This is a genomic window from Methylomicrobium album BG8, from assembly GCF_000214275.2.
Lineage (GTDB): Bacteria > Pseudomonadota > Gammaproteobacteria > Methylococcales > Methylomonadaceae > Methylomicrobium > Methylomicrobium agile.
The window spans coordinates 1,316,698-1,432,040 of record NZ_CM001475.1 but is presented as its reverse complement, the minus strand read 5'-3'; the positions used below and the strand labels follow the sequence as shown (position 1 = coordinate 1,432,040).

101 protein-coding genes and 3 pseudogenes (2 of these 104 only partly in view) are annotated in these 115,343 nt (G+C 57.6%); 41 read left to right on the top strand and 63 right to left on the bottom strand.

Annotation, left to right across the window (positions count from 1 at the left end; all coding sequences use genetic code 11):
* The 4 genes from METAL_RS06245 to METAL_RS06230 all read right to left on the bottom strand — a co-directional run.
* Positions 1 to 662: the 5' end (the start) of a non-ribosomal peptide synthetase gene (locus tag METAL_RS06245; RefSeq protein ID WP_245549481.1), read on the bottom strand. 2,512 nt of this gene lie to the left of the window's left edge; 662 of the gene's 3,174 nt are visible here — the first part of the coding sequence; its start codon is at positions 660 to 662; its stop codon lies beyond the left edge, outside the window.
* Positions 663 to 910: 248 nt separating this feature from the next.
* On the bottom strand, positions 911 to 1,471 hold the full coding sequence (locus METAL_RS06240; protein ID WP_005370684.1) for an ankyrin repeat domain-containing protein: 561 nt from the start codon (positions 1,469 to 1,471) through the stop codon (positions 911 to 913).
* 54 nt (positions 1,472 to 1,525) lie between these two features.
* Positions 1,526 to 3,124, bottom strand: coding sequence for an MBL fold metallo-hydrolase (locus tag METAL_RS06235; RefSeq protein WP_005370682.1), 1,599 nt, complete (start codon positions 3,122 to 3,124; stop codon positions 1,526 to 1,528).
* An 82-nt stretch (positions 3,125 to 3,206) separates the two neighbouring features.
* Entirely contained in the window at positions 3,207 to 8,465 is a 5,259-nt protein-coding gene (locus METAL_RS06230) for a non-ribosomal peptide synthetase (RefSeq protein WP_245549480.1), read from the bottom strand.
* Between the two features lie 692 nt (positions 8,466 to 9,157).
* Here METAL_RS06230 and METAL_RS06225 point away from each other — a divergent pair.
* Positions 9,158 to 9,808, top strand: a complete 651-nt coding sequence (locus METAL_RS06225; RefSeq protein WP_005370678.1) for a VOC family protein — start codon at positions 9,158 to 9,160, stop codon at positions 9,806 to 9,808.
* A 52-nt stretch (positions 9,809 to 9,860) separates the two neighbouring features.
* Here METAL_RS06225 and METAL_RS06220 read toward each other — a convergent pair whose 3' ends face one another.
* The 4 genes from METAL_RS06220 to METAL_RS19855 all read right to left on the bottom strand — a co-directional run bounded on the left by METAL_RS06220 (position 9,861) and on the right by METAL_RS19855 (position 16,039).
* Positions 9,861 to 11,444 (bottom strand): EH signature domain-containing protein, encoded by a 1,584-nt coding sequence (locus METAL_RS06220; RefSeq protein WP_005370676.1) that lies wholly within the window; start codon positions 11,442 to 11,444, stop codon positions 9,861 to 9,863.
* Positions 11,435 to 12,130, bottom strand: coding sequence for an OmpA/MotB family protein (locus METAL_RS06215; RefSeq protein WP_005370674.1), 696 nt, complete (start codon positions 12,128 to 12,130; stop codon positions 11,435 to 11,437). Before METAL_RS06215 ends, METAL_RS06220 begins: the two co-directional genes overlap by 10 nt.
* Entirely contained in the window at positions 12,130 to 13,947 is a 1,818-nt protein-coding gene (gene zorA / locus METAL_RS06210; RefSeq protein WP_005370672.1) for an anti-phage ZorAB system protein ZorA, read from the bottom strand. Before zorA ends, METAL_RS06215 begins: the two co-directional genes overlap by 1 nt.
* 370 nt (positions 13,948 to 14,317) lie before the next feature.
* Positions 14,318 to 16,039 (bottom strand): transglycosylase SLT domain-containing protein, encoded by a 1,722-nt coding sequence (locus tag METAL_RS19855; RefSeq protein ID WP_005370671.1) that lies wholly within the window; start codon positions 16,037 to 16,039, stop codon positions 14,318 to 14,320.
* Positions 16,040 to 16,273: 234 nt separating this feature from the next.
* Here METAL_RS19855 and METAL_RS06200 point away from each other — a divergent pair, with 234 nt between their 5' ends.
* The 5 genes from METAL_RS06200 to METAL_RS06180 all read left to right on the top strand — a co-directional run bounded on the left by METAL_RS06200 (position 16,274) and on the right by METAL_RS06180 (position 21,352).
* On the top strand, positions 16,274 to 17,716 hold the full coding sequence (locus tag METAL_RS06200; protein ID WP_005370669.1) for an ATP-binding protein: 1,443 nt from the start codon (positions 16,274 to 16,276) through the stop codon (positions 17,714 to 17,716).
* Complete coding sequence (locus METAL_RS06195) at positions 17,713 to 18,387, top strand: response regulator (RefSeq protein ID WP_005370667.1); 675 nt, start codon at positions 17,713 to 17,715, stop codon at positions 18,385 to 18,387. Before METAL_RS06200 ends, METAL_RS06195 begins: the two co-directional genes overlap by 4 nt.
* 384 nt (positions 18,388 to 18,771) lie before the next feature.
* Positions 18,772 to 19,101: a Spy/CpxP family protein refolding chaperone gene (locus METAL_RS06190; RefSeq protein WP_005370665.1), complete on the top strand. Its 330-nt coding sequence runs from the start codon at positions 18,772 to 18,774 to the stop codon at positions 19,099 to 19,101.
* A gap of 287 nt (positions 19,102 to 19,388) precedes the next feature.
* Positions 19,389 to 19,574, top strand: a complete 186-nt coding sequence (locus tag METAL_RS06185; protein WP_005370663.1) for a hypothetical protein — start codon at positions 19,389 to 19,391, stop codon at positions 19,572 to 19,574.
* Between the two features lie 323 nt (positions 19,575 to 19,897).
* Positions 19,898 to 21,352, top strand: coding sequence for a hypothetical protein (locus METAL_RS06180; RefSeq protein WP_005370661.1), 1,455 nt, complete (start codon positions 19,898 to 19,900; stop codon positions 21,350 to 21,352).
* Positions 21,353 to 22,004: 652 nt separating this feature from the next.
* On the opposite strand, the gene METAL_RS06175 is transcribed toward METAL_RS06180, so the two are convergent.
* A complete protein-coding gene (locus METAL_RS06175; RefSeq protein ID WP_005370659.1) occupies positions 22,005 to 22,286 on the bottom strand; it encodes a type II toxin-antitoxin system HicB family antitoxin in 282 nt (93 codons plus the stop codon).
* Positions 22,287 to 22,452: 166 nt separating this feature from the next.
* On the bottom strand, positions 22,453 to 24,069 hold the full coding sequence (locus METAL_RS06170; protein WP_005370653.1) for an alkaline phosphatase D family protein: 1,617 nt from the start codon (positions 24,067 to 24,069) through the stop codon (positions 22,453 to 22,455).
* A gap of 144 nt (positions 24,070 to 24,213) precedes the next feature.
* On the opposite strand from METAL_RS06170, the gene METAL_RS06165 reads away from it, so the two are divergent.
* Entirely contained in the window at positions 24,214 to 25,026 is an 813-nt protein-coding gene (locus METAL_RS06165; RefSeq protein WP_005370652.1) for a hypothetical protein, read from the top strand.
* Between the two features lie 9 nt (positions 25,027 to 25,035).
* Here METAL_RS06165 and METAL_RS21960 read toward each other — a convergent pair.
* Together METAL_RS21960 and METAL_RS21955 are read right to left on the bottom strand one after the other, a co-directional pair.
* Positions 25,036 to 25,434 (bottom strand): annotated as a pseudogene (locus tag METAL_RS21960) (IS5 family transposase); the annotation flags it as partial.
* Positions 25,326 to 25,802, bottom strand: coding sequence for an IS5 family transposase (locus tag METAL_RS21955; RefSeq protein WP_031429487.1), 477 nt, complete (start codon positions 25,800 to 25,802; stop codon positions 25,326 to 25,328). The pseudogene METAL_RS21960 and the gene METAL_RS21955, both read right to left, overlap by 109 nt.
* A gap of 86 nt (positions 25,803 to 25,888) precedes the next feature.
* On the opposite strand from METAL_RS21955, the gene METAL_RS06150 reads away from it, so the two are divergent.
* The 5 genes and pseudogenes from METAL_RS06150 to METAL_RS21815 all read left to right on the top strand — a co-directional run.
* Positions 25,889 to 26,797 (top strand): hypothetical protein, encoded by a 909-nt coding sequence (locus METAL_RS06150; protein ID WP_005370651.1) that lies wholly within the window; start codon positions 25,889 to 25,891, stop codon positions 26,795 to 26,797.
* 212 nt (positions 26,798 to 27,009) lie between these two features.
* Positions 27,010 to 27,804, top strand: coding sequence for a UDP-2,3-diacylglucosamine diphosphatase (locus METAL_RS06140; RefSeq protein ID WP_005370635.1), 795 nt, complete (start codon positions 27,010 to 27,012; stop codon positions 27,802 to 27,804).
* 14 nt (positions 27,805 to 27,818) lie between these two features.
* Complete coding sequence (lplT, locus tag METAL_RS06135) at positions 27,819 to 29,129, top strand: lysophospholipid transporter LplT (protein ID WP_005370634.1); 1,311 nt, start codon at positions 27,819 to 27,821, stop codon at positions 29,127 to 29,129.
* A gap of 525 nt (positions 29,130 to 29,654) precedes the next feature.
* The gene (locus METAL_RS06130) at positions 29,655 to 31,451 is read left to right on the top strand and encodes a patatin-like phospholipase family protein (RefSeq protein ID WP_005370631.1); all 1,797 of its coding nucleotides are present in this window, start codon (positions 29,655 to 29,657) and stop codon (positions 31,449 to 31,451) included.
* A 189-nt stretch (positions 31,452 to 31,640) separates the two neighbouring features.
* Positions 31,641 to 32,096, top strand: a pseudogene (locus tag METAL_RS21815) (alcohol dehydrogenase catalytic domain-containing protein); the annotation flags it as partial.
* A gap of 33 nt (positions 32,097 to 32,129) precedes the next feature.
* On the opposite strand, the gene METAL_RS21470 reads toward METAL_RS21815, so the two are convergent.
* On the bottom strand, positions 32,130 to 33,239 hold the full coding sequence (locus METAL_RS21470; protein WP_005370628.1) for an IS4 family transposase: 1,110 nt from the start codon (positions 33,237 to 33,239) through the stop codon (positions 32,130 to 32,132).
* 680 nt (positions 33,240 to 33,919) lie between these two features.
* Here METAL_RS21470 and METAL_RS06115 point away from each other — a divergent pair.
* From METAL_RS06115 to METAL_RS20545, 5 genes are all read left to right on the top strand, one after another.
* Entirely contained in the window at positions 33,920 to 38,245 is a 4,326-nt protein-coding gene (locus METAL_RS06115; protein WP_005370627.1) for an RHS repeat-associated core domain-containing protein, read from the top strand.
* Between the two features lie 2 nt (positions 38,246 to 38,247).
* Positions 38,248 to 38,688 carry a hypothetical protein gene (locus tag METAL_RS06110; protein WP_040578297.1) on the top strand — a complete coding sequence of 147 codons (441 nt, stop codon included), beginning with the start codon at positions 38,248 to 38,250 and terminating at the stop codon, positions 38,686 to 38,688.
* A gap of 125 nt (positions 38,689 to 38,813) precedes the next feature.
* A complete protein-coding gene (locus METAL_RS06105; protein WP_425357668.1) occupies positions 38,814 to 40,022 on the top strand; it encodes an IS256 family transposase in 1,209 nt (402 codons plus the stop codon).
* Between the two features lie 1,326 nt (positions 40,023 to 41,348).
* On the top strand, positions 41,349 to 41,699 hold the full coding sequence (locus tag METAL_RS20550) for an HNH/ENDO VII family nuclease (RefSeq protein WP_213069470.1): 351 nt from the start codon (positions 41,349 to 41,351) through the stop codon (positions 41,697 to 41,699).
* A 1-nt stretch (position 41,700) separates the two neighbouring features.
* Positions 41,701 to 41,949, top strand: coding sequence for a DUF2251 domain-containing protein (locus METAL_RS20545; RefSeq protein WP_213069469.1), 249 nt, complete (start codon positions 41,701 to 41,703; stop codon positions 41,947 to 41,949).
* 480 nt (positions 41,950 to 42,429) lie between these two features.
* Here METAL_RS20545 and METAL_RS06095 read toward each other — a convergent pair whose 3' ends face one another.
* Positions 42,430 to 43,302, bottom strand: a complete 873-nt coding sequence (locus tag METAL_RS06095) for a LysR family transcriptional regulator (RefSeq protein ID WP_005370621.1) — start codon at positions 43,300 to 43,302, stop codon at positions 42,430 to 42,432.
* A 124-nt stretch (positions 43,303 to 43,426) separates the two neighbouring features.
* Between METAL_RS06095 and METAL_RS06090 the strand changes: the two genes are divergently transcribed.
* The 4 genes from METAL_RS06090 (at position 43,427) to METAL_RS20540 (ending at position 45,807) form a co-directional block, all read left to right on the top strand.
* Complete coding sequence (locus METAL_RS06090; RefSeq protein WP_005370619.1) at positions 43,427 to 43,753, top strand: EthD family reductase; 327 nt, start codon at positions 43,427 to 43,429, stop codon at positions 43,751 to 43,753.
* A gap of 59 nt (positions 43,754 to 43,812) precedes the next feature.
* Positions 43,813 to 44,316, top strand: a complete 504-nt coding sequence (locus METAL_RS06085) for a carboxymuconolactone decarboxylase family protein (protein ID WP_213069468.1) — start codon at positions 43,813 to 43,815, stop codon at positions 44,314 to 44,316.
* A gap of 40 nt (positions 44,317 to 44,356) precedes the next feature.
* Positions 44,357 to 45,469, top strand: coding sequence for a CE1 family esterase (locus METAL_RS06080; RefSeq protein WP_005370615.1), 1,113 nt, complete (start codon positions 44,357 to 44,359; stop codon positions 45,467 to 45,469).
* Positions 45,470 to 45,594: 125 nt separating this feature from the next.
* Positions 45,595 to 45,807, top strand: a complete 213-nt coding sequence (locus tag METAL_RS20540; RefSeq protein WP_213069552.1) for a hypothetical protein — start codon at positions 45,595 to 45,597, stop codon at positions 45,805 to 45,807.
* A gap of 152 nt (positions 45,808 to 45,959) precedes the next feature.
* Here METAL_RS20540 and METAL_RS06075 read toward each other — a convergent pair whose 3' ends face one another.
* The gene (locus METAL_RS06075; protein ID WP_245549479.1) at positions 45,960 to 46,643 is read right to left on the bottom strand and encodes a YebC/PmpR family DNA-binding transcriptional regulator; all 684 of its coding nucleotides are present in this window, start codon (positions 46,641 to 46,643) and stop codon (positions 45,960 to 45,962) included.
* Between the two features lie 346 nt (positions 46,644 to 46,989).
* Positions 46,990 to 47,321 (bottom strand): annotated as a pseudogene (locus METAL_RS22095) (IS701 family transposase); the annotation flags it as partial.
* 929 nt (positions 47,322 to 48,250) lie between these two features.
* Between METAL_RS22095 and METAL_RS06070 the strand changes: the two are divergent.
* The 3 genes from METAL_RS06070 to METAL_RS06060 all read left to right on the top strand — a co-directional run bounded on the left by METAL_RS06070 (position 48,251) and on the right by METAL_RS06060 (position 52,415).
* Complete coding sequence (locus METAL_RS06070) at positions 48,251 to 49,780, top strand: LamG domain-containing protein (protein WP_005370609.1); 1,530 nt, start codon at positions 48,251 to 48,253, stop codon at positions 49,778 to 49,780.
* 600 nt (positions 49,781 to 50,380) lie between these two features.
* Positions 50,381 to 51,235 carry a 5-bromo-4-chloroindolyl phosphate hydrolysis family protein gene (locus tag METAL_RS06065; protein ID WP_245549478.1) on the top strand — a complete coding sequence of 285 codons (855 nt, stop codon included), beginning with the start codon at positions 50,381 to 50,383 and terminating at the stop codon, positions 51,233 to 51,235.
* Positions 51,236 to 51,260: 25 nt separating this feature from the next.
* Positions 51,261 to 52,415, top strand: coding sequence for a toxic anion resistance protein (locus METAL_RS06060; RefSeq protein WP_005370604.1), 1,155 nt, complete (start codon positions 51,261 to 51,263; stop codon positions 52,413 to 52,415).
* A 70-nt stretch (positions 52,416 to 52,485) separates the two neighbouring features.
* Here the strand turns inward: METAL_RS06060 and METAL_RS06055 are convergent, their stop codons facing one another.
* Both METAL_RS06055 and METAL_RS20535 read right to left on the bottom strand, forming a co-directional pair.
* Positions 52,486 to 52,800: an endonuclease domain-containing protein gene (locus METAL_RS06055; protein ID WP_245549477.1), complete on the bottom strand. Its 315-nt coding sequence runs from the start codon at positions 52,798 to 52,800 to the stop codon at positions 52,486 to 52,488.
* Positions 52,801 to 52,828: 28 nt separating this feature from the next.
* Positions 52,829 to 53,050, bottom strand: a complete 222-nt coding sequence (locus tag METAL_RS20535; RefSeq protein ID WP_005370600.1) for a hypothetical protein — start codon at positions 53,048 to 53,050, stop codon at positions 52,829 to 52,831.
* A gap of 437 nt (positions 53,051 to 53,487) precedes the next feature.
* Between METAL_RS20535 and METAL_RS06050 the strand changes: the two genes are divergently transcribed.
* Together METAL_RS06050 and METAL_RS06045 are read left to right on the top strand one after the other, a co-directional pair.
* On the top strand, positions 53,488 to 54,444 hold the full coding sequence (locus tag METAL_RS06050) for an IS5 family transposase (protein ID WP_005369880.1): 957 nt from the start codon (positions 53,488 to 53,490) through the stop codon (positions 54,442 to 54,444).
* A gap of 450 nt (positions 54,445 to 54,894) precedes the next feature.
* Positions 54,895 to 57,471 carry a chemotaxis protein CheW gene (locus METAL_RS06045; protein ID WP_005370598.1) on the top strand — a complete coding sequence of 859 codons (2,577 nt, stop codon included), beginning with the start codon at positions 54,895 to 54,897 and terminating at the stop codon, positions 57,469 to 57,471.
* A gap of 268 nt (positions 57,472 to 57,739) precedes the next feature.
* Here the strand turns inward: METAL_RS06045 and METAL_RS06040 are convergent, their stop codons facing one another.
* A complete protein-coding gene (locus tag METAL_RS06040; protein WP_005370596.1) occupies positions 57,740 to 61,924 on the bottom strand; it encodes a sulfite reductase subunit alpha in 4,185 nt (1,394 codons plus the stop codon).
* Between the two features lie 189 nt (positions 61,925 to 62,113).
* On the opposite strand from METAL_RS06040, the gene METAL_RS06035 reads away from it, so the two are divergent.
* The gene (locus METAL_RS06035) at positions 62,114 to 62,878 is read left to right on the top strand and encodes a glutamine amidotransferase (protein ID WP_005370594.1); all 765 of its coding nucleotides are present in this window, start codon (positions 62,114 to 62,116) and stop codon (positions 62,876 to 62,878) included.
* A gap of 40 nt (positions 62,879 to 62,918) precedes the next feature.
* Here the strand turns inward: METAL_RS06035 and METAL_RS06030 are convergent, their stop codons facing one another.
* The 6 genes from METAL_RS06030 to METAL_RS19850 all read right to left on the bottom strand — a co-directional run bounded on the left by METAL_RS06030 (position 62,919) and on the right by METAL_RS19850 (position 69,291).
* Entirely contained in the window at positions 62,919 to 64,010 is a 1,092-nt protein-coding gene (locus METAL_RS06030; RefSeq protein WP_005370592.1) for an LLM class flavin-dependent oxidoreductase, read from the bottom strand.
* A gap of 191 nt (positions 64,011 to 64,201) precedes the next feature.
* Positions 64,202 to 65,251, bottom strand: coding sequence for an ABC transporter substrate-binding protein (locus METAL_RS06025; RefSeq protein ID WP_005370591.1), 1,050 nt, complete (start codon positions 65,249 to 65,251; stop codon positions 64,202 to 64,204).
* Position 65,252: 1 nt separating this feature from the next.
* On the bottom strand, positions 65,253 to 66,017 hold the full coding sequence (locus tag METAL_RS06020; protein WP_005370588.1) for an ABC transporter ATP-binding protein: 765 nt from the start codon (positions 66,015 to 66,017) through the stop codon (positions 65,253 to 65,255).
* A complete protein-coding gene (locus tag METAL_RS06015; protein ID WP_157203436.1) occupies positions 66,008 to 67,084 on the bottom strand; it encodes a FecCD family ABC transporter permease in 1,077 nt (358 codons plus the stop codon). Before METAL_RS06015 ends, METAL_RS06020 begins: the two co-directional genes overlap by 10 nt.
* Before the next feature lie 5 nt (positions 67,085 to 67,089).
* The gene (locus tag METAL_RS06010; protein WP_051040344.1) at positions 67,090 to 68,634 is read right to left on the bottom strand and encodes a TonB-dependent receptor; all 1,545 of its coding nucleotides are present in this window, start codon (positions 68,632 to 68,634) and stop codon (positions 67,090 to 67,092) included.
* 147 nt (positions 68,635 to 68,781) lie between these two features.
* Positions 68,782 to 69,291, bottom strand: a complete 510-nt coding sequence (locus METAL_RS19850; protein ID WP_051911498.1) for a TonB-dependent receptor plug domain-containing protein — start codon at positions 69,289 to 69,291, stop codon at positions 68,782 to 68,784.
* A gap of 522 nt (positions 69,292 to 69,813) precedes the next feature.
* On the opposite strand from METAL_RS19850, the gene METAL_RS06005 reads away from it, so the two are divergent.
* Together METAL_RS06005 and METAL_RS06000 are read left to right on the top strand one after the other, a co-directional pair.
* Entirely contained in the window at positions 69,814 to 70,059 is a 246-nt protein-coding gene (locus METAL_RS06005) for a hypothetical protein (RefSeq protein ID WP_425357665.1), read from the top strand.
* Between the two features lie 220 nt (positions 70,060 to 70,279).
* Positions 70,280 to 70,486, top strand: coding sequence for a hypothetical protein (locus METAL_RS06000; protein WP_031431244.1), 207 nt, complete (start codon positions 70,280 to 70,282; stop codon positions 70,484 to 70,486).
* Between the two features lie 322 nt (positions 70,487 to 70,808).
* Here METAL_RS06000 and cynS read toward each other — a convergent pair whose 3' ends face one another.
* The 13 genes from cynS to METAL_RS05935 form a co-directional block, all read right to left on the bottom strand.
* Positions 70,809 to 71,255: a cyanase gene (gene cynS / locus METAL_RS05995; RefSeq protein ID WP_005370586.1), complete on the bottom strand. Its 447-nt coding sequence runs from the start codon at positions 71,253 to 71,255 to the stop codon at positions 70,809 to 70,811.
* Positions 71,256 to 71,343: 88 nt separating this feature from the next.
* On the bottom strand, positions 71,344 to 72,546 hold the full coding sequence (locus METAL_RS05990; RefSeq protein ID WP_005370585.1) for an NAD-dependent formate dehydrogenase: 1,203 nt from the start codon (positions 72,544 to 72,546) through the stop codon (positions 71,344 to 71,346).
* Positions 72,547 to 73,310: 764 nt separating this feature from the next.
* Positions 73,311 to 76,460 (bottom strand): efflux RND transporter permease subunit, encoded by a 3,150-nt coding sequence (locus METAL_RS05985; protein ID WP_005370584.1) that lies wholly within the window; start codon positions 76,458 to 76,460, stop codon positions 73,311 to 73,313.
* Positions 76,457 to 77,605, bottom strand: coding sequence for an efflux RND transporter periplasmic adaptor subunit (locus METAL_RS05980; RefSeq protein ID WP_245549476.1), 1,149 nt, complete (start codon positions 77,603 to 77,605; stop codon positions 76,457 to 76,459). Before METAL_RS05980 ends, METAL_RS05985 begins: the two co-directional genes overlap by 4 nt.
* A gap of 57 nt (positions 77,606 to 77,662) precedes the next feature.
* Entirely contained in the window at positions 77,663 to 79,243 is a 1,581-nt protein-coding gene (locus tag METAL_RS05975) for an efflux transporter outer membrane subunit (protein WP_005370582.1), read from the bottom strand.
* 341 nt (positions 79,244 to 79,584) lie between these two features.
* Positions 79,585 to 80,613: a peptide-methionine (S)-S-oxide reductase MsrA gene (gene msrA, locus METAL_RS05970; protein ID WP_005370581.1), complete on the bottom strand. Its 1,029-nt coding sequence runs from the start codon at positions 80,611 to 80,613 to the stop codon at positions 79,585 to 79,587.
* 197 nt (positions 80,614 to 80,810) lie between these two features.
* Positions 80,811 to 81,728: a LysR family transcriptional regulator gene (locus METAL_RS05965; protein ID WP_005370580.1), complete on the bottom strand. Its 918-nt coding sequence runs from the start codon at positions 81,726 to 81,728 to the stop codon at positions 80,811 to 80,813.
* 56 nt (positions 81,729 to 81,784) lie between these two features.
* Complete coding sequence (locus METAL_RS19845; RefSeq protein ID WP_005370579.1) at positions 81,785 to 82,147, bottom strand: ATP-binding cassette domain-containing protein; 363 nt, start codon at positions 82,145 to 82,147, stop codon at positions 81,785 to 81,787.
* Positions 82,147 to 82,575, bottom strand: a complete 429-nt coding sequence (locus METAL_RS05955; protein WP_005370578.1) for a TOBE domain-containing protein — start codon at positions 82,573 to 82,575, stop codon at positions 82,147 to 82,149. Before METAL_RS05955 ends, METAL_RS19845 begins: the two co-directional genes overlap by 1 nt.
* A 17-nt stretch (positions 82,576 to 82,592) precedes the next feature.
* Complete coding sequence (modC, locus tag METAL_RS05950) at positions 82,593 to 83,672, bottom strand: molybdenum ABC transporter ATP-binding protein (protein WP_005370574.1); 1,080 nt, start codon at positions 83,670 to 83,672, stop codon at positions 82,593 to 82,595.
* Positions 83,669 to 84,355: a molybdate ABC transporter permease subunit gene (modB, locus tag METAL_RS05945; RefSeq protein WP_005370572.1), complete on the bottom strand. Its 687-nt coding sequence runs from the start codon at positions 84,353 to 84,355 to the stop codon at positions 83,669 to 83,671. The genes modC and modB overlap by 4 nt, the downstream gene beginning before the upstream one ends.
* Positions 84,356 to 84,367: 12 nt before the next feature.
* Complete coding sequence (modA, locus tag METAL_RS05940; RefSeq protein ID WP_005370570.1) at positions 84,368 to 85,138, bottom strand: molybdate ABC transporter substrate-binding protein; 771 nt, start codon at positions 85,136 to 85,138, stop codon at positions 84,368 to 84,370.
* A 274-nt stretch (positions 85,139 to 85,412) separates the two neighbouring features.
* A complete protein-coding gene (locus METAL_RS05935) occupies positions 85,413 to 86,915 on the bottom strand; it encodes an alginate export family protein (RefSeq protein WP_005370568.1) in 1,503 nt (500 codons plus the stop codon).
* A 193-nt stretch (positions 86,916 to 87,108) separates the two neighbouring features.
* On the opposite strand from METAL_RS05935, the gene METAL_RS05930 reads away from it, so the two are divergent.
* Positions 87,109 to 87,918, top strand: a complete 810-nt coding sequence (locus METAL_RS05930) for a TOBE domain-containing protein (RefSeq protein WP_005370566.1) — start codon at positions 87,109 to 87,111, stop codon at positions 87,916 to 87,918.
* A gap of 168 nt (positions 87,919 to 88,086) precedes the next feature.
* Here the strand turns inward: METAL_RS05930 and METAL_RS05925 are convergent, their stop codons facing one another.
* From METAL_RS05925 to METAL_RS21810, 3 genes are all read right to left on the bottom strand, one after another.
* On the bottom strand, positions 88,087 to 89,871 hold the full coding sequence (locus tag METAL_RS05925) for an ankyrin repeat domain-containing protein (protein WP_213069467.1): 1,785 nt from the start codon (positions 89,869 to 89,871) through the stop codon (positions 88,087 to 88,089).
* On the bottom strand, positions 89,790 to 90,344 hold the full coding sequence (locus METAL_RS19840; RefSeq protein ID WP_213069466.1) for a hypothetical protein: 555 nt from the start codon (positions 90,342 to 90,344) through the stop codon (positions 89,790 to 89,792). Before METAL_RS19840 ends, METAL_RS05925 begins: the two co-directional genes overlap by 82 nt.
* Before the next feature lie 305 nt (positions 90,345 to 90,649).
* Entirely contained in the window at positions 90,650 to 90,784 is a 135-nt protein-coding gene (locus METAL_RS21810) for a hypothetical protein (protein ID WP_281023979.1), read from the bottom strand.
* 103 nt (positions 90,785 to 90,887) lie between these two features.
* Between METAL_RS21810 and METAL_RS05920 the strand changes: the two genes are divergently transcribed.
* Complete coding sequence (locus METAL_RS05920; protein WP_245549475.1) at positions 90,888 to 91,820, top strand: lytic transglycosylase domain-containing protein; 933 nt, start codon at positions 90,888 to 90,890, stop codon at positions 91,818 to 91,820.
* Between the two features lie 393 nt (positions 91,821 to 92,213).
* Positions 92,214 to 92,378: a hypothetical protein gene (locus tag METAL_RS20530; protein WP_157203435.1), complete on the top strand. Its 165-nt coding sequence runs from the start codon at positions 92,214 to 92,216 to the stop codon at positions 92,376 to 92,378.
* A 68-nt stretch (positions 92,379 to 92,446) separates the two neighbouring features.
* Here the strand turns inward: METAL_RS20530 and METAL_RS05915 are convergent, their stop codons facing one another.
* From METAL_RS05915 to gshB, 7 genes are read right to left on the bottom strand one after another with little or no spacing between them, the layout of a single operon-like run.
* On the bottom strand, positions 92,447 to 93,727 hold the full coding sequence (locus tag METAL_RS05915; protein ID WP_005370561.1) for a dihydroorotase: 1,281 nt from the start codon (positions 93,725 to 93,727) through the stop codon (positions 92,447 to 92,449).
* Complete coding sequence (locus METAL_RS05910) at positions 93,724 to 94,689, bottom strand: aspartate carbamoyltransferase catalytic subunit (RefSeq protein WP_005370559.1); 966 nt, start codon at positions 94,687 to 94,689, stop codon at positions 93,724 to 93,726. Before METAL_RS05910 ends, METAL_RS05915 begins: the two co-directional genes overlap by 4 nt.
* Positions 94,690 to 94,692: 3 nt before the next feature.
* On the bottom strand, positions 94,693 to 95,211 hold the full coding sequence (gene pyrR, locus METAL_RS05905) for a bifunctional pyr operon transcriptional regulator/uracil phosphoribosyltransferase PyrR (RefSeq protein WP_005370550.1): 519 nt from the start codon (positions 95,209 to 95,211) through the stop codon (positions 94,693 to 94,695).
* Entirely contained in the window at positions 95,201 to 95,713 is a 513-nt protein-coding gene (gene ruvX, locus METAL_RS05900) for a Holliday junction resolvase RuvX (RefSeq protein WP_005370548.1), read from the bottom strand. The genes pyrR and ruvX overlap by 11 nt, the downstream gene beginning before the upstream one ends.
* The gene (locus METAL_RS05895; RefSeq protein ID WP_005370547.1) at positions 95,706 to 96,269 is read right to left on the bottom strand and encodes a YqgE/AlgH family protein; all 564 of its coding nucleotides are present in this window, start codon (positions 96,267 to 96,269) and stop codon (positions 95,706 to 95,708) included. The genes ruvX and METAL_RS05895 overlap by 8 nt, the downstream gene beginning before the upstream one ends.
* Before the next feature lie 43 nt (positions 96,270 to 96,312).
* Positions 96,313 to 97,230 carry a TonB family protein gene (locus METAL_RS05890; protein ID WP_005370545.1) on the bottom strand — a complete coding sequence of 306 codons (918 nt, stop codon included), beginning with the start codon at positions 97,228 to 97,230 and terminating at the stop codon, positions 96,313 to 96,315.
* Entirely contained in the window at positions 97,217 to 98,164 is a 948-nt protein-coding gene (gshB, locus tag METAL_RS05885) for a glutathione synthase (protein WP_005370543.1), read from the bottom strand. Before gshB ends, METAL_RS05890 begins: the two co-directional genes overlap by 14 nt.
* 120 nt (positions 98,165 to 98,284) lie before the next feature.
* Here gshB and rpmB point away from each other — a divergent pair, with 120 nt between their 5' ends.
* Complete coding sequence (gene rpmB, locus METAL_RS05880; RefSeq protein ID WP_005370541.1) at positions 98,285 to 98,521, top strand: 50S ribosomal protein L28; 237 nt, start codon at positions 98,285 to 98,287, stop codon at positions 98,519 to 98,521.
* 12 nt (positions 98,522 to 98,533) lie between these two features.
* Complete coding sequence (rpmG, locus tag METAL_RS05875; RefSeq protein ID WP_005370539.1) at positions 98,534 to 98,689, top strand: 50S ribosomal protein L33; 156 nt, start codon at positions 98,534 to 98,536, stop codon at positions 98,687 to 98,689.
* A gap of 68 nt (positions 98,690 to 98,757) precedes the next feature.
* Here the strand turns inward: rpmG and METAL_RS05870 are convergent, their stop codons facing one another.
* Positions 98,758 to 100,062 (bottom strand): cyclic nucleotide-binding domain-containing protein, encoded by a 1,305-nt coding sequence (locus METAL_RS05870; RefSeq protein WP_245549474.1) that lies wholly within the window; start codon positions 100,060 to 100,062, stop codon positions 98,758 to 98,760.
* A gap of 235 nt (positions 100,063 to 100,297) precedes the next feature.
* Between METAL_RS05870 and METAL_RS05865 the strand changes: the two genes are divergently transcribed.
* The 3 genes from METAL_RS05865 to METAL_RS05855 all read left to right on the top strand — a co-directional run bounded on the left by METAL_RS05865 (position 100,298) and on the right by METAL_RS05855 (position 102,650).
* Positions 100,298 to 101,662 (top strand): DegQ family serine endoprotease, encoded by a 1,365-nt coding sequence (locus METAL_RS05865; protein WP_005370534.1) that lies wholly within the window; start codon positions 100,298 to 100,300, stop codon positions 101,660 to 101,662.
* A gap of 66 nt (positions 101,663 to 101,728) precedes the next feature.
* Entirely contained in the window at positions 101,729 to 102,244 is a 516-nt protein-coding gene (moaB, locus tag METAL_RS05860) for a molybdenum cofactor biosynthesis protein B (RefSeq protein WP_005370533.1), read from the top strand.
* A 1-nt stretch (position 102,245) separates the two neighbouring features.
* Positions 102,246 to 102,650, top strand: a complete 405-nt coding sequence (locus METAL_RS05855) for a DUF423 domain-containing protein (RefSeq protein ID WP_005370532.1) — start codon at positions 102,246 to 102,248, stop codon at positions 102,648 to 102,650.
* A 112-nt stretch (positions 102,651 to 102,762) separates the two neighbouring features.
* Here METAL_RS05855 and METAL_RS05850 read toward each other — a convergent pair whose 3' ends face one another.
* From METAL_RS05850 to METAL_RS05830, 5 genes are all read right to left on the bottom strand, one after another.
* A complete protein-coding gene (locus tag METAL_RS05850) occupies positions 102,763 to 103,023 on the bottom strand; it encodes an HP1242/YdcH family protein (RefSeq protein ID WP_005370531.1) in 261 nt (86 codons plus the stop codon).
* A gap of 318 nt (positions 103,024 to 103,341) precedes the next feature.
* The gene (locus tag METAL_RS05845; RefSeq protein WP_005370530.1) at positions 103,342 to 103,662 is read right to left on the bottom strand and encodes a non-heme iron oxygenase ferredoxin subunit; all 321 of its coding nucleotides are present in this window, start codon (positions 103,660 to 103,662) and stop codon (positions 103,342 to 103,344) included.
* 17 nt (positions 103,663 to 103,679) lie between these two features.
* Complete coding sequence (locus METAL_RS05840; protein ID WP_005370529.1) at positions 103,680 to 104,465, bottom strand: class I SAM-dependent methyltransferase; 786 nt, start codon at positions 104,463 to 104,465, stop codon at positions 103,680 to 103,682.
* Positions 104,466 to 104,514: 49 nt separating this feature from the next.
* Positions 104,515 to 104,967 carry a Fe-S cluster assembly sulfur transfer protein SufU gene (gene sufU, locus METAL_RS05835; protein ID WP_005370528.1) on the bottom strand — a complete coding sequence of 151 codons (453 nt, stop codon included), beginning with the start codon at positions 104,965 to 104,967 and terminating at the stop codon, positions 104,515 to 104,517.
* The gene (locus METAL_RS05830; RefSeq protein ID WP_005370520.1) at positions 104,967 to 106,190 is read right to left on the bottom strand and encodes a cysteine desulfurase; all 1,224 of its coding nucleotides are present in this window, start codon (positions 106,188 to 106,190) and stop codon (positions 104,967 to 104,969) included. Before METAL_RS05830 ends, sufU begins: the two co-directional genes overlap by 1 nt.
* Positions 106,191 to 106,280: 90 nt before the next feature.
* On the opposite strand from METAL_RS05830, the gene METAL_RS05825 reads away from it, so the two are divergent.
* Positions 106,281 to 106,841: a Uma2 family endonuclease gene (locus METAL_RS05825; RefSeq protein WP_005370518.1), complete on the top strand. Its 561-nt coding sequence runs from the start codon at positions 106,281 to 106,283 to the stop codon at positions 106,839 to 106,841.
* A gap of 36 nt (positions 106,842 to 106,877) precedes the next feature.
* Here the strand turns inward: METAL_RS05825 and sufD are convergent, their stop codons facing one another.
* The 4 genes from sufD to METAL_RS05805 form a co-directional block, all read right to left on the bottom strand.
* Complete coding sequence (gene sufD, locus METAL_RS05820; protein ID WP_005370516.1) at positions 106,878 to 108,200, bottom strand: Fe-S cluster assembly protein SufD; 1,323 nt, start codon at positions 108,198 to 108,200, stop codon at positions 106,878 to 106,880.
* Positions 108,200 to 108,943: a Fe-S cluster assembly ATPase SufC gene (gene sufC, locus METAL_RS05815; RefSeq protein WP_005370514.1), complete on the bottom strand. Its 744-nt coding sequence runs from the start codon at positions 108,941 to 108,943 to the stop codon at positions 108,200 to 108,202. Before sufC ends, sufD begins: the two co-directional genes overlap by 1 nt.
* A gap of 171 nt (positions 108,944 to 109,114) precedes the next feature.
* Complete coding sequence (gene sufB / locus METAL_RS05810; protein ID WP_005370512.1) at positions 109,115 to 110,563, bottom strand: Fe-S cluster assembly protein SufB; 1,449 nt, start codon at positions 110,561 to 110,563, stop codon at positions 109,115 to 109,117.
* 97 nt (positions 110,564 to 110,660) lie between these two features.
* Positions 110,661 to 111,110: an SUF system Fe-S cluster assembly regulator gene (locus METAL_RS05805; RefSeq protein WP_005370510.1), complete on the bottom strand. Its 450-nt coding sequence runs from the start codon at positions 111,108 to 111,110 to the stop codon at positions 110,661 to 110,663.
* A 170-nt stretch (positions 111,111 to 111,280) separates the two neighbouring features.
* Here METAL_RS05805 and ppnP point away from each other — a divergent pair, with 170 nt between their 5' ends.
* Together ppnP and METAL_RS05795 are read left to right on the top strand one after the other, a co-directional pair.
* A complete protein-coding gene (gene ppnP, locus METAL_RS05800; protein WP_005370508.1) occupies positions 111,281 to 111,595 on the top strand; it encodes a pyrimidine/purine nucleoside phosphorylase in 315 nt (104 codons plus the stop codon).
* A gap of 26 nt (positions 111,596 to 111,621) precedes the next feature.
* Positions 111,622 to 112,050 (top strand): YcgN family cysteine cluster protein, encoded by a 429-nt coding sequence (locus METAL_RS05795; RefSeq protein ID WP_005370506.1) that lies wholly within the window; start codon positions 111,622 to 111,624, stop codon positions 112,048 to 112,050.
* A 55-nt stretch (positions 112,051 to 112,105) separates the two neighbouring features.
* Here METAL_RS05795 and METAL_RS05790 read toward each other — a convergent pair whose 3' ends face one another.
* From METAL_RS05790 to METAL_RS05770, 5 genes are all read right to left on the bottom strand, one after another.
* On the bottom strand, positions 112,106 to 112,579 hold the full coding sequence (locus METAL_RS05790; RefSeq protein ID WP_005370504.1) for a discoidin domain-containing protein: 474 nt from the start codon (positions 112,577 to 112,579) through the stop codon (positions 112,106 to 112,108).
* A gap of 57 nt (positions 112,580 to 112,636) precedes the next feature.
* Positions 112,637 to 113,023 carry a DUF6632 domain-containing protein gene (locus METAL_RS05785; protein ID WP_005370502.1) on the bottom strand — a complete coding sequence of 129 codons (387 nt, stop codon included), beginning with the start codon at positions 113,021 to 113,023 and terminating at the stop codon, positions 112,637 to 112,639.
* Positions 113,024 to 113,091: 68 nt separating this feature from the next.
* Positions 113,092 to 113,379 (bottom strand): hypothetical protein, encoded by a 288-nt coding sequence (locus METAL_RS05780; protein ID WP_005370500.1) that lies wholly within the window; start codon positions 113,377 to 113,379, stop codon positions 113,092 to 113,094.
* An 85-nt stretch (positions 113,380 to 113,464) separates the two neighbouring features.
* Positions 113,465 to 114,427, bottom strand: coding sequence for a YVTN family beta-propeller repeat protein (locus METAL_RS05775; RefSeq protein ID WP_005370498.1), 963 nt, complete (start codon positions 114,425 to 114,427; stop codon positions 113,465 to 113,467).
* Between the two features lie 2 nt (positions 114,428 to 114,429).
* Positions 114,430 to 114,996, bottom strand: a complete 567-nt coding sequence (locus tag METAL_RS05770) for an SRPBCC family protein (RefSeq protein ID WP_005370497.1) — start codon at positions 114,994 to 114,996, stop codon at positions 114,430 to 114,432.
* Between the two features lie 269 nt (positions 114,997 to 115,265).
* On the opposite strand from METAL_RS05770, the gene METAL_RS05765 reads away from it, so the two are divergent.
* On the top strand, positions 115,266 to 115,343 hold the start of the coding sequence (locus tag METAL_RS05765) for a TolC family protein (protein WP_005370496.1). Its footprint extends 1,302 nt past the window's final position; the window shows 78 of its 1,380 coding nt (coding positions 1–78); its start codon is at positions 115,266 to 115,268; the stop codon falls past the right edge of the window.

The following is a 115,343-nucleotide window of genomic DNA, read 5'->3' as shown; positions in this document are numbered from 1 at the left end:
AGTTCTTTCAGCGTCCGGCTCAACTCGGCAGAAAACTCGAAACTGTACATGCCGCCCCGGTAGCTGAGTACCGGTGGCCTTGGTCGATCAGTCGGCAACTCCAGCAGCGGCGGCGCACCGGCCAGTTTCTGCCGCCAATAGTCCAAATGCCTGGCCCATTTTTCCCGCTGCCGGCGTTGCCATACGCAAAAATCGCCGTACTGGATCGGCAACTCCGTCAAGGACGACGGCTTGCCGTGGCCGTATGCAGCATACAGTGCGGCGACTTCTTGCATCAACACCCCGACCGACCAGCGGTCGGAAACGATGTGATGCAGCGCCAACAACAGAATATGCCGCTGTTCGCTCAATACCGCCAGCAGCGCCCGTAACGGCGGCTGTCCGGTAAGCAGAAACGGTCGATGAATAAAATCGTCGGCGCATTGCGGGAATAAATCCATCGCACGCTCATGGCTAAAGCCCGTAAAATCCAGGTACGCCAGCGGCAACCGGCTGTCGGGCAAAACTTGCTGACCCTCGGCGACAAACAGGCTGCGTAGAATTTCGTGACGCCTGACCACTTCGTCCAGGCTATGTTGCAAGGCCTGTATATTCAGCAAACCGTCGAATTGCACGGCTCCGGCAACGTTGTAAATCGGATTGTCCGGTTCCAGCTGCGACATGATCCACAAACGTTCCTGCGAATACGATAAGGGAACCGGTTGGTCCTTATTTCGTTTTGTAATGGCACCATTAGTCGGACTATGGGTTTTCTTCAGTCTGGTAATCAGTTGTGTGCGACTGACTGACCGTTGCTTATCCGGTGTTTTGGTCTCGATCATAATTTTTCCCTCGTGAAGTGGTGCATAGCCTTGAATACAGCTATCTCCATCCAGGCTATCGACAACAGCAGTTGCCACGCTTAGGACCGCTAACGTCTCGACTCATAATCGGCGGCAAGCTCCAAGTCTGTTGGGACATGAAAACCTAACCGGTTTCGACAGTAATTCCGCCAATCCTCCGAACCTGAATCGAACACTACATTCTCTCCGGGCCACATCGATTCAGTAACGCTGAAATCCTGGTGCAAATAGACCACGGCATCGTCAGACAATGACTGTTCAATCCGCCAGTCCGGAAATTCATGGAATGCGTTGACCGGATAGGCCTTGCAAAAGGGTCTTGCCGGTTTTTTCGAAGCAATTCCGCTTTCCTGTTCCGCCTGTTGCAGTAAAGTGGCGGTTTCCACTCGCGCAGCCGCCAAGGCAATTTGATAAGGCGTTCTAAGATCGCGACCGCTATTGATTGGATTGGCTCCTGCTTCGAGTAATAGCTTCACTATTTCCGTGTCGCCGCGGCGGCCCGCAGCCCAATTTAATGCGGTCCAGCCATAATCGTCTTTTTGTTCCAATGCTTCGCCATTTTCAATCAAGGCTTGTAATCGGTTGATGTCACCCGTCTTAGCCGCTTCAATCAGTTGTGGTTTGTTCATAGATCGTTTCCTTAATAGAGAATCATTTGAATGGGTTATGATGTTGCAATTCCTTCACAGAAGAATCTCGTCGCGCCCATATAGCCGCCGGGCATCGCTAAAGCCGCGCTCATGGCAAACCGCCAGCATTTTGTTGATTTCGCGGATATACGCATCGTCGTCTTCCGGCTCCAGCGCCATGAAATATTGCAGCCACGGCTCGCGGCCGATGGCATAGACGTAGACGCGGCTGGCGCCGACCGCATCCAGCAACCGCAATGCGCCTTCGGCATTGCTGCCGTTCGAGCGGCGGGCCTGGCAGTGTTTGTGATCCGGCAGCTTGGGCAACAAAGCGCCGTAAACCCAGGAGAGCGGCGCCCCGATGCATTCCATGCCCAAAAACACGGTGTCGATGGGCCCGTATTCGGCGCATAGATTCCGGTACATCTGTTCGTCCAGACAGTTCGAATCCGCGGCGAATAACACTTTCCGGTTTCCGTCGCGAACTAAATAGGCACTTTTTGCAAACGGCAAATCGTTGTGTTCGCCCAGAAAAGGGACCGCGACGATTTCGCCCCCCGTCAACGGGATACTGTCTAACGGATCGACTTCAACGACCTGCCGAAAACCCAATTCCCTGGCCAACAGTTTCATCGAAATATCGGCATAAAAAATGCCGGAGCTTTTGGGTACCACCAGGCAACCGATTTTGTGCCGTAACCGTAACAGGGTTTCGAATACATAATGGTCGTGATGGACATGGGTAATCAGCACGTAGTCGATATGCGCCGGCAAATCCTGAAAACTGTATCGGTCTATTCCGCCCTGGCTGGGTTTGACGGCGATGAAAGGGTCGATCAGCACGGTCATACCGGCCGTTTCGACCAGAACGCCCGCATGGCCCAGATAGCGTATTCTCACGCCCGGGCCTTGCCAGGATTCGCCGGCATGAGGCGCCTGATCGGTCAATAAACGGATCAGCCTGCCTTCGTCGCCGGCATCCAGGCCCAGCACTTCCTGGATATAGCCCAGGGATTGCGGCCGGCTATCCAGCTTGAACAATTCGTCGACAGCGGCTTCGGCAAACGGAATCCGCCAGGATACGCTGTCGCCGTCCGGCAGGCGCGGCGTACTCATGTAATATGCCCGCGCCCGGTCATGGGTTTGCGTGAACAGTTGGAACGACTGCAAATGTTTTTTGTAATGCCGGCTTTTATAAAAAAGGCTTTCGATACAGCGGACAATCGGGCGGTTGTTATAGTCGTAGAGCAATTCGACGTAACCGCGTAACGATTGAGGTAATTGAGGGTAATAAGCTTCCAGGCTTTGCCCGATCGCCTCGCGATCCAGCAAATTCTGAAAAGCGATCAGGTCTTCGGCCATCCGCAGGCTTTCGGCATGCTCGCCTCCCATGCGCTCCAGCATTTGCGCGATGTCGGCCGCTCGGTCGACCGGTACGTTGACAAACGGCCCGCCCAGCAATTTCGGATTGGCGCTGGATTTAAGATGGATAGCGGGATTTTGCAGATACGAAGTCAGATTCTTCTTCTGATAATTCAGCATATGCAGACTGTAGGGCACCGGCGAAAAAGTGTGCGGCCAGGCAACCCAGTGATCGACCAGCGCTTCTACGGCAGTGGAATCGGCAAGCCGGTATAGGGTTCTGTCGTTCATGGTTTCCGTTTCCTGTTCATTGATTTGTTATCGAGCCGTGGGAAACGAACGAATTCGCCCCAAAAACCCATGCTGTTCGGCATCATTCCTCGGCCTGATACTCAGCCATGCGGTCAACGAATTCGGCTAGCGTCGCCGCTTCGAACAACACATTGACCGGCAGATCGATGGCGAACATTTCCTGTATTTTTGCCATCACCTGGACGCCCGCCAATGAATGCCCCCCCAGTTCGAAAAAGTCGTCGTGAATACTCAACCGATCGATACCCAGGACTTCACGCCAGATGGACGCCACCGCTTCCTCGGCCTCGTCGCGCGGCGCAACGAAACCGTCCTGATCGCCGGCCCGGATTTCCGGCATCGGCAACGCCTTGCGATCCAGCTTGCCATTGGCGTTCAACGGCATGGATTCAAGCCATAGCCATGCCGAGGGCTGCATGTAGTCGGGCAAGCTCTCCTTAACAAGAGACCTCAGCGCATCCTGAACCGAAGCATCACCGCTCCAATAGGCGACCAGACGCTTCATGCCGGGCACATCTTCCCGCACGGTGACCGCCGCCGCAGATATCGCGGAATGGCGCAGTAAGCAGGCTTCGATTTCACCGAGTTCAATGCGGTAGCCCCTGATTTTGACTTGCCGGTCGAAACGGCCCAAGAATTCAATGGTTCCGTCTGCGCGATATCTCGCCCGGTCGCCGGTTCGATATAAACGTCCGCCGCTGCGCCCGAACGGATCCGGCACAAAGCGTTCAGCCGTCAAAGCGGGTTGGCCGAGATAGCCTCGGCTAATACCGTCGCCGCCAACCAGCAACTCTCCCGCCACCCCGACTGCCACGGGCTGCATCGCCGCATCGACGATGTGAATGCGCATATTGGCAATGGGGGTGCCTATCGGCAGCGTGGCCTCGCAATCCGCCGGTTGAACGCGATAAACGCTGCACCAGACGGTGGCTTCGGTCGGACCGTATTCGTTGAATAGCCCGACGGCCGGCAAGCGTGAATGGTGCAGTTCGGCCAAAGTGCCCGGACAGGCTTCGCCGGCGACGATGGCGGTGCCCAGGCTTTGCAACGCGGCGCTGGGCACATGCTCCAGCAACAGTTGATACAGCGACGGCAAGGTCAACAGGTGGGTGACCCGGTGACGCTCGATCAGAGCCCCGAGTCCCAACGGTTCTTTCAGCAGGCTGTCGTCGGGCAAACACAAGGCGGCGCCCTGGCTTAAACTCCAAAAAATACCCGCCACCGAGCTGTCGAAGGCGAACGACGGCAATAACAGATAACACCCCATCGGTTCACGGTAGTAAGCGCTTCTCGCCAAAGTCGAATGCAACAGATTGGCATGGCTGACCACCACGCCTTTGGGATGGCCTGTCGAGCCGGAGGTATAAATCAGATAGGCGGCGGATGCCGGGAAACGCACGACAGCCGGGTTAGCCGCACTGTATGCGCCGAACTCATGCGGTTCGTCGACGCAGATTTTCACCGCGTGGCCGCAATCCGGAACCGGTGCCAGGGACAGCACGGTCAACAGCCAGCCGGTCCCGGCATCCTGAAACAAATACGTCTGCCGTTCCCGAGGATAGCTCGGGTCAATGGGCACATACATGGCGCCCGCTTTCAAAATGGCCAGCATACCGATCAATAAGGCGGGGCCACGGGGCATGCTTAACGCGACACGGCGCTCCGGCCCGACGCCCTGCTCGATCAGATAATGCGCCAGCCGGTTGGCCCGTTCGTTTAACTCGGCATAAGAAAGCCGCAGCTCTCCGAACACCAGCGCCGTTGTCTGGGGCTGGCGGTCCGCAACCGCTTCAAACAGGTCAACGATGCTGCGCTGCTCCGGATAATGTAGAGTCGTAGCATTCCAGTCCGCCAGTTGCCGTTTTTCCGGTACGCTCAAAAACGGCAATTGGCTCAACCGGGTAGCGGGGTCCGCCAATATCCCGTTCAGCAGGCATTGAAAATGTCCCAGCATGCGCCGTACCGACAATTGGCTGATGATGTCGCAACGATGGCTGAACACGGCCGTCAATCCCTGGCCGGTTTCCGCGCACAGCAGGGCCAGATCGAATTCTTCCGACCTTTCCGGCAAGGCAACCGTTTCGGCAGCGGCATTGCCCCACCGGCCGGCGGCGCCGGATTGCCCCAAGGCCAGCGCCGCCGCCAACGGATCGTCCGCGGACTGCAGCACGAACCAGGTCCGAAACGGCGCTCTATCGTTGCCCGTGCGGTGCAACGCCTTCTCCACCAGCAAAGCATACGGATAATATTGATGATCGAGCGCTTCCAACACGGCGGCATTGACCTGAGCCAAATAATCGCAAAACGGCTGTTCGCCATGAGGCCGGCTACGCAATGCGACCGGGTTGACGAAATAACCCACCGAATCGGCAAATTCACGTTTGGGCCGCCCTAAGGTCGGACTACCGACGATCAGATCGGTTTGACCGCTGTAGCGGTACAGCAGGGTCTTGAAGATGCTCAATAACAGCGTATACAGTGTGGTTCGGCGGGCTGAGGCCAAACGTTTAAGCTTATTCAACGTTTCCGGCGAGATGCGCAACGTTTCCGTAGCGCTCCGGTCTGACGATGCCTCCGCGGATGGACGTTCGCCCGGCAGTTCCAACCGGGGTATCTCGCCGGCCAGTTGCCGGCGCCAATAGCTCAAGTCTTGTTCGGCAGCAGCGCTTTCCAGATAATGTTGCTGCCATGCGGCATAATCCGAGTAGCTTGAAGCGGAGAATGGCAGTTGAGGCGCTTGACCGGCACATCGAGCGATATAGAGTGCTTGCAAATCGGCCAGCAATACTTGCAGCGAACGAAAATCGACGATCAAATGATGCGCGCAAAACGCCAGAACAGGCTCGGCATCGGTACAACGGAATACGCCGCATCGCAGCAGCGGCCCGTGTTCCAGGTCAAACGGTTCATTGACGAAAATCTGCAGCTTCTTCATTTGCTGCGAGCGGTCGCAACAATCAACCCGTTCCAGCCGCGGCTCCGGTTGGTCGAGAGGCAGGCAAACCGGCAGCCGGTCGGCGCCCAGTTTAAACCCGACGCGCAGTTGCGAATGACGCCGACGCAACTCAATCAGCGCACACTCTAGCGCATCCCAGTTCAATTCGCCCCTGATTTGCAATGCAACCGGCATGTGGTGCAAAGCTTTGCCCTGCCCTAATTGCGCTTGTGTCCACAAAGCCTGTTGATTGTATGACACAGCGAAATTTAAAGCTTTCCCTCTACCGGTATCGGCAAGAGGAACAGGTGTACCGGCGGCATGTTTTGCCAGGCTCAGCGCCGTTGCGGCGCAATCGGATAAGGTCGAGCCGCCGAGTAGGCCGGTGACCGGCATATCGACATCCAGTAACTCGTCGAGGAAATATTTCATTTCCACGGCTTTCAACGAATCCAGGCCCAGTTGCGATAGCGTATGGTGTGGTTCGGCAGCGCCGGCGGACAAGCCTGATAATGCCGAGGCTTTCAGCGCAAGATGTCCGGCCAATAAATCGGCGGCATTGGCGCGATTCATCGTCAGCAAAGCCTGGCGTAATAAGCGGTGTTCGGCGGCGCCCGCATCGACATTCGCTAAAGGCCGTGGCTCGCCCGCCGCTTGCGGGTTGTCGCAGGCGATAAATTCAAAACCCTGTTGGATAAAAAGCGCCCGGCAGGCATTTCGCCGAAGCTTCCCGCTGCTGGTTTTTAAAACGGCGCCGGGTTTGAGGAACAGGATACGGTCGGCTTGGATACCGCATTCTTCGGTTAGTCGGGCACGAATCGCCGAGAATTCGCTACGGTAATCCCCTTGCCTGACCCGATTGCGTTTTAATTCGGCCAACACGATCAACTTCTCGCCGTCGCCTTCGTCAACCGAAAACGCCACTGCCGATGCAGGATTCAACGCATCGGTTGCCGCTTCGACGGCATGTTCGAGATCGTGCGGGTAATAATTACGGCCGCGAATAATGATCAAGTCTTTCAAGCGCCCGGAAACGAACAATTCCCCCTCGTCGATAAATCCCAAATCGCCGGTGCGCAGCCAGGATCGGCCTTCGGCATCTTTGACGAAAGCTTTGCCGCTCATTCCGGGATTCTGCCAATAGCCCTGGGCGATGCTGGGACCGCTCAGCCAAATCTCTCCGATTCGGCCCTCCACACAACGCGCACCGCTATCAGGATCGGCAATACGCAAGTCCTGTCCGCGATCGATATCGATCGCGCCGCAGCCGACCAGGCTTCTGGCATTCGATGGATTGTCACCGATCGAATGGACTCTGCGCTGCTCCAAGGCGGTTTTATCGAACGCGGCAATGCTTGGAAGGGATTGTTTAGCGCCGCCAGTCGCCAATAATGTGGCTTCGGCCAGGCCATAACAGGGATAGAACGAACGCCGCTGGAATCCGCATGCCGAAAATGCGTCGCCGAATCGCTGCAAAGTCAGCGGATTGATGGGTTCGGCGCCGTTGAAGGCCAGTTGCCAACTACTGAGATCGATCCCGGCCAATTCGTCGCGGCTGATTTTTTGAACGCACAAATCGTAAGCGAAATTAGGCCCGCCACTGGTATGCGCACGGTAATCGCTGATAGCCTGCAACCAGCGCAGCGGTTTTTCCAAAAACGCCATCGGCGCCATCAAAACCGCACTCGCTCCGCAATACAAGGGCTGCATCACATTACCGATCAGGCCCATGTCGTGATAAAGCGGCAGCCAACCGACCACGGTCGAGCGTTCGTCATGGCCGAACCGGCGCTTGATCAACTGCTGGTTTGCCATCAAGTTGCCGTGGCTGATCATCACCCCCTTGGCGTCACCGGTAGAACCCGAAGTGTATTGCAGAAAGGCCAAATCCAAGGCTTGCAAGAGAGGCGGTTGCCACGAGCTGGCATCATCAAAGTGTTCGTCGGCATCGGTTCGCCACCAATGTTTTTCTAACAAATACTCTGTGGTGCCTGGGAAATCGTGAATGTTGCCGGCAACTTGCCGGGTGGTAAGGATTATTTTCGCTTTGCTGTCATCAAGAATGGCCTGTAGTCTGGGCATATGCCGATTATTACTGGGCGGATAGGCCGGAACGGCGACTGCCCCGGCGTAAAGGCAGGCAAAAAAGGCCACGATGTAATCCAGGCCGGACGGATAGAGCAATAAAGCCCGCTCGCCTTGCATGCCCATCCGCTGCAACGCTGCGGCCAATTGCCCGGCTTTTGCATTGAGTTCGCCATAGGTCAACGAATGCCGGCCTGATGCCCCATAATCCAAAAATGTATACGCGATCCGGTGAGGATGGCATGCCGCGCGCCGCTGCAACACCTCCGCCAGAGAATTTGCTCCTTCGAGCAATAGCACATCATCTGTGGAACTATCTAAATCATGTCGCTCGTTTAACACATACCCTCCGTCTATCCGACAGGTGCCGTACGAAATTTCGTCTTTGAATCGCCGTCTCTAATTTCAAGTGCAGGCAACCTCCACTGAAAAGCCAGGCAAAATGATTCAAGTCCGTTTAGATATGTGGAAGACGATCTATAGAAATAATTTCCCCACCAAAAAGTTGTTTTAGCAACAGCCTGGAAACACTTCGGCATTGATTTGAGGCTGAGCGCAGTTAATCCGAGGGAATTCGAAATTGCCGATTAGAGCATTTTCATATCGTGTGTAGGGAAGTCCTCACCGTCTGAAGGGTGCCCTGCCGTTAAATCCAGTTCCGTAGGGTACGCTGTGCGTACGTACCATTGGGAGGGGGAGGGTGAAAAGGTACGCATAGCGTACCCTACACGGTTTGCCCAAGCCAAGCTGGCAAGGGAGTATCGCGATAAGCGCTCGGCGGGAGGTGGATTTTCCATGGTTTGCCTCTCTCCGAGTTCGCTTCCCCTTCTTTCATTCCGACGCGAAGATACCCATGAAAACAAATATCTCATTTGGCGCTCTGTTTGCTTAGCCTCATCGATCCCGCTCACGCCGCCGGTATAATGACCGCCGGCCGCGCCGAATCGCCCGCCATGACGTGTCCCGGCCCCCTGTTCCCAAAGGAGATCGCCATGCTGCGTTCATATATCGACCACATCGCCGTCACGGCCCCTTCCCTGGAAACCGGCGAAGCCTACATTCGCCGGACGCTCGGGACAAGCCTGGAAACCGGCGGCGCACATCCCCGCATGGGAACCCATAATCGTTTGCTGAAACTGGGCGAGATGCGTTATCTCGAAGTGATCGCGATCGATCCGGCCGCACCGCCGCCCGACCGGCCGCGCTGGTTCCGGCTCGACGCGCCCGATCCTGCCCGGCCGGCGCGGCTGGCTGCCTGGATCGCCCGCACGAACGACATCGCGGCCGCGGCAAAGGCTTCGCCGTTCTCTTTGGGCGGGATCGAGCCGATGCGCCGCGGCTCCCTGAACTGGCTGATTACCCTACCGGCCGACGGCGGCCTGCCGCTGCAGGGCGTCGCGCCGGCGCTGATCCAATGGCCCGAGGGCATTCATCCGGCCGCCGCGCTGCCGGACAGCGGCTGTGCGCTGGTGCGCCTCGAAGGCTTCCATCCGGAAGCCGGGAAGGTGCGCCGCGTACTGGATGCGGTCGGCTTCGAAGACGATTTTCGGGTGTTCGAACTGGAGCCGGGCAGGCCGCCTTATCTCGTGGCTCACATTCGAACGCCCGCCGGCATGCGGCAACTGGGCGGTCCCGACGGGTGAATTTCGCGCCGTCCAGGGCCGCCGCTGCAGGTTGCAGACGGAACCAACGCTTTCAAAACTCTGCCGCTTCTTCCTTTCGGGATTGCCGATAAAACCCGTCGGCGCGGCGAATGAAGCCATGTTTGCCCAGCCACTCGCCGAGTACCCCGGAACCGTGCTTGCAGCATATCCTTTCGGCCCCGTCGGGCAAGGATTCGACCACCAGCCGATAGCGCGCGGCCAGCGCCTCGAAAGTCATGCGGTCCGGAAAAATACCGAATTTCGCCAGTTCCGACAGGAAGGCCTTTTCCCAGGCATAACCGGAATGGATCAAGCCGTCGCTGTGCCCGTAGCTGTTCGTGAAAATATTTTTCGTGGTATCCCGGAAAACGCCGTAACGGAGGCCGTGCTTCAAGAGCTGGGGGTTAATATCCTCCTCCCGGTACGCCCAGCATTTGCCGCCGGTCTTTACCGCGGATTCGAGAATGAACAGGCCGCCGATTTTCATCAGGATCAAATTGTCGTCCGGCTTTTCCGGATCGCGGAAAACGGGACGCCGTTCTTCCCTATCCTGCGAAAGGCGGGACGGGGACTCCTTTACGGAATTGCCGGTCCAGATATGGGTAAATTCGATCCGGTCGACAAACTGCAACCAGAACTCATACCGGCGGCTGTCTTCGACGAGTTGCCTGAAAACCGCCTCCAGATCGTGCGGCACCAGCCATCGCTGGACCATGGCCTTGGCCTTCGGCGTCACCCGCAGCCAGGCGGTTTGCCTTTCCAGCGAAGGGCTCTTCCAGCGGAACACGGCCAGCGACAATAAAGCCTCGTGAGGCTCGGCAGCCAGGCACAGGGAATACCGGTCGAGTATTCTGGCCAAGCCTTTGTCGATGCATTCCCTGCGTTGCCGCAGTTGGGCCAGGACGGGATCGATCGCCCGCTTGAAACGGTCGTCCGGATAGCCGACGATCGCATCGACCTGAGCCATCACCAATTCGGGCCAGAACCAGGAGGTCGGCGGAATATCGACCTCCCGGGCGATGCGCTCCACGATTTCGGAGCGCCCTTCCAGCGCGTCTTCGGCCAGCGTCCGCGTGGCGTTTTTTTCCAGGACCCTGCTGTGCTTTAGAATCCCTTCCAGCCAGCGCGGCTTAAAGCTCGAACTGCGCGCTACGGCATCCAGCGAGTTCGCGAGAAAAGCCCGCAGCGCCTCTCGATTCCGAACCTCGGCCGCGTTGTTGCCCGGCGGGCAATTCAGGTAGGCGCTGAGCAGGCCCTGCCAGGGATAAGGGCTCAGCATCCGCCCGGAATATTGCGCGGCGAATTCGGTCAGCAAGAAGCGGACAGCGCTCTCCGATTGCATCAGCGAGCCGTGGCCGGCGATTTCGGTATGCAGTCCGCGGCAGAGCAATGCGACTTCCAGCCAACTGAAAGAAGGCGTCTTCGAAGGCTCCTTGACCCAATGGAAAAACTTCTCCAGCGTCTGGCGCACCATTTCCGGATTGGGCTTGCCCATATCCGCATTTTTCAGGGTTTCCCCGATCCTGATTTTTGTCGCCTCCATATGCTTGACGGAGGCCGCGAAAGGCGGAATGCGGTAAATATCTTCGAATTTCAGCAAGGCGCAGCTGAAATGCTCGGCGTATTTCACAGGCATTTCCCGAAATCGGCGGTATCGACCGTATTCACGGTACTCGGCGTTTCGTCGAACCCCAAAAAATCCAGTTTGAATTCGACCCGCCGCATTTCGGCTTCCGTTTTTCCCACGCCGTTGTTGAAGCTGTAGCCGCCCACCAAAAAAAGATCGCGGATCATGCGCTTGTCGTCGTCGAGTAAAATGGTTTCTTCAGGCGCCGGCGATTCGAACAGGCTGCACAGCACGGTTTCCGCCCGCCGCATGCTCAGCTGCAGATTGAGCAGATAGGAACCGGTCGGAGAGGCATAGCCCTCGACCACGACCCGCTTGAGCAATTTCCCCCGGTCCTTGCGCGCGACATTCAGCACGATGGGCACGAACTTCCGCAGCGTCCGCCTGGCGGACTCGGAGAGTTTGGAATCGTTGTTGCCGAACTGGGCCTGGCTGCCGAAATCGATGCGGTTGTTGACGCAATCGACCGTCACGCCGCTGACGCCCTGAGCCGCCTGCTTGATTTCTTCGCACAGCAGGCCGATTTTCTTGAGATGCTCCAATTCCGGCGCCGGATTGGTGATGATGACCAGCGAAAAGGTCATGACGATCAGAAACAGCATCATCATTGCCGTCATCAGGTCGGCATACGAAATCCAGAACGGCTTTTCGCCTTCTTCCTTCGGCCTGGGGAGAGGTGTGCCGCGCGACAGCATCAGATTTCCCCGCGCCGCATCATCATGTCGGCAAGCCCGCCGATGGAAGCCGCCAGCGGCTCGTAGGCCGAGGCGACCTGGTTGAGCGTGTCGGCGTGATGCTTGTGAAACTCGGCATCGTGCCTTGCCATTTCTTCCCGAAACCTCGCCAGGGTTTCCGCCAGCTTCTCGGCGATGGCGGCCACCGATTTATCCGCCTCGGCATTCAGTTGTTCGAACGCTTCCACCGTCGCCTGCATCTGCTGAACGATTTGCCAGTTCATGCCGGCCTCCTGTTTGGCCCTTTCGAGCATGCTTGCCATTTCGGCGACCATTTGGGCGAGGGCGTCGCGCGTTCCGGCAGACTGCTCCAAAATGGCCGCGACCGAATGCGAGGCGTTTTCCAACAGGCCGCCGCTTTGGGCAAGCTGCAGCGAGACCTGCTCGGCGCGCTCCAGCACACCGGCCACTTTGTCGCCGGCCAGCGAAAAACGTTGGGTGGCTTCCGAAATGCGCGCCGCGCTATCGTTCATTTTTTCGATAGCCGCGGCGAAGGTCCGGCTCGTGTCGGCCAGCTGCGCTTCCAGCGTTCCCTGGGAGGCGCCGAGGACATCCACCAGGGACGCCATGTGGGTAGTGAGCTCTTCGCGCTCGGCTTTGCCCGACCGGCGCAGTTCGTGCAGAAGTTCGTGAAAACCCGCCTGCATGTCCCGCATCGATTGGGCCGAGTCGTCCATCATCCCGACCAGCCCCAGCATGCGGTCGGCAAAGGCGCTGTCGATTTTGTCGGCAAACGACTGGACCAGTTGCTCCAGGTTGGTGGTCACCGTAGCGCCCTGTTCGCGGCCGACACGCGCCATTTTATTGCCGATGTCGTCCAGGCCTCTCTCCAGTATGCGGTTAACCCGGTCGCCGTGCTCCCTCCCCGATTCGATATGTTCCCGGATTCTCGCCGACAGCAAATCGCCCAGCCGCTGCGATTGTTCGATCTGCCGCACGGTCTGATTTTGCAGCACGGCGGACAGTTCGTCGACGAGGCTGTCTTTCAGTTGGCTCATTTGGACGGCGTTTTCGGATGACGACTTGACGAGCGAAGCCAGGTAATCTTCGCCGACGCCGCCTTCGTACAACGTATCCAGCAGTCGGCACAGCGCTTCCAGCCGCCGATAGCAAAGATTGAGCAATACCTTCTCGAAAAACGTCACCGTCATGGCGGCGCCGATGGCGAAAAAGGAGGCGATGAAGGCGCCCTGGACTTCGGTGAACAAGCTTTTCAAACCGAGGAAAAGCTTTTCCATCTGGGCGGCGTCGGCCCTCGCCTTGGCCAGCAGCGAAGGGTCGAATTGCTGAATGCCGTGAATCAATCCGTAAAACGTGCCGATAATGCCGATTCCGGTCAACAGGCCCGGCAGGTGTTTGAAAAACTCCACGTTCAATCGGGCATCGACGAGCAATTGGGGGCTGAAGATCGCTTCGGCGGAAACGGTCGAGCGGATACGGACTATCCGTCCTTGCGCGTTTCGGTCCTCGTACTGCTCGTGCAGGGTGTCTCGGAAGGTATCCCAAACGCCGGCAAAGAAACGGTGCCGGAATATCCGGTCCAATTCGTCTTTGGTGACGGTTTCACCGCCGGCTTTTTGCCGCCGGAGAGCCGCTAAGGCGCCGATGGCCGATTGGAGGCGCACCAGGGAAAAAACCGCTTGCCCCACGTACCAAACCAAAAATAACAGCAACAGCACGGCAACCACATTGATCACCATCCGCGGATTGCCGCTGATGGGAATATCCAGCCATTGGGCGAATTGCCGGGGGAGAAAAGCGAACAAGGAGTCTAACATTTAAAGCGCATTCCAACAGTGTTTGGGAAGGGTGCAAAAGAGCTCCGTGAAAAACCGGGCCGGCACAGTATTACCGGGATCCTGCCGAGCGGACCCGCTCGGGCAAACGGAAAAATCGGCCATGAAAATCGAAGAATAAAGCTCTACCTGGACTTTATGCGGCTCATGCTATCACGGCACGCTGAGCGAGTCATGCAAAAATCCGGCCTCGAAAAGGCCGGCCCGAACGTCGAACCGGATGGAATGAAGTGCGTCGTATCTCCTGACGTGCCGCAAAGATTTTTCTCGGGCTGTCGGGGAAAAAAGAGGGTACCTGCCGGCAACGGCCAGAATGAAAACGAAAACACAGACGCAAGCCGAAACCGCCGACTCAAAAGCCGCCAGCTTCCGCCGGCAGGCGTTGTTCGCCGTCCTCGTCAAGCAATAAGAAAGGCACAGCGAACTTCGGATGCCCGGAAGAACTGCCGACCGCCGAATCCCCGGCCAAAAGCGAAGCCGGAGCGTATGAACCGGTATTTGCCGCCGGTTTTTCCGCCGCAAACACGGCGTTGCGGGACAAACCTGCCAGGCGCCGGCGAAGCCGGACCGCGTTATCCGAAGGCAGCAGAAAAACGTAAGCATGCCGGCGCGGCAAAACGGTCCCGAGATAACCGGGGTTAAGCCTGCGGAATCGATCAGGCGGCATATCGGCCAGACCCGCGATCGCGGCGATTTTCTTTTCGGCCAGATAATTCACTTCAAACGCATCGTCGATTTTGACTTTGACGAAATACGGCTCGTTCTTGACGGACGGCAACCGAACATCAAAGTGGGCCGGGCGGGCGAAGATCGCCGATAAAGCCAGCAGCCGGGGAACGTACTCCTTCGTTTCACGGGGCAAGTTCAGCGACCAGAAATCGGCCGGCAAGCCCGCCGCCCGGTTACGGCCGACCGCATTGTCTACCGCGGCCTGCCCCGCATTATAAGCCGCCAGCGCCAGCAGCCAGTCGCCGTTGAAATGGCGATATAAACCGCTCAGGAAACGTATCGCCGCCTGGGTGGATTTTTGAATATCGAGCCGTTCGTCATAATCGCGGCTTTGCGTCAAATCGTAGTCGATGCCGGTGCCGGGAATGAATTGCCAGAGCCCTTTAGCGTTTTTCGGAGATTCGGCGGTCGGCCGGTAAGCGCTTTCGACGATCGGGAGCAGCGCCAGCTCCAGCGGCAACCGGTAACGGCTGAGTTCTTCGACGATATGGTACAGGTAGGGGCGCGCGCGTTCGCCTACGCGATAGAGGAAATCGGGATTTCGGGTGTAAACGTCGATGAATTTATCGATACGCGGGTCGATCGCGGCCTGTTCGCCTGGATGCCCTGCCGGAAGAGCCTGTTTTTCGAGCCGGTTTGCATTGCGCTCCGGCTGCCGGCTGCCCGGTCCGGGCGCGAATGATCGGGATTTTGCGCAACGCGAGGCCGTTTTTACAGTCCCCTCTTCTGTGCTCAGGCGCCAGGACAAACGCGCTGAAGCTTTAAAGCCATTTAACCGGCCGGTTAACCTGTCGGTTGAGCCAAGGGCGGGTTGCCGGCGAAAATCGAGATGCGGCTCCCCGATTCGGGTTTGCTCCTTCCATGCCCGCAAAGCCGTCTCGCTATCCGCAACAAGCACATTGCCGTGCCGCCTCTTCGCCGCGAACGGCACGCAATCCGCCTCGTTGTCCTGCGAGCCTTTCGCGCCCAGCAGTTTCATGCCCAGCGCCGTGTAGCGGGGCGGAGCAAATTTCGGCCGGCTTGATTCCGAATCATCGGAAACAAGCTCCGTTTGCGGCAAAGCTTCGAAAGAGGATCGCAAATAGCGGCCTCCACCCCGATGCTTACGCTTTTTGAGGACAACCGCCGAAGAACCGGAGCGGACCGCCGCCTGATCGGCAGCGGCCGGGCGAAGAATGCCCATTCCGGAACGGATACGCGCCCAGACGTCGTCCGGGCCGGCAACCGTCATTCTTGCGTAAGGTCTCTTGTGTTTGGCAGTATCGAAAGCGGCGGCGGCTTCGGGAACAGGACCGGCCAAGGTAACGCCGATGACGAGAGTCAACACTTCCATAAAATACCGCATAACCGTTCCCTCACCCGCCATGCTCCGGCGCAAACCGGCCGGAGCGATCCCGAAAAATATTTTCCCCTGCGCTTTGTCGCCCCAGTGAGATAAAGCTACGGAGATTTCGACCGCCGCCGCGGAAAAAGATTCGTTATCGTCCCGGTTAACGGATGATCCGAAGGAAGTATTTCCACGGAATCGGCGCAATCCCGGTAAAATCTGGCCTGCCGAATATTTCCGTTTTGCCGACCGATGCCCAAATCGATCCGTTTCAAGCTGTTTTTGACCCTGCTGCTGACGACGCTGCTGGTAGTCGCCGGCATGTACGCCTTCATGCGCTGGTCGCTGGACCGCGGCTTCGCCGAGTTTCTCGAAAAAAGGCAGCAGGAGCACCTGTCCACGCTGCTCGAAAATCTCGAAAATCATTACACGGCCGATCCCGGTTGGGAGCGCCTGGCCGGCAACAAACGCCAATGGCTGGACTTGCTGGGGACAAGCCACGAACATCGGCGTCATTTTCCGCTGGACTGGCTGAGGCAAGCCATGAGAGAACCGCCGGACGTTTGGCCGCCCGATTTGCCCGGCCCGAAATCCGAACGCCGGTTTCTGCCGCTGGAATTGCGGGTGATGCTGCTGCGCGCGGACAAAACGGTTATTTTCGGCCGCCGCGACCGGTTGGAGCAATTGGCCTTGCACCCTATTCTGTACCGACAGCAGGTCGTCGGCTACCTGGGCGTGTTGCCCGGCAAACCGCTCAATCAGCCGATCGAGCTGCAGTTCATCGAACGGCAAGGCCGGTCTTTCGTATGGATCGCGCTGGGAATGGTGCTGCTGTCCGCGGTGCTCGCCTCGGTGCTGGCGTACGCGCTCGGCCGGCCGTTAAAACGCATCGCCGGCGCGGCCAGAACGCTGGCGGCCGGCAATTACGACATCCGCCTGCCGGTCGAATCGGCCGACGAACTGGGGCAATTGGCGCGCGATTTCAACGAGATGGCGGCCGCGCTGGGACAGGCCGAACGGGCGCGGCGGCGCTGGATCGCGGACATTTCGCACGAACTGCGGACACCGATCGCGCTGCTGCGCGGCGAACTGGAAGCCTTGCAGGACGGCATTCGTCCTTTGACGCGCGAGGCGGTCGATGCCTTGTACGGCGATCTGATGCGCCTGAACCGCCTGACCGACGATCTGTATCAACTCTCGCTGTCCGACCAGGGCGCCTTGAGCTACCGCAAATCCGCGGTCGACCCGGTTGCGATCCTGCGGGCGGACACGGACGCCCTAGCCCCGGAATTTGCCGCCAAAGGGATCGCGGTAAAACTCATCGACCGGCGCGAATCCCCATTTACCCTTCATGCCGACCCGGACCGCCTGTCGCAGCTTTTCCGCAACCTGTTGACCAACAGCCTGAATTATACCGACGCCGGGGGACGACTGAACGTGACCGCCGCGCGGAAAGCCGGCGCGCTCGCGGTCGAATTTGCCGACAGCGCGCCGGGCGTGCCGGAAGCGGCGCTGCCGCACCTGTTCGACCGCTTTTACCGGGTCGAAAGCTCGCGCAGCCGCCATCACGGCGGCGCCGGCCTCGGGCTGGCGATCTGCAGCAATATCGTGAAGGCGCACCGGGGCAAGATCAGCGCAAGCGCTTCCGCGGCGGGCGGGCTTCGGGTTCGGATCGAACTGCCGGTGAACGGATGAAACGGATACTGATCGTCGAAGACGAACCCCGGCTCGCGCAATTGGAGGCCGATTATCTGCAGGCGGCGGGCTTTGCCGGCACGATTCTGGCCGACGGCCTCGCCGTCGTGCCCTGGCTCAGGCAGCATGGCGCCGACCTGGTGCTGCTGGATCTGATGCTGCCCGGCCGGGACGGCCTGGAACTGTGCCGCGAGATCAGGAGCTTCAGCACGGTGCCGATCATCATGGTCACCGCACGCATCGAAGAAATCGACCGCCTGCTGGGGCTGGAGCTCGGCGCCGACGACTATATCTGCAAGCCTTTCAGCCCGCGCGAGATGGTCGCGCGCGTAAAGGCGGTCTTGCGCCGCCTGCAACCGCCCGCCCCAACACCGAACGGGCATTCGCTGGCTCTCGATCCCGGCCAATTCCGGGTGCGCGCCGGCAGCCGGGAAGCCGAATTGACCGCGGTCGAATTCGAACTGCTGCAGGCCTTGCACCGGCAGCCGGGACGCATTTTCTCCAGGCAGCAGTTGATGGATCTGATCTATCCCGACCAGCGCATCGTCTCCGACCGGACGATCGACAGCCACATCAAGAAGCTGCGCAAAAAACTGGCCGAACTGCTGCCCGAAAAGGAAGTGATCCACTCGGTTTACGGCGCCGGCTACCGTTACGAAAACCCGGATTAGCGCATTTTCATATCGAGTGCAGAGAGGTCCTCACCTTCTGAAAGGCGCCCAGCCGTTAAGCCCAGCCCCGTAGGGTACGCTGTGCGTACCTTTCGACATGGAGGGTACGCACAGCGTACCCTACGGGGGCAGTCGTCCGGCAATCCCTGAATGACGTGCTTTCCTTACGAAGGCCATATACCCAAAGCGAAAATGCTCTACCGCATCTCCAGGGGCGGCGCCGTTTCGCGTCCTTCCTGTTTCCGCTCGAAATACCGCGCTGAAACTTCCACATTGTTTCCACAATTGCTGCAAATTGTTTGCATGGTCGCCGATTATCTTATTCCCCAAGAACGGCGAAACCTCCCGTTCGAATCCCCAAATTAATCTGAATGAGGCAAGACCATGAACAAAACCTTACTGACACTCGCATTCGTAACGATCTTCCCGTTGACCGCTGCCGCGTTTCCCGGCGCCCAGGGCCCCGGTTCGGAAGATCATCAGCAGCCTCGGATCGAACGCCTGACCCAGGAGCTGCAACTGACGGAAGAACAAAAAGGCAAAGTGGAAGCGATCTTTAAGGAACAACAGGACAAATTCAAGGCGCTGCACGAAGAAACCCACAGCAAACTCGGCGCCGTATTGACTCCGGAACAATTGACCAAACTCGACGCGCTCAAAAAACAGCACCGCGGACACTGGAAGAATAAAAAAGGTCAGGCAAAATCCGAATAAACCGCGGCCCAAAGGAGCGTCGAACGCTCTCCTACCCGCCTTCCGATACACCGGCAGCGCAGGCAGGATCGGAGTTCGACGCTGCGCCAAGCCCGTAGCCGCCGGCCGGGCCGGCGGACCGGGCAAATACTTCGGCGTATCGCTTCGAAGCGGAAAAGCCTTTGATTTTTTATAAAAAGTCGTTTTTTCCGCAAAAATTTCCGCTTAAGCTCGCTAGCGAACATAACCGCTGACGACCGACGGATAAAATGAAAAAAGGGAGAGTCAACAATCACAGGAGACAAGGAATGATCTCAAGGGAAAACACCCGGCCCGCCTCGACCCCATCCTCCGAATGCGCGCACGCCGGCTGCCATTGTCCGGTTTCGGCCGGCCAGAAATATTGCAGCGATTATTGCGAAAATATGGTCGGCGCCGATACTTGCAACTGCGGGCATGCCGAATGCAATCCCGCAGCAAAGGACGACCGGTAGCACGAGCCGCGGAAGATTCTCTTTTGCATGCCGCGTTCGAGCTGACGAGTTTCGGCTAATACGCCCCTGTAGAACGATTTTTAATCTCTCCGCGGTAGTCGATTCGAGCAGGAATCTCAAAGCCTTCCGCCGGAGGGACGACGCCTGGGTCGGCAGTATCGACGTCGCCATCAAAAAGCGAAAACCGCCTGCCTGTTCGGCATGCCATCCGGCGAACTGGCAAACTTTCGCAACCGAACGGCCTTGATGAACGCCGATAGAACCCAGGGAATTTTATCGGCCGGCCGGCGGCCTAAAGATTTTCCGACATCGAGGCGTCAATCATGTCCGCTCCAGTCTTCACACGGCACATCCGCCATGCGGTGTTTCTTGCCGCCGCCGGATGCCTGCTTGCGGCGGCCGCTTACGGAGAAGAGACCGTAAATCCTCCGCGGCCCGCCGTCGCTTCACCCCCTGCCGCTGCCACGACCGGGTTGCCCCCTATGGAACAGGCTTTGGTGCCCGAAGGCGTATTCGCCGTGCGGCTCGCCGAAGCGTTAAAGCTTGGCCGGGCGCCGGACGAAGCCCAAGCGGAATCGCTGCTCGACGGCTTCGGCATCGGGCCCGCAAACGGCTGGATTACCGATTATCCCGTAACGCCGGCGGTACTGGGGGATATCGAGAAAAGCCTTGCCGACGCCGCCGGGCAGGGAAAACTCGGTTTCGGCAAGCACCAAGCCCTGGCGCTGCTCGCCGAAGTGGAAAAAGCACTCGGGCTCGACGTGACGCCGGATCTGAAAACGCCTGCCGGCCCGGTCCGCAAGCCGGAAAACAAGCCCTTGTATCGCTATACCGACGTGCAGGGAGAAATTCATTACACCGATGACTACAATGCCATACCGGAAGCCTATCGGAACAGCGTCAAAACCCTGAATCCGCCGGCGCCCCCCGGAGTTTCCGACCTGGACGGAGGACTGACGGGCGAAGCGCCCCTGCCGGAATACGCGCCAAATCCGAATTCCGGCGCCGTCGAGGATTATTTCGACGTGTACGGCCCGCCCGTGGTCACCTATTATTCGCCGCCGGCGCCTTACGATTATCTTTACACCTGGACGCCTTACCCCTTCTGGTCCACGGGATTCTATTTTCCCGGCTTCTTCGTGTTGAACGATTTTCACCGCGCTGTATTTCTCGACCGCCATCGTTATTTCGTCAGCCGCCATACCGGCGGCAACAGATACCGTTATCCAGGGGCCGAGAGATCGCTCAAAACGCCTCCAGGAGGCTTTCGCCAGCCCAGATACGGGTTTTACACGCCGTCTGCCAGAGCCGGCGCTCGGGCCATCGTGTCGCGCGTCGGGAGCCGCCGCGGCTGGAACCGCTCCGCTTCCAGGGAAGGTTTTTCGGGAAGCCGAAGCCAGCGCCCTCAAATCATCCGCTGGAATTCCGCCCTTCGAGCGGCGCGGCGGAACGGCGGTTCCGCTGTCACTCCATCGTATCGTTCCCGCGATATTGCCAATCGCCGGACGAACCCGCAGCAAGAAGCGAGACGGCTTGCCGGCGGAAACGGACGCGAACGGCGGTCTTTCGGCCAAGGAATTCAAGTGCCCCAAAACATCCGCGCCGCTCCCCTCCATCGCCGGGAGCGCATCTTCCTGCCGCCTCGTACCGCAGAAAGAAGCATGTCGCCGGCGGCTCCCCGCCGCGGAGCCTTCGAAGGATTTCAAGGCGGCGCCCGCTTCGGCACCCGCGGAAGCGGGTCTTTCGGAGGCGGCGCAAGATCCGGCGCGCGCCGGTAAGCCCAGGCGGATGCCGAATCGGCCCTTCCCTATATAGAGTGGCTACGCGGTAGCGAGAACGCCGGGCCTCGACGGGAGAAACTTCACATAAATTTCCAATGAAGGCAAAATATCGGCCCCTGAAAATTGTTACACTGAGCGGAACGGGGGGGGGGTTATAACCCATAGGCGCTAACCTAAAATATAAAATATTGAAAGTAAAAGGAATCTCTCCTTAAAGTTTTACTTTGATTTGCCGTTCCAAAAACCATAACATATTGGAAATTAATTATTTTTATTGGAATTGGTCAATTTTTAAGTTAGCGCCTATGGGTTTATCTCCCCGTCCCCCTGTTTGAAAATTCTCCGCAAGCACAAAATCATCCTCCCTGTCCGTCCCGCTTCAAACGTTACGGACGGAATGAATATCCCCGCCCGGCATGCGTTGTAGGGTACGCTGTGCGTACCATTGGTGTGCTATACCATTGAGGAGGGAAGGTACGCACAGCGTACCCTACAACTGAGTTTAAAAAAAACGTCTCTGCCCCATTGCCGCCAGCCGAGGTGTCCGATGAGGCGCGTAGCGCGAGGGAACGATCGGGTAGCCTTTTGGGGGAAGTGATTTTCTGTCACATCCCAACTAAAGGCTGATGCTGTTTCCCGCAGGATTCAGTTAGTGCAGGCGGCTTAAGTTGGCAAAACCGTAATCGTTTTGCGGCACATCGACGGTTTCGACCTCCAGAACTTTTACCTTGCACTGGTGCATCGGCGGTTCGAGCCCGAGTTCTTCCAGGTTTTGTATCTGGTGCGAAAGGGTGGTCTGTAGGGCCAACAAGGCTTTTTCCTCGGTCGGCCCGTGGGCAATGCAGCCCGGAATATCCGGGCAATAAGCGGTGAAACTTTTGGCGAGACCTTTGTTGGTCGGCTGAATAATGGCGAATAATTTCATTTTCATAACGCTCACTCTAGTTTATTTATCGTTAAAGGCAGATGGCCCCCCGCTCCGATGTTTTTGTTATGTCCGTGAGGTTCTTCTAAAAGAAGATTCTACAGATACCGGCAAGACGCTGTATAGAGATATAAAAGTGCCATAATGGATAGAGAATGGATAGGCCGCGTATTCATTTCGGCCCGCGTTTTCGCCAAGCAGGCACAAGTTCCCCGGTATACAGCGCGTTCCCTTCGCCGTCTTTCAGCACAACCGTCATTACCCCGCTCCGGCCGTCAACGTCGACCTGGCCGAACGATTGCAAGCCCAACAACGGCGACAGATTCGATACCGGCGAGGCTTTCTGGAAGATCACTTGCGGACCGAACGTATCGTCCAGCTCGTGCGGGCCGAAGCTGCCCGCGTTCAAAGGCCCCGCGACAAACTCCCAAAACGGTTCGAAATCCTTGAACCGGGCCTTCGCCGGCTCGTAAAAATGAGCGGCCGCATAATGCACGTCCGCGGTCAGCCAGACCGTGTTGGCGATGCCTTCCCGCTTCAGGAACGCCAGCAACTCGGCCAGTTCGAATTCGCGCCCCCGCACCGGGCCGTCGCCGTTCGCCACACTTTCGAATTGCGGCCGGCTCCGGCCGTCGACGCCGTCCAGCGACTGCAGGCCGAGCGGCATGTCCGCCGCAATCACCTTCCATACCGCGGCCGACCGCTTCAAGCCGGCTTTCAGCCAGTCCAACTGCTCCCGTCCCAGGTAGCATGTCTCCGGCCCCGGCCGGGCCTGGTCGTTGCAGTTGTTGCCGCCGCGGTACGAACGCATGTCCAGCGCGAACACGTCGAGCAGCGGCCCGTAAGACAACTTCCGGTAAATCCGCCCGGCGGCATCGGCGGAGGGCAGACGCATCGGCGCATATTCGAACGCGGCCCGCCTGCCGCGCTCGACCAGCTTTGCGATCGATTTTTCGGCATAGCGCGGATCGGCGCCCAAATCTTTCGAGGGGGACCAGTTATTGGTGATCTCATGGTCGTCCCAAAGCCAGACGGTCGGGACTTCCGCATTGAAACGCCGCAGGTTGTCGTCGAGCAGATTGTATTTATAGCGGCCGCGAAACTCGTCCAGCGTCTCGGCGACCTTGGCGACTTCCGGAATCACGAGGTTATTCCAGACCGCGCCGGTCTGCGGCACGATCTGGGATTCCGGAATCGGGCTGTCGGCATAGATGCTGTCGCCGCAGTGAATGAAAAAATCCGGCGCGGTCCGGCGCATCGCTTCGAAGATGCGCATGCCGCCGATATCGGGATTGATGCCCCAGCCCTGCCCGCAGGTATCGCCCGACCACAGGAAGCGCACGTCCCGCCTATCCTCGGGCGCCGTCCGGAAACGGCCGTACAAGGGCTCGCTGAAAATCTTCGGATTATCGAGGTCCCGGAACAGGACTCTGACGTACACCTCCCGCCCGGACGGCAAGCCGCTCAGATCGAGGCGGGCCGTATAATCAGTGCCGGGCAGGGCCAAGGGGCCGGGCAGCGTGCCGGCATCGCTGAAATCGGGCTTGAAGCCGTACTCGACGACCATTCGGGCGGGGCCGTCGGAGCGGCTCCAGACGACGGCCCTATCCGCCAGCATGTCGCCGAACTGAACGCCCTGCAGCGTCAGCGGCCGGCCGGTCAACTCCCCTGCCCGCCCCGACCCGCCGCTACTGCCGTACCCGGCCAGGGTCGGGATAAAACCGGCCCCCAATGCCAGCCCCGCCGTCTTGAGGAAATGGCGTCGGGACCCTAAAACATCATTCGCCATCTGAAACAGATCATGATTGAACACCGGACTTTATTATGGGAACGGAATCATGACAGGCTGATGACGGAACGGCCGCTTTCATCATTTCGTAACAGTCGCGGACTAGAATGCCGACAAAAATAGCAAGAAGAGTACCAGCGCTGCATGAAATTCAAGCGGGTTTATCTACAGGCGGCCTTCCTGGCGGCGGCCGGCCTCGCCCTGTCGAATGACCGAATGCCGGGCTTCGCCATCGCGCACGATCCCGGACAGATTTCCCTGACCCCTGTGTTCGCTACTTCTCCCCTCCCCTCCGCCGCGCTCGGGCAAACGCTGATCGCGTCACCGTTGTTGAGCCGGATCGAAGGCAAGCCCCGGCTGGTCGCCGCCGCCTCCAATGGCCTGATTTCACTGCTGGATGCGGAAACCGGCGCGCCGGCGTGGCAAATCGACGCGCCAGCTCCCGACGGACAACAGGTCGAGCTGGTTGCGACGCCGGTGCTGGTGGGCGAAAAGCTGGTGATCGTTTACCAATGCCTGGACCGGGGCGTCCGCGTCAGTCACCGCATGGCGGTGATCGATCTGGCGCTACGGCAACTGGACGCGGCGTTTCCGGTCCTGGAGTTCGGCGCCGAGAAACCGGCCGCGGACGGCCGCTCGACCGTCCGATTCAACCCGCCGACCGCCTATTCGCACGCGGCCTTGAAACACGCGCCGAAAAAAGACGGCGGGCTCGGCGTGGCGTACGCGTCTTTCGGCAACGCCGGCGACACCCAGCCTTTTCACGGCTGGCTGTTCGAAGTCGATCTGGACCTCTGGCGGCGGCAAGGCCCGGAGCGGGCGATTACCGCCGCGCTGCTGACCACGCCGGAAGCCGAATGCCCGGTCACGGTGGAATCCGGCACCCGGGAAATGATCTGCGGCGGCGGCATCTGGACCCCGCCCGGCCCCCAGCTCTACCCGTCCGGAGACAACTAGATAGTGTCGTCATAAGATAGCTGTCCACAGGGCGATGCACCGGATCTGCACAGCGGCCAGGAACGATGCGGTGTTCTTGGCATAGCGTGTGGCAATACCTCGCCAGCGCTTGAGGTGCAAGAACGCGTTTTCTACTAAATGCCGCAGTTTGTACAGGTCGCGATCGTAGTCGCGGGGTTGTTTTCGATTGCGGCGTGGCGGAATGACCACCGTCATCTGATTTGCTTCGGCTTGGGCTACGATAGCATCGCTATCGTAGCCTTTGTCCGCCAATAAGTACTGAGCATCCACGCCTTCGATCAAGGCTGAAGCCTGCGAACAATCTGCTGTGGTACCTGCTGTAATAAGGATTCTGACCGGCATACCATGCGCATCCACGGCCAGATGTATCTTACTGTTGAGCCCCCTTTTGTGACCGCCATGCCCTGATTGCCGCCTTGCGCGCCGGTCGCATGCGGATGGACTTTGATGTGGCTGGCATCAATCATCAACCATTCATAGTCGGGTTCGGTGACCAACTGTTCCAACAGGGCTTCCCAGACGCCGTGATCTCGCCAACGGCAAAACCGGCGATGGGTGTTCTTCCAATCGCCATAGTCAGGTGGCAGGTCGCGCCATGGCGCACCGGTACGCAAAATCCAGAAGACCGCATTGATAAACAAGCGGTTGTCTCGCGCTTTTCCGCCCCAGGCCCCGGCACGGCCGGGCAGATGGGGTTCCAGTAAGCTCCAAACCGTATCGGAAATGTCATGGCGGCGGTGGGCAGGTTGGGACATGGCTCTTTAATCTCATCAGCAACGACAATCTCCGTATTATACCTGACAAAGACTTATCTTGTGACGACACTATCTACGAACTGTTCGTGCCGACCGGCAACGGTCAGGTGGATCTGTCCCGGCGCGATTACGCCAATACGCTGATACGCCTGAAACCCGGACTCGCCTTCGATCCCGGCTGCGATGTCCAATTATGCACGGATTTCGATCCCCAAAACCCGGACAATGCCTGCATGGCATCCTGCAAAAATCTGTTCATTCCCCGACTGGCCGCGCACAATCCGCCATTGCAGCCCGCAAGCGGCGACTGCGACGGCAAAAGCTACGCGGACTGCCTGGCCTGGATGGATTACGACCTCGGCGCGAACGCGCCGGTCAAAGTCGCTTTGCAGGACGGACGCTCGGTGCTGGTGCAGCCTGGCAAGGACGGCGGGGTTTCCCTATTGGATGCGGAGCATCTCGGCACGCAGTACGACCGGCTGCAGATCGCCGACGTCTGCGGCACCGCCGCCGACCCCTGCAAGATTCCCTGGATGGGCATGATCGTGACGCAGCCGGTCGTCAGCTATGCGGCGGATGTCCCGGTGGTGGTCGTTCCGACCTTCGTGCCGGATAAAACGCATCCGGCCGGCTTGGTCGCGCTGAAGATCGTGAGCGAAAACGGCACGCCGAAGTTCGCGCGTTTCTGGCAATTTCCCGCGCCCGAAAGCCCCGAAGCGAAGCAGCGCTTCCGAGCCCACCCCTCATTGCCGGTGATTTCGAAGCTTCCGCAAAGCGGGGAGGAAATCGTGTGGATCATCGATATCGGCCAGCACGGCACGCTTTACGGAATACGCATCCGGGACGGCAAGCGGCTGGCCGAGGTTTCGCTCCGGGGAACGGGGCGGCCGCTCTCCGCGCCGGTCATTCATCAAAATTACCTTTATGCGGCCTCCAGCCAGCCGAATACGCAACAAGCGCTCGTAGAAGGCTTCAGGATCGACGCGGAACCTTAGCATGCAAATCCCCTCGCGCGCCGGCATCCCTCTCGGCATTCAAGCCGAACGCGAACGGCGGACGCCGATGTCACGCAATTTTCATGCGCCGCTGTTAGCATCGCTGCTGCGCTTTGCTCCGCGAGCGGCGCACTGCTTGCGGCACACAGGGCTGCCGGCCTCCGGCGTTTTCAGCAGCGTCCCACTGACTTGTAATAACCTCCGGTGAGATTATGGACAACACTACCTACCGCACCATCTGGATTTCAGACCTTCACCTCGGTTCCGCGCAATGCCAGGCGGACGTGCTGCTCGATTTTTTGAAACAGACCGAGAGCGAAAAACTTTACCTGGTCGGCGACATCATCGATTTCTGGTCGCTGTCGAAAAAAATGTACTGGCCACGCGAGCACAATACGGTGATACAGAAACTGCTCCGCAAGGCCCGCCACGGCACCCAGATTATTTACGTGCCCGGTAACCATGACGAAAATGTGCGCGACTACCACAATTACGTGTTCGGGGATATCGTGGTCAAAAATACGGACGTGCATACCACCGTCCTGGGCAAGCAGTTTCTGGTGGTGCACGGCGACGAATACGACACGATCGCTCAATATCACCAGTGGATCGCCAGACTCGGCAGCGCCGGCTACGACTTTCTGTTATGGATCAACCGCATCTTGCGTCCGGTCAGGCGCTGGCTCGGCATCCAGTCGCATTTCTCGCTGGCCGCCTACGTGAAGTTCAAAGTCAAAAACATCGTGCAGTTCATTTCCGATTACGAAAAAAGCATCGTCAGCACGTTGCGCGACAAAGGGCTGGACGGCGTGATCTGCGGCCACATCCACCATGCCGAAATCAAGGAAATGGAAGGCTTCCTATACGTGAATACCGGGGATTTCGTCGAAAGCTGCACCGCGATCGTCGAGCATTTCGACGGCAGCCTGGAACTGATGCATTGGCTCAAACAGGATGAGCCGGCGCTTGCGGCGCAAATCGCTCTCGAAGCCCACGTTCATGATTGAAAAGGATCAACGCGATGCATAAACCCTCGAACCCTTTTGCCGCCGCCGATCCGGTTCCCGCCGATGCGCCCCTGCGCGCCGCATCTTCGACAGCCCGCGGTTTCCACACGATCCTGGCCGCGCAGTTCTTTTCCTCGCTCGGCGACAACGCGCTGCTGTTCGCGGCGATCGCGCTGCTCGAATCGATGCAGGCGCCCGCCTGGCAGATCCCGGTGCTGCAGCAGTTCTTCGTGTTCGCGTTCATTCTGCTGGCCCCGTTTGTGGGCGCCTACGCGGATGCGCTGCCGAAAGGCCAGGTGATGTTCATCAGCAACAGCATCAAGACGGCCGGCTGCCTGGCGATGCTGTTCGGCCTGCATCCTTTGATCGCCTACGGCTTTGTCGGCCTCGGCGCGGCGCTGTATTCGCCGGCGAAATACGGGATTCTGACCGAATATCTGCCGGCCGAAAGGCTGGTCTGGGCGAACGGCTGGATGGAAGGGCTGACCGTCGCCGCGATCATTCTGGGCGCCATTTTCGGCGGTTTGCTGATCGGGCCGCGCACCGAAGACCTGATCGTGCAGCGGTTGAACGGGCTGGCTTTCAACGGCGGCATCGATACCGCGCCCGAATTCGCGATTCTGGCGGTCCTGGGCATTTACCTGGTCGCGGCCATACTGAATTGCTTCATCCCGAAACTGGCGATCGAGCACGCGTTGACGCATCGCGATCCGGTCTCGCTGGTCAGGGAGTTCCGGCAGAGTTTCCGGATGCTCTGGCAAGATCCGCTGGGCCAGGTTTCGCTGGCGGTCACCTCGCTGTTCTGGGGCGCCGGCACCAGCCTGCGCTTCATCATTCTGGCCTGGTCGGCCGCCGCCTTGAATTTCGACCGGGAACAGGCGACGCAGTTGACCGCAGTCGTCGCGCTCGGCCTGGCGGCCGGCTCGGTGATTGCCGCCAAATCGGTGCCGGTGATGCATGCGGTCAAGGTCCTGCCGCTCGGCATCGCGATGGGGCTGGTCGTGCTGGCGATGGCGTGGGTGAGCGACTGGCGCCTGGCCACGCTGCTGCTGCTTGCGATCGGCATCCTGGCCGGCAGTTTCCTGATTCCGATGAACGCCCTGCTCCAGCACCGCGGGCATTTGCTGATGGGGTCGGGCCATTCGGTCGCGGTGCAGAACTTCAACGAGAACCTGAGCATTCTGCTGATGCTCGGCGCTTATTCCCTGATGATCAAGGCCGGTTTTTCAATCCAGACCGTCGTGATCGCCTTCGGTTTGTTCATCGCGCTCAGCATGGCCGCGATCCATCGCCTTCACGGCCACGATCAGGATTCGAACCCGTAACATTCCGCCGGCTTTCGCCGCGACGGCGAAATCCGGCGTTCCGCGTAATTTCTTCCAGAGCTCCCGGCAGCAGCGCTTAAACCGCTCCCGGTCGCAATCGGTCAACCGGTAACGGTAACGCGGTTCAAGCGGCGCCGGTAGGGCCGTAGGATGTGGTGAGGAACGAACCGCATCGTTCGCGATTGATGCGGTTCCTATCGTCACCGCATCCTACGACCCTTGTTTTTAAAGGACCGCACATGTTGTTCGACATGCAGCAAGGCATGCAGGCGCCGGGCCCGATCGATCGGTTGGTCGTTGTCCATTGTGGATAGGGCCTCAGCCGGTGTTTAAGGATTTCGTCAAAAACAATCTCCCCCTTTGAAAGAGGGGAAAGCGAACGTTTATTTCAGCTTATCTTTAGCCTACCGATTTCGGGAAATTATTCGGAGCCAAATCCTAAATGGATTGATCCGAAAGCCAAAAACAAAGAGAATAACAATCGGCGCTAGCCAATTTCTTCAATCGATAGGAGGGCGGAATCTCATGGCAACAAACAAACTACAACAAAAACTCGGGTTGGCTCTTTCCGGCGGCGGTTTTCGGGCCTCGTACTTCCACATCGGCGTACTGGCGCAAATGGCCGAGCAGGGCCTGTTGCGCGATGTGGAAGTGATCTCCGCCGTTTCCGGCGGGTCAATCATTGCCGCGCTGTACTACCTCCATGCCAAAAAACTGCTGGAGTCCAAACCGGATGACGAAGTGAAGGACCAGGACTATATCGACCTCGTCAAACGGATTGAAACCGATTTCAAAAAGGCGACGGACCGAAACATCCGCTTGCGCACCTTCGCCGATTTCCGCTCCAACCTCAAGATGGCCGCGGCCAATTATTCCCGCAGCGACCGCATCTCCGAACTCTATAACGCCTATCTCTACCGGAACGTACTGAACGACGTTTCCGACCCGGTGCAGATGCGGGAACTGAAGATTCATCCTCCGGGCGAGCCGGATGATTTTCATCCCAGGACCGGAAATGCCCGCCGAAAAGCCAAAGTGCCGATCCTGAACCTCAACGCGACAGTGTTGAACAACGGGCAGGATTGGCAATTCACCGCCCAAACCATGGGCGAACCGCTGGGAGATATAGACGTCGAACTGCCGGAAACGGTTACCCCCGCCGACATCTACCGTAGAGCGCCGTCTTACGCGAACATCGCTCCCCACCAGCAGAATTTCGAACTCGGCCATGCCGTAGGAGCGTCCGCCTGCGTTCCGGGCCTGTTTCCGCCGCTCGCGGTCAGCGGGCTTTACCGGGACGAAGACGATAACATCCGCATCCAGCTGGTCGACGGCGGGGTATACGACAACCAGGGCATCGAGGCGTTGTTGTGGACCGGCTGCACCCACTTCATCGTCAGCGACGCTTCCCTGCAATTGGCCGTTGAAGACGAACCGGATACGGATACGCTTCCGGTGCTGCTACGCGCCTCGAACTGCGTGACGCCCGACCGGCTCCGGAGCGAAACCCTCGATAACCTGTTCGATACTTTCGGACGCGACAAAACCGCTTTCATGCATTTGCGCAAAGATCTGGGGATTCGCAAGATTCCCTGGATCGATCAGGACGGCAAGCCCGCCGAAGGCGGCGCTCCCTCCTTTCCGCCTGAAACCGGGGAATTCGGGATCGCTCCCGAAATACAGGAGCTCCTGGCCACCGTACGCACCGACCTGGATGCGTTCAGCGAAGTCGAAGCCTATTCGCTGATGCTGGACGGTTACCGGATGAGCGCCCCGGAACTCGATGCCTTCAGGGACAATAACGGGTTCGGGACGGCACAAGCCCAACCCCTTGCCTCGTGGAGCTTTCTGGCCATCGCGCCGAAGATCGACGCGCCGAGCCCCGATCTTCTCAAACAGTTGAAGGTATCCGGGCTGCGCTTCGGGAAAGCGATGATGCTGATTCCTGCGCTCTCGGCCCTGATCACCGCGCTGATGCTGCTTCTGCTGGTATTGCTCTGGCCTCTCCTGAAGCAGGCGTTCGAATTCGAAATTCCGCTCGGCGTGATCGCGGTTCTGGTGGCGGTCGTGGCGGCATATCAACACTTAATGAAATGGGAGCGGATGTTCGCCTTCGTGAAGCCGTTGCGGCTGTCCATCGATGCGATCAAACGCATCGTCTTGAATGTGGTCCCGGCGCTGCTCCTGATGCCGGTCATTTGGATTTATCTCAGGCTGATCAATCCGCTTTACCTGTGGCGGGGCAGAGTCGACAACCTCGACCTGAGTGCGGCGGAACGATGGAAACACTTCTTGAAATGGCTAAGGTCAAACGCAGCCTGAAGAGGCTTGCTGTTGATGAGGGGGAAACGCGCCCGTCAGACCTTGCCCCGGCAGTTCGAGGACAATATGCGGGAGCGCACCGACTCCCGCAAGACGGATAGTTAATCTTTACAAATAAGGCCGTGTGGGATTTCCCGGAGCCCGTTCAGGAATCCCGCCCGAAGTATTCTCCCGTCGGAGGTAGCCATTATGAAAGCAGCCCAAATACACGGCCCGAAAAATATTTCGTACGATACCGTTCCCGATCCGGCGATTCGCGACGACAGGGATATGATTCTAAAAGTTACCGCCACGGCCATCTGCGGCTCCGATCTGCATATGTATTCCGGCGGAATCCCGCAAGTGCGCCCGATGGTGATGAGCCACGAATTCATGGGTATCGTGGAAGAATGCACTGCCGTTCCTGGGATACGTGGCTTCGATGCCGGGAAAGGGGTTAAGGGCCGCAAACGCCATCTTCTAGTGGATATCCTGGGTTGTCTTATGGCCGTCGTCGTGACCGTCGCCAGTGTACAAGACCGGGACGGCGCGCGCCGGTCGGTAGTCGAGCGTACCTTCGGCTGGTTGAACCACTCGCACCGCCTCAGCAAAAGTCATGAGCGTCTCACTCGCACGGACGAAACCTGGATTTATATCGCCATGCTCTGTACACGACAAAAAATAACGCAAGCCCCGGCATCAAAGCCTGATCGCCATGATTTTAGGATTCAATTCGCTGACGCCAACCCTATCCGGCGAACAGAAGAACAGCACCAACAACCTGAACCTATCTTCAATGTCCTGAAGCCCCTGCAGAAGGCTATGGGTCAGATAATCCAGGCCATAGCGAAACAAACTTTGCTCCTTCCGCCCATGCTTTTTTATTTTCAAAGGCCGGATGACCCGATGCTTCCATTCCCCTGTCTTATGTGCCCAACAACAGGCCAGGGCCACTAACGCCATTACCTTCTTGATCCGAAAGTAATGGGTCAGGCGGGTTTCTTCCAGATGGAAGCCCCGGCCTTTTAGGCACTGGAACAGAGGCTCTATTTCCCAGCGCAAACTATCGATCTCCAGCGGTTGTGAAAAACGTTGGTTGCCCGCCAGGATCAACAATTCGCCGCTGTCCAGCTTCATGCCGCTGAGCCATACCCATTGCTGACCGATGCGGCGCCTTTTTCTCAGCGCGCGGCTTTTGCCCGCTTTCAGGTCAGCAAACACCGATCGGACAGGGCGCTCATCGTCTAACAACTGGTTTTCCTTAATCCGGATCAGATAAGGAATGCCCTGATCGCTGAGCCATTGCCACCACTGATCGCCAATAAATTCGCGGTCGCCCAGAATGCCCAAAATGCCTCGTCGCCCAAACCGATCGATAAATCGCTGCAGCAAGGCAATGCGCTCACGCTGGCTGGAGTTGCCCGGTTTGTTCAGCACCCGCCAATACACCGGAATCGCCGTCCCTTGGTAGACGATGCCCAAAGTCAGGATATTGAGATTCTTTTCACCCCATTTCCAGTGCGTGCGATCCAGCGTCAGATAGTATGACTTCTCCTGAAAATCAAACAGCTGCATGATCAGGTCCGCCACCGCATCATAATCAAACACGACCTCTTGAAAGAAGCGCTGCAACCGGCGGTAGCGGGATTTCGGGTCGGCCTGACTGGTAAACCCTAACGCCAGTTGCGTCAGATTCATGCGTTTCAACCGCACTAAAGCCAGCAGCATGCCGGCAAAACAATCCAATCGGCACTTGCCCCAGCCCAAATGGCCTTTTAGAATCACTCTCAGTCCATCGTTCAATTCCATTTCATTTCATCTCCTGCTTGGTCGCATAGAGTGAAATCGATTGGCGATGGACTTTCAAGCCTTCTATTTACAACCCTTTTTATTCAAGGGGTTCGCTGTTTTTGTCGTGTACAGAGGTCCAATGGTACGAAATCTTACGTTAGCCTTTAAACTCATTCGTATTTCACCATTTATTATAAGCGCATCTTATGGCCTTGCGGAAAACAGGGTGCGGATCATCATGGCCCAAGTTACACTGACAAAATGCGTGTGAATTTTTAACCCAACAGCTTCTAATTTCAAAACGGTAACATATTGAAGCAATGTCATATTATGCAAGCCCTGCAGGTCGGGCAACCGCTTTATCGTTGCCCGACGTCCGGGTGGCGATCACGCTTCGGACTATGGACTATGACTCGGGTCTGAAACCCCGCCACCTTTCAAGGCATGGGAAATGTCGGGCACCCAAAGCGCGTACCCGACCTACACGACTTAACGACGTGGCCGACAAACCACCGTTATCCAATACCAAGCCTCGATCCCAAAACCCGTCCGACAAAAGCGCGTCACTTTATTTAACGGGCCGGATGGGGGAAATCTCCCGCTTAAACGTCTTCCCGTTAAATTGAGCCGATAGGGTCGGCAACCTGGCGCTTGCCCCCCTGTTCAGCCCATCGAATTTTCCCACCCTGAGGACGAGCATGTATTTCCTTCCCCCAGCGCGACTGATCTGGCGAGCTTACCTTTGGCTCTCACTGTTATGCCTTCCCTACCTGGCGTTAGCCGATCCGGGCCTACCCTATGAGCAACTGCCCGGCCAGATGCAATGGGAACAGAACGACAGCGCGCGCGTGCCGCAGGTCGAGTTTCGGTCGGAACCGCTTTTCGGCGCGACGCTGCTGAAAGAAACCGACTACCGCGGCGAAGGCCAGTTTCCGTTGGTCTTTGCCCGCATCCGCACTTCACCGCAGTTTTTAATGACGGAAAACTGCGATTCTCTCGCCGGAATGAGGGGTTGGATACACAGTTATTCGAGTTGCTTGATCGATCATCTAAACTACGATGGTCCTTCAAGCAACCGTACGCTCACCGTCTGTACATGGGGTGTGTGCACAATGTTCGAGGAAACCTTGAAGCCGCGTTCGAAGGACGTGCGCGACACCTTGGTGGCGAACGGCGTGATCAACGGCACGAGTTATCGCTGGGTCTATACCCATTTCCAATCCGGCATCCGCGAAGCCTACAACGGCCTCGGTAATCTGGTAGCCCGCTTCGACCGGTCCGGCATCGAGCACCGGGTGGTTTACCAATCAATAAACGGCTTCAACCGGATCAGCACGGTGACCCACGTGCCGAGCGGGCGCGTCTTGCGTTTCCAATATAACCAAGGTTGGCTGGTTTCGATGACCGATCCGGCTGGTCAAATCTATGCTTACAACTTCAGTAACAACTCGAATACGGTGACCTTTCCGGTGGCGACGGCGGGGGTTATACCGTTAGTCAGGCACTATACCCAAGGAACTTTAACTTTAAGGGCGTGTTACGACGCGGGCGGTATCGAGAATATCCGCAACGCTTATACCTATTTGCATACGGTATCGGAAGGCGAACGTACCTTGTTGGATACGACCTTCAATTGGCCATGCAGTACGAATTTCCCCACTTATTCGCGCATCGAGCAGGCCGGGCACAATGCTAAAAACCGAGTCCAACAGCGTAGTATTCTAACGGAAAAGCTGACCGAACAGTTTGCCGACAGCGATACCGCCGACTACCGGTCACTGGTCTACAATCGAACTTTTACTCAAACGAATGCTACCGATATAAGAAGCCCGATTTACCGTCCGAAAGGTGTCAGCCTGCGGTGCGACGATTGCGACGGCGATTTTAAAACCGCTACCTATAACGCCAAAGGCGACCTGTTGAGCCGCACCGATTATCTGGGCCGGGTCACCACATTCACCCGCGATCCCCGGGGCCTGCCGCTGACCGAAGTGGAAGCCGCCGGCACCCCGGAAGCGCGCACCACCACCCGCACCTGGGACAGCCGCTTTCCGCTCAAAACCGCGGAAGTGCGCGGCGCGGTGGCCAAAGACTGGCGCTACAACGACCGCGGCCACTTGATCAAGGAAATCGTCCGACCGGCCACGGAAACCCTGGCCTACGACAGTTGCCGCACCGGCTCCACGACCTGCCACCAGACCGTGTATAGCCATACCTACGATCCCACGACTCAAGTCATCGTGCGGACGGTCAAAACCGGCCCGCGTCCGGAAAACGGCAGCACCGTCACCGACTACCGAAATAACGGCGACCTGTGGAAAACCACCGACGCCCTGGGGCGTGTCGGGGAAGTGGTCGGCGTCGATGCGCACGGCCATGTCACCGATCAGGTCGACATCACCGGCGTGCATACGGTCACGACTTACAATGCCCTGGGCCAGCCGTTGTCGGTCGCGGTCGGTGAGGACGTGACCCGCTACGCCTACGCCACGGACGGCCGTCTGCAAACGCTGACCCGCCCCGACGGCAGTCAATTGAACTACACCTACACGCCGGCCGGCTCGGTAAAAACAGTCAGCCTGAGCGCGAACGGCCGCACCGATACGGTGGCGTATCAACGCGACAGCCGCGGCAAGATTCTGCAGACGCTCGCCAGCCAAACCGGGCAGGCGGCGCAGCGTTGGGAACAAGGTTTCGATGAGCGGGGCCGTTTGATCTCGGAACGCGACGGCTCCGGCAGTTGGTCTTCCGTGTCGGTCTATAATGACAACAACCTGGAAACCCGCACCTGTTTGAGCCTGGAAATCTGCGACTTGACCGGCTATACGGCCCTGGACCAGGTCAACGAAAAAACGCGGGCGCCGATGGCGGACGACCATTCGCTCGCCCTTTCCATTCCGTTGTTCGATCTCTGGTACGACCCGGCCGGCCGGGTCAACCGGGTGGTCGATCCGAACGGCGTCGAAACCCGCCTGAGCAACACCGAACTGGACCGCCACGACCGCGAGGATTCGGCCGACTTCGGCCTCCGTCAGGCCGACTTCGATCTGGCCGGTAATGAAACCTACCGAGAGGACCCGGACGGCTACGCCAGCGATAAAACCTACGATCCGCTGGATCGGCTGCAACGCGCCGCGTACAGCGATAACGGCGTGCTGACACAGACCTGGGACGTACCCACCCTGGCCGGCGAACCGGCCGCCTCTGCGCGCGGCCGCCTGACCGGACGCAGCCGGCTGAATGTCGCCGCCGAAGGCAACCTCACTGTCAACGAGACGTTCCGCTATAATGCTCGCGGCGATGTGACCGGCTACCGGCAAGCCTTGAACGGCCGCCCGGATTTGACCCTCACCACTGCCTACACCGCCGGCGCCGACGCCGCCGGCAAGCCGACGCGGATCGACTATCCGGGCGGCCTGGCGGTGACCTACCGCTACGGCACCGACGGCCGCGCCACCGACGTCCTCGCTACGCTCGGCGCGACGACCTTGACCCTGGCCACCGATATCCGCTGGCAGCCGTTGCTCCATCGCTTGTCTCGACTGACTTTCGGCAACGGCCTGACCTATACCCGCGAACGCGATGCCGGCGGGCGGCTGTCTGCTGTCACGTTAACGCAGGGCGCCTCGACCTTGTACCGCTTCCCGGTCGGTTACGATGCCCGCAGCCGTGTTGCCCGCTACGGTAACACCTTCTTCGCCTACGACGACCTCGACCATCTGGCCGAACACCAGGACACCGAGGCACACTTTCTGCTGCGCCACGACCCTAACGGCAATCTGGAGCAAATCCAGGCGCTGAACACCAACGGCACACTCCGGGCCTACACGAACCTGATCTACACCGGCAACCGCCTGACCCAGGAAACGCAAACGCCCGCCCCGGCCGAAGGCGGCCTGAACGGCTCCAGCGGACCGTACCGCTACGACCTGTCCGGCTACGTGACCGGCCACGGCAATGCCGTGCAATTCGGCTACGACGCCGCCCGCCACCTGACCCGCTACACGCGCAATGGCCTGACCACCCGCTACGTCTACGACGGCCACCGCCGCCGCGTGCTCAAGCTTACGAATGGCAGCGAGACACGTTCCGTCTACGACGACCAGGATCATCTCCTCTATGAGCTCGCGGCCAACGGCAGCCGCCGCAATTACGTCTGGCTCGGCGACATCCCGCTGGCGGTGATCGACCAGAACGCGGCCGGCGCGCTGACCGCCGCCTACGCGATCGAAACCGACTTTGCCAATACCCCGCGTTACCTGCGCCCCGCCTTGCCGAACGCCAATCTGAGTCAGCCGGTCTGGGCCTGGCCGCTGGCCCCCTACGGCAACGCCCCGGCACAGGAAGACCCAGACCATGACGGCAGCCCGGTCGTCTTCAACCTGCGTTACCCCGGCCAGTATTACGATGCCGAGTCGGGATTGCATTACAACCATACCCGCTATTTCTCGCCCCGCACCGGAAGATACCTGCAGCCGGACCTGATCAAGCTGGAGGGCGGGGTCAATGTGTATACCTATGCCAACGGCAATCCGGTACACTTTACCGATCCGACCGGGACCGTTTGGGATTTTGTGGATATCGGCTTTTTTGCGCAGAGTCTGTTTAACTTTATCCAACAGCCGAGCTTAGACAATGCCATTAACTTGGGGCTTGACGGGGTTGGATTGCTGCCTGGGGTACCTGCGCTGGGAACGATTAGGCAGATGGGCCAAGCGGCGGATAAAGTGATGGATGGGGCAAAAGGGGTGAATATAGCAACCCCCTCATTGTCAGCACATAAGCAAGCTCTAGCTAAAGTACATCAAGAGGTTGGAAAACAACCAAAAGGAGAGCCAGGAAAATTTGGAAGTCCCCAGGCTGGTGATTCTAAAAAAGGATATAGGTTAGATCCACCACACAGCGGTGCAGCTAAAGGAGACGCTGAATCGAAATATCACTTTAACTGGTGGGATTATTCAGCAGGTAAACGTGGAAACGGCGGAAGAAGCGGCGCTATTCCTATAGAAGACTTTAAGGATTAGTCATGGATAATATAAAAATAGTAAATTTTAATAGAGAACACCAAAAAATTGATTTTCCAAACTACTTATCTTTAAGCTCTAAAGATGCATTAAAAATACAAGAGATATTTAAAAAAAAAATCTTAGGAAATCAGATTTATGACGCATTGTCTTTAGTAGAAAAAATAGATTCTCTTGGCTGCACTATTGAAGGAGAAAATGCAGAAAGCATAGGATTCTCTATAACTAAGATACTTATTTTAAAATCAGTTAAAGTACCAGGTTTTATATATTTGAACTGGTATAGATATGATAAAATAGACAAGATAAGTCTAAAAGAGATTGAAAAATATTTTCTTGATATATGGTATCCGGAGTTAGATGATATTGATATTTTTGATGATTCATTTAGCTGGATATTATCTATTACCCATTTTGGCTGCATTAAATTTTTGAAAATTTGACTACGAATAGGAAGATCAACCCGATCGGGTGGAGGTAACGAGATGAGGGTGTAAATAATTCCGTGTAACCGCTTATTTTCAGTGTAGTAAACTTCTCTCAAGGAGAGCAGAAAATGAGCGATATTATTAAAGACCCCACGATGGTTGCCGCTTTACAAGATTTGGCCCGTGGCGTTAAGTCAGAGCGTGATTTAGCGGCACTGACTCAGGATTTACTGAAAATCACGGTAGAAGCCTCGCTGAATGCCGAAATGGATGCCCATTTAGGGTATGCCAAGCCTTCTCCCGAAGGCTATGGTTCCGGCAATAGTCGCAACGGTTATGGCACAAAAAAGCTGAAAAGCGGACACGGGGTCATTGAGATTGACACCCCACGCGATCGTAACGGCAGCTTCGAGCCGCCGCTGGTCACCAAGCATCAAACCCGCTTGAGTCATTTTGACGATAAGATTCTGACCTTGTATGCCAAGGGCATGAGCACGCGAGATATCGTCGAAACCTTCCGCGAACTCTATGGCGCCGATATCTCGCCCACCCTGGTGTCTAATGTCACGGAAGCGGTACTGGGCAAAGTGATCGAGTGGCAATCCCGACCCTTGGATGCGCTCTATCCTATCCTCTATCTGGACTGCATTGTCGTCAAAATCCGGCAGGACAAGCGAGTCATCAACAAAGCCGTTTACCTGGCGCTAGGCGTCACCCTGGAAGGCAGAAAGGAGTTGCTGGGTCTGTGGCTGTCCGAAAATGAAGGCGCCAAATTCTGGCTGTCGGTCCTGACCGAACTGAAAAACCGCGGCGTCAAGGATGTGCTCATTGCCTGTGTCGATGGCTTAACCGGTTTTCCGGAAGCGATCGCCGCCGCTTTCCCAAGCACACAAGTCCAACTCTGTATCGTGCACATGGTGCGCAATTCCTTGCGTTTCGTGTCCTGGAAAGACCGCAAAACCGTCGCCGCCGGGCTCCGGAAAATCTACCAGTCCGTTACCGTGACTGAAGCAGAACAGGAATTGGAAGCCTTTGCCGCGCAATGGGACGGCCAATACCCCTCCATCAGTCGCTCCTGGCGCAACCACTGGGCCAATTTGATCGCATTCTTCGATTACCCTGACGCGATCCGGAAAATCATTTACACCACCAATGCCATTGAATCGATCAATAGCGTGATTAGAAAAGCCATCAATCAACGGAAACTGTTCCCCAATGACGATTCGGCTATGAAAGTCATTTATTTGGCAATCGAGAATGCCTCTAAAAAATGGTCCATGCCATTGCGCGATTGGAAGCCGGCTATTAATCAGTTTATGATTATGTTTCCAGACCGCATGCCCAATTAAATTTAACCGCGGTTTACACGGATTGTTTTACACTCTCAACGAGATTGCGCCCGTTACCCCTCCCACACCACCGGACATGCGGTTTTCCGCATCCGGCGGTTGAACCTAGCGACTTATCCTGTCGCAAAATCTGATGGAACCCATAAGCGATTCAGGACACTTTCCATCAGATTTTCATTCAGCACCTGCTCTTTCTCCTTCGCCCAAGTCTCGACTCGTACCTCGTGCCCTTGCTACCGACGGGAATCCACCCGTCTCACTCGGCCACCGGCGCGAATAGCTGCCACCGTGGCAACGTTCGCCCGTTTCGGAATACTGCGCGCCGTTCCCTGGAGATGTTCAAAAGGGTCTGTCTCTCGGTTCTTCGGCCCTTCGCTCTGCCTGGTTTCCAAGGCTTCTTCGCTACTACGGCTTCTGCTGACTTCTCCCAAACTCTCATTCGGGAGATCTCCCCGGGTAAGGGCTGAAACTTTCTGCCCGTGCCGTCAAGCTCTACCTGATGCGTCTTTCGGTAACGGTTGGATTTCGTGTTCCCTAGCACACTCATCGCCCGCACCCGGCCTCTCTGCTTGTTCGTGTTCCTACGGTCGTGCTTTTGCTACGCGCTTCTTTCAGGCTGGCCTCGCGGCTTCACCCTTGCGTTTCGCTACGGTTGTCGTTACTCCTTCCGGTTATCTCTTTTCAGATAACAAGTTTTAGCCCATGCCGGGCACACTAAGGCGGAACCGGCTTTGCCGGGTTCCGCCATTCGGAACGACCACGATGCCGAATGAGTCCTGTAGGTCGGGCAACCGCTTTAGGGCCGTAGGATGCGGTGACGATAGGAACCGCATCAATCGTGAACGATGCGGTTCGTTCCTCACCACATCCTACGGCCCTTATGCGAATGGCAATCCGGTACACTTTACCGATCCGACCGGGACCGTTTGGGATTTTGTGGATATCGGCTTTTTTGCGCAGAGCCCTGTAGGTCGGGCAACTGCTTTATCGTTGCCCGACATCCATGTGGCGATCATACTTCAGAATATTGCACGGGCCAGAAACCCTGTCACCTTTCAAGACATTGGAAATGTCGGGCACAAAAAGCGCGTGCCCGACCTACACGACTTTATTTTATTTGTCGGCCCAGGGTTGGCGGATCGCCTGCCGGCATGTCAAGCGCCCCGGCATTCCAAACCTCATTCGGCGGAACCCGTAAGGCGGAACCGGCTTTGCCGGGTTCCGCCATTCGAACGACCACGATGCCGAACGAGTCCTGCAACTTTGATGCGATGCGCCAGACTTTATTTTATCTGTCGGCCTAGGGTTGGCGGATCGCCTGCCGGCATGTCAAGCGATTCGGCATTCCAAACCTCATTCGGCGGAACCCGGCAAAGCCGGTTCCGCCTTACGGGTTTGGCTAAGGGAACGAAAGCAACATCCCAAATCGATAGAGCAGCTTTCAAAAAAGAGAGAGAATCTTTTTGGAAAAACGAGGCAAAAAGTAATACATCAAGTTATAGTGCGAGTGATTTAGAAAGAATGGAAAAAGGTAAAGCTCCAATTGGGTCAGATGGACATCCAATGGAACTGCACCATAAAGATAGAACAATGAACAGAGGGCTTGAGCCTATGACTAGAACTGACCATAGGCTTGGCGGGAACTATAGAAAAAATCATTTAGATATTGGCGATTGATATGGAAGAAATATTTTTAAGTGCTATTTGTAAAGCTGGTGATTACGCTGGTGTATTTGAATATGATGGTGAAACTGGATATTTTTATCTTTATCGAGTTGATAATATTGATGGTAATAAAGTTATTAGCGCCATTCAAATAATTAATGATATTTTAGATATTAACGAGTCTGATCTTTCAATTAAATGGAATGATGATCAACGAATGGTTGGTATTATAATGAAAAATGAATTATGGGGGGGTGTTTGAATGTGATAGTGGTATGAAATACGGTGGATGCTATAAATCTGGTAAAAGATCTAAAGTACCAGTAAAAATAGATGAACTATTTAATCAACTTAAAAATTAAACCTATAAGGTGAGATACCTCCACGCCGGACGGGGCATGTTGCCCTGTCCGTAATATTTACAGCCCTGTAGGTCGGGCAACCGCTTTATCGTTGCCCGACGCCCATGTGGCGATCATGCTTCGGAATATTGCTCGGGCCTGAAGCCCTGCCACCTTTCAAGGCATTGGAAATGTCGGGCACAAAAAGCACGTGCCCGACCTACACGACTGCCGGATAATGAAAATTATCGATTTATTGGTTGACTTTGAACAGAGTATCTTACGGGTTACGGGTTGGGGGTAACGATAGAAAAGACCTCTATCGGCTGTCGGAGGTGGAGTATTAGAGTTCTGAAAAGCTGTCGCCAAACTTTGACTGGAGACCGAGTTCAAGAAATCAGTTAAAAATTCGATAGGCTTGCAAGCAAAGTCTTAATGTCGGCTTTTTTGCGGCTTTGCGGCAAGCAGACGGCATAAATCTGACGGCTGATTTCAGGATTGGCTAAATAGCGGCATTGCACATCCTGAGCGTTTAAAGGCAATGTATACTCCGGCATCAAGGCGACGCCAAGGTCGGCGCGGATCAGGTTGATGATCCAGTCTTCGCTGTTGCTTCGGTAAGAAGCGTAGAGGTTGATCTCTTGATCTTGGCAGACTGCCTTGAGTTTTTCCCTCAATTCGCAGTTGAGCCGATCCAGATACGGTTCCGCCTGTATGTCTTTCAAGTCGATTCGGGACAGGCGATTAAAACGGTGGCTGCTGTGAAAAGCCACGACGTAGCGTTCCGTATAGAGCAGTGTCGATTGATACGGCGGTGCCAAGAGTTGAGTCGGGGCGCTGATCACCAAATCCAGCAAATCCGCTTCCAGTTGCTTCAGCAAATCGGCCTCCGTGCCGATAATCAGTTCAAATTCGATATGGGGGAATGCTTGCCGGTAATGGGCAAAGACAGGACCTAACCGTTGTGCGCCGACGGTTTCCATCATGCCTATCCGCAGCGGCACACTGTTCAACTGGGTAAAGCGGATCGCCTCGGCTTTGGTGGCCAATGTGTCTTTATATATTTTCCGTAAATTAGGCTCGACCATACGGCCGAGTGGCGTCAACAAGCAGCCGGAACGGTCCCGCGTGAATAATTCACCGCCGAATTCATCTTCCAGTTTTTTGATGGCCTGAGTCAACGATGGCTGCGAAATATAGCTGAATTGCGCTGCGCGGGTAAAACTGCCATGGTCGCAGACAGCCAAAAAATAACGGATTTGGTGCAGTTCCATAAGCCCTCGCTCCGATCAGTATAGTTAAAACCTATTCTTTCATAGACAGTTTGTATTTTACAAGCCTTGTCTTTCGAGCCTATCATCACCGCCATCATAAACAAATGCTATGAAAGGAGAGGCGATGAACGCGGCAAAATTAATAGTGATGTATCCCACACCTGCCGATGTTGCAGTGTTCGAACGCCGCTACGCGGAGGAACATGTGCCGATGGCGGTCGAAAAACTGGCCGGAAAAATTCGTTTTGACGCCAACTTGATTACCTCGGCACCGGGACGGGAGCAAGCGCCTTATCACCGGATTGCGGAAGTATATTTTCCATCCATGAAGGCTCTGGAAGACTGCCTGAGTTCACCCGGAGGCCAGGAAACGGCGGCGCATGCGGTCGAAATTTCGAGCGGGGGCGCCCCTTTGTTCCTGATTGCGGAAGTCGAAACCTTCGTTTTTTAAGCGGACTACCGTGGATAGTTCCAAGGATTCTTATGTCTTACCTGCCTTCAAGTCCGGAAATGGCCACGCTGGCCGAATTATTGGCCCAATATCCCCGAAGCGGCATCCTGTTGTTCAAGGTGTTGGAAAACGTCAAGGCGAGTTTTTCGCCGCAAGACGGCGGGATGGGTGAACTTCTGATCACCTACATCTCGGGACTCAATCAGTCGGCGTTCTGCTATCAGACGCATCAGCGTTCAGCCATGCAATTAGGGGTTGAAGCGGTCGTCTTCGGCCAATTAAAAGCCGACATCGACAGGGCGAATGTGGAAACGAAATTAAAGCCAATCCTGCATTTTGTAAAAAAACTGACATTAACCCCGCAACTGATCTCTCAAGCGGATGTTAAGGCCATTTTTGAGGCAGGGTGGGACGAACGTCGTTTTCTTGACGCAATTTGCCTGTGCGCGGTCGTCAACGGCATGAATCGGCTGGCCATAGGGATTGGCATCGATAAAGCCATAGCCGACTCTCCAAAGCTGTTGTCTGAGACCAGGCCGGTACGGATCGGCCTCCTTCATTAATTGTTTACTTTGACTGCGATCAACCGACGAGGTGAAGTCGATGAGCACACTCCTCCTGTTCTTTTTTAGATTATTGATTATTTCAGCACCCGTGGTTTTGTTGGTGGGTTTGTTCAAACCTGAATGGCTGCGGTTTCGCAGTAAACAGCCGGACCCCCTGATGACTTTCGTGTTGGCTGCAGGCCTGTTCATGGCGGGTTTTACCGGAGCGAGCAAGACCTATTTTTCCGCCGATGAACAGCCTGTTAAAGCGGCCAAGGAAGACGTCATCCCTGCGACAGCAGACTATACCGATCGCCTCATTGCGGCGGGCTGTCAACCTGGTTCGAAACCGGGCTCGGCCGGTGCTAGCGACGAGGAAGAAACGGATGACGGTATTGGCTTTTCAGTCAGGACACCCACCAATTATAAAGATACTGTCGCCCATCCTTTACTGGTGGTTTATGCGCCGGCCGGCAGTGATCGGGAAGAAACCGAAGAATTTACCTATTTGACTCGGGAAGCTACGGCGGCAGGTTTTATCATCGCGTATGCGGACCACCGCAAGTTATCGCCTGAAGAGGCTGTGCGTCTGGCCCAAATACCCAAAGCGGTTGAAGAAAAATGGTGCATCGATAGTAAGAGGGTTTTTCTGACCGGGCATTCCGACGGCGGCACAACTACCATGGCTATCGCCTTTTTCAATGGCACCAAGCATATACCCGCCGCCATCGCACCCAGCGCGGTGGGCATTCGTGGGGATGATCTGACAGACCGCAATTGTGTGAAGCCCATACCGGTCATGATGATGCACAGCCGCCGCGACAAGCTGTTCCCGAATTATGGAAAAGAGGCGATCGAATGGTGGGCGAACTGCAATAAATGCGCCACCAAAAAGTACAACCTGGAGGATCGTAAATCCTTATCCGGCAAGCCCATGCGCTGGGAAAGCTATTACCGGCACGAACGTGAACAAAAAGCCAAAGATATGAAAATCGGCCAACCTTTACCCAATACCGCTCCCATCCAAGGCGCAGAAGGTTGCGTTGCTTACAGCGGCTGTAAAGACGGTGTGCAAACCTGGTATTGCGAAGGCAGCGGCCCGCATCCCGAATGGCCGGGAAGAAACAAAGCGATGATCGAGTTTTTTAAAGCGGTGAAAACAGACAAGTGAAACCCACCTTTTTCACTGCCATCGTGTTTTCTTCGATTTATGCTTTTTAGAGTGCGCAGACAGATAACAATTTTTTACATCAGCCGGGTAGGTCGGGCAACAGCTTCATCGTTGCCCGACGTTAGGTGGCAACCTTACTTCACTATTGCGACAACCTGAAGCCGCCACCCAATTTGCCCCCCGGCAATGTCGGGCACAAAAAGCGCGTCCGACCTACCCGGCTGAAGGAGTTCCGGAACGTGTTCGACGCCGCGCCGCCCTGGCTGGCCAAGGCGCTGGGAAAAAGTCCGGCGGAAAGGAAGCGCTTCGCGGTCAGCACGGGCCGGCGGCCGGCCTGATTAAACCGATGAAATCGGGTTCGGATAAAGGCAATCCCACGCCTAGAGTTCGAACACATCGGCGTGCTCAGGATTCCGGCCACCCTGGCCGGAACCTCGCTGTTTCTTACAACCGCCCTGCCTTACGAGGGGCAAGCGCGACAGGCCGAGCATCAATACTCGGCATCGTGATAAACGTTCTGCACGTCATCCAGATCGTTCAGCAAATCCAGAAACTTTTCGAACGTCGCGACATCCTCGCCGCCGATCGGCGTGCCGCCTTTCGGCACGAACTGAATTTCGTCGACCTCGAAATCGATCTCGCCCAGTAAATCGATCAAGGCTTGCTTGGCCTTGAAGTAATCGCCCTGCGGGGTGAAGACGGTCAGTTTGCCGTCCTCGTTTTCGATGTCGGCCACATCCACATCGGCGGACAGCAAGGCGTCGAGCACCGCATCCTCGTCGTCGTGCTTGAACGCCAGAATCGCGACATGGTCGAACATGTGGCTGACCGTGCCGGGCGTGCCGATCTTGCATTTCGTTTTGGTGAAGCACTGGCGCACGTCGCCGAAGGTTCGGTTGGGGTTGTCGGTCAGGCAGTCGACGATCACCATGCAGCCGCCGGGGCCAAAGCCTTCGTAGCGCGCGGGGGCGAAATCCTCTCCGGCGCCGCCTCTCGCCTTGTCGATCGCTTTTTCGATCACATGGGCAGGCACCTGGTCTTTCTTGGCCCGTTCGATCAATCCCCGCAATGCCAGGTTTCCGGCAGGGTCGCCGCCCCCGGACTTGGCGCACACATAAATTTCGCGGCCGTACTTGCTGTACAGCTTCGTCTTGGCCCCGGCGGTTTTGGCCATGGACACTTTACGGTTTTGATAAGCTCTACCCATCGGGCTGCTGCTCCCTTGAAGACAAAAAAACGGGATTTTACAGGCAAGCATTCGCGAAGAAAACCGTTAGTTTGCGGCTCCGCTTTTCCGTCTTCCCGTAATCGGTCCGACGCTTCCGTGCACCCGAAGGCGGAAACGGGCCGTCACGGAAGACGGAGAGGCGACGGTTGCCGGAACGGCCGGCTCGTAAACGCCCCGAATTCATCAAGCCGTCACAATGGCATTCTATGCCTGGGAAATTTTCAAGCCCGAGGAATGCAATCCATGCTCGACGAATCCCTCTTGTGCCAACCGCACGCCGGCCTTGCCGGAATATTTCGCTGGTCCGTTTCTCCCGCCGCGTCTGAATGTCCCAAAACCGATAGGGCTTGCGAACCCGTTCGAAGGCGGCCGGAATCGATACGCCGCCGCTGTGATACAGCGCATTGAGTAGGTTGATTCCCCGTACCGGACGCCCTTGGCAAGGATCATAATGCCAACACATCACTTCGTTTCCGTCCAGGCTTTCCCTTGGATTGTGGCGCCGAAAATCAATACCCCGTTTTCCCGCTCCGCTAAAAAGCGCGCCACTCGATCATGGCTCACTTCGCCATCCAGCATGGCCGACATCCCGGTGGCCGTTGCCGCTCCAAACGTACTGATCAGGTAAGCCGTGTATAGCTTTAATTCTGTTTTTTCATCTTCTTAGCATACAAGTTTAGGCCGGACTGCATAACGCCCGTTGTTACTATGAGTTTTCTGGAATAACAAGGGAATGTGGTATTGGATCATCCCCGAATGTAATAAAAAAGTAGATATGCAGGCCGATGTTATTTATCGGGAGATAATCTACTATTTCATGAAAAATATCTATAGTAGATAAGCGTGTGTTAAGAATTGTAGATTATGATCTTCGGCATCAGGTTGTAATGCAGGAGAATATTTGCAACCCAGCCTTTTGAAGCCAGCAGCCGGTGCCTTGTGTTGTATGGAAAACCATATAGATTATAAAAAATTAAACCATATACCCATCTTATAAAGATCTAAAAACTCTTCCTATTTATAAGGATCGCTGAATCGCCGGATTGAAAGCCGCCGCGGCTAAATTCAAAATTTCCGCAAGGCAGATTCGCCTGAAAAACGGCAAGACTGCCCCTAGGGATTTGGCTTCAAATCACTTGCCGGCCCAAGACCTGGCAGGTCTACCACCCCTACTAGGAAGTTAATATCGGCCAGATCCTAAAGGCGGTAATCCAAGATTTCCAGCCTGATTGGCTATTTTCCCGAGACCCTGAGGGGCTGCGGATTGAACGGCCGCGTTTACCCCGAAAGGAACTCTTCGAACCTAATTTTCAATTAGGAGGAGAATGTTTTACTCGAATATTCAAGATAATCAAACCGAAAGTTTGACCTCGCCTATAACCTATTGATTTTATCCGTGACGGTTTTATCGCGGCCTTTTTAAGGCCCTGGGCCCGCCTTTGGCTAAAAATTCATCAATCTACGCCCGGCTTATACGATAAGCCGGGCATTCACCATTAGTTATAACAATGAATACTTCTTTTATAACGGTACTTTCCGCGCGCGGACTTTTTATGCGCCATTTCTTACGGATACTCGCACCGCTTTCATTCAGCGGCAATTTATTCGCCGCCACCGTCAACCTTGCCTGGGATCCCAGCGAATCTCCCGCTGTGGAAGGTTATAAGGTTGCTTACGGGACCGGCAGCGGCAACTATACTTCGACGGTCGATGCCGGCAACAAGACCTCGCTCTCGGTTTCGGGGCTGAACGCAGGAACGCGCTATTTTTTTGCGGTAAAGGCCTATGATTCGGCCGGAACCACCGAAAGTGCTTATTCCAATGAACTCACGCTTGCAACGCCCGCTCCTCAGGCACTGCCAGCCGGGCCGGATCCTGGGGATGCGCCCGCTCCGGATGCAAAATCCGATGGAGAAACTTCGGGCGGAACTCAAGGCGGAGCATCTGGCGGAGCGACCGCCGGGCCTCTCGCCGATGCCGAAGGCGATGGACTCATGGCCGCTTTTGGTTTCGAGGAAGACAGCGGCAAGACCGTAGTGGACGCTTCGGGCAACGGCAACCATGGCACGATCAAGGGTGCCGTCCGAACTGACGACGGCCGCCATGGAAAAGCGTTGATGTTCGATGGCGTCAATGACTGGGTCACCGTCAAACATGACGCCTCTCTGGATATGTCAAACGGCCTGACGCTGGAAGCCTGGGTGTATCCGTTGTCGCAGTCCAAGGGCAACAACGCGGTCATATTGAAGCAGGCGCCCAGGGGTGAAGCCTATGCCCTTTACGCCGAAGAGGAGGACGATCTGCCTGCCTCTTATCTCAACGACGGCGATTACCATAGGGTCGCCGGCGCCAACCGCCTGCCAGCAGACACATGGAGCCATCTCGTCGCGACCTATGACGGCGCTAATCAGCGCTTGTACGTGAACGGCGTCGAAGTTGCCCAGAGCCCGCAGACCGCGATGATCCGGCAATCCAAAGGAAAGCTCCGGATCGGCGGCAACAGCCTGGGCAATGAATATTTCCACGGCTACATCGACGAGGTGCGTATTTATAACCGGGCCCTGACGCCGGACGAAGTCGTCGCCAACCGGGATACTGCGGTCGATACTTCGAATCCTCCGCAATTTGTGATGGGAGACAATACCCTGCAACCTTGGGTCGATTACCGTTCGCAGGGCACCGCCAAAGCGTTCCGGACCGTACCCGCCGAATCCGGCATCCTCACGCAAATCTGGGTGTATCTCGACGCCGGTTCGACCGCAACGAGGTTGAGCGCCGCAATCTATAAGGATCGGTCGAGGCATCCCGGGACCCGTATGGCCCAGGGCAAATTGAGCCACCTCACGGCCGGCGCCTGGAACGCGATACCGGTTTCCGCCGTGTCGGTAACCGCGGGCCGTCCGTACTGGATTGCACTGCTCGGAACGGAAGGGCAAGTGGCTTTCCGGGATCAGACGGGCGCTTCGACCGGCCTGATGGAAACCAGCGCCTCTAATAAAGAGCTGAAGAAATTGCCTTATAAATGGAAAGGTTCGGCAACGGAACAGAATGCGTCCATGTCTGTCTACGGCAAGGGGTATTGACCGGACGGCGGTCTGAGCGGACGGGGTTTGCGGCCCCGTCTGCCGTTTAGTTAATGGCCGGTGGATAAGCGAAGCGCATCCACCAGATGGCCTGATGCCTTTCCGGACGTGCCGGACCCGCGAAGGCGCCCCAGCACGGACGGGATAGCCCGCCCCGCATCAGGCTGGCGTGCGCTCCGGACTTGAATATCCGGAACCGGCGTTAGAGCGTTTTCGTTCGGCTGTCCGGCCTGTGGAGCAAGGGCGAATGATTCGCCCGTTTCCGCGCTTTGAAAGCGAATGAATTCCCACACCCCCTATGAAAACGCGCTCAAAATTTAAAACCGATTTTCCGGCAGAAATCGAAACTCAGAGCACAGCGCTTGGTCATACAGTGGTCGCTACGGTGCTTTTCACTTGTTAGGCCGTTGCAAATACCGGAGACCCACTCACCGCTGACCGGAGTTATAAAACAATGCCCGGATTACTACGCAACCTGCTCGGCTTTATCATTTTGGTGGCAACGATCGGTCTTGCGACCTGCCAAGCGATGGTGAGGGCTGAGCCGTCCGTTCCGATTGCCGCATTCAAAGATTATCCTTCTCGCGGCCAACAGGCAAAATGATGAATCCCTCCGGCAAAACCCGGCGCTTTATCGAGGATCTGCTGCAGCGTTATTCTCCGCGCGGCTTGCTGCTCTATTTTCTGCCGATGGCATTGATTCCGGCGACGTTTATCGCGTTGGCAAAAGGCCATGTGCTGAATGTTTTAATCGATGCGGCCGGTTTCGCGTTGTATATGCTGGCTGCCGTGTGTTTGCGCCAAGGACTGCAGGCGGAATATGTTTACCATAAAAGCCGTATCGCCGGCCCGCCCAATCCGCCGTTGAAAACGATCGCCGCAGCGATTGCGGCGCTGGCGACCGGCATGGTCGCCTGGTTGGGCGCGGGACATTCGCTGCCGGCGGGGATGCTGTTCGCCAGCGGCGCGTTTCTGGGCATGTATTTGCGTTACGGCTTCGACCCGCGCGTGGAAAAGCGGAAAATCACGGCGGCCTACGGCTATTCCGGGGATGAAATCCGGCAGGCACTCGAAGACTCGTCGCGCGTCATCCGCGGTATCGAGCAGGCCAACGCCCGGATACGCAATGCCGAATTGAACCGGCGGATCGAACGGATCTGCGATATCGCCGATGATATTCTGGCGGATATCGCGGCCGACCCGCGCAATTTCCGAAGGGCGCGGAAATTTCTGAACGTCTACCTCGAAGGCGCCCGCCAAGTGAGCGAAGGTTATGCGGAAACCCACCGGCAGACCTCATCCGAAGCACTGGAACAGAATTTCCGCAACGTGCTGGAAACCATCGAATCGACCTTTCAGGAGCAGCATCAAAAACTGATGGAAGAAGACGCGTTCGATTTGGACGTCAAAATCGAAGTCTTGAATACGCAGATGAAACGGGAAGGGATCCGCTAATGACCTCATTTTCGGAGTATGGCTTATGAATAACCCCCAGGCTTCCGCGGCAAACGAATCAACAAGCGGCACCTCCGGAAGCGCCGCGTTCGACGAAATCGTGCCCGGCGTGACGGCCGAACCGGCGCCGCTTGCAAAGGCGCCGCCGGAGAAGCGGCAGCGCGTCAGGCAGTTGTTGAACGAAATCGAGGTCGGCAATACGAATTCGATCCTTTTCTTCGGCAGCAAGGCGCAGGAACAGTTGACGACGATTTCCGACCGGATGCTGGACGGCGTCAGGAACAAGGACACCGGGCCGGCCGGCGAAGACCTGAACGAAATGGTCGCGGCGCTGCGCGGCTTCGAGGTCGACAATCTGGACCCGAACAAGAAACAGGGAATTTTCGACAAGCTGCTGGGCCGGGCCAAACCGGTCGTCAAATTCCTGCAGCAATACGAAGAAGTGCGCAAGCAGATCGACAGGATCACCGACCGGCTGGAGCGGCACAAAACCGCCTTGCTGACCGACATCGTTTCGCTGGACAAACTCTATCGGGCCAATCTGGACTACTTTAACACGCTGGAGGATTACATTGCCGCCGGCGAAGAAAAACTGCGCCAGCTGGACGAGGGCGTGATTCCGGAACAGGCCAAAAAAGCCGAAAGCAGCGAACAGGTGATCGCCGCCCAAGCCCTGCGCGACCTGCGCGCGGCCCGCGACGATCTGGAGCGGCGCGTGCACGACCTGCGCCTGACCCGGCAGGTCGCGATGCAAAGTCTGCCCGGCATCCGCCTGGTGCAGGAAAACGACAAGGGCCTGGTCAACAAGATCAATTCGACGATCGTGAATACGGTGCCGCTCTGGCGCCAGCAACTGGCGACCGCGGTGACCCTCTACCGTTCCGCCGAGGCGGCCGAAACGGTCAAGGCCGCGGCCGACCTGACCAACGAACTGCTGGCCGCGAACGCCGAAAGCCTGAAGCAGGCGAACGCCGAAACCCGCAGGCAGCTGGAACGCGGCGTGTTCGATATCGAAACGGTCAGGAAAGCCAATCAGGCGCTGATCGCGACGATCGAGGAAAGCCTGCAGATCGCGGACCAGGGCAAAAAAATGCGCCGCGAAGCGGTCGCGCAGTTGGAGCAGTGCGAAGCCGACCTGCGCAAGACGCTGGCCGCGGCGTCGGCCGGGGAAGACGGTTAAAGGTTGTTACGCAGTGAAAGCCGCCTGATAAAATCCCCCCTGCCCCTTAAAAAGAGGAGCCTGGGGGGATTTAAAAATGCCCTACCCCCTTCAGAACTTCCCGAAAAACAACCTCCATCACCCCTTCAATATTTTTTAGCACCTCAACGTTCGTAAACCGCAGCACCGCCAATCCCTGGTTCTGCAGATACAGCGTCCGCTGCTGATCATAATACTGTTGCTCCGGTTCAAAATGCTGCCCGCCGTCCAACTCGATCACCAATTTCGCTTGGGGAGCGTAAAAATCCACAATGTAACCGCCTATCGGCTTCTGCCGATAAAACTGCACGCCCGAAATTTGTTTGCGCCGTACGCGCGACCACAGTATTTTCTCGGCATCGGTCATGTTGCTGCGCAAGCTGCGGGCTTTGAATTTAAGGTTCAGGTTGTAAGTCAGCATTGGAAATCCCCCCTGGCCCCCCTTTTTCAAAGGGGGGTATGGTTTTGGTTTTGGTTTTGGTTTTGGTTTTGGTTTTGGTTTTGGTTTTGGTTTTGGTTTTGGTTTTGGTTTTGGTTTTGGTCTTTACCGAAACTGACCCCTTTCTCGTTTTCAAAAGGAGTCTTGTCCCGGTCGTTATAAAGTTACCAATACCCATTTCTTTTCCCTTTTTTCGAAAAAGATATTGCCCTCATTAGTTGAAGTTAACAAGAACACTTTCGCTCTTTCTTCATTAAAGCGGAATATCGTCGTATGAATTTACCACTCCTGCGCTTTCCCCCGTTTGAAAAAGACACTTCTTCAATATCAACGCCAAAAACTTCAATGCACTGCCGCTTCCCCCCTTTGAAAAAGGGGGGTTAGGGGGGATTTTCAAAAACAAACCGCATCGAAATCATTTCGGAGTAGTTAAGGAAACCCTGAAGAAATCGCCTGTCCATAGTCTATCAATTCGCCACACGCTAATCGTCATCTTTATTCATCTGTATAGCACTTTTCGCGAAAGCGATAACAAGCTCTCTTAAGGAAACTCTGAATAAGTCCTACGCCTGGGATAAAATATCCGCAGCTTGCCATTTTCGATAGGTGCCCGCCATGAAGCAACTCGGACTCAGTGCCCCGCTGTTCGTGAAGAAACCGAAACAGACTCGGCGGCAGCAATTTCTCCAAGAGATGGAGCAGGTAGTGCCTTGGAGTTTGTGGGCGAGCCGGATAGCGCCGCACTACCCGACAGCGGGCCGAGGCCGCCGCCCCTTTCCCTTGGCGACGATGTTGCGCATTCACCTGATGCAGCAGTGGTTCGGCTATTCCGATCCGGCGATGGAGGAAGTATTGCACGACATGCCGCTGCTGCGCGAGTTTGCCGGGCTCGATGCGGGCGAGGACGCCCTGCCGGATGAAACCACGATCCTCAAGTTCCGGCATCTGCTGGAACGCCATCAGTTAGCACAAACCCTATTTGATGAAACGGCGGCGCTGTTGGCCGAAAAAGGCCTGTTGCTACGGCAAGGCACGATCGTCGATGCGACATTAATCGCTGCCCCGCCGTCCACCAAGAACCGGGCGCGCAAACGGGATGCCGAGATGAGTTCGACCAAGAAAGGGAACAATTACCACTTTGGGATGAAGGCGCACATTGGGGTCGATGCCGAGTCGGGGTTGGTGCATACTGTGGAGATGACCACCGCCAAGGTGGCGGATGGGGTCATGACGGAGGCGTTGCTGCACGGCGAGGAACGGGTCGTGCTGGGCGATCGGGCCTATACCCGCAAGGACCGGAATCTAGCGGCGGATCGCCTGGAAGGCGAGCCGGTTTGGGCCTTTCCGTTCAAGCGGGGGAAGGGTGAAGAGTTGCCGGTAGAGCAAGCCCTTCACAACCACATGCTGGCGCCGTTACGCGCCATGGTCGAACATCCGTTCCGGATCGTCAAGCGCCAGTTCGGCTATACCAAAGTGCGTTACCGGGGGCTGTTCAAGAATGCCCAACAACTCTACTTGCTGTTTGCCCTGGGCAATCTTTATCACGTTCGGCAGGCGCTGCAGCCGACCTAGGGAGACCTTTGTCCTTCGCCCTGGAAAACCGAGAACACTGAGTGAAATCACCCCGATAGCGGGCGCTGCCGGGAAGGATTTGCCCATTTTCGGCGAGGTGCCACGGATGTCGCACGGTGTCGCTTATAAAAACCACTTATTCAGAGCTTCCTTAAAGCCCTTCTTCCGATAAAGCGACTGGGCTAACGCATTGTTCTTGTCCGCCCAAACCATAATCCTCTTGCCCCCGCCCTGAACAGCAAAGCTAATCGAGGCATCCGGACCACTTTTCCAATCAATCGCACTAACATTGTGCACTGTATATGCACCACATTTGTGCGCATTGCTTAAATTGCTTCATCCCGGTACGGCAGCTCCAGTTTTTCCGACCACATATCGAAGATGGTGCAAAAATTGCTTGAAATCTGGGTATTTTTTCTCATCCCTATTTTAAGCGGAAGGACAAATAAAATGCTGTCAGAGGTTGAGCGTTTCGAAACATTTTCTCCTTATATCCGGAGTGTGGCCCAATGCAAGGAAATCCTCCGGGAACTGAACGGCACCTGGGGGCTGATTTCGTCGATCGCCGAAATCAGCTGTCCCAAAGAAGCCGCCTCCATCCTGCCCGCGATGGAGGCGACCAAGCAGGGTTTCGGCGATCTGGAAAAGAAACTGACCCACCAACTGGTTTCCGAGGAAATCAACAAGACCTGCCTCGAACTCAATTCCAAGGCGCAAGTCTCGATCGACATTCTGGTGCGGAACCTGTACGAGCGCACCGCGGACATCGGTTTCCTGGCCACCAACGCCGATATCTGCGATTTCGTGCTGAACGCCGTCAAAGGCGAAGATGCCGACACCGGCTCGATCAACCGCTTGCTGGACGAATACGGCTCGAAATATACCGTCTACGACGACATCATCGTCCTGGATACGCAGGGCCGCATTCTGGCCAGGCTCGACCGTGAAGCGGCTCCCGTCGAGCAGGCCGTTTCCGACCCGCTCGTCCACCGGACGCTGAATTCGACCGCAGACTATGTCGAAACTTTCGGAAAGACCGGCCTGCGTCCCGACACAGACCGCGTGCTGATTTATTCGAAACGCATCGCCGACCCGGCCAACGGCGCCGTGCTCGGCATCTTGTGCCTGTCGTTCCGCTTCGATAACGAGATGGAAGGCATTTTTCGCAGCCTACAGAAAAAAGGCGACAAGGCGGTCATTTTGCTGCTGAACGCCGACTCCAAAGTCATCGCCACCAGCGATTTCGACCATGTGCCGATCGGCCGCCCCATCGAAGCCGTGCCGGAAGGCCGCGAGTTCGGCATCATCGACTTCGCCGGACGGGAATACCTGTCGGTGACGCACCGGGGCCGTCCCTACCAAAGTTATGCCGGCCAGGAATGGTACGGGCACGCCATGATTCCGCTGCAATCGGCCTTCGGCGCATCCGCCGCCGACAAGGAGATCAACGCGGAAATCCTCCGTCACGGCGACGCCTTGTCCACCGAGCTGTCCAGCCTGATCGCCGGCGCCGCCGAAGGCATCAACCAATTCCTGCACCGCGTCATCTGGAACGGCCAGATCATGGCCGCCAACGAACATGGCCATCTTCTGTCGCTAAAGGCGATCCTGCGCCAGATTCGTTCGATGGGCGCCCGCACGGCCCAGGCGCTGGCCGATTCGAGCAGCAAATTGCACATCACGATGATCACCGCCGAACTGCGCAATGCCGAATCCATCGCAAGGTTGATGATCGACATCATGGATAGGAACCTTTACGAACGCAGCAACGACTGCCGCTGGTGGGCCCTGACTTCGGAAATCCGCCGCCTGCTGTCCGAAGGCCGCCTAGGCGACAAAGACAAGCGGAAAATGACCGATATTCTGATTTACATCAACAAACTGTACACGGTCTACACACGCCTTTTCATCTACGACATCAAGGGGATGATCGTCGCCGAATCCAATCTCCATCACGATCCCGTGGAGGCGGTGGACAGGCCCGTCAATGCCGCCTATGCGCAAGAGACGTTTTATTTGCGCTCGCCGCAGGAATACCGGGTATCGCCGTTCGAAGAAACCTGGCTGTACGGCGACGAACCGACCTATGTCTATAACGCGGCCATCCGCCATTTCGACGATCCGAACAAGATCGTCGGCGGTATCGGGATCGTTTTCGATTCGGCCCGCGAATTCAAGCAGATGCTGGAAGACTGCTTGCCCGAAAAACCCGGTGTTTTCGGTTTGTTCGTGGAGCGGCCCGGCGGGCGCATCCTCGCCTCGACCGGAGCGTCTCCCTATCAAAACGGCGAAACGCTCGAAATCCTCCAGGAGTTTTCCGAACTGCAAACGGGCTCCGGCAAGTCCAGAATCGTGCTGCACGACAAGAAATACTATGCCGTCGGCTGTTACTCGTCGCGCGGCTACCGCGAATTCAAAACCACGGGAGACTACCGAAACGATGTGGCCGCCTTCGTCTTTATCCCCATCGGCGAAGAAAAAATCGAAGCGGCCGTTACCGATCAGCGCGAAGTCATTATCTACCCGCAAGAGCCGGTCATCGGCGAAACCGTGGATCTGGCGACGTTTTATATCGGAAGCAAGGTCTATGCCTTCCGTGCCTCGGATGTGCTGGAAGCCGTCGAAGCCACACGGATCAATCGCCTGCCCGGCGTAGAACACTATATCGTCGGCAGCATCCTGTATTACGATAACCTGGGCGAAGGAGGCAACGACAAATTTCCGATCATCGTGGTGGACGGCAAAATTCTGACCGGGACGCCGCCGACCGATCCGGAAAATCCGGAAAACATCAAAGGCATCATCGTCGTAGTCCGGACCGCAACCGGCGTCATCGGCCTATTGGTCGACGATATCGATGCGATCCCCACCTTTGAAAAGCGGCAAATCCAGCCTGTCGACGAACTATTGCGCGGCGACGGCGGCTACGTGAAATCGCTGGTCAACCTCTGCGACCACAACGCGTCCGGGCAGATGCTGGTCGTTCTGGATCAAAACCTGATTCTGTCCTCGGTTCGGAAACGGTAGCGGATTGAAATGAAATGTTTGTTGGGTAAACCTGGGCTGTAAGGCGGAACGCGCCAGCGGTTCCGCCATAAGAAGGGTTTCAGTATCAACGGCCATTGAGCATCGCGACGAAGACGACGCTCTCACGGCGGTGGAAACACAGGGCCGGGCGGATTCGCCGTCAGGCAATCCGCCTCCGCTTTGAAGGCTATTGGCGTTTTGCTGCCGCGAAAACACCCTACAGCTCTGGGCAAATCCCATCCCGCATCCGGACTCCTGGCCGCCCGCGTCAATAGACATCCCTCAGATAGCGTTTATCCTGCCCCATCCGTCCGACATAGGCGGCGGCGTGTTCGGCGCTCATCGCGCCGTGCTCCTGCACGATTTGCCTGAGCGCCGCGTCGACGTCCTTCGCCATCCGGGCGGCATCGCCGCAGACATAGAAATGCGCGCCGTCTTCCAGCCAGGCCCACAGCTCGGCGCCGTGTTCGAGCATCCGGTGCTGCACGTAGATTTTTTCGGCCTGGTCGCGCGAGAAAGCGGTATCCAGCCGATGCAGATAGCCGTCCTTTTGCATTCCCGTCAGTTCGTCGCGGTAGTAAAAGTCGGTTGCGGCGTGCTGCTCGCCGAAGATCAGCCAGTTTTTGCCTTTCGCGCAGACGGCCCGGCGCTCCTGCAGGAACGCCCGAAACGGCGCGACGCCGGTGCCGGGGCCGACCATGATCATCGGCGTCTCGGAATGTTTGGGCGGACGGAAGTGCGCCGATTTCTGGAGGAAGATCGGCACTTCGGCACCGGCCGCCCGGTCGGCGAGAAAGGTCGAACAGACGCCGCCGCGCGCTTTGCCGCCGGAGGCATAACGCACCGCCGCCACGGTCAGATGCACCTGCAGCGGGTCGACCTTCGGGCTCGAAGCGATCGAATACAAGCGCGGCTGCAGCCGCTTGAGCACGCCCAGCCATTCGCCGGCCGCCGCCCGGTTCGGAAATTCATGCAGGACGTCGACGATCTGCCGGCCCCACAGCCATTCTTTCAACCGGGTCTTGTTTTCCTCTTTCAGGAGTTCCGCGAGCGCGCCGCTGCCCGAGCGTTCGGCGACGAAACGCAACAAGTCCGGCGTAATCCGGGCAATCTCGTAATGGCGGAGCAGCGCCTCGCCAAGCGGCAATGCTTCCCCGTCCACAACGACCGGCTCCACAGGCGAAAGCTGGAGCGCCGCCAACATCTCAGCGGCCAGGTCGGGACAGTTGCCCGGCCAGACGCCCAGCGCATCGCCGGCTTCGTAGGTAAAGCCGCTGCCGGTCAGATCGAAAGCGAACTGCCGCGTTTCCTTCACGGAGCCGGGCGCATTGAGCAAGCGGTTCAATACGAGGCGGCTGCGCAGCGGGCGGTTCCGATCGTATGCGGGTACCGCAACCGGAGACAGGGCCGCCTCCTCGTCGTCCTCGCCGGCGCCTGCCGGCACCGGAATCTTCCGAGTGGCTTGCCGGACCGGCGCGGCGGTTCCGGCCAGCGCCTGGGCGACCGCCGCGAGCCAGGCTTCGGCCGGGATCTGGAATTCCGGTTCGCAATCCGTGCGCGGAGCCAGCCGCTGCGCACCCAGCGCCTCCAGGCGCGCGTCGAGCTTGCGGCCGAAGCCGCAGAACTGGTCGTAACTGGAATCGCCGAACGCCAGCACCGAAAATTGCAATTGTTCCAACCGGGGTGCGTCGCCGGCCTCCAGCGTCGACCAGAACGCGCCGCCGTTGTCCGGCGGATCGCCGTCGCCGAAGGTACTCGCCAACAGCAATAGACGCGACACGCCGGTCAGGTCGGCCGCCTTGCAAGCGTCCATGTCGGCAAGCCGAACGTCATACCCTTCGGCGGTGAGCCGCTCGGCACAGCGGCCGGCGAAACCTTCCGCGTTGCCGGTCTGCGAAGCCCATAAAATCGTCAACGGCGGCTTGGCGGGCGCCGGCGTTTCCACAGCGGCCGGCGCCGGCATCGCAGACGGGCCCACGGCGCGCGCGAACAGGCCGGCCAGCACGCCGTCCAACAGCAGCCGCTTGCCGTCGTCGAGCGGCGCGCCGGACGGCAACACCGGAACGCCGGTTGCTTGAGAAGCCGAAGCGCCGCAGCGCAAGCCGGTCAAATAGCCTTGTAGATAGCGCTGTTCCTGCGCATCCAATACGATGGCAGGCACGGCGTCGAGGCCGAGGAATTTAGCGAGAGCATCGATCTGTTGCATGTTCGGTTCCGTGTGAAGTGGAGTCGATGCGCCGGCATTGGCGCGGACGGGAACGCCGTTGTTCCCGCTGACGGTCGAATGAGAAAAAGGCGTATCGGCGACGCGCGTCAGGACCACCGCGCAAAATTTGAATTCGGGCTGCTGCGACAACGGATCGATCGCATCGCTGGTCACCGCGTTGATCGCCAGGTCTTCCCCGAATACGTCGTTCCAATGGAAAGGCGCGAAGCAGTTGCCCGGCCGCACCCGGTCCGTGACCACGGCCGGCAGCACCGCGCGGCCGCGCCGGGAACGGATCTCGACCCGGTCCTTGTCGCGCACGCCGAGCGCGGCGGCGTCTTCGGGATGGATTTCGACGAACGGTCCCGGATTCAGTTTGTTCAGCGTCGGGATTTTGCCGGTCTTGGTCAGGGTATGCCATTGATGCTGCAAGCGGCCGGTATTCAGCACGAACGGAAAATTGCGGTCCGGCAGTTCCGCCGGCGCCATATACGGGCGGGGCAAAAATACGCCCTTGCCGCTTTCGGTCGGAAAGACGAACTTGGGCCTATCGCCGTCCGGGTGTGTTTTGAGCGTCTGGCTGACGCCGTCGTTCAGATAGCGGATCGGATGCCGGTCGGCCGCGTCGTCCGGCGGGCAAGGCCATTGCAGCGGCGTTTCGCGCAAGCGTTCGTAACTGGCGCCGCGGATGTCGTAGCCGGTTTTCGGATTCCAGGCGCGCTTGATTTCTTCGAACACCTCGGCTGCGGAGGCGTAAGCGAAGGCTTCCGCATAGCCCATCTCGCTCGCGACGCGGGCAATGATTTGCCAATCGGGCAGCGCCTCGCCGGGCGGCTCGACGGCCTTTCGCATCAGCGTCATGTTGCGCTCGGAATTGATCATCACGCCTTCGGCCTCGGCCCACAACGCGCCGGGCAGCAGGATGTCCGCATAGCGGTTGGTTTCGGTGTCGAGAAAGGCGTCCTGAGTGATCACCAGCTCGGCCGCGCGCAGGCCGGCAATCACGTTGTCGCGGTTCGGCACCGTGGCGACCGGATTCGTGCAGATGATCCAGCACGCTTTGATGCGTCCTTCCCGCATCGCCTCGAACATCGCCACGGTGCCGTCACCCGGATCACTGCGCAGCGTGCCGGAAGGGATACCCCACAAGCCTTCGACGAACACACGGTCCTTTTCGACCAGCGCCGAACGCTGGCCCGGCAGGCCCGGCCCCATGTAGCCCATCTCGCGCCCACCCATCGCATTGGGTTGCCCGGTCAGCGAAAACGGGCCGCTGCCGGGCCGGCAGATCGCCCCGGTCGCCAGATGCAGGTTGCAGATCGCGTTGGTGTGCCAGGTGCCGTGCGTGCTTTGATTGAGCCCCATCGTCCAGCAGCTCATCCATTCGCCCGCGGCGCCGATCCATTCGGCGGCCTTGCGGATGTCGGCTTCATCCAGGCCGGTAATCTCCGCGACCTTCGCGGGCGGATAGTCTTCCAGAAAAGCCGGCATCGCCTCCCAGCCTTCGGTGAAGCGGGCGATGAAATCCGCGTCGGCCCGGCCGTTTTTGACGAGCAGATGCAACAAGCCGTTCAGCAGCGCCAGGTCGGTGCCGGGTTTGATCTGCAAGAACAAGCCGGCCTTGTCGGCGGTCGCGTTGCGGCGCGGATCGACCACAATCAGTTTGGCGCCGGCCTTGACCCGGTCCATCAGCCTGAGGAACAGGATCGGATGACAGTCGGCCATGTTCGCGCCGATCACGAAGAACAGGTCGGCGCGGTCGAAATCCTGGTAGGAGCCCGGCGGCCCGTCCGCGCCCAGCGACAGTTTGTAGCCGCTGCCGGCGCTGGCCATGCACAAACGCGAGTTCGATTCGATATTGTTGGTGCCGACGAAACCCTTGGCCAGCTTGTTGGCGAGGTATTGCGCTTCCAGCGACATCTGGCCGGACACGTAGAACGACAGCGCGTCCGGCCCGTGCGCGTCGAGGATCGCGCGCAAGCGGCGCGCGGTTTCGCGAATCGCGTGATCGACCGCGACGCGGGCCGGTTCCTGCCGGCGTTCGTCGCGCAGGTAGGCATGCTCCAGACGGCCGGATTCGGCGATGGCCTGAATACAGGTATTGCCTTTGGTGCAAAGCCGGCCGAAATTGCTCGGATGCCGCTTGTCGCCGGCCACTTTGACCACTTTACCGTCCCGGACGTCCATCACGATACCGCAGCCTACGCCGCAATAAGGGCAAACGCTTTTGATCTGGCTTGTCGTCATAAAAAGGGGCGTTCCGCTGTGGATTACGTTATACTTTGAAATATATCGAAGATTATCAAGCAATAATCGAGCCACAATAAAGTACTGATAAATCAGCCCATTACGTGCAGGACGTTGCGATTCGCGCACCAAAATAACTCGATGGCCTTACGATACGCTCTCAAATGGCGCACAGCGGAGTAAAAAAATATGACACGAACCGTCTTGGCGATTAGCCATATCGCCTGTGAAGATCTGGGGACGCTGGAAACGGCGCTGCGGCGTTTCGGCTTTACGATCGAGACGGTCGACGCTGCGGTCGCCGATCTGAAAGGCATCGATCCCTTGCGGCCCGATCTGCTGGTAATCCTGGGCGGCCCGATCAGCGTTTACGAAGCCGACGCCTATCCTTTCATCGATGATGAAATCGCCTTGATACGCGCGCGGCTTGCCGCCGAACGGCCGACGCTCGGCATCTGCCTGGGCGCGCAACTGATCGCGAAAGCGCTGGACGCCGAAGTCTATCCGGGAACGCAGGGCAAGGAAATCGGCTGGGCGCCGCTGTTGCCCGGCAAGGAGGCGGCGCGGTATCCGGCGTTGGCCGAAATGGCCGCATCGCGCTTGCCGGTCTTGCACTGGCATGGGGACACCTTCGATTTGCCGCCGGGCTGCCGCCATCTCGCCGCGACCGCGGCCTATCCGAATCAAGCCTTCGCGGTCGGCCGCCATGCCCTCGCCTTACAGTTTCATTTGGAGGTCACTGCGGCAGGTATGGAGCGCTGGTTCGTGGCGCATGCCTGCGAACTCGGCCAGCAACGGATCGGCATACCGCAATTACGGGCGCAAAGCTTGCGCCATGCGCCTGCGCTCGCGGCGGCAGCCGCACGTTTTTGGAACCACTGGCTGAGCGAGGCGTTCGGCGAGGAAATGGTCATGGCGGATTCGGAACTCGGCGCCGGTTCGATCAGTGAATGAACCTGTCTGGATGATCAGATACTATCGGAATCGGCAGCCGTTATATCCGGCGACCGCTCCCGGCCGCGACAACGGTTTCGGGCGGCCGGCCGCACAACGAAGGCATGACCTCTTCCGCAAACAGATTCAGCGAACGTTGGAGGCCGGCCGGCGGCAGACAGCCGAAAAAGGCCGGCAGCAGATTGAAATGGCGAATGCCGAGACTCTCCCGCAACGCCTCGATGCGCTCGCGGCAGGTAGCGGGCGAGCCGGCCACCACCATATGTTTGATGAAAAGCCTGGGTTCGAGATTCGCCATGTCGATCACGCCTTTCGCCCGCTGCGATTGGCCTACGTTCCGCAATTTCGCCAGCAGCTCCGGCAATATCGGCAATAGCTCGCGTTCGGCGGCCGCGTCCGATTCGGCGACATAGGTGAAACGGCCGAAAGGCACCGTGGCCGGGTCTCCGCCGGCTTCGACGAACCAGCGCAAATTGTCGCGCGCATGGGCGGCCGACTGGATGCCGTGAATGATCAGGCGATGGCCGGCGGCGCCCGCCCAACGCGCCAGATCCTCGCTGTAGGTGCCGATATAGACCGGGGGATGCGGTTTCTGCACGGGCTTGGGCTGTACGTCGACAGCCGACCCGTCCATCTGCAAAGGCCGATCGGCCCAGCAGTCCAGCACCTGTTGCAGCGCACGGGGAAATTGTTCCCTGGCCGCCGGATTGTCGACGCCGAACGCCTGGAGATAACGTTCGCTGCCGCCGCGGGAAACGCCGAAGTCTACTCGCCCACGCGACAAACAGTCCAGGCTGGCCAGTTCTTCGGCGAGCCTGATCGGCTGGTGCAGCGGCAACAGCAGCAGCGAGAATCCCAGTCGGATGGTGCGCGTACGCGCAGCCATCGCCGCGGCCACGACCAGGGGAGACAGGACGTGGCGGCCGCCTCGCTTCTGCCGCGTTTGAAAATGTTCTTCGTTGAGCCACAGGGAATGAAAACCCTGGCGCTCGGCCCGTTTGGCCAACGCGGGCCATTGCGCCGGAGCGCTCGATTCAAAGCCTGCGGCGGAGCCGGAAAGACCGAACACCATCCCTTGCCGGTCGATAGGTTGTTGGTTTTGTGTGTGTTTGTGGGTGGATATTTTTGTCATTGCGGACTCCCTGGGTTGGATCGACAAGTGCTAAGGATTTGGCTCCAAATAATTTCCCGACCAAAGACCTGCCAGGTTTTAAAAACCTGGCAGGTCTACCGGCATACCAGGAAGTTAATATCGGCCAGTCGCGGCTTAGCCGCGATGGGCACCTCAATGCGGCTAAAGCCGCTCCTACACACGAGGAGCTTTTATTTGTGCCGAACACTATTAGCTGCCGGGCCGCCGGCGAGAATCTCCCCGATCTGCTCCGGGGAAAGCTCGACGCCGAAAATATCCCGATAAAAGCGTGCCGTCTCCGCCGCGAGATCGATATCGTCGAACAGCGACGGATGGAATTGGCTGGCGGCCCAAAGCACCGTGAGCGGCTGTTCCGCGGTACGATTCGCCCAGGTGTGCGCGGCGCACGGCGCGACCAGCAGATGCCGGTTGCGTACGGCCGAAAGACCGGCGAAGCGAGGCTCGCGCACCAGCATTTCCGCATCCTCGCGGCTGACGACGATCAGAAAGTCCGGATCCCAGGCCAGCAGTTGCTCCATCGTGAAGCTGCGCGCTTCAATGCTGCGACCGTCGTCCGTGACGCTTTCGCCGCCGGCGGCGCGAATCCACCATTCGACCACCAGGTGCGGCTGGGTCAGTGTCGCCGGATTGAAATACAGCACGCGCGGCCGCACCGGCTTGCTCCGTTGCAGCCGCGCGGCGACAGTGGCCAGTATATGATCGAAGCGCTCGACGTAACGGTCGGCGGCGTCCGGACGGGCATACAGTTGCCCCAGCAAACGCACTGCGGCTTTCACTTGTTCCGGCCGGGTCCAGGCGAGATAAAGGGCCGGGAGGCCGGCGCGGCGCATTCTTTCCGCACCGGCTCTGTCCATTGTCAGCACCGCGTCGGGGGCCGTTTGCAGCAGGGCTTCGAGGTCCGGGGTATTGTCGGGGTTTTGCAGGGAGGGAAGTTTCGCGATTTGCGGCGCAAAGACCGTCTGGTAACCCCAACGCGAATGCTTCGCGAATGCCGGCAAGCCATTGGCGATGCTGCGTCCTTCGCCTACCGCAAAGATCAAGCTATTGAGCACCGGCACCGCGCCCACCGTCACGACCCGCTCGACAGGCTGCGGGACCGTTACCGGCGCGGACGCCATGTCGAGCAGCACTCGCTGAGCCGGCGCGGATAACGCTGCCGGCGCCCAGAGCAGGAGCGAAAGGTAAACGAAACGGAAGCTGCCCATCAAAACGTTCTTCATTTCAAATCCTCGGCACGCAGGCTGCGGGCACGCCGTGCATCGCGACGATGTCGATCGGGGTGCGGTAAAGATCGGACAACATGTCGGCGCTCAACACCTCGCCCGCCGTGCCGAATTTCGCGATGCGGCCGTCCCGAAGGACAGCCACGCGGGCCCCCAGCAGCAACGCATGTTCGGGTTGATGCGAGGTGAACAGGACGGACAGCCCGTCGGCGGCCAGGCTGCGGATGGTCCGGAGCACGCGGACCTGATTGCCGAGGTCGAGGCTGGCGGTCGGCTCGTCCATCAGAAAGATGCCGGGTTCCTGGACCAGCGCCCTCGCAATCAGCGCCAACTGGCGTTCGCCGCCGCTGACCTGGTTGAAGCTGCGCCTGGCAAGGTGTTCGATGCCGACTCTGGACAATGCCCTGCATGCCATGTCATGGTCTCGCCGGGAAGGTGACGCCAAGGGCCGCAAATGGGGCGTGCGCCCCATCAGCACCGTATCCAGGAGCGACAGCGCGCTTTCTCCGCCGGCCTGCGGCACGTAAGCCATTTTTCGCGCCCGTTGCCGTGCCGTCGCCGAGGTCTTGCCGTCGATACTGATGGTGCCGCGTTCGGCACGGACCGCGCCGATCAGACAGCGCAGCAAGGTAGTTTTTCCGGTGCCGTTCGGACCGAGCAGACAGAGCATTTCGCCTTTGGCCAAGGTCAGGTCGATCGCGTCCAGCACGGGAGGATGCGACAAAGCGTATCGGTAGACCAGACCTTCCACTTTCAAGACCATTGCCGCCTCGCCCGCATCAACACGGCAACGAACATGGGCGCTCCCAATACGGCGGTCGCAATGCCGAGCGGCAGCTCCGTGGCGAAAGCGCTACGGCAGAAATCGTCCACCAGCAGCAGATAACCGGCGCCGAGCAAGGCCGAGGCCGGCAGCAACCGCATGTAGGCCGGCCCCACCAGGAGACGGGAAAGGTGCGGCACGAGCAGTCCTACCCAGCCGACGGTGCCGGCGATGCTAATGGCAGCGGCCGTCGTCAGCGTCGCCGCCGCAATCAACACCAGCCGCAAGGGCTCCACCTCGATGCCCAGCGCTTTCGCTTCGTCGTCCCCGGCTTCCAGCACCTGCGTCGGCCAGCGCAGCAGAAAGAGCACGGCAATGCCCGCCAACGCAAACGGCGACGCATACGTCAGATCGGATAAAGACACCTGCCCTAGCCCGCCCAGCAGCCAGAAGACAATCGCGGGCAGCGTATCGAGCGGATCGGCGATATACTTCAAGGCCGAAGTCAGCGCCTGAAAGAGCGCCGAGATGACAAGGCCCGAAAGCACTAGCACCAGGACGGAGCCGCGGCCAAGCCGTCCGGCGATGAACACCGCCGTGCCGACGGCGAGGATGCCGCCGGCGAAGGCGGCGCCTTGCACCATCAATCCTCCGGCGGACCGCAGCATCGCCAGCGCCGCGCCGAAACCGGCGCCGGCGGAAACCCCCAGAAGCGCCGGCGAGGCCAAGGGATTTCGGAACAACGTTTGAAAAGCGGCGCCTGCCGAAGACAGGCTTGCGCCCACCAGCATGGCGGCCAGCACCCGCGGCAGACGGACGGCCAGGACGACATTATCGACCGCCGCGCCCTGCACCGAATCCCGCCCGGTCAGCGCGGCCCCGAGGACATCGAGGATGGCGGCCGACGGCAAGGGATAGTGCCCCATGCCCATCGAAAAAACCGCCATGATCAATACGCCGAGCGCCATCGCCGCGATTGGCCAGGATCGATCGCGGCGATCGCTCGGCGGCGCAATATCCTCATGTGCTTTCCGCTTTTCGGATGCGCCTGTATTAGGAGCGGACATTCCCTTCAGAACCTTCCGCTCAAGGTAAAGGCCAGCGTTCTGGGCGCGCCGACGTAGTAGGCCGTGGCGCTGTTCAAATTGAAATCGTTCGCCGAGATCTGCGAGACATAACGGCGGTTGAACACGTTTTGCAGGCTCATCGAAAGCTCGATGCTGCGCCAGATACGGTAGCCGGCGTTTAAATCGAAGACCGTGTAGCCCTTGACGTCTTCGGTTTGCGCCGAATCGCCGTAACGCTTCCCGACATTGCGCACGATAGGCGAAATCATCAAATCGCGCCAACGGTAGATGAGCCCGCCTTTAAACATCGTATGAGCCGTGTTGGGAATCTGTTTGCCTTTGGTGCCCAGATATTTTCCTCCGGCTAGGGTCGGGGTATTTTCATCATAGGTTTCCGACGCCACCGTGCCAGAGCCGAAAAAGGCCAGGGATTCGTTCAGCTGGTATCCGGCCTCAAACTCGATCCCGTATTGCGTGGTCTTGGCCGTCCCCTGGTAATAGGAGAGTCCGCCCAAGGACGGATCGGTGACCAGGACCTGCCGATTTTGGTTTTTCGCGCCGAACAGCGTCGTCACGACATTGAACCCGCCGTGCTTGTAGCTGGCGCTCAAATCGATCTGATCGGATAATTCCGGCTTCACCCGGTCGACGAGGTTTTGAAGGGTGATGCCTCGGGCAACAAAGGCCGCTTCTTTGCTGATGTAATTGCTCGCTTGAGGCCCCCAGTCGGGACGGCCGAACCGGCGGCCATAGGAAATGCCGGCGCCCCACTCCGCGTTAAATTGCTGGCGAATACCGAAGTTGGGCAAAAACTCGCCATAATTCTTTTCGACTATGGCGGCGTTAGTATCGGGCGCTGGATTGTAGGCCCAGATCTGATCGTAGGACACGTCCGGCAACCCTGTGGTCTTGTAATACCGCATTTTAGACACACCGAGGTCCATATAGCGCAAACCGCCGCTCACGACGGTTTGGCCAAGGGTTTCGGTCAGTTGGAAATAAGGGCTGTTGACGATGAATGGGTCGATTTTGGCCAGTGTGGACCGCCTGACGAAACTCAGGCTGCCGTCGGCATTTACCCTGTTCAGCGTCTGGTCGGTCGGCGGCGGAGGCGGCGCCATCGATTGCGCCCAGTAGCCGACCACCAGATCCGTATGGGGTCCGAAACGGCCCTGGTATTCCAGCACGCCGCCCAGGTTGTCGTTCTGCTGACGCCAGTTCTGCACATTGGCACCGCTGGCCGAATAGGTGGTGCCGTCGCTGTTCCAATAGTAAGGTTTCAGCAGGAGATGGTGGCCTTCCGCCAGTTTGAAATCGATCTTGGCCAGGGCCGCATAATTCTCGTATTCCGAGCGGTTGGCGTCGTAATAATTGGCGTCCGTCGAGGATTTGCCCGTTAACGTCGTGTTATAGTCGTTGTAGTAATTGGCGCGAAGATTTTGTACCTGGCCATAGGTCAATGGACGGTAGGTATGGCCCGAGAATTTGTTATAGACCACGTCGAGATCCAGTTTGACCCGGTCGCCGAAGGGCTGGCTGATGCCCAGCATCACGTTGTCGCGCGATATGTCCCCCGCACCTTTCCATTTGTCCGTCGCGGAGGTCGACCCCGAGATGAAAGCGCGGGTGCCCGTGGCGGACAGCTTGCCCGTGTCGATACGGGCAAACGACCGGCGAAAGCCGAACGAACCGACCGCCTATTTGCCGATCACGCCGAAGTCGTCCCGAGGCCCAAACAATAGTTGGTCGACCGCGCCGGTGGCATTGGATATGCCAAGCCCCTGATTGGCGGGCATGCCGCCGCGGTACACGTCGACCTGGCCGACGTTTTCGAGATCGATCAGATCGGTGCCGCCGACAATGCCGGTCACCGGCAGTCCTTCGATATTGCGGGTCACATGAAAATCGCTTTTGCCGCGGATATTGATGTTGCGCGTCGGGGTCAGTCCGTAGGGATCGGGGCTCTCGTAGTTGAACGACGGCACCAGATTCAGTGGGGCGTAGAGGCTGGTCTGCGCCGGGCCGCCCAGCAGATCGAGCCCTTCCCGTGTGACGCTGCTCTTGGGCGTCGGCTGCGGCTCGGACACCATCACTTCCATATTGCGCGCCGAAGAGTTCACCGTGACCTCGTTCAAAACAATATCGTCCTCGGCCCGGGTCATCTGAGGCAACAGCATTGAGGCCAATAATAAAACAGGGATACGCATGATTTTTCCGTTGTGTTCTGACCGGCGCGCATGAATCCGGCAAGGAGACTCCCGTTTAAAATGATCGGGTGCCCCACGCTGTTCGCCAGTGCAGTGTTTGAAATTGTGTCAAAGAAAGCTTCAACCCACTCCAAGCGGAATCGAAGCGAGTATACTTCAAAAAATATATCCGGCATGGTATAGCAATAATCGGGCCACAATGAAAATCTCGCGGAACCCATGCGGGAAGCGCGTCGAGCACTACACTCAACGCACCAGAATAACTCGATGAGTTGACGATACGCCCTTAAATGGCACATAACAATATAAAAAACATGGCACGAACTGCCGGTCCGCCAATGCATCCCGCATGGCACGGCAAAAAGACGTTGCGATTCTCGAAAATAGCGCTTGAAATTCCATTTTTCTCTGCTTATCATCCGCGCGAATTTCGATAAAGTAAGAAGTCCATACGGTCATCCGCACTGTGCTTGAGGGCCGAGGCATGGGCTCAGTTCTGAATGTTCGAGGACTTGCCGAATCATGAGCCGTAGTCGCCGCAAAACTCCCATCGTCGGCCACACGACCTGCCGTAGCGAACGCAAGGACAAGAAGCGCTGGCATCGGCGCTGGCGAACCCGCGAGCGCATCGCATTGGCCAGCGCATCGCCGGAAGCGTTGAACGCCCATCTGCCCTTGCTGGAAAATCAGGTCGGCAATGTGTGGTCAATGGGTAAGGATGGCCGCTTCTACTGGCCCATTACACCATTACACACCAAGCGGCGATAGCCGAACGCATCGCCAACCGCCAGGGACACAGCCCTCAAGAACGCACATCCCTGAAAAAGCGCCTGCTGCACAAGTGGATGGGCAAATGAGCGTTGGGGGAACGGCCTTAACCACGGCAGACATCCCAATCGCGGCTGAAGCCGCTTCTCCTCGCAATGGGCTTTCGACACACCGGGACGTTATTTTTAGCGAAATCCTTAACGCAACAAAGCAATCATTTATGGCATACCCGTATGCCGACCGATTGAAGGGCCACCGCCTGCAGGTCGATTTTTGCCTGGAAATGGGCGAAGGGCCGGTGCTGCGCGAGGTGCGCGACCGCATTGACCGATTGGAATTGAGGGCTGTGGAACAGGCCAAGCTGTCCGAGATTGATGCCGGCGCGATTGAGTACGCGCTGACGCTGGAGGGCATCGACCCACAATGACTGACCGACGATGACAACCAGCCGCTAACGCGCTGGTGGTGGCGCCTGGGCAAGCTTCGCAATAAAACCTATCCGCCCGAGCGGCTGCCGGCGCATTTACAGATTGTCTATCGCACTGCCCGGTAAGTCAGGCATTCTTGCTTTTTGTGCCCCATATGCCCAATGATTGAATGCGCTTATGGTTTCGAATCATCGCAACATTCCGAAGCATGATCGCCGCTTCGGTCCATTCGCCGGGAGCCGTAGCGACAGGGTCCTTGACATAAAACGAGAGCAGACGCGATTACTCTCCGATAATCGCGTCTGTCCCCTTTCACGCACGTCAATAAGTCTTGTAGGGCAGGAATTTTCCGGACAGGGTAATGTTGACCCGGTCGCCGTTCGGGTCCGGCTCGCGGCGCAGATCCATTCTGAAATCGATCGCGCTCATGATGCCGTCGCCGAATTCTTCGTGAATCAACTCTTTCAGCGTGGGTCCGTAGACGCTGACCAATTCGTAAAAACGGTAGATCAGCGGATCGCCCGGTTTGGCGTCGGCCGACGCGCCCTTGTAAGGCACGACGGTCAGCCATCGCCGCTCTTCTTCGCTCAACCCGAAAATTTCACCGACAATCGCGGCTTGCGCCGGCGTCAGCGTCATCTGGCCGAGGCAGGCGGCCGTCACCCACTCCTTGCTCAGGCCGACTTTGGCCGCCACATCGGACCACTTCAAGCCGCGGCCGACCTTAGTGGCGATGATTTTTTCGGTTACCTCGATTCTGCTCGTCATCTCTGCTCCAAACTGTCACCCTGCGAATTAGTGTCCGCGAAAACGGGAGAACGCCTTTCGGCGTTCCCCGCCGTAGGATCCAAACCGCTCAGTCTTTCTTGTATTTGGCGGCTTCTTCGGAACCGCCGGTGGCGTTACCTTTGCTGTAGGAATGCGCGCCGACGCCGGCCAACTGGCCGCCTTGAACGATCAGGTATTCATCGCGAATCGGCCGACCTTCGAAGTAACACTCCAGAATTTCCCGGGTGCCGGCAGCGTAACGGGTCTGCGCCGACAAACTGGTGCCCGAGATATGCGGAGTCATGCCGTGATGTGGCATGGTACGCCAAGGGTGATCTTGCGGAGCGGGTTGAGGAAACCAAACATCGCCGGCATAGCCTGCCAATTGGCCGCTTTCCAGCGCATTGACAATGGCGTCGCGGTCGCACAGTTTGCCACGCGCGGTGTTGATCAGGTAGGCGCCGCGTTTGAAATTTTTCAGCGTCTGCTCGTTGATCATGTGTTCGGTCTCGGGATGCAGCGGACAGTTCAGCGTCACTACATCGCACACTTTGGTCAGGCTTTCCAGGCTAGAATGATAGGTCAAGTTAAGTTCCTTTTCGACCGCTTCCGGCAGGCGATGGCGATCCAGATAATGCAGCTTCACGTCGAAAGGTTTCAGCAGGCGCAGCACGCGCAAGCCGATGCGGCCCGCGGCCACGGTGCCGACGTTCATCGCTTCCAGATCGTAAGAGCGCGCCACGCAGTCGGCGATATTCCAGCCACCTTTGATCACCCAGTTGTAAGAAGGGATGTAATTGCGAACCAAGGCCAGCGTCATCATCATCACGTGTTCGGCGACGCTGTGGCTATTGCAGTAGGTGACTTCGGCCACGGTAATGCCGTGCTCTATCGCCGCCTGCAGGTCGGTATGGTCGGAACCGATGCCGGCGGTCACGATCATTTTCAGATTCTTTGCCTTGGCGATGCGTTCGGCGGTCATATAAGCGGGCCAGAACGGTTGCGAAATCACGATTTCGGCATCATGAAGCTCCCGATCGAGCACGCTGTCGGCGCCGTCCTTGCTGGAAGTGACAATGAGCTGATGGCCGTTCGATTCCAGGTATTTGCGCAATCCCAGTTCTCCCGACACGCTACCCAACAGCGCGCCGGGTTTGAAGTCAATCGCGTGAGGAGTAGGGAGCGTCTGCCCGTCCGGATAACGCTCGGGCTGTGGCAAGTCGTCGCGCGCGTAAGAAGTAGGATAGCCATCGACGGGATCGTCATAAAGTACGCAAATAATTTTAGCCATTTGATGTTTACCTCAATGTTGATTGGATAACGGGGGCACATCCCTCGAAGGTATGCCTTTCTTTATCCCGGTCCGGCCGGGTACGCCTATTGTTCACTTTAGACGTGGCGGGCGTCCAATCGTTTCGGCCTATGCTTTAATAACTTACGGTTATCGGCAGTAAAACCGGGGCCTGCGCGGGCGGCCGGGGACACGGGAAAACGGCGGACGGAATCGGCAAATACCTTGCCGGATGGTGGAAAACGGGCGTGTCGCTCAAGCGCCCGGAACGTTTTCGGGTAATGTGCAGGAACAAATGCATCCCTCTTCGAGGCGTCTGGCGGACGAACGGCGCGTCATGAAACACATGGTGCGGCGGCAACGGGGTAGAGACATGCTTTAAACGCAACCTTCAGCTGTAGGGTACGCTGTGCGTACCATGGGTGAAAAGGTACGCACTCGGCAATTGCTCCTGCATTGCTCTATCTCCTGCATCCCAGCAGTCGAACGTACCCTACGGCGGTTTGTGCCCTTTGGAGTGTAACCCCAGTTGGCAAGGGGGTACCACGATAAGCGCTCTGCGGGGGAACGAGAGGGGGAAGTAACGATCGACCAAATACTCAGTCCATGTCGCCAACCCGCAGCTTGACCCCGGCAACATCGCAGGCCGCAAGAAAACAAGGTTTGATTCATTACAGGTTCGCCGTCCGGGCGAGGTCCGGCATTGGCGAAAACGGCGCATGCGCGCGGCGACTATACCGCTGCCGCGAAAGGTACCAGACCCTTCATTTAAGGCTCTTCTCCCCGGCGGCGCTTTTTTCCGAGATGAGGCCGGCAGTCCAGGCCGACAACCGCACCAAGACCACATAAAGCACGGGCACGAACGGAATCGCCAACAGCGTCGAAGACAACATTCCGCCGAACACCACCGTGCCGATGGCCTGTTGGCTGGCTGCGCCGGCTTCGGAGGCGCCCAGCAACGGCACCACGCCCATAATGAAGGCGAAAGACGTCATCACAATAGGGCGAAAGCGGCGGCGCGTGGCCTCCACCGCCGCCTCCGCCGCGTCCCTCCCTTCGGCCCGGAGCTGCCGGGCGAATTCGACGATCAGGATCGCGTTCTTGCAGGCCAGACCGATCATCAGGATCAGACCGACCTGGGTGTAGAGATTGTTGTCGAATCCCCGCATCATCAAAGCCAGCAGCACGCCGACCAGGGCCATCGGCACCACCAGCACCACGGCCAGGGGACTGGTCCAGCTTTCGTACAAAGCCGCGAGCACTATGAAGACCAGGACGATCGAAAGGCCGTAAATGAAGTAGGCCTGCTTGCCCACCTGTTTCTCCTGGTAGGAAGTCGCGGTCCAGTCGAGTCCGATCCCTTTCGGCAGGGTTTTCGCCGCCAGTTGCTCCATCAGATTCAAGGCCTGCCCCGAACTGAAGCCGGGAGCGGCAGTGCCGTAGATTTGCGCAGACGGATAAAGGTTGTAGCGCAATACCAGTTCGGGGCCCACCGTTCTGTTCACCTCCAGCAGGGTGCCCAACGGCACCATTTCGCCCTGTCCGTTCCGCACATAAAGGTTTTTGATGTCTTCCGGCTGGGCGCGAAACGGCGCGTCGGCCTGCACATAAACCTGGAACACTTGGTTGAATTTGTTGAAAAGATTGACGAAGGACGAGCCCAAATAAGTCTGCAGCGTCGAAAACACGTTGTTGAGCGGGATGTCGAGCGATTCCACCTTGATTCTGTCGATGTCCAGAAACAGCTGCGGGCTGCGCGCATTGAACGTAGAAGTCAAATTCCGCAGGCCGGACTGGCTGTTGCCCGCGCGGATGACTTCGTCGACCGTTTTTTGCAACTCGGCAAGTCCCAGACTCTGGCGGTCTTCCACCATCAATTGGAAACCGCCGCCCTGCCCCAGCCCCCGGATCGGCGGAGGGATCAGTACGATGGACCGGGATTCTTCGATGGCCGCCAGTTCCCGGCGCAGATGGGCGGTGATCGCGTCCTGGCTCAAGTCCTTCCCGCGCTTGTTCCAGTCTTCGAAGACGATAAACGTGGTGATCATGTTGGAGACGTTGGCGCTGTCCAGTATGGACAAGCCGCCGATCGTCACCCAGGCGTCCACACCCCGGGTTTTATGCAGAATTCGATTCAGCTGCTCGGTCAGGGCGACGACGCGCGGCTGCGAGGCAGCGTCCGGAAGCTGCGTGATCACCATCGCATAACCTTGGTCTTCGGTCGGTAAAAAACCGGTCGGATGGTAGGCAAACCGCCAAACGCTGACCGCAATGATCAGCGCGTACAGCAGCGTCATCGCAACGGCCCGCCGCACCATCCAGCTCACCAGCCGCACGTAGGCATGCTCGAACCCGCCGTAAGCCTTGTTGAAGCCTCGGAAAAACCAGTTGCTCTCCTTGTTTCGGGCCGGACGCAGCCATAGCGCGCACTGGGCCGGTTTAAGCGTCAGGGCATTGATCGCGCTGATGATGGCGGTGGAGGCGATGATCAAGGCGAACTGGCGGAACAGTTGGCCGGTAATGCCCGGCAGAAAGGCGGCCGGCAGAAACACCGAAGCCAACACCAGCGTAATCCCCATGATCGGCCCGGTGATTTCTTGCATCGCCTTGATCGTGGCATCTTTAGGGGACAGGCCTTGTTCGATGTGAAACGAAGCGTTCTCGACGATCACGATCGCATCGTCGACCACGATCCCGACCGCCAGAATCAGCGCGAACAGGGTCAATAGATTGATCCCGAAACCCAGCAGGGCCATCGCCGCGAACGCGCCGATCAGCGTGACCGGGACGGTGGTGGCGGGCACCAGGGTCGCCCGCCAGTCCTGCAGGAACAGCACGACGACCACGAGCACCAGGATGCCGGCCTCGAACAGCGTGATGTAGACGTCGTGGATCGCGCTGCGCACGAACTTGGTGGTATCGTAACGGATCTCGTAGCTCAGGCCCGGCGGAAAATCCTTGCTCATCTTCGCCATCGCCTGCTTCACTTCTTCCGCGACATCGAGCGCGTTGGCGCCGGGCAGGGTAAATACCGGCATCACGGCCGCCTTATGCCCGCTGGACTGGGAAAAATTGCTGTAACTCTGACGGCTGAGCTCGACGCGGGCGACATCGCGGATGCGCACGATTTGCGCCGATTCGCTGCGGGCGCTCTTGATCACGATATTCTCGAACTGCGAGACATCGGCCAACCGGCCGAGCGAATTGACCGTAAACTGGAAAGCCTGGTTTACCGGCGCAGGCGGGCCGCCCAATTGCCCTGCGGCCACTTGCAGATTTTGGCTCTGGATGGCGCCGATCACGTCGAGCGTGGTCAGGCTGAAGTAGCGAAGCTTTTCCGGATTCAACCAGACCCGCATGCTGTAAGGCCCCGCGCCCCGCACCGCAATCTGGCCGACGCCGGGCAAACGCGCCAGCGGGTTTTGCAGATTGATCACCGCGTAGTTGGAAAGGAAGGTTTCGTCGTAACGGTCGTCTTCCGAATACAGCCCGACCACCAGCAGGATGTCCGTGGACACTTTTTTGACCGTAACGCCCTGCGGCTGCACCGAGGAGGGGAGTTGAGGCAAGGCGCTGTTGACCAGGTTTTGCACCAACGCCATCGAGGTATTCAGATCGGTGCCCACATTGAACGTAATCGTCAAGGTGTAGCTGCCGTCGCTGGTGCTGGTCGAGGACATGTACAGCGAATTCTCCACGCCGTTGACCGCCTGCTCGATCGGAATGCCGACCGTGGCCGCCACCACCTCGGCGCTGGCCCCCGGATAGCGGGACGTTACCTGAATGGTCGGCGGCACGATGGGAGGGTATTGCGACACGGGCAGGTTCACAAAACAGACCAGCCCCAGAATGACCGTGACGATCGCGATGACGTTCGCAAAAATGGGGCGTTCGATAAAATAGCGGGAAATCATGGAGATGTCTTCACTGGTTCGGCCGGGCCCGCAGCAACGCCCTTGCCGCCTTCCGTTTTCGTCGGTGCTTTCGGTCTGGGAGCCACTTGATTTCCCGGAACGGCGTGCAGCAGGCCCGTGACGATGATCCGATCCCGATCGTCGATTCCCTCTTCGATCACCCGGTCCTCATCCGTTTGAACCCCAAGCTTGACCGGCCGCCGTTCGACGCGGTCATTACTGTCCACGACCAGCAGATAGGAACCCAGTTGATCGTAACCCACCGCCGTTTCCGGCACCACCAGCGCCGTTTTTTCCGAGTTGACCACGAGAACCCGAACCTTCGCGAACAATCCCGGCAGAATCGTACCGTCGGCATTCGGAAAACGGGCCCGCAGCAGCAATGTGCCCGTCGTCGGGGTCACCGAAATCGCGGTGAAATCGAGATGGCCGGTATGGGGATAATCTTTTTCGTCGGACAGGGCGAGGTAGGCGGGGATTTTCATTTTTTCGGCTTCCCCCGGATCGATCCGGGTTTGCCTGATCACCTTCAGCAGGTCCGCTTCATTGATCGTGAAATAAACATAGATGGGATCTATCTGGTTGATGCGCGCCAGAGGCGTAAACTCGCCGGCGCCGACCAGGTTGCCGGGATCCTTGAGCCGGCGGTCGATCCGGCCGTCGAAAGGGGCCACGACTTTCGTATAATCCAGATCCAATCCGGCCAGATCGCGTTTGGCTTCGGCGGCGATCAGCGCGGCTTTGGCGTTATCCCGCTCGAATCGCCACCGATCCGCATCGGTCTGGGCGGCCGCATGTTGCCGCACCAGGCCCGTGAACCGCGCCAGCTCGGTTTGGGCATGGTCGAGGCTGGCTTTTTGCTGCAGCACTTGCGCTTCCGCCTGCTTCAGCTTGGCCTGATAAGTATCCTGCTGGATCAGGAACAGCGGCTGATCTTTCTTTACGCTCTCGCCGTCGTGAAAAAAAACCTTTTCCAGATAACCCTGCACGCGCGCGACCAGCTGGACCGTATTGAACGCCTGGGTATTGCCGGTAAACTCCAGGTATTCCCTCACCTGCCGATGAACCGGTAGGCTGACGGTGACTTCCGGGGGAGGCGGCGGCACATAGGCATTCTTTTCTTCGCAACCGCCCGCAAAGAGCATGGCGCCTCCTACGAATGCCGCGATGTTGTATTTCCTCATAGCAATCTTCGCTCCCATTTACCAGCGAGGCCAACCGATGCCCGAAGATTTCCGGGCATCCGGCGACGGTTGCGCGGCAGGCGACAACAACCCGCCCCAATCGGTACGCTTTGCCATTTCCTCCTTGACGAAAACGGGCACCGCATCCTTGCCTTCGCGAATCTGCCACCCGCCTCCGAGGGCCCGGTATACGCCCACCAGATTGTTCGAGATGTCGCCCAACGTGACGGCGAGGCTGTCTTGTTCGTTCAGCAGCGCCTGCTGGGCCGTCAACACGGTCGTAAAATCGGTGATGCCCTGCCGGTACTGCAAGGTGGCCAGTTCCAGCGAATGCCGCGCGGCCGTGATACTTTTCACCAAAGACCGGGCGCGCTCCTGGGAGCGCAGGAACGCCACCAAGTTGTCTTCCACTTCGCGCTGCGCGGCGAGCACGGTATTCTGATAGCCGATCAGCAAGGCCTGCAGCCGGGCGTCCTGTACCCGGACTTGATTGGTGATTTGCCCGTAGTTGAAGATGTTCCATTGCAGCGCCGGCCCGAAGTTGGCGGTCCGGCTTTTCCATAAGAAAACATCGCTCAGCGCGAACGAGCCGACATCGGTCGAGAGTAAACCGAAAGTGCCGGTCAGCGAAAAAGCCGGATAAAGAGCCGCCTGGGTCACGCCGACGCTTGCGGACTGGGCGGCAGCACGCCGTTCGGCGGCGCGGACATCGGGGCGGCGGCGCAGCAGATCGGCCGGCACGCCCACGACCACCTCCGCGGGAGGGGCGGGAATTTGCGCATTGCCGCTCAGCAAATCGCCGATCCGGCCCGGCGCCATGCCCAGCAGAAAATTCAACGCGTTCTGCTGCCGGCGAAGTTCGATCTCGAGCGTAGGAATGGAAGCCTCGGTGCTTGCCAACACCGTCCTGGCCTGTTCGACATCGCGCTCGGAAGTCGTGCCGCCCTCATAGCGGATTTTTGCAAGCTGCAGGTTGGCCTGCTGCGTATCGACGTTTTGCCGCGCAATGCCCAGGCGTTTTTCAAACGTCCGGATCGTGATATACGCATGCGCCACATCGGCCGTGAGACTGACCAACCCGGCGTTGTAATTGGCCACCGCCGCCTGGAATTCGGCATCCGCCGATTCGATGGCGCGGCGGAATTTACCCCAGAAGTCGATTTCCCAGCTGGCGGTCAGGCCAAGCTGGGTCTGGGCATAATCGAAAATATGGGAAAAAGCGGCCTGCGAGGCACGCTGGCTGAGGTGGATCTCGTTCAGCGAACCGGTCAGTTGCTGATTTTGCGGATAAAGATCGCCGGTTGCGATGGCCAGTTGTGCGCGGGCCTCGAGTATTCGCACGCCGGCGACGCGGAGATCGAGATTGTCGAGATAAGCGCGTTCAATGAGCCGGTTAAGAACCGGGTCGTCAAATGTTTTCCACCAATCCCGGACATCGGTGAAATTCGTTTTGAGCCGGCCGTCCCGAGAATCCAGCCATTGGGCCGCCGTTTCGGCGGGAGGGCGGACATAGTCGGGGCCGACCATGCAGCCGGAAAGCAGCAGAAAGAACCACAACCCTGCCGGGCGAAAACCGGCCGATTTAGCCGCCTGATTCATCCTGACTCCGGCAGACGTCAGGCTGGGCGGACGAGGAACAGGGAAACGGGGCGCCTCGGCTCCCGGAGACCGCCGAAAACGGGTACAAGGCGGCGGCAAACAGAGCCTCGACGCTAATGAAATGCCTTCTCAAGCCATGTAAAAACATGATCCACACCCCCTCGAATCAAGCCATTGGACTCTATGGCCGGCTTATTGTTCAACGGACGCTCTGGCAGGAGCCCATAAATTAGGAAGCCAACGCGCTGACAGATTATGCCATCGAATGCAAAAAGCCTCGAATTTCCAAATCTCTCGAACGACTCGGAGACATGGAAACATCTTCTCCACTGGAACGCCGCCTACGTGCTTTTCCCCGCTTCGCTCAACCACCGCCAGAAATCCCCCGCCCCCCGATAACCGGTATAGCGGGCGACTTCCTGCCGGTCTCTGAACAGGACGATGGTGGGAGTGGCGAATAATTCCCCGTTCAGCTTCCAGCCTTCCGGAGGCGCCGTCAAATGGGTGGACACGATGGGAAGCGGATTTTTCCAGACCGCAAGCACTTCCTTGTCGAATTGCCGGCAATAGCCGCAATCGTCCGCTTCGAAGGCGATCAGCTGTTCCCCGACATTCAAGGCGACATTCTGCCAACCCTGACCGCCCTCCCCGGTTTCGGCCGCCTCATGCGGAACCGCGCCGCCGACGGCAGTCCGCGGATCGAGATAGGCCACGCCGATGCCTCCCAATCCGCAATAACCGAGCGGATTCTTTTCCAGATAGTCCTGATGGTAATCTTCGGCGGCGGCATAGTTCCTGAGCGGCGCAATTTCGGTCGTAATAGGCTTGGCGATACCCACCTTCTTCAGGCTCTGTTGATAGACTTCCCGTGTTTTCTCGGCCCACCGGCGTTCCTCGTCGGTACGGTAAAAGACGGCGCTGCGGTAATTGCTGCCGATGTCGTTGCCCTGGCGATTGCCCTGGGTCGGATTGTGGTTTTCCCAAAAATGGATCAGGACGCGTTCGAGGGTGGTCTGCCGTGGGTCGTAATAGACTTTAACCACTTCGGCATGGTTTTTGACGGGAGTGCCTTCTTCTATCGCCTTTTCGGTGTCGTGAAGCGTTTCGTAAACGGGGGAAGGCATATCGCCCCCGGCATAGCCGGCTTCGACGTCCAGCACGCCGGTCAGCGCCTGCATGCGCTTTTCGGCGCCCCAAAAGCACCCCATCCCCAACACGATATAGGGGGTATCCGGACCGACCGCCGCCTTGTTCAGAGAAGGATTGACGGTTTTACCCTCCAGCAGGTGCGGATTCAGCAGCCCGCCGGCCGCAACCGCCAAAACGCCCAGTATCAAAAAAGAGCAAGATGCGCGTTTTCGCCTGTTCACAGTCTCTCCTCCAAAAATCGGTTTATCGATAAAACGGCTGCGCGTCGTACGTTCAGTTAGAAACCTTACATCGGCATTTGTGCCGGGCGCGGAAAATTTATTTCCGGGAACACGCGGCCCGCGGCGGATCACCCCGGAGCGCAGGCCAAACCGCGCCGGTCGCACGGACCCGGCGATCGTCCGGTTTTATCACTCATTCATAACTTGCCGATTATCAACGAATCGAAGCAATGCTGCAAATTCAGTCCTTGGGCTATTTTCCAGGCGGCGTCCTGGATCGGGATGGGCAACTCCTGGCGGCGCATGACCAGGCCCACTTTCCGCGAAAGCTCGGGCGCCAGCGGCAGCGCGGCCACTTCCTGGCGCATTTCGAACTGGCTCAGCATGCTGTGCGGCACAATACTGTACAGGCCCGCGTTGCATACGTGCGCATACAGGGCGAAGATCGAATCGGTTTCCAGCATGATCTTCGGGGCGACCCCGGCCTGCCGGAAGGCGGCGTCGATCAGATGGCGGTTTTGCATGTTCGGCGTCAAGAGGCACAAGGGAAGCCCTTCGACGTCGTTCCAGCTCAAATGGCCTTCGAGCAGGCGGGAATCCGGCTTCCGGGCCAGCAGCACGTGCCGCTCGCGGTACAGCGGCAAAATCCGGAATCCTTTTAACCGGGGATCCTCCAGATAGGTCAGGCCCAGATCCAGCTCGAAGCCGTCGAGTTGCCGGATGAGTTCTTCGGCGCAGAGGGAGGTCAGTTTGACGGCGATGCCGGGATATTCGTCCTGGCAGGGCTTGGTCAGCAGCGGCGTGACGGCCAGCATCGTCGGGATGGCGCCCAGGCGCAGAACGCCGGTGAGCTGCCGGCGATACTGGACGGCGGCCTGGCGCATGCCCTCCCAGTTCTGGGCCAGAATGCGCGCCCACTGCAAGACTTTTTCGCCTTCCTCGGTAAAACCCTCGAAACGCTGTCCGCGCTTGATGATGGTGATGCCCAGTTCTTCTTCGAGATGCTGGATGGCGTTCGACAGGGCGGGCTGGGAAACATGGCTGAGCTCGGCCGCCCGGCCGAAATGTCGGGTTTTGGCGAGAGCGAGCAGATAATGGATTTGCCGGATGAACATCGGTAAGGGCCAAAAAGGGAGAAACTTCCTTGAAACAACATGATACCGCCCGGTCTTCAGCCGGGCGGCGAAAAGCCGTCGCCCGACGAGTCGTAACCCGCGCCGTCGATCTGCGCGGCCGCGCCGACCGGGCGCAGTTCGCGGGGCATCACGATGCCTCGGGTGCTGTCGGATAAAATCTTGCCGTTCAGAACGATGCGCCCGCTTTGGGGTTGCAGGGCGCCGGAAATCAAATCGAAAACCGCGCTTTTGCCGGCCCCGGATTTTCCGAACAGGCCGACGCAGGTTGCGCTGGCCGACAATTGCATCGACAAGCCGAAACGGCCGCGGCCCAGTGTTACGTTCATTTCCAGCAGCATGGCACCTTCCACGGTACGAACTGCGGCCGGGATCGAGCCGGTCCGCAGGCGATGGCTCATTATCCCGCGACCGCCAGAATCACCGATCCGGCTTTGAATACCGCCGTCACCGGCTGCCCCTGGCGTAAATCCAGCGCTTCGACGCTTTCGTTCGTGACCGTGGCGGCCACCGTTTCGCCGCCTTTCAATTCGATGTCCACCTCGCTGTTGATCGCGCCGAGCTTGACTTGAGTCACCGTTCCCTGGAGCTGGTTGCGCGCCGAAATGCGGTAGCCGCCGAAATCGGTGACGATGATCACGTGCGGCGCCTTGATCATCGCGATCACTTCCTTGCCGGCCTGGATAGCGAGCGATTCGGCCGATTCCTTGGTCACCGTGGCGACGAGAGTATCTCCGCCCTGCAATCGCACGAGAACTTCCGTATATACCGAACCCGGGCGAACTTCGCTGACGACTCCTTTGAACTGGTTGCGTGCACTGACTTTCATGATGAATCTCCCATGCGCTAATTTACAATGGATGTGCCTTTAATCTGCACATAAACGTGCCTGCCCACCTGCAAATCCAGTAACTGTCTGGATTTACAGGTGATATGCGCCAACAACGGCAGCGCACTGACTTCGAGCTTTACGATTGCCTGGCCGTTCAACCTGTCGGCTATGTCCGTGATCGTGGCGGGCAGCACGTTCAGAATGCTGGTCGCCCGCGGCGCTTCCAGGGAAATACTAACATCGCTGGCATAGATCTGTACCCTTACCGTGTCGCCGATAGCCGCCGCCACTATCGGCAGATGAAGCTCCGCGCCGCTAAAGCCGATCAGGGTCAAATGATAGTCGGCATCGTGTTCCACGACGCGCCCCTGCCAGACCATCAGAGCATGCTTGTCCTCCGCTATCGGCAGATCGATACGGCCCAACGTATCGGCGAGCGGGCCCGACGCCAGCACGCGGCCTGCGTCTATCGCCACCAGATGATCGGCCAACTGCGCGACTTCCTCCTGCGAATGCGTGACATACAAAACCGGAATGTCCAATTGCTGGCGCAAACGGATCAAAAACGGCAGGATCTCCTGCTTGAGTTTGAAATCCAGCGAAGCCATCGGCTCATCCATCAGCAGCAATTCCGGTTTGAGAACCAGCGCACGCGCAATGGCGACCCGTTGCCGTTCTCCCCCCGACAGCCGATCCGGCATTCGGTCCAGCAAGCGGTCGATCGCCAAAAGCTTTAAAGTCTTCCGCACATCGCCGCCGTTAAACGACCGGCCAACGCGCTTCAGGCCAAAGTTCAGGTTGTCGAATACCGTTAAATGCGGAAACAGATTGGCATCCTGGAACACATAACCGACCTGGCGTTGATAGGGCGGCAGGAAAATGGCCCGTTCGCTGTCCTGCCAGATCTTGCCGTTGACGCTCAGAAAACCCTGCGGCGGTTGCTCGAGCCCGGCAATGCAGCGCAGTAAAGTGGTCTTACCGGAGCCGGAAGGGCCGAACAGCACGCTGATGCCCGATCCGGGCAGATTCAGGTCGGCATCCAACTGAAACGCGCCGTAATCCAATTGAAAGCGGGTAAAGATGGTCTGGCTCATTTGATTGGATGAGAAACAGGAGGGTTTTTTAAAACGCTAAACAACAGCAGCAACACGGTAAAGCTGAAAGCCAGCAAGCCGCCGGCCAGCCAATGCGCCCGGCCGTATTCCAGCGCCTCGACGTGATTGTAGATTTGCACCGAAACCACCCGGGTTTTGCCGGGAATATTGCCGCCGATCATCAACACCACGCCGAATTCGCCGACCGTATGGGCGAAGCCGAGTATCGCGGCGGTTATAAAGCCCGGCTTCGCCAGCGGGGCCACGATGTGGAAAAAGGTATCCAGCGGCCCGGCACGCAGCGTGGCGGCGGCTTCCAGGGGCTGACGGCCGATCGCGGCAAAGGCCGTATGCAAGGGCTGCACCACGAACGGCAACGAATACAATACCGACGCGACGACGAGCCCCTTAAAGGTAAAGGGCAAGGGACCGAGGCCCAGTCCCGCCATCAGGGCGCCGATCGGCCCGTTCGGACCGAGCAGCACCAATAGATAAAAACCGAGCACGGTGGGCGGCAAAATCAGAGGCAACGCGATCAGGGCATTGACGATGCCCTTCCAGCGCGATCCGGTGCGCGCCAGCCACCAGGCCAGCGGGGTGCCGAGCAGCAACAGCAGGACGGTCGTCAGGCCGGCGACCTGAAAAGTCAGCCAAAGCGCCGAAATATCGTCATCGCTGAACATCGGTTGGAAAATTCAATCGGCCAAACTGTAACCGTATTTTTGGATGATCGCCCGCGCTTCGGCGGATTTGAGGAATTCGAGCAACGCGGGCGCCGCCGGATTTGCCGCGCCTTTATTCAGCAACACCGCATCCTGGCGAATCGGCGCATGAAGATTTTCAGGCACGGTCCAGGCGGAACCCTTGAGAATTTTGCCGTTCTCGATCACCTGCGACAGCGCGATGAAGCCCAGCTCCGCATTGCCGGTCGAGACGAACTGATAAGTTTGCGAAATGTTCTCGCCGAGCACGAACAAGGGCTGGAGTTTTTCGAAGAAACCCTTGTTCTTCAACACCTCGACGGCGGCCTCGCCGTAAGGCGCCAATTTGGGATCGGCCAGCGCCAGATGCTTGAAGCCGCCCTGTTCCAGGATGCGCCCCTGAGCGTCGACATAGCCCGGCTTGGCCGACCACAGCACCAGCTTGCCGACCGCATAGGTAAAGCGGCTGCCGGCTACGGCCAGCCCGGCCTTTTCCAGTTGTTCCGGTTTTTCGGCGTCGGCGGACAGAAACACTTCGAACGGCGCCCCGTTTTCGATCTGCGCGACGAATTTGCCCGAAGAACCGAACGACAGCTTGGCGCTGTGACCGGTCGCCTTTTCGAACGCTGCGGCGATTTCGGTCATCGGCTGGGCGAAATTGGAAGCGACCGCCGCTATCGTCGTGGCGGCAAGGGCCGGCTGGCAAACGACGACCGCGCAGCATAGCACGATCATCGAGAAGCGTGAGATGAAGGTAGCGAACATGGGCACTCCTAATGGTTTCGTCAAAAATAGCTTCCCCTTTGAAAAAAAGGGATTTCGTCAAAAACAACTTCCCCCCCTTTGAAAAAGGAGGAACTCGTCAAAAACACCTCCCCCTTTGAAAAAGGGGGATCGAGGGGGATTTAGTTTAGAAAATCTCCTCCGTCCCCTCTTTTTCAAAGAGGGGAGTGAATAATCTGCGTTTCCAATCACTCAACATTCGGGGAAATGATTTCCAACCCAATCCTAAGCATGATGAGCGGTTTATAACATATCCTTAAAACCGGAACAGGCTTTGCGCATAGAAATAATCGGTATCCCCGCTTTTCGGCGCATTAGGCGCATCTTCGGCAAAGGTGCCTTTGAACAGATGGGCCCAGCCGGTTTCCAGGTTCAGACTGCTGTTAACATCCCAGCGTGCCGACAGTTCCAACTGCTGGCCGACAAATCCGCCGGACCCGCCCGTCTGATCGCGCAATCCCGCCGCCGTCCAGCTATCCTTGTTTTCTGCCAGCCAGAAAAAACGGTGGCTGATAAAAGCTTGTACGGCCGGGTGCGGATTGAAGCTGACCCGGTAACCCGGCGTATTGATGTTACTGCGGGCAAAGGAGGCGTATATGCCCGTCGGCCCGAAATCGAAGCGCCGCGCGCCGTACAAAGTGTCGAACTGCTGGTCCTTTTTGTCTTTCGGATCGTGGTCGCCGCTCGCATAATCGTACTCGACCGCGAAGCGCGGCGTCCACGGCATCTCGAAGGTGTAGCCCGCGTCCAGATGCTGGAACCAGGCCGCATGGTCCAGATTTTCATTGGACGCCGTATTCGCCCGCACCGTGCCCCACTGGCCGATCGTTTCGGTTTGAAAATCGAAATGCCCTTTTTCAGGTTTGATATAAAAGCGCATGCCCGGCGTAAAATAGCGGCGGTTTCGGGTCGGATTGCGCTTACGGTCGCCTTCGTCGAGATGGTACAAGTACAGTTCGGCGTTGATCTTGGCGGGCAGATCGTACACTTCCAGAAAGCCGCCGGAAAACCATGCTTGCTCTTCCGGCTCGTCGAAACTGTGGAAATTGTCCAGCAATTGCTGTGAATTGTTCGGATAGCGCCCGACCGGTTTGGTCACGAAGGCGTTGAACTGCCAGTGGTTGTAATCGAGAACTCTCAGACGGAAACCGTCGAAACTGTTGAGCGTATTCCGGAACACGTTTCTGGCGACCAAACGGCGGCTGCCGAAGTTCAGGGTCTGCCGGCCGGCGATCGCCTCGACGCCCAGGCCGCTGTACATTACATTCTGGTCAGCCCAGGCCAGATAGCCCTGGATGAAATCGGCCTCGTCGACATGGGTATTGTTGATTCCGGAACCCTTGTCGGCCAGGAATTGGCGGGCGTCCAGAAATTCTCCGCCGACTCGCCATTGTCGAAAATGGGCTTCAACCCATAGATCGGCCTGCAGGGGGACCTGCTGGTCGCCGCCCTTGCAACCGGCCTTAAAGCAGCCGTCCAGCGTTTCGTAGCGGGTGCGCTGTTCCAGAGACACCGTCAGCCATTCGGGCAGGCCCAAGGCATCGTGCAGGTTCCAGACCGGTTTCTCGTATTTATACGAGCCCGACAAGGCATCCGGCATTTGGCTCGAAAAGACGGCGAAAGGCGGTTTGGTGTAGCTTTTTTCTTCCGCCGCATCGGCCAGTCCGGGACTGGAGATCATCGCGGCGGAAACGGCAACCGTTCCGATCGAACGGGTAAAAGTGGAAGCGATATTCGATTCATTTTGGGGATTTATCATAATAGCGGTCTGCCTTTTGTGAACGTCAAACGCCGTTCGTGTGGTAGTCGATTTCAGAAAAGGTTTTTCCCAAACAGTTACCGGTCTGAGATGGTGTTAGTATATATCGTTATATACCAAAGTAAATAACGTTGTTTGGCGACAAACCGTTTTTGCATAAGAAACATTCAAGCTATTTTTTCAAGGAAGTGACATGAATCCGAACGACAACGCGCCCTCCCGATGGATAGAAGGCGAATTACGGCTAGCGGGAATGCTGGATGCCCGCATGATGGAGCTCTTGAAGGCGATAGACCGGAGCGGATCGATCAATCAGGCCGCCAAACAAATGGGGCTGAGTTACAAGGGCGCCTGGCAAATGCTGGAACGGGCCAACAACGGCGCGCCGCAAACCCTGCTGACCACCGCCATCGGCGGCAGTAAGGGGGGCGGAACCGCATTGACGCCCGCGGGTAAGGCGTTGCTGGCCTTGTTTACCCGGCTGGAGCAAAAGCACAGGGATTTTATCGCCGAACTGAACCGAAGCCTGGCCGAAGACCCCGCTACGATACTTCTTCTTCAGCGCCTGGAGGTCAAAACCAGCACTCGCAACCAATTGTTCGGCCAAGTCACCGCAATCGACAGGGATGTCGCGGATGCCCGAATTACCGTGCGCCTGAAAGGCGGAGAAGAGGTGGTTTCGTCTTTCAGCACCGCTTCGCTCGACGCACTGGCGATCGGCATCGGCGCCGATGCGGTGCTGATGATCAACAGCGCCGACATCATGCTGTTGACCGATCCCGCCCTCGAACGGATTTCGGCCCGGAACCGCCTGCTCGGGAAGGTGATGCGGATCCGGCACGACATCGTGGATTCGGAAGTGATCGTTCTCTTGCCGAACGGCGAAATCCTGGCCGCGATGATTACCCAGCAAAGCCTGCGCAAACTGGCGCTAATGCCCGGCATGTCGGTCTGGGCGGTCTTCAAGGCCCACGCGCCGATCCTGGGCGTCAGGTCGTCGTAACGCCCGCGGTTCCCCGGCGATCTTAGCGAGTATACTGGCCAACCGCGTTTTGCCGGTGCCGGAAAGCCCGATCAGCAGAACGTTCGATTTGCCGATTTCGACTTTCTGTTCCGCATGGCCCAGCCGGACTTCCGGCTCTTGTGCTTCAGGCGCTTGGTTTGGAAACGCTTATTCGCTGCGCACGCCCTCCCTCTTTTCCGTCAGCAAATGCTTCAATTCGGCTTTGCGCTCCTGCATCCAGGTTTCGAGGATTTCGTTGTAATCCCGGTGCCACCAATCCTGTTTGGCATCGTGCCGGGGCGCCAGTTTGTCGATATTCAATAAGTCGTAAATATTGATCCACTCCCCTTCGACCCGGATCGCCAGGTTCGGGTTGAAAATGTAATGGCCGCGCATAACCCGGTAAAACAGCCTGCGGTTGTAACGGTCGTCTTTTTCGATTTCGTTTTTCGCCAGAATCGCGGACAAATAGGCACGCTGCTTGCGCCGCTCCGGCAAAATTCCGGCCGGGATGTGCGCGATCGCATCGATAAAGTCCTGCGTCGTGAACCCTTCGAGCCAGTAAACCATTTTTTTCGGCATGACCCGGTAAAACAGAGCGATCATCAGGTTCAGCAGAAAAAACTCCATGCTGCTTTTGTCGAGCTTGATCAGCCGGTGCTCGACCTGGATGCTCATGCTGGTCGGCTCCAACAGGTCGTAGATCGCGGCCAGTTTCTTTTTCGCATAGGTTTCGCCGCGTTCGGCCTGGGCGAGCGCGATCTGGAATGCGGTCAGGCCGTTGCCGTCGACTTTTTCGGGATCGGCCCCGACCTCGACCAACGCCTTCACGACTTCCGCGTTGCCGGTCCAGGCCGCCACCATCAACGGCGTCTGATTGAACACGTTACGGAAATCCGGGCCGTATTGATCGGTCTGCTTCAAGACCGCATCCGGCTTTTTGAATTGATAAGCCACATAATGCTTCTGTTTGAGCATCAGCAAGCCCTTATCCGGCTGTCTAGCCGGCTTGAAATCGGCGTGCAGCAGCGCATTCAAAATATTTAAATCCTCGTAGACCAAGGCATATTCGAACAGGGTCATCTTGGCGTTCTTGTCGTTCGCTTCCAGCGCTTTCCGTTTCAGTTCGGCCAGCGCTTCGCCGCTCAGCACTTGCCACGGCGGCGTTTTTTGCTTCAGGATTTCGCTGCGGATGCGGTCGGCCTGTTCCTGCTTGCCTTGCAGTTCCAGCTTGTGCGCTTCCAGGCGCCAGGCGTCCAGGCTCGAATTCTGATTCGCCAGCGTCAGGCTGGTGCGCACATCGCGCAGGCCGAGCAAATCGAGCAACGGCTGGCGGACGTTGCTTTCGATCCAGTACAGGTTCTTGATCGCGCGAGTCAGCGCGACGTACAGCGCGTTCACGTAAAACTTGTACACCTCCAGCGATTTGTCGGTCTTGTCCTTGCCGCGCGCGTATTTCAAGTCCTGCTCCAGGTCGGCCGCCGTGACACCCTTCGCGATTTCGCGGTAGCGGCTTTCTTCGAGCGTCAAAAAGTTGTACAGGATGATATTTTCGTATTCGAGCCCTTTCGCTTCCTGGATCATGAACACCAGCGGCGTCGAGAAATGGCGCGCCGCTTCCGGTTTTTGTTCGGCGTTCATCACGATCACCGCGAACAAAGTCGAAGTGCGCGTCTTGCTGTCGAGTTCGCGGCGAATGTCGGCCGAGTCTTCGAGCAGCAGCACTTCGCCTTCCATGTGGCCGTTGCTTTCGACCAGATAATGGCTTTCTTTGTCGATCGAGCCGAAGCGCTGGTTTTTGATCTTCAAAATCCGGTTCGCGATCTCGGTCACTTGCGGCGCGTTCCGGTAGTTCGTGTTCAAGATCCGGATCAGATCGCCTTCGCCGCGCAAATCTTCCTGCTTATAAAACAGGCTTTTGACTTTGGACCAGGAAAAGAAATTCGGATGCACGATCTGGTTCGAGTCGCCGCAGAGAAGCCGCTACCGGCCGAACCGATGATCACCAGCGGCGGCTGCACCTGATAGATCGCCTGCTGGTTGTCGTCGAACGAAATGATCTTGTCGAGCAGATTGAAGCGGTCGTGGTGCGGATTCAAATACGCGAGCGGCGCGCCTTCGATCTTCGCCGGATCGTCGATCGCCGGAATCTTGCTTTCGTCGATCGCGGCGGCGCGGCGCAGAAAACGCGAGTCTTCGTAGGCGTGCTGCTTGATGTATGCCAGGATCAGCGCATAAGCGTGCCCCTGATGCCGGTAAACCGAGAACAACAGCCGGTCGCTTTGATTCAGTCGGGCGCGGTACAGATTGTCGCCGACTTTTTTGACCTCGGCCGACTTGAAATCGTCGGCTTCGAGGTATTTGACCATTTTCGAGAATCCGGGAATCTGTTTGGGGTTCAGCTCGTTGTAAAGAAGAATCTGCATGAAAATCGAGTTGGCGAAGATTATTAAAAATAGGATGCCAGCAAACGGCAAGCTGCTGCGTAAAACGGTTTGCTAGAGTTTAAGGACATTGCCGAACTACTGGATGAACGTAGGGTACGCGGTGCGTACCTGATTTTAATCTACTCGAGCGTCAGAAAAAGGTATGCACCGCATACCCTACTTCAACAAGAAGGGGCTTTTTTGGTTAGACCTCCTTATGCCGGACAAAAAAAATTAACTGTTTCTCAAGCTCGGAATGAGCTAAGATAATTTTAAACCTTCGCAAAGCAAAACGACGCGCTTCGTCAAGCCGTTGTTTTGTTTCTTTCTCCGGCAAATTTTTCACCGTTCTTTTCACGCAAAATGAAGCGATTGATGATGCGGATGTGGCTTTCATCGGCGATCGCGATGGGGCTGAGCGCCTGCGGCGGCCAGACCATCGCCCTCCGTGAGGAACCTCGAATCCATACGCCCTCCCCCCTGGCAGTCCCTGCCGCTCCGCGAAAGCTCCATAAACCGGTAACGACTTACTCCGGCCTCTTCTTGAAACCTGGCGACCTGGAACCGGCGGTGGAGTTCTGGCGCAATGTCTATGTGAAGTGGCGGCGTTCGGAAGTGGTGCTTCATGACGACCGCCATCTGAACGTCATCTACGAAGTGATCAGATTGCCGGGTTACGTCGACGAAAGCCTGACCTCCGAGCAGAAAGACATCGTCAGCCGGCGCCGCAATTTCTGGAAGGCCCAACTGGCCGTCCTGGAAAGCAAAGTGCGCTACAACGCCCCGTTGAATGCCGGCGACCGCGAACTGATCGCCAGGCTGGAAAGCAGCGGCAGAACGCTCGCCATCCTCTTGAGCGGCGCCGCCGAACGGGTGCATGCGCAACGCGGGACGCGCGAACGCTTCAAACGCGGCATCGAGATCAGCGCAGGCTATGACCGGCGGTTCCGAAAGATATTCCGCGACGCCGGCCTGCCGGAAGACTTGGCTTATCTGCCTCATGTCGAATCCTCGTTTCAACCGGCGGCCCGCTCCTCTGCCGGCGCGGTCGGCATGTGGCAGTTCACCAAAGCCGCCGCAAAACGGTTCATGCCCGGCAGCCATCGCGCGGACCGGCGCCTCGATCCTTACGCTTCCGCGGTCGGCGCGGCCAATTACCTCGGCTACGCCTACGGCATGCTGGGGAACTGGCCCGCGGCGATTACTTCCTACAACCACGGCATTAACGGCATGAAGCGTGCGCAGAGCCAGTTCGGCCCCGACTTTGCTCGTATCGTGCAAAACTACGCAAGTCCTGCATTCGGCTTCGCCTCCCGCAACTATTATGCGCAATTCCTGGCGGCGCGCGAAATCGCCAGCGATCCGGCACAGTATTTTCCGGAAGAAGGAATGTATGCCGAGAAGAATGGCTTGCGGAATGTCAACGTGAACGGCAACACCCTGGCTCCTTTGAATGCAGCGGCGGCCGAAAAATAAACGGCTTTTTGAATTTGCCAGGGAATACCCCGGAAATCCTACGGGGCTCGCGGCCCAATGCCGTTACCGTGAAAATACCCAAGTAGATACTGTTATTCACGTCAAGCGTTATGAAGCGCAGCGTTGTAGGGCGTTTTCGCGATAGCAAAACGCCAACAGCCTTCAAAGCGCGGCGGATTGCCTGGCGGCGAATCCACCCTACAAGAGCCGTTGGGCTGAACGAAGGGAGGCGCACCGAGTACCGGGGTATCGTTCGCGATCGATGCGCCACCCAACATCGGCAACCGCTCCTGCGTTGCCCTATCTCCTGCATCCTGTCTGTTAAGTTAAAGAGATAAAATACTGTAGGCCGGATAAGCGTAGCCCCGAGGCGTTGCAAAGCTTGCTTTGCAAATGACCAAACCGATTGACCAAGCAAGAAAGCCGGAAACGACCGTCCTGGCCCTGCGCCTGCAGGATCGGACGATATTGCAGGAATACGGGATAAACATCGAAACCGGGCGCTCCGGCAAAGGCCGGAGTATCTGGCTCGTGATGAAGCCGATACGACTACCGTAAAACCAGGCTGATCGGATGAAGACACCGAAGACAAGCCTCATCGGTGCATCGGTCTTCCGGCCGCAACCCTAAGCCGGCGAATGGATCAACCGTCCAGCCTGCAGGGTATGAGTGACCCGGCCTTTCATCGTCTGCCCCCAGAACGGCGTATTGACGCCCTGGCTTTTCCAGTTGGCTTCATCGATTGTCCAGACTGAAGCCGGATCGAAGATGCAGACATCGGCCTGCAGGCCCGGCGTCAGCGCGCCGCGCCCGAGGCCCAGTATCTGCGCCGGCTTCGAGGTCAGCGCCGCGATGCCTTCGGACAGGGTCAGCGCACCGTCGTCGGCCAGTTTGAGCAACAGCGGCAGTACCGTTTCCAACGCGGAAATGCCCGGCTCGGTTTCCGGGAAGGCGCCGAGTTTGGCGTCGAGATCGTGCGGCTGATGATCCGAAACGATCGCGTCGATCGTGCCGGCCGCCAGGCCCGTCCGCAAATACTGCCTGTCGGCCTCGGTACGGAGCGGCGGCAGCACATGGTAGGCGCTGTCGAACGGGATCATGTCGTTTTCGGTCAGATGCAGCTGATGCATCGCCACGTCGGCGGTAACCCGCAAGCCGTCGTTCCTGGCCTGCCGGATCTTGAGCACCGAACGCTTGCAGCTGAGCTGCCCGAAATGGACCCGGCAGCCGGTCAGTTCGGCCAGTTCGAGGCACTGCGCCAGCGCGATCGTTTCGGCCGCCTCCGGTATGCTCGGCAGACCGTAGCGGGTCGCCAACACGCCTTCGTGCGCGCAGCCGTTGTTGCCGAGCCAGAAATCGTTGGGCCGAAACATCAGCAGCAAATCGTGGCTTGCCGCATATTCCATCGCCCGCCGCAGGATCAGCAGGTTTTTGACCGGCCGGTTCGCATGCCCGACCGCGATACAGCCGGCCCGCTGCAAAGACAGCATCGAGCTGAGTTCGGTCCCGTCGAGCTTTTGCGTCAGCGCGGCGATCGGATGGATCTGCGGATAGCCGGCTTTTTCGGCCAGTTCCCGTACCAGCTCCGCAACGGCCGGCGTATCGATCACCGGCACCGTATCCGGCTGCAGGCACAGGGTCGTAAAGCCGGCACTGGCCGCCGCGCGGGTTTCGCTCTTGAATGTTCCCTTGCGGCTTTGTCCCGGCTCGCGCAAACGGGCGCTCAGATCGATGAAGCCGGGACAGACGATTTGTCCGGCCGCGTCGAGGGTAAAGTCCGCGTCGAAACCGTCCGGCCTGGCGGCAACCGAAAGGATCTTGCCGTCCGCAATGTAAACGCCGCCGGTCCGGTCGATGCCGTTGGTCGGATCGACCAGGCGTCCGCCCGTAATCTGTATCTTGTTCATACGCTGACTCCGTGCGGATGCATCACCATCGCCATCACCGCCATCCGCACCGCGATACCGTTGCTGACCTGTTGCAATATCACCGACTGCGGGCCGTCGGCGACCTTCGAGTCGATCTCCACGCCGCGGTTGATCGGCCCCGGATGCATCACGATCGCATCGGGCTTCGCGTATTTCAATTTGTCCCCGGTCAGGCCGAAACATTTGAAATATTCGCTTTCGCTGGGCAGCAGGGCCGAACTCATCCTTTCTTTCTGCAGGCGCAGCATCATCACCACGTCCACATCGTTCAGACCGTTTTTCAGGTCGTGGAACACTTTCACGCCCAGCGTCTCGACATAGGCCGGCAGCAAAGTTTTGGGCGCAATCACCCGGACCTCGGCGGCGCCCAGCGTGTTCAGGGCGATGATTTCGGAACGGGCGACCCGCGAATGCAGGATGTCGCCGATGATCGCGACCTTCAGCGGCGCGAAATCTTTCTTGATCCGGCGAATCGTGAACATGTCCAGCATCGCCTGGGTCGGATGCGCATGCTGGCCGTCGCCGGCATTGATCACGCCGATGTGCGGCGCGGCCTGTTGGGCAATGAAATGAGCCGCGCCGCTCAGCGCATGGCGGACGACGAACATGTCGACGAACATCGCCTCCAGATTGCGAATCGTATCGAGCAGGCTTTCGCCTTTCGAAGTGGCCGAAGTCGCGATGTTGATGCTGAGCACGTCGGCCGACAGGCGCTTGGCCGCCAGTTCGAACGTGGTCCGGGTGCGCGTGCTGTTTTCGAAGAACAGGTTCACGATCGTCTTGCCGCGCAGGATCGGCACTTTCTTGACCTGCTGGTCGGACATGCCGGCGAACGACTCGGCCATGTCGAGAATTTCGGTCAACAGCGATTTGTCCAGCCCCTCGATTGTCAGAAAATGCTTCAGCTTGCCTTCCGGGGTCAGTTGCAGATTGCCGGCCATGAATCAAGCGGCTCCTTTGGCACACTCGATATGCACGCCCAACGGTTCGGGACCGGTCAGCTTGATGCGCTGGCCCGGATTCAGTTCGATCCGGCTCCCGACGCAATCCGGCGCGATCGGAATCTGCTTGCCGTCGCGCTTGATCAGCACCGCCAGCACGACCTGGTTCGGCCGTCCGTAATCGAAAATCTCGTTCAACGCCGCGCGAATGGTGCGGCCGGTGTAAAACACGTCGTCGACCAGAATGATGTCGCGGCCTTCGAGCTGAGTGGGCAACTGGTTCGGCTTCACCCTCGGGTTCATCCCGATCTGCGAAAAATCGTCGCGGTAGAAGGAAATGTCGAGGAGTCCCAAAGGCTCCTGAATGTGGAGTTTCCTGTGCAGGCGCTCGGCGATCCAGACGCCGCCGGTGCGTATCCCAACCATCAGGGGATTATTCAATTTACGGTCGGCAATAAGGGATTCAAGCTGGTCGGCCAGGCGGTCGATCAGCTCCGGGATATCGATATGGTTAGGATTCATTTTCTCGATGGCTATGGCTATTGAGCCAGGTTTGCAAAATAAGCTGCGCGGCCAGCTGGTCCTGGACTTCCCAGAGTTTCTTAGCCTTCACGCTCACCTCGTCGAACAGCAGCTGTTTCGCCTCGAAGGTCGACAAGGTTTCGTCCTGCCGGTAAACGGGCAGGCCGAAGCGGCCTTCCAGCTGCCGGCAGAATTTTAGCATGCGCGGCGTGACCGGATTGTCGCTTCCGTCCGCCTGCCGCGAAATGCCAACGACCAGCCCCACCGGATGCCATGCCCGGATCAGTTCGGCAATTCCCTGCCAGTTCGGCTGTTGGTTGGCCGCCCTGAGCGTCCGCAGCGGGCTTGCGGTCAGCGTGGCCGTTTGTCCGACCGCCACGCCGATCTTCTTGATGCCGAAGTCGAAGCCGAGAAAGGTATCGCCGGCGCTTTTCGATGCCAGCGGGTCCCTGCGTTCGGAAGTCTTCGTGTTGCCGGGAAGCCTGGATAAATCCTCAGCCATGTCCAGCCGGCATGGTCAGCTGGTTGATGTCGATGCCGATCTGCCCGGCCGCGGCCGTCCAGCGCATATTGATCGGCAGGTCGAATAAGACCTTGGTGCCGAACGGCGAATTGAGCCAGGCATTTTCCTTGATTTCCCTTTCCAACTGGCCTTCGCCCCAGCCGGCATAACCGAGCGCGACCAGATAGTGTTCCGGCCCTTCGCCGACCGCAATCGCCTCGATCACATCGCGCGAAGTGGTCAGCGAAATCGTATCGGAAACCGGCAGCGTCGCGTCCCACTGCCCACAGGCCGTATGCACGACGAAGCCGCGGTCCTGCTGCACCGGCCCGCCCGCGAAGATCGGCGCCTCGGCGGCCTCTTCGGAAGTCACGCGGATATCCATCTGCTTGAAGATTTCGCTGAGCTTCATTCCGGTCGAACGGTTGATCACGATGCCCAAAGCGCCTTCCTGATTATGCTGACACATGTAAGTGACGGTATGAAAAAAATTGGGATCGGCCAGATTCGGCATCGCGATGATGAATTGATTGTTCAAATAAGTTGCTTCGTTCATGGCTATCACTCATATCTAAGGTTACTGGACAAACCGCACCTGTTCAACGCGTCGTAATGCCCGACTCATCGGAGAATTTCCATACCCGGGTAATCACCAGCACACTCAACTCCTTCAACAAATCTTGGGGCAAAGGGGCGAAAGGGGCGCTCATCCGAACGATATTCTTGGCCGCTTCGTCCAGCTCCGGAATCCCCGAGGATTTGTTGATCCGGATGCTGTAGATGCTGCCGTCGGCATTGATGCCTACATCCATTGTCAAAGTAGCCGAAAAATTCCGTTTCGAAGCGACTTCGGGATAATTGCGGTTTCCCATCCTTTCGACCTTGTCTTCCCAGTCTTTCAGGTACTGCGCCGCCAGATATTTATGCGCACTGACCATGCTGACGAACTTGATCTTGCTTTGCTCGCCGCTCAGCTGGCTGTCGCGGATTTCGGTGCCCAGTTGAGTGATCTGTTCCTGCAGCGCCTCCGCCGTCAGAATCGGATGACGGCGCTGCTCGACGGCAGGCCGTTTCTCGGGCGCCGGTTGCACGTCCGCCTCGGCGGCTTTTTTCTCGGCCTTCTGCTGGGTCAAAACTTTTTTCTGGACCTTGGGCCTGGGATGACTCTGCTGCGGTTCCGGCTCGGCCCTTGCCAGATGCTTGCTTTGGGGGGTATTGCCCTCATTCGCGATTTTCCGGGCTTGCGGCTTCGGTTTGATGTCCTGTTGCCCGGCCCCGACCTGATTTTCCTGCGCCAACATTTTCGCCTGTTTGGGCGCTTTCCTGGCCGGCGTATCGACCAGCGTAATCTCGATCGAACGTTTGAATTCTTCGGGTTTCGGAGCCGAAAAATCAACCCCCAAAATAAGCAGGATATGCAGGGCCGCCGCGACGAACAAAAAAACCAGAATCGTATCGTTACCCGATGATACCGTGGGCGCGAACAAGGTGCGGCTCGTCATTTCAGGCGATTGCATTCTCGATATGGTCCATCAGCATGCCGGCGATATTCAGCCCGAATTCGCGGTCCAGCTCCTGCACGCAGGTCGGGCTGGTCACGTTGATTTCGGTCAGGGTGTCGCCGATCACGTCGATGCCGGCGAAAACCAGGCCTTTCTCCCGCAAAGTCGGACCCACCTGTCCGGCGATCCACCTATCGCGTTCGGTCAATGGCCGGCCCTCGGCGCGGCCGCCGGCCGCAAGATTGCCGCGCGTTTCGCCGGGCGCCGGAATCCGCGCCAGCGCATACGGCACCGCTTCGCCGTTGACCAGTAAAATGCGCTTGTCGCCGTCGACGATTTCGGGTAGGTATTTTTGCGCCATCACATAGCGGGTATTATATCGCGTCATCATTTCCAGTATCACGCTCAGGTTGGGGTCGCCCCGGCGCAAGCGAAATATGGAAGTGCCGCCCATGCCGTCCAGCGGTTTCAGAATAATTTCCTCCTGCTCGTACAGAAAATGGCGAATCCGTTCGGGCTCTCTCGCCACCAAGGTTTCGGCGCAGCATTGCGGAAACCAGGCCGTGAACAACTTCTCGTTCGCATCACGTAGCGATTGCGGTTTGTTCACGACATAGACCCCCAAATTTTCCGCACGTTCCAGCAGGTAGGTGGCATAGATGTACTCCTGGTCGAATGGCGGGTCCTTGCGCATCAGGATCACGTCGAGCTGGTCCAGCGGTATATCCCGTTCGAGATGGAATTCGAACCACCGCTGCGGATCCCGCTGCACGGTCAGCGTACGGGTTCGCGCATAAGCCCGGCCGTTGCGCAGGTAAAGATCGTTCAATTCCATGTAGTGAAGCTCCCAGCCCCTGGCCTGCGCTTCGAGCAGCATCGCAAAGCTGGTGTCTTTTTTGATATTGATCTTCTGGATGGAATCCATCACCATGCCGAGCTTGATAGACATCGTTTTCCTTGTTCGTTGGCTTGAAACATCCGGTTTATTTTATCGGGAGTTATTTACCTTGAAAAGAAATTTTGGTATAAAGTTAGATTAACTTTGAACCAAGGCATATTGAGGGTAATCATGTCCAGAGTCTGTCAAGTAACCGGCAAACACCCGGTTACCGGAAACAACGTTTCCCACGCAAACAACAAAACCAACCGCCGTTTTTTGCCTAATCTGCAGCATCACAGATTCTGGGTGGAAAGCGAAAACCGCTGGGTTCGCCTGAGAATTTCGGCCAAAGGCATGCGGATCATCGATAAAAAAGGCATCGACGCGGTATTGGCCGACCTGCGCGGCCGCGGCGAGAAAGTGTAAGGAGAGAGAAAAATGCGCGATAAAATCAAATTGGTTTCTACCGAAGGCACCGGTCATTTCTATACCACGACCAAAAACAAGAGAACGATGCCCGAAAAGATGGAAATCAAAAAATTCGATCCGGTGGTCCGCAAGCACGTGATCTACAAAGAAGCGAAAATCAAATAAGCCGCTTTCCGATTCCGCTCCCGGGCTTGGCCGGGAGCTTGTTGCCCCCGATTTCGTCCGGGCGGTTCTTAGGCGTCGTTTTTGAGTTTCCGGAGCATGTGTTTTAATTGCTCGAAATGCCTGGACAGCGTCGTGAAACGATCTTCGATCCGTTTCTTTTCCTCATCCAGTTCGCTGCATCTGTCGTTCAGCTGCTTGACCGTACGGCGCAACATTTCATTTTCCTTTTTGAGCTTTAGAAGCTGCTCATCAGGACCGGCATCCCGTTCCTCCGGCATCGGAGTGCCTTCCTCTACTTGAGGCGGCGCATCGGCCTTCGTCTCGTTCCGGCTCTCGGCTGAGTCTTCCTTAGACGCTTCGGCTACGGATTCCATCCCTCCTTTCAGGATGAATGCCTTGAACCGGTGCTTCAGCAGAAAAAAAGCCCCCGCCTCGCTGATGCGCCCGTTACGGCACACCACGATTACCGGTTTGTCCCGATTCAAACTTTTAAGCTGCATCCTTAAGGAAAAAAACTGCACATTGACGCTGCCTTCGATATGACCCCGCTCGAATTCATCCAACGGCCGAAGATCCAGCACGGCACCGCCCTCATCCCGCAGCGCCGCCATTTCCTCGTAGCCGACGAAAACCAAAGAAGGCTTTTTGATCAGGGCGACGAACCGGTTCTTGTCCAGACGCAATACGGTCACATCGGTCAAGGCAGTCACCGAAACCGTCCGCGGCGCACCGCTAATCAATGCATCCTCGCCGAAAATCTCGCCCTTTTCGAGCACGGCAAGCCGAATGGATTTCGAGATCGGCGTCGGCTTCCGCGAAATCTCGCATTGGCCGCTTTTCAAAAAATAAAAGTAATCCCCCTCGGCACCCTGTTCGATAATCACCTCTCCCTTGACCACCGCCACCTCTTCCAAGGCAAGCAGGATTTTCTGCAGATTAGCCGGAGGCAACCGCTGAAAAATCGGTAATTTCAGCAGTATCGTCATCCAGTCATCGGAGTTTTCGTCAATTTCCTCTTCAACCACCACCATTTCGCTCTCTTCCTTATATTCCAGCGCCGGAGGATTGTTGGCCTTTTCCGCATCCACCCTGACGAACCGGACGACGCCCTTGGCGAACGCATCGATCTTTCTCGGCAATTGATGCGCCAGGGCAAACTTGGCGGACTCGTGTGCGGACGAAACCACTTCGATGACCAAACCTTCCGCCTGCAGCACCACTTCGCCTTCAAGCAGGTAGAATAAATCGTTTTCGGTATCGCCTTTTTTAAACAGCAAAGCATCCCTGATTTCTTCTACCGTGATTTCATTGCACAAGTCATTGAACAACGGCCCCGGCAAGGTCGCCAAAGGAACCAGTTTTCGAATGCGCAAAGCATCCTCTGAATTTACATCTACCGCCATAGGCCCATTAAACGCGATTAACAACATTCGCGCAGGACTCGAATCAGGCCGCCCGTTTAAATCCTGCCGGAATACCGGAAAAATAGCACGCCGCACCGAAACAATAAAGCTTTTATTATGCGAAAGACTCCCTATTTCGGCCTTGTTTTAAACGTTTTCGATCTTATATTGTCTATTGCCACGTTTAACCCGCTTGAGAATCCGTATGAGAAAAAAATTTGCAAAACAGTACGCGATACCGCTTCTTTTAACGGCCAGCCTTGGAATCAGCACTCCCGCGACAGCCGGACTACCGGCTTTCCTGGGCGGTCAGAGCGTGCCTTCGCTGGCGCCGATGCTGGAAAAAAGCATGCCTGCCGTGGTCAATATTTCGACCACCACCCATATCGAGGTCGCGGAAAACCCTTTGCTGCAAGACCCTTTTTTCCGGCATTTTTTCAATCTGCCCAACCAATCGCCGCGCCAGCAGCAAAAAAACAGCCTCGGTTCCGGCGTCATTATCGACAGCGACAAAGGCTACGTGCTGACCAATAACCATGTGATCGACAAAGCGGACAAGATCATGGTCACCCTGAGCGACGGCCGCCAGCTCGACGCCCGCCTGGTCGGCGCCGATCCGGAAGCCGATGTGGCGGTCGTCCAGATTCAGGGCGACAATCTGACCGAATTGCCGATGGCCGATTCGAGCCAGCTGAGAGTCGGCGATTTCGTGGTCGCGATCGGCAACCCGTTCGGCCTCGGCCAGACGGTCACCTCGGGAATCATCAGCGCGCTGGGGCGCTCGGGACTGGGCATCGAAGGCTATGAAGACTTCATTCAGACCGACGCCTCGATCAACCCCGGCAACTCGGGTGGCGCACTCGTCAACCTGAACGGCGAATTTATCGGGATGAATACCGCGATCCTGGCGCCGAGCGGCGGCAATGTCGGGATCGGCTTCGCGATTCCGTCGAACATGGTCGCGAGCCTCATGGATTCCCTGGTCAAACACGGCGAAGTGCGCCGCGGACTGCTCGGCGTCACGACGCAGGACCTGACGCCCGACCTGGTCAAGGCCTTCAATCTGACCAATCACCAAGGGGCGGTGATCAGCCGGATCGAAAGCAATTCGGCCGCCGCCAAAGCCGGCCTGGAACCGGGCGACGTGATCGTTGCGGCCAACGGCAAGCCGATCCGAAACAGTCATGAAATCCGCAACATCATCGGTCTGATGCAGATCGGCGACGAGGTGAACATCGAGTTCTACCGCGGCAACGAAAAAAAACAGGCCACTGCCACCATCGGCAAGCCCGAACGCCCGCATTTGAACGGCGAGAAACTGCATCCGACCCTGAAAGGCACGATTCTGGGTGCCACCTCGAAGGACCAGGTCGAAGGCATTCTGATCGAGAAGATCAATACCGCTTCCTACGCTTGGCGTGTCGGCCTCAGGCCCGGCGACGTGATCGTGACCGCCAACCGTTACCGCGTGCACAGCCTGGACGAGCTGAAACAGGCCGCCGATCCGGAGTCGCCGTTGATGATCAATATTCAGCGCGGCCAGGAAGGCTTCTTCGTCGTCTTGCGGTAAACGCAAATGCTGGTTACCCTATGCGGGTTTCGATAACCCGCATACCAACCCATCAACGCTCTACCGATGACGAACACTTTCATCCCTTTAAATATCGCGGTATTGGTCGTCTCCGATACGCGTACCGAAGCCGACGACATTTCCGGCAAAACGCTGGCCGAACGCGCGGTGGCCGCCGGCCATCACATCATCGAAAAAAAAATCGTGCCCGACGACATCTACCGGATACGAGCAATCGTCTCGCAATGGATTGCCGATGAGCAGGTGAATGTGGTCCTCGCCACCGGCGGCACCGGGGTAACCGGCCGCGACGGCACGCCCGAAGCGGTCAGGCCGCTGCTCGACAAAGTGCTCGACGGCTTCGGCGAAACCTTCCGGATGCTGTCCTACCAGGACATCAAGACCTCGACGATCCAGTCGCGCGCGCTCGCCGGCGTCGCGAACGGCACGTATCTCTTTTGCCTGCCCGGTTCGTCCGGGGCCTGCCGCACCGCCTGGGATCATCTGATCAAAGATCAGCTCGACTTCCGCACCCAACCCTGCAACCTCGTTCAACTGATGCCAAGACTTGTGGAAATCTGACATGCAATCGAGTTTTTTATTTTTTGGCGCGCTCGGCGCCTTGGTCGGCGTAGGCATGGGCGCGTTCGGCGCGCACGGCCTGAAAAATATGATCAGCCCGGAAATGCTGACGGTCTACCAGACCGGCGTCAGCTACCAGATGTGGCATGCGCTGGGGTTGATCGGAATCGCCCTGATCCGCCGGAACGAGCCCGAATCCAAACTCTTGAACTGGGCCGGCTGGCTGATGCTGACCGGCATCGTGCTGTTCTCGGGCAGCCTGTACCTGCTCGCGATCATGGGTTTGAAGGAACTCGGAATGGTTACCCCGTTCGGCGGCGTCAGTTTTTTGCTAGCCTGGCTATTGCTGGCCGTTTACGCCACCAAGAAAGCGCCGGCCAGCAGGTATTCCTCACGCTCCCGCTGACTCTGTTTGCCGCCGAACAGGAACTATCCTTTTCAAAGCATAAAAAAGGGTACGACTTATGTACCCTTTTTTGTCTGCCGATGTAGCCGGCTTATCGCTAATCAAAGCCTTCTCAGCTCTCTACCGATTTTTCGGCGGCCTTTTGCAACATGCCGTACAGCGTATCTTTCATCTGCACGCGGCGCTTTTTCAGATTCTCCAGAAACTCGTCCGAATGCGCCTCGATTTCGAGCTCGGTACGGCGGATTTCGTCGTTAAGCTCGTCGTATTCCCGATGGAGTTTTTCAAACTCCGGATCAGTCGTCTTCAGGAGATGGATCTGCTCGCGGAATTCGGGGAATTCGATCGACAAATGATGCTTTTCGTTTAGCATAGGCTTTCCTTTAATTAATTTTAATAAGAAAAATTTTTATCGTTCCCTCACTCTGTGCTCGTCTTTATACACAAGTGAGGAGCAATCCAATGCGAGCTTTGGACTTCTGCCTGATCCACGATAAGGATTCCGTCAACAATGGCTTCCCCATGTAGGGTACGCTGTGCGTACCTTTTGGGCTTTGAGAAGGTACGCACAGCGTACCCTACAAATTGTTGTATTTGATGGAATATCGAATGGCCGGATACGATGTGTATAACGACGAGCGCTCTGCGTGGGAATAATCAGCGGAATTTATTTTTGACCCAATCCTGAAGATCAATCCCAACGGTCGTCCCGGACCTGAACTTTCCCGTTCTCGATCCGTAACGGGAAGGCATGAATATCCTCGTAAGCCGGCGGAGACAGCACCGCGCCGGTCTTCACGCAAAATCTCGCGCCGTGGCGGGGACAAATGATCTGGTCGCCGTCCAGTTCGCCGCTGGCGATTTCCGCCCCGTCGTGCGTGCAGGCGTCTTCGATCGCGTAATAGCACCCCTCGATCCGGAACACCGCGACATCGGTGCCGTCGACCTCGACAACTACATTTTCGCCGTCAGCCAGGGCATTCTGACCGCAAACATCAACCCATTCCGTCATCAGCAGTACCTGTTTTTCTAGCTTTTCAAATAAACGTCGTAACGCAACAATTTTCCCTGAAAACTCTCGTTCGGCTTGCCGCCGAGCGGTTCGGCGTAATCGGGGCTCTTGACGACGATCCGCCTGCCGGCGGCTTTAAACGCCGCTTCGAATAATTGTTCCTTATCTTGATCATCGCCCGAGAGGGCGCGCAGCACCACCATCGACTTTTTCGCAAGCGCGGATTTTTTGCGTTTGGGCGGGAACATCGGATCGAGATAGACACAGTCCGGCCTGCTGTCGAGATTCGCCAGGACCGCAATCGCATCGCCCTGAATCAATCGGGGCGACACCGGTGCCAGTCTTTGCATCCACTCCAGCTCCGCCAGCCGGCGGAAACCGTCGGCCAGCAGTTCGGCCATCACCGGCGAGCGTTCCAGGCAGGTCAGCTCGTATCCCATCCGGAAAATATGCAACGCATCCTGGCCCCAGCCGGTCGTCGCATCGACGACCGTTCGGGTCTTGCGGCCCAGCGCCTGCGCCAATGGACCTTGCTTCGGAGCAGGCCAGGAACGCTGCTCGCCGGCGCGCGGTTCGACTTCGACCGTAAGGCCGCCGGCTTTCGGCAGCTCGCGGTCCAGCAGCTTCAGGCTGCCGTCGCGCCAGCTCAGAAAAAACGCTTCCTGCGCACCGAAATCGGCAGTCCCGGCATTGCGCAGCGGAACGCCCAGACGTTCCGCCAACTGCCGGAAAGAGGACACATCGCCCTGCCCTTCATACAGCACGGCGAGTTTGCCGGAATATACGGAAGCCGGCCCGCTCATCGGCCCATCGAACCGGGATGCCCGATACGAATGCGATTCGAAAAAAACGTCACTCCGTCGAAACCGGCGTATGCTGATTCTTCAGCGCCGCATCGAGCGTATGCCAGGCCAGGGTCGCGCACTTCACGCGCGCCGGATATTCCCTGACGCCGGCCAGCACGGCCAGCTTGCCGAGCGCTTCGAGCTGCAGGTTCTCATCCTTGCCAGTCGTCATTTCGTGGAATTTTTTGAACAGGGCTTCGGCTTGCTGTTCGGTCATGCCCTTGACGATTTCGGTCATCAGCGATACCGAGGCGGTCGAAATCGCGCACCCGGAACCCTGAAAGCTGGCATCCTTGATCACGTCGCCGTCCATTTTCAGGTACAGCGTCAGGCGGTCGCCGCACAAGGGATTGAAGCCTTCCACCTGCCGGTTCGCGTCTGCCATCACCCGGAAATTGCGCGGGTTGCGGTTGTGATCGAAAATGACCTCCTGGTAGAGGTCGCGTAATTCATCAAACATCAGCCAAATACCTTGATTAACGATTCTATCCCTTGCATCAGCGCGTCGATTTCCGCGCGGGTGTTATACATCGCGAAAGACGCGCGCGCGGTCGCCGGCACCTCGAAAAAATCCATCACCGGCATCGCGCAGTGGTGGCCGGCCCGGATCGCGATGCCCAGACTGTCCAGCATCGTGCCGATATCATGCGGGTGCACGTTCTCCAGTACGAACGACAGGATCGCGCCTTTCCGGGCCGCTTCGCCGACGATGGTGAGACCGTCGATGTTCCGGGCCTGCTCCGTCGCATAGCCGAGCAATTCGGCCTCGTAAGCGGCCACTTGGTCCATCCCGACCGCATTCAGATAATCGATCGCGGCGCCCAGGCCGACTACATCGGCGATGCTCGGCGTGCCGGCTTCGAACTTGTAGGGGAGCTTATTATAGTCCGATTTTTCGAAAGTCACCTTGCGGATCATGTCGCCGCCGCCCTGATACGGCGGCATCGCTTCGAGCAGCACCTGCCTGCCGTAAAGTACGCCGATGCCGGAGGGACCGTACAGCTTATGTCCCGAAAACGCATAAAAATCGCAATCGAGCGCCTGCACATCGATTTTCATATGCGGCGCCGCCTGGGCGCCGTCGAGCAGTACCGGGACCTTTTGCGCATGCGCGGCCGCAATGATTTTTTCGACCGGATTGATCGTGCCCAGCGCATTGGACATGTGCGCGACCGCTACCAGGCGAGTCTTGTCGCTTAATAACGCTTCGAACGCTTCATAGATCAGCTCGCCCTTGCGGTTGATCGGCGCGACTTTCAATACTGCGCCGGTCTGCTCGCATAAGAGCTGCCAGGGCACGATATTCGAGTGATGCTCCATCGCGGTGATCAGGATTTCGTCGCCGGCCCGGATATGGGTCCGTCCGTAGCTTTGCGCGACCAGATTGATCGCCTCGGTCGCGCCCCTGACGAAAATGATTTCCTTTTCGCTGGCCGCGTTGATGAAGTCCCTGATCTTGCCGCGCGCGCTTTCGAACTTGTCGGTCGAACGCACGCTGAGCGTGTGCACGCCGCGGTGGATGTTCGCATAATCGTTCCGGTACAGATCGCTGATCGCGTCGATCACTGCGTTCGGCTTCTGGCAACTGGCGGCATTGTCCAGGTAAACCAGGTCTTTGCCGCGGATCTTTTGGGCCAGGATCGGAAAATCGGCACGGATTTTTTCTACGGGAAAATGTGTCATTACGTTAAAAGTTCTGTTTCAAATTCGGTGATTGCAACTTAAACCGAGAGCTATTATATTGGCTGTAAGGTTCAACTACGATTCTGTCTGATGGCTACCGTATCTCCCAGAAAACATCTGACCAATCTCGACGAATGGCGTCGACTCGGCGAGGCGGCTATTTTCCCCCCGGACAGCCGTCTCGAACTGATCGAAGGAGAAATATTGGAAATGGCGCCTATCGGCTTTAATCACGCGGGCCATGTGATGCGGCTCAATCATTTTTTCTCGAAATTACTGGGCGATCGAGCCCTCGTCAATATTCAAAATCCCCTCCAGCTCGGCGACCTCTCCGAACCGGAACCGGACTTCATGCTGCTGAGACCGAATCCGGATTTTTACTCCTCGCGACATCCAAAGGCGGACGATGTCTTGCTGCTAATCGAAGTCGCCGACAGTTCGCTGGCTTTCGATCAGAACCAGAAACAGCGGTTATACGCGCTGCATCGAATTCCCGAGTACTGGCTGCTGAATCTGAACGACAACTGCCTGGAAGTTTACCGGCGCCCGCACGGCGAGTTATATGAGGAAAAAACCACCTTGCGCATTGGCGATTCGATCGGTTTGTCGCAGCTTCCCGGCATTGTTATCCAACTCTCGGATATTTTATAGTCTAAACGTTGGGTTGCCGTTTTCCGGCAACTCAACCTACAGCCACGCCTTTTCGACGCCTTGCTGCGGAAACCGCCGCAAGAGTTCGCCCAGCACCAGATCGTGCAGTTCCCTGATCTTGATCTTGTCGACCATTTCATTCGCAAACGCAAAAGTCAGCATGTTGCGCGCGGTTTCTTCGTCGACGCCGCGGGACTGTAAATAAAACACCGACTTTTCGTCCAACTGGCCGACCGTTACGCCGTGTCCGCATTTCACGTCGTCGGCATAGATTTCCAGTTGCGGCTTGGTATCCGCTTCCGCGTCGTTCGAGAGCAACAGGTTGCGGTTGTTCATTTCCGAATCGGTTTTTTGCGCATCCTCCGCGACAATCACCCGGCCCTGAAACACGCCCCGCGCTCTGTCATCGAGAACGCCTTTGTATAATTCGCGGCTGGTCGCATGAGGCTTCAAATGGTTGATCCGGGTGTGATTGTCGATATGCTGGCGCTTGTCGCCGACATACAGGCCGTTCAAAATACACTCCGATGCCAGATCCAGATCGGCATGAATGTCGCTCCTTGCCAGGAGCCCGCCGAACGCGTAATGATGGTGCGCAAAACGCGCATCCCGCGCCTGGGCCACGTAAGTGCCGCCGAAATGATAGGCCTTGGCCGACTCGGCCTGCAGCTTATAAAGCGCCAGCTCCGCGTTCGCGCCGACAAACACTTCGTTGACGGACGCTGCGAGGTAAGCGCAATCCGCGCCGATATAGGTCTCGACGACTTCGGCCTGCGCCATCGGATCGACAACAATCAGGTTGCGGGTGGTCGCCAACGCATCGGATTCGGTCACCACATGCAGCAGTTGCAGCGGCTTCGCCAGCACTTGCTTGGCCGGGATATGCACGAACAGGCCGTCGCTGAACCAGGCCGTGTTGAATGCGACAAAGCCGTGCTCGCTGTCCGCAACCGCCTTGCCGAAATGCTCCTCGACCCGCTCGGAATATTGCCTTAAAGCATCGGCCATACTCAGGACCAAGACATCATTGGGCAGGCTGGCGAGGCTCGAAAGCTCGGCCGAAAAACGGCCGTTCAACAGCACGATCGACCAGGCGTCCTGTAACCGATAACTGTCGATCCATGCCTGATCGACCGCGCTTGCCGGGGCAGACAAAAGCGGAGAAAACAGTTTCTTCTCGATTGCCGATACGTTCGTGTAACGCCATTCTTCCTCGCGCAGCGATGGAAATCCGCCGGCCGCAAACAACGCGAGCGCATCATGGCGCCGCTGCTTCAGCCAGGGTAAATTTCCGCCGGGCAATTGAGGCGCGATCCTTTCGTATTCCACCGGATAACGGCTTGCAGTCACTGCACTCATCACGCCGCCTCGAGCCAGCCGTAGCCTTTTTCTTCCAACTCCAGCGCCAGTTCGGGGCCGCCGGACTTCACGATCCGGCCGTGCGCCAACACATGCACCACGTCCGGCTTGATGTAGTCGAGCAGGCGCTGATAATGGGTCACCATCACGAACGCGCGCTCCGGCGAACGCAGCGAATTCACGCCGTCGGCGACGATCTTCAACGCATCGATGTCGAGGCCGGAATCGGTTTCGTCGAGAATGCACAGCTTCGGCTCCATGATCGCCATCTGCAGGATTTCGTTACGTTTCTTCTCGCCGCCGGAAAAGCCTTCGTTGACCGCGCGGTACAAAAACTTCTCGTCCATTTCCAACAGCTTGACCTTGTTCTTGACCAGGGTCAGAAAATCCATCGCATCGACTTCAGGCAGGCCGCGGTGCTTCCGAACCGCGTTCAGCGCGGCCTTCAGCAAATAAATGTTGCTGACGCCCGGAATTTCGACCGGGTATTGAAACGCCAGAAACACCCCTTCGCGCGCGCGGATTTCCGGCGCCATCTCGATCAGGTCCATGCCGCGATAGGTCACCGAACCTTCGGTTACGGTATAACCGGCCTTGCCCGACAGCACATGCGACAGCGTGCTTTTGCCGGAACCGTTCGGTCCCATGATCGCATGGATTTCTCCCGCATTGATCTCTAAATTGATGCCTTTCAGAATCGGCTTGTCGCCCACGCTGACGTGGAGATTTTCTATGCTGAGCATTTTGTTTTACCTGTGCTATTTAATTGGGTTTTGTACCCAGATACTTACAAATTTCTATGCGATACACATGCTTCGCTATTAAAGGCAAGCTCATAGGCTGGGTTGAGGAACGAAACCCAGCATTTTCGGACAATTGCTGGGTTTATCAACCCAGCCTACGGGGCTTGCCCACTAGCCGACCGAACCTTCCAGACTCAACCCCAGCAATGCCTGCGCCTCGACCGCAAACTCCATCGGCAATTCCTTGAAGACTTCCTTGCAAAAACCATTCACGATCATCGACACCGCATCTTCGGCCGAAAGCCCGCGCTGCTGGCAAAAAAACAGTTGGTCTTCGCTGATCTTCGAGGTGGTCGCTTCGTGCTCGACCTGCGCCGACGGCTGCCTGACTTCTATATAAGGAAAGGTATGGGCGCCGCAGCGGTCGCCGACCAGGAGCGAATCGCATTGCGTGTGGTTGCGCGCGTTCTCGGCGCTCTTCAGTACCTTCACCAGGCCGCGGTAGGTATTCTGCGCCTTGCCCGCCGAGATGCCTTTCGACACGATCGTGCTGCGCGTGTTCTTGCCGATGTGGATCATCTTGGTGCCGGTGTCGGCCTGCTGGTAATTGTTGGTCAGCGCGACAGAATAAAATTCGCCGATCGAATTGTCGCCCGCCAACACGCAGCTCGGGTATTTCCAGGTGATCGCCGAACCGGTTTCGACCTGGGTCCAGGACACCTTCGAATTGTCGCCGCGGCAATCGGCGCGCTTGGTCACGAAGTTGTAAATGCCGCCCTTGCCTTCCTTGTCGCCCGGATACCAGTTCTGCACGGTCGAATATTTGATCGTGGCGTCTTTCAGCGCGACCAGCTCGACCACCGCCGCATGCAGTTGGTTTTCGTCGCGCATCGGCGCGGTGCAGCCTTCCAGATAAGACACATGGCTGCCTTCGTCCGCGATAATCAGGGTCCGCTCGAACTGCCCGGTGTTCGCTGCGTTGATCCGGAAATAGGTCGATAGTTCCATCGGGCAGCGCACGCCTTTCGGGATATAGACGAACGAGCCGTCGGTGAACACCGCCGAATTGAGCGCCGCGAAGAAATTATCGCCAGGCGGCACGACCGAGCCGAGGTATTGTTTGACCAGCTCGGGATACTCGCGCAACGCTTCCGAAATCGGGCAGAAAACGATGCCGGCATCCTTCAGCTTTTCCTTGAACGTGGTCGCAACCGAAACGCTGTCGAACACCGCGTCGACCGCGACACCGGCCAGACGCTCCTGCTCGTCGAGCGGAATGCCGAGCTTTTTATAGGCGGCCAGCACTTCCGGATCGATGTCGTCCAGGCTTTTCGGGCGGTCTTCCTTGCGTTTCGGCGCCGAATAGTAGCTGATCGCTTGGTAGTCGATCGGATCGAACTTCACGAACGCCCATTCGGGGGTTTTCATCGTGCGCCAATGGCGAAACGCTCTCAGGCGCCATTCCAGCATGAATTCAGGCTCGTTTTTGACTTTGGACAAGCGATGAATCACGTTCTCGTCGAGACCCGGCGCGAAGGTTTCGGTTTCCAGGACCGTCACAAAGCCCTGCTTGTATTCCTGGCTGATCAGGTTCTGAATTTCTTGAGCGCTTGCTGACATAAAAAACTCTCTAAATATCTCAATGAATGGATAGGGCTACATGATGGGTTTCGATCGATGGGTTTCGGCTGGCGCCTCTACCCATCCTACGCAGGCATTAACGGGATAAACTCGCGACCGGAATCAGGATTTCCTCGGGCACCATCGCCGGTTTGATCATATCCGCCAGCGTCACCGACTCCAGCGCGTCATGGATCGCCTGGTTGATCAGACCCCAATTACCGCGAATCCCGCAGCCTGAAGCCTGCTTGCAACCCCGGTGCGAAATGCTGCACTCGGTCAGCGCAATCGGGCCTTCCAACGCACGAATGACCGCCGCGACGGTGATCCTGTCCGGCGTACTGGCCAGGGCATAACCGCCTTTCGCGCCGCGCGTCGAAGTCAGTACCTGCGCATGGACCAGCAGTTTAAGAATTTTACTGACCGTGGGCAAGGCAATTCCGGTCGCCGAGGCTATTTCGATCGCCGTGTGGAATGCCGAGGCGCCTTTCGCCATATGGCTCAAAATCACTGTGGCGTAATCAGTCAGTTTACTTACCCGTAGCATATCTACCCTCTTCAATTAGGACTATTTTAGTCCTTTTTAATTCCGTAGTAAATAAGTAGGTTTTATTTTTTTACGTCCTTTCCCCTCGCACGGCGGACTCAAACCGAACCAAACCACCCGTAATCTGGTATCATGGCGCCCCCTGAAACTTACTCACAACACAAGGTACCATGTCCGAATTCAGCAATGTCACCGTCGTCAAAAAAGCCAACGTCTATTTCGGCGGCAACGTTTCCAGCCGCACGATCCGTTTCGCGGACGGCACGGTCAAAACCCTCGGCTTCATGCTGCCCGGAGAATACACGTTCAACACCGCCGATCCCGAACTGATGGAAATCCTCGACGGCGACTTGGACGTCTGGCTGCCGGGCGCAGCGCACTGGCAAACGGTCAAAGGCGGCGAGTCGTTCAACGTGCCGGGCAATGCGCAATTCACGGTCAAGATCAAGGCACCGACCGACTATTGCTGCTCGTTCCTGAAATAAAGGATTCGCCGAAAAAAACGGCCGCGATGAATTTCTGGCAAACCAAAACACTGCATGAAATGACCGACGCCGAATGGGAGTCGCTTTGCGACAACTGCGGCAAGTGCTGTTTGAACAAGCTCGAAGACGAGAAAACCGGCGAAATTCACTTCACCAGCGCGGCCTGCAGGCTGCTCGACCTGAAAACCTGCCGCTGCACGCGCTATGCGGAACGCGCGCGGCTGGTGCCGCGCTGCCTCGACGTCAGAAAGCTGGATCCAGAAGCGTATCACTGGCTGCCCTCGACCTGCGCCTACCGCCTGCTGTCCGAAAGCGAAGACCTGCCTACATGGCACCCTTTAGTCTCGGGCCGCCGCGAAACGGTACAGCGCGCCGGCGTTTCGATAAGCAGCTATGCGGTCAACGAAAACCAGGTCAGGCGACTGGAGGATCACATCATCCGGTGGCTGGATTAATCAAACCCGATCCCATAAACCATCCACCCGACTGACGGCAAAAGAAGGGCCGATCTCAGGCAACCCGCAATTTTTCGAGAGAGGCAAAGGCACGTTCCCCGCTAATGTCGGGCGTAATGTTCAGTTCGAGCCCGGTCACGCCGGAAAGCGCCACCGTATGATCTTCGGTCTCGCGCGTGCTTCCGTCGGGACTGAAATTCCATTGCTGGCGCACGATTTCATTCCAGGTCCGGCCGTCATCGCCGGACCAGCGAAGCTGGTATTCCTGGGTCCGCCTGATCGCAGTTTCCAAAAAAATCAGATGAATCCGATGAATGTCTTGCGGTCGTTTAAAAAGCAGCCGGATCGTTTGCGCACCGGGCCTGGCGGCCCGCCAACCGCGCTCGGTGTTCGATAACAATGCCGCCTCCACCGGATGTTCGCTGCTTTCCGACGTGACTTCCACGTCGGCGAGCGACTCCAGATTCAGCCAGCTCGTCGTCCGCTTTTGCCGATCGGGGGAAATATCGGTAATGATGTGTTTTTCCATAAGACCTGGTTCTCGATATCCGAAATAAAACTTCTTTAGCTTGATTGAACGGCGCCTCTATGGTTCACGACGCTCCGGCGGCGGCAGACACCGGAGCGCGGCCGCCACCGGAAACAGCGCCGGCACATCTCCGGCCAGATTGGCCCGTTCGTTTTCGTCCGCAATGCCGTGAAACAGCATGATGCCGCCGTGCACAACACTCGAGCAGATCGTAAAGCCGATCAGGCTCCGATGCGCCAGCGGATTCTTGGCCGCGAGGATCAGGAATACGCCCAGCGTGGCGTAAATGCCGATGATCATCTGCTCGTATTCCGGCTGCCGGGGCTCCCAGCCCCATCCCGAAGGCCAGATCCACATCATCAGCGGGTAAATGCCGACAATGAAGACGGTTCCGATGATCCGGAGCGCAATACCAAGGGATTTGAGTTTTTGATCCGGGGTCATGCCAACCTCCTCTGCTTTAAAAAAATGGGGCGGCGGGCGCACCCACCCCGTTCAGCGCAAACGGCGAGCTATTCGTCGCCCAGCCATCCTTCCAGCGTATCGATAATACTCTGCGCCTGTTCCCGGCTGGAGATATTGAATTTGGACTTCTGGCGGTATTCGCCGTTCTGTTTCTGGTAACGCCGGATCGAATATTTGTCCGGGCCGTATTCTTCCTTCGTGCGATTCCACTCTTGGTAGCGGTACATCACCGTCGCCCAGGCCCCCTTGCTCAGGACTTTCTTGTCCAGTTCCTTAACCGTTTCCACGCCGCCGTCTTCATAGGCAATGGTCAATTCTTCTACATTCTCTGCCATATTACACCTAAAACTTCATGTAGGGTACGCTGCGCGTACCGTTCCACGGTTATAAATAACCCAAAACAGGTACGCGCAGCGTACCCTACTTTCCGATAAACTGTCCGAATGCCCGGCTGCCCTCGCCGGCTCTGATCGTCTCGACGACCGTAAGCCGTTTCGCATCAATCACCGATACCGTGCCGTCGAACCAGTTGGCGACATAGACATGGCGGTCGTCCGCGAGCGTGCCGATGCCTTCCGGCTTGCCGCCCACCTCGACCACCCCATGCTCCTTCAGTTCGGCCGTATCGATCACCGAAACCGAATCGCTGTTCTGGTTGGTCACCAACAGGCGGCTGTCGTTCAGCGCAAACGTGGCCGCATACGGCCTGCCCTGCACCTTGACGGTAGCCACGGCTTCCATCGACGCCGTATCGACCACCGTCACGTCGTCGCTTTCGACATTGGCGGTATAAAGGCGCCGGCCTTCGCTGTCGAGAGCCAAGCCGAAAGGGTGCGCGCCGACGCCGGCCGATCCGACCACTTTCAGACTGGCCAGATCGATCTTCGAAACCGAATCGCTAAGCCGGTTGGCGACATAGAGCCAGCGGTTGTCGGGACTGATCGCCAGGCCGGACGGCGACTGGCCGACCGGAATCGTCTTGACCGGTTGCAGGCTGTCCGCGTCGAGCACGGTCACGATCGCCTTGTACCAGTCCGCGACGAATAGCCGCCTGCCGGTCCGGTCGACGGCGACGCCCAACGCGCCGCCGCTGACTTTGGCTTCCTTGACGAGCGCGCGGGTTTGCGCATCGATCACCGCGACGCTGCCGCTTTCCGGCGTACTGATGTAAACCCGGCGGCCGTCGGGCGCTACCGCCACGCCGGCCGGCTTGCCCTTGACGGGAACCGTATCGGCCACCTTGCCCGACTCGGTATCGATGATCGCGACATTGTCGTCCAGCTGATTGGTGATATAGGCGAAAGGCGCCGCCGTAGACGGCAACGGCAGGGCGGAAGCCGCCAGAACCGCCGCCGCGAGAACATAAGGTCGCAGCGAACGCATACTTATTTTTCGGCCAGCGTTTTCAGGTTGGCCAGGCCGGTTTTCAGCACGTTTTCCACGGCCTTGTTCGCCACTTCCTCGTTCATTTCGGCCGGCGGATCGTTGTTCATGTAAGCACGGTAATAGGCCGCCTTCCAGAATACCTTCGATTTGTCCGCACCCTCGGCTTCGACGCCGATGGTCGCGGCATAATCGTGCACCGGCAAGACCGGCACGTGTTCTTGCGCGCCGGCATGGGTAATCGTGCTCGCGGTACTCATTTCGGTGATCTTGTAGGCATACGACATCTTCGCTTCGTCGTATTTTTTCAGCTCTTCGGTGATCGTGCCGCCATTAGTCAAGGTCAGAACGCGAACCGCGCCTTTCTTGTTGCCGCCCTTGTTTTCCACGCTGCCGATGCCGGGATGCCAGGACATGTCGCCGTAGTCCTTGATGATGCCCCAGACTTTCTCGGCGGGCGCGTTGATCACGACTTCCTCTTCGGCTTTCTGACGAACCGGTCCGTGCGCAACGGCAAGCGATGAAGCAAAGAACATCGCAGCGGGAATGCTGTACAACAGTTTTTTCATGATAACTCCTGAGTGGGACGTTAATAAATAAATGCCGCATTATATGCCAATCCCTTGCCGCAAGCATCCGTTTAAAATGGATAGCGAACAGAGGCGCCGGGGCACATCCTTCAAAATCGCTCCGCAGCCTGCATTTAATATTTAAATAACAAAAATTTACAAAGGACAATCGATCCGTTTTCGAAAAATAGGCCGCCCATCCCTTTACCGTAAGGCTTAGGGCCATTATGCTGTAGCTTTTTGCATCGATCACCTGCGACTAAAGATCCATGCCGCCACCCCATTCCAAGCTTGCCTGTTTTCTGCTGCCGCTCGCGCTTTGCGTCGTTCCGGCGGCGGCAGCCCCG

What these genes read in the sequence shown, in the direction of transcription:
- METAL_RS06240 (WP_005370684.1), bottom strand. Translation starts at nt 1,471, where the DNA reads ATGAACAAACCACAACTGATTGAAGCGGCTAAGACGGGTGACATCAAC.
- METAL_RS06235 (WP_005370682.1), bottom strand. Translation starts at nt 3,124, where the DNA reads ATGAACGACAGAACCCTATACCGGCTTGCCGATTCCACTGCCGTAGAA.
- METAL_RS06225 (WP_005370678.1), top strand. Translation starts at nt 9,158, where the DNA reads ATGCTGCGTTCATATATCGACCACATCGCCGTCACGGCCCCTTCCCTG.
- METAL_RS06220 (WP_005370676.1), bottom strand. Translation starts at nt 11,444, where the DNA reads ATGCCTGTGAAATACGCCGAGCATTTCAGCTGCGCCTTGCTGAAATTC.
- METAL_RS06215 (WP_005370674.1), bottom strand. Translation starts at nt 12,130, where the DNA reads ATGCTGTCGCGCGGCACACCTCTCCCCAGGCCGAAGGAAGAAGGCGAA.
- zorA (WP_005370672.1), bottom strand. Translation starts at nt 13,947, where the DNA reads ATGTTAGACTCCTTGTTCGCTTTTCTCCCCCGGCAATTCGCCCAATGG.
- METAL_RS19855 (WP_005370671.1), bottom strand. Translation starts at nt 16,039, where the DNA reads ATGCGGTATTTTATGGAAGTGTTGACTCTCGTCATCGGCGTTACCTTG.
- METAL_RS06200 (WP_005370669.1), top strand. Translation starts at nt 16,274, where the DNA reads ATGCCCAAATCGATCCGTTTCAAGCTGTTTTTGACCCTGCTGCTGACG.
- METAL_RS06195 (WP_005370667.1), top strand. Translation starts at nt 17,713, where the DNA reads ATGAAACGGATACTGATCGTCGAAGACGAACCCCGGCTCGCGCAATTG.
- METAL_RS06190 (WP_005370665.1), top strand. Translation starts at nt 18,772, where the DNA reads ATGAACAAAACCTTACTGACACTCGCATTCGTAACGATCTTCCCGTTG.
- METAL_RS06185 (WP_005370663.1), top strand. Translation starts at nt 19,389, where the DNA reads ATGATCTCAAGGGAAAACACCCGGCCCGCCTCGACCCCATCCTCCGAA.
- METAL_RS06180 (WP_005370661.1), top strand. Translation starts at nt 19,898, where the DNA reads ATGTCCGCTCCAGTCTTCACACGGCACATCCGCCATGCGGTGTTTCTT.
- METAL_RS06175 (WP_005370659.1), bottom strand. Translation starts at nt 22,286, where the DNA reads ATGAAAATGAAATTATTCGCCATTATTCAGCCGACCAACAAAGGTCTC.
- METAL_RS06170 (WP_005370653.1), bottom strand. Translation starts at nt 24,069, where the DNA reads ATGGCGAATGATGTTTTAGGGTCCCGACGCCATTTCCTCAAGACGGCG.
- METAL_RS06165 (WP_005370652.1), top strand. Translation starts at nt 24,214, where the DNA reads ATGAAATTCAAGCGGGTTTATCTACAGGCGGCCTTCCTGGCGGCGGCC.
- METAL_RS21955 (WP_031429487.1), bottom strand. Translation starts at nt 25,802, where the DNA reads ATGTCCCAACCTGCCCACCGCCGCCATGACATTTCCGATACGGTTTGG.
- METAL_RS06140 (WP_005370635.1), top strand. Translation starts at nt 27,010, where the DNA reads ATGGACAACACTACCTACCGCACCATCTGGATTTCAGACCTTCACCTC.
- lplT (WP_005370634.1), top strand. Translation starts at nt 27,819, where the DNA reads ATGCATAAACCCTCGAACCCTTTTGCCGCCGCCGATCCGGTTCCCGCC.
- METAL_RS06130 (WP_005370631.1), top strand. Translation starts at nt 29,655, where the DNA reads ATGGCAACAAACAAACTACAACAAAAACTCGGGTTGGCTCTTTCCGGC.
- METAL_RS21470 (WP_005370628.1), bottom strand. Translation starts at nt 33,239, where the DNA reads ATGGAATTGAACGATGGACTGAGAGTGATTCTAAAAGGCCATTTGGGC.
- METAL_RS06115 (WP_005370627.1), top strand. Translation starts at nt 33,920, where the DNA reads ATGTATTTCCTTCCCCCAGCGCGACTGATCTGGCGAGCTTACCTTTGG.
- METAL_RS06110 (WP_040578297.1), top strand. Translation starts at nt 38,248, where the DNA reads ATGGATAATATAAAAATAGTAAATTTTAATAGAGAACACCAAAAAATT.
- METAL_RS20550 (WP_213069470.1), top strand. Translation starts at nt 41,349, where the DNA reads ATGTCAAGCGATTCGGCATTCCAAACCTCATTCGGCGGAACCCGGCAA.
- METAL_RS20545 (WP_213069469.1), top strand. Translation starts at nt 41,701, where the DNA reads ATGGAAGAAATATTTTTAAGTGCTATTTGTAAAGCTGGTGATTACGCT.
- METAL_RS06095 (WP_005370621.1), bottom strand. Translation starts at nt 43,302, where the DNA reads ATGGAACTGCACCAAATCCGTTATTTTTTGGCTGTCTGCGACCATGGC.
- METAL_RS06090 (WP_005370619.1), top strand. Translation starts at nt 43,427, where the DNA reads ATGAACGCGGCAAAATTAATAGTGATGTATCCCACACCTGCCGATGTT.
- METAL_RS06085 (WP_213069468.1), top strand. Translation starts at nt 43,813, where the DNA reads ATGGCCACGCTGGCCGAATTATTGGCCCAATATCCCCGAAGCGGCATC.
- METAL_RS06080 (WP_005370615.1), top strand. Translation starts at nt 44,357, where the DNA reads ATGAGCACACTCCTCCTGTTCTTTTTTAGATTATTGATTATTTCAGCA.
- METAL_RS06075 (WP_245549479.1), bottom strand. Translation starts at nt 46,643, where the DNA reads ATGGCCAAAACCGCCGGGGCCAAGACGAAGCTGTACAGCAAGTACGGC.
- METAL_RS06070 (WP_005370609.1), top strand. Translation starts at nt 48,251, where the DNA reads ATGCGCCATTTCTTACGGATACTCGCACCGCTTTCATTCAGCGGCAAT.
- METAL_RS06065 (WP_245549478.1), top strand. Translation starts at nt 50,381, where the DNA reads ATGATGAATCCCTCCGGCAAAACCCGGCGCTTTATCGAGGATCTGCTG.
- METAL_RS06060 (WP_005370604.1), top strand. Translation starts at nt 51,261, where the DNA reads ATGAATAACCCCCAGGCTTCCGCGGCAAACGAATCAACAAGCGGCACC.
- METAL_RS06055 (WP_245549477.1), bottom strand. Translation starts at nt 52,800, where the DNA reads ATGACCGATGCCGAGAAAATACTGTGGTCGCGCGTACGGCGCAAACAA.
- METAL_RS20535 (WP_005370600.1), bottom strand. Translation starts at nt 53,050, where the DNA reads ATGGGTATTGGTAACTTTATAACGACCGGGACAAGACTCCTTTTGAAA.
- METAL_RS06050 (WP_005369880.1), top strand. Translation starts at nt 53,488, where the DNA reads ATGAAGCAACTCGGACTCAGTGCCCCGCTGTTCGTGAAGAAACCGAAA.
- METAL_RS06045 (WP_005370598.1), top strand. Translation starts at nt 54,895, where the DNA reads ATGCTGTCAGAGGTTGAGCGTTTCGAAACATTTTCTCCTTATATCCGG.
- METAL_RS06040 (WP_005370596.1), bottom strand. Translation starts at nt 61,924, where the DNA reads ATGACGACAAGCCAGATCAAAAGCGTTTGCCCTTATTGCGGCGTAGGC.
- METAL_RS06035 (WP_005370594.1), top strand. Translation starts at nt 62,114, where the DNA reads ATGACACGAACCGTCTTGGCGATTAGCCATATCGCCTGTGAAGATCTG.
- METAL_RS06030 (WP_005370592.1), bottom strand. Translation starts at nt 64,010, where the DNA reads ATGACAAAAATATCCACCCACAAACACACACAAAACCAACAACCTATC.
- METAL_RS06025 (WP_005370591.1), bottom strand. Translation starts at nt 65,251, where the DNA reads ATGAAGAACGTTTTGATGGGCAGCTTCCGTTTCGTTTACCTTTCGCTC.
- METAL_RS06020 (WP_005370588.1), bottom strand. Translation starts at nt 66,017, where the DNA reads ATGGTCTTGAAAGTGGAAGGTCTGGTCTACCGATACGCTTTGTCGCAT.
- METAL_RS06015 (WP_157203436.1), bottom strand. Translation starts at nt 67,084, where the DNA reads ATGTCCGCTCCTAATACAGGCGCATCCGAAAAGCGGAAAGCACATGAG.
- METAL_RS06010 (WP_051040344.1), bottom strand. Translation starts at nt 68,634, where the DNA reads ATGCTGGGCATCAGCCAGCCCTTCGGCGACCGGGTCAAACTGGATCTC.
- METAL_RS19850 (WP_051911498.1), bottom strand. Translation starts at nt 69,291, where the DNA reads ATGCGTATCCCTGTTTTATTATTGGCCTCAATGCTGTTGCCTCAGATG.
- METAL_RS06005 (WP_425357665.1), top strand. Translation starts at nt 69,814, where the DNA reads ATGAGCCGTAGTCGCCGCAAAACTCCCATCGTCGGCCACACGACCTGC.
- METAL_RS06000 (WP_031431244.1), top strand. Translation starts at nt 70,280, where the DNA reads ATGGCATACCCGTATGCCGACCGATTGAAGGGCCACCGCCTGCAGGTC.
- cynS (WP_005370586.1), bottom strand. Translation starts at nt 71,255, where the DNA reads ATGACGAGCAGAATCGAGGTAACCGAAAAAATCATCGCCACTAAGGTC.
- METAL_RS05990 (WP_005370585.1), bottom strand. Translation starts at nt 72,546, where the DNA reads ATGGCTAAAATTATTTGCGTACTTTATGACGATCCCGTCGATGGCTAT.
- METAL_RS05985 (WP_005370584.1), bottom strand. Translation starts at nt 76,460, where the DNA reads ATGATTTCCCGCTATTTTATCGAACGCCCCATTTTTGCGAACGTCATC.
- METAL_RS05980 (WP_245549476.1), bottom strand. Translation starts at nt 77,605, where the DNA reads ATGCTCTTTGCGGGCGGTTGCGAAGAAAAGAATGCCTATGTGCCGCCG.
- METAL_RS05975 (WP_005370582.1), bottom strand. Translation starts at nt 79,243, where the DNA reads ATGAATCAGGCGGCTAAATCGGCCGGTTTTCGCCCGGCAGGGTTGTGG.
- METAL_RS05965 (WP_005370580.1), bottom strand. Translation starts at nt 81,728, where the DNA reads ATGTTCATCCGGCAAATCCATTATCTGCTCGCTCTCGCCAAAACCCGA.
- METAL_RS19845 (WP_005370579.1), bottom strand. Translation starts at nt 82,147, where the DNA reads ATGAGCCATCGCCTGCGGACCGGCTCGATCCCGGCCGCAGTTCGTACC.
- METAL_RS05955 (WP_005370578.1), bottom strand. Translation starts at nt 82,575, where the DNA reads ATGAAAGTCAGTGCACGCAACCAGTTCAAAGGAGTCGTCAGCGAAGTT.
- modC (WP_005370574.1), bottom strand. Translation starts at nt 83,672, where the DNA reads ATGAGCCAGACCATCTTTACCCGCTTTCAATTGGATTACGGCGCGTTT.
- modB (WP_005370572.1), bottom strand. Translation starts at nt 84,355, where the DNA reads ATGTTCAGCGATGACGATATTTCGGCGCTTTGGCTGACTTTTCAGGTC.
- modA (WP_005370570.1), bottom strand. Translation starts at nt 85,138, where the DNA reads ATGTTCGCTACCTTCATCTCACGCTTCTCGATGATCGTGCTATGCTGC.
- METAL_RS05935 (WP_005370568.1), bottom strand. Translation starts at nt 86,915, where the DNA reads ATGATAAATCCCCAAAATGAATCGAATATCGCTTCCACTTTTACCCGT.
- METAL_RS05930 (WP_005370566.1), top strand. Translation starts at nt 87,109, where the DNA reads ATGAATCCGAACGACAACGCGCCCTCCCGATGGATAGAAGGCGAATTA.
- METAL_RS19840 (WP_213069466.1), bottom strand. Translation starts at nt 90,344, where the DNA reads ATGCAGATTCTTCTTTACAACGAGCTGAACCCCAAACAGATTCCCGGA.
- METAL_RS21810 (WP_281023979.1), bottom strand. Translation starts at nt 90,784, where the DNA reads ATGGTCTGGCCGCCGCAGGCGCTCAGCCCCATCGCGATCGCCGATGAA.
- METAL_RS20530 (WP_157203435.1), top strand. Translation starts at nt 92,214, where the DNA reads ATGACCAAACCGATTGACCAAGCAAGAAAGCCGGAAACGACCGTCCTG.
- METAL_RS05915 (WP_005370561.1), bottom strand. Translation starts at nt 93,727, where the DNA reads ATGAACAAGATACAGATTACGGGCGGACGCCTGGTCGATCCGACCAAC.
- METAL_RS05910 (WP_005370559.1), bottom strand. Translation starts at nt 94,689, where the DNA reads ATGGCCGGCAATCTGCAACTGACCCCGGAAGGCAAGCTGAAGCATTTT.
- pyrR (WP_005370550.1), bottom strand. Translation starts at nt 95,211, where the DNA reads ATGAATCCTAACCATATCGATATCCCGGAGCTGATCGACCGCCTGGCC.
- ruvX (WP_005370548.1), bottom strand. Translation starts at nt 95,713, where the DNA reads ATGGCTGAGGATTTATCCAGGCTTCCCGGCAACACGAAGACTTCCGAA.
- METAL_RS05895 (WP_005370547.1), bottom strand. Translation starts at nt 96,269, where the DNA reads ATGAACGAAGCAACTTATTTGAACAATCAATTCATCATCGCGATGCCG.
- METAL_RS05890 (WP_005370545.1), bottom strand. Translation starts at nt 97,230, where the DNA reads ATGCAATCGCCTGAAATGACGAGCCGCACCTTGTTCGCGCCCACGGTA.
- gshB (WP_005370543.1), bottom strand. Translation starts at nt 98,164, where the DNA reads ATGTCTATCAAGCTCGGCATGGTGATGGATTCCATCCAGAAGATCAAT.
- rpmB (WP_005370541.1), top strand. Translation starts at nt 98,285, where the DNA reads ATGTCCAGAGTCTGTCAAGTAACCGGCAAACACCCGGTTACCGGAAAC.
- rpmG (WP_005370539.1), top strand. Translation starts at nt 98,534, where the DNA reads ATGCGCGATAAAATCAAATTGGTTTCTACCGAAGGCACCGGTCATTTC.
- METAL_RS05865 (WP_005370534.1), top strand. Translation starts at nt 100,298, where the DNA reads ATGAGAAAAAAATTTGCAAAACAGTACGCGATACCGCTTCTTTTAACG.
- moaB (WP_005370533.1), top strand. Translation starts at nt 101,729, where the DNA reads ATGACGAACACTTTCATCCCTTTAAATATCGCGGTATTGGTCGTCTCC.
- METAL_RS05855 (WP_005370532.1), top strand. Translation starts at nt 102,246, where the DNA reads ATGCAATCGAGTTTTTTATTTTTTGGCGCGCTCGGCGCCTTGGTCGGC.
- METAL_RS05850 (WP_005370531.1), bottom strand. Translation starts at nt 103,023, where the DNA reads ATGCTAAACGAAAAGCATCATTTGTCGATCGAATTCCCCGAATTCCGC.
- METAL_RS05845 (WP_005370530.1), bottom strand. Translation starts at nt 103,662, where the DNA reads ATGACGGAATGGGTTGATGTTTGCGGTCAGAATGCCCTGGCTGACGGC.
- METAL_RS05840 (WP_005370529.1), bottom strand. Translation starts at nt 104,465, where the DNA reads ATGAGCGGGCCGGCTTCCGTATATTCCGGCAAACTCGCCGTGCTGTAT.
- sufU (WP_005370528.1), bottom strand. Translation starts at nt 104,967, where the DNA reads ATGTTTGATGAATTACGCGACCTCTACCAGGAGGTCATTTTCGATCAC.
- METAL_RS05830 (WP_005370520.1), bottom strand. Translation starts at nt 106,190, where the DNA reads ATGACACATTTTCCCGTAGAAAAAATCCGTGCCGATTTTCCGATCCTG.
- METAL_RS05825 (WP_005370518.1), top strand. Translation starts at nt 106,281, where the DNA reads ATGGCTACCGTATCTCCCAGAAAACATCTGACCAATCTCGACGAATGG.
- sufD (WP_005370516.1), bottom strand. Translation starts at nt 108,200, where the DNA reads ATGAGTGCAGTGACTGCAAGCCGTTATCCGGTGGAATACGAAAGGATC.
- sufC (WP_005370514.1), bottom strand. Translation starts at nt 108,943, where the DNA reads ATGCTCAGCATAGAAAATCTCCACGTCAGCGTGGGCGACAAGCCGATT.
- sufB (WP_005370512.1), bottom strand. Translation starts at nt 110,563, where the DNA reads ATGTCAGCAAGCGCTCAAGAAATTCAGAACCTGATCAGCCAGGAATAC.
- METAL_RS05805 (WP_005370510.1), bottom strand. Translation starts at nt 111,110, where the DNA reads ATGCTACGGGTAAGTAAACTGACTGATTACGCCACAGTGATTTTGAGC.
- ppnP (WP_005370508.1), top strand. Translation starts at nt 111,281, where the DNA reads ATGTCCGAATTCAGCAATGTCACCGTCGTCAAAAAAGCCAACGTCTAT.
- METAL_RS05795 (WP_005370506.1), top strand. Translation starts at nt 111,622, where the DNA reads ATGAATTTCTGGCAAACCAAAACACTGCATGAAATGACCGACGCCGAA.
- METAL_RS05790 (WP_005370504.1), bottom strand. Translation starts at nt 112,579, where the DNA reads ATGGAAAAACACATCATTACCGATATTTCCCCCGATCGGCAAAAGCGG.
- METAL_RS05785 (WP_005370502.1), bottom strand. Translation starts at nt 113,023, where the DNA reads ATGACCCCGGATCAAAAACTCAAATCCCTTGGTATTGCGCTCCGGATC.
- METAL_RS05780 (WP_005370500.1), bottom strand. Translation starts at nt 113,379, where the DNA reads ATGGCAGAGAATGTAGAAGAATTGACCATTGCCTATGAAGACGGCGGC.
- METAL_RS05775 (WP_005370498.1), bottom strand. Translation starts at nt 114,427, where the DNA reads ATGCGTTCGCTGCGACCTTATGTTCTCGCGGCGGCGGTTCTGGCGGCT.
- METAL_RS05770 (WP_005370497.1), bottom strand. Translation starts at nt 114,996, where the DNA reads ATGAAAAAACTGTTGTACAGCATTCCCGCTGCGATGTTCTTTGCTTCA.